106 protein-coding genes and 1 pseudogene (2 of these 107 only partly in view) are annotated in these 115,343 nt (G+C 58.3%); 46 read left to right on the forward strand and 61 right to left on the reverse strand.

Annotation, left to right across the window (positions count from 1 at the left end):
• Nucleotides 1-19, forward strand: partial view of an aspartate kinase gene (locus AABB31_RS09540; RefSeq protein ID WP_373635679.1) — the final stretch only. 1,235 nt of this gene lie to the left of the window's left edge; 19 of the gene's 1,254 nt are visible here — the last part of the coding sequence; its start codon lies off the left edge, out of view; the stop codon is at nucleotides 17-19.
• Nucleotides 20-245: 226 nt separating this feature from the next.
• Entirely contained in the window at nucleotides 246-2,489 is a 2,244-nt protein-coding gene (gene ptsP / locus AABB31_RS09545; protein ID WP_373635680.1) for a phosphoenolpyruvate--protein phosphotransferase, read from the forward strand.
• On the opposite strand, the gene AABB31_RS09550 is transcribed toward ptsP, so the two are convergent.
• Together AABB31_RS09550 and AABB31_RS09555 are read right to left on the reverse strand one after the other, a co-directional pair.
• Nucleotides 2,480-3,283 carry an EcsC family protein gene (locus AABB31_RS09550; RefSeq protein WP_342078368.1) on the reverse strand — a complete coding sequence of 268 codons (804 nt, stop codon included), beginning with the start codon at nucleotides 3,281-3,283 and terminating at the stop codon, nucleotides 2,480-2,482. The two genes, ptsP and AABB31_RS09550, sit on opposite strands and share 10 nt — an antisense overlap.
• A gap of 31 nt (nucleotides 3,284-3,314) precedes the next feature.
• Entirely contained in the window at nucleotides 3,315-3,815 is a 501-nt protein-coding gene (locus AABB31_RS09555) for a GNAT family N-acetyltransferase (RefSeq protein ID WP_373635681.1), read from the reverse strand.
• Nucleotides 3,816-3,885: 70 nt separating this feature from the next.
• Here AABB31_RS09555 and AABB31_RS09560 point away from each other — a divergent pair, with 70 nt between their 5' ends.
• On the forward strand, nucleotides 3,886-4,491 hold the full coding sequence (locus tag AABB31_RS09560; protein WP_373635682.1) for a flavin reductase family protein: 606 nt from the start codon (nucleotides 3,886-3,888) through the stop codon (nucleotides 4,489-4,491).
• A 30-nt stretch (nucleotides 4,492-4,521) separates the two neighbouring features.
• Here the strand turns inward: AABB31_RS09560 and AABB31_RS09565 are convergent, their stop codons facing one another.
• Nucleotides 4,522-6,144 (reverse strand): SulP family inorganic anion transporter, encoded by a 1,623-nt coding sequence (locus tag AABB31_RS09565; RefSeq protein WP_373635683.1) that lies wholly within the window; start codon nucleotides 6,142-6,144, stop codon nucleotides 4,522-4,524.
• A 173-nt stretch (nucleotides 6,145-6,317) separates the two neighbouring features.
• On the opposite strand from AABB31_RS09565, the gene AABB31_RS09570 reads away from it, so the two are divergent.
• Nucleotides 6,318-7,184, forward strand: coding sequence for an S-methyl-5'-thioadenosine phosphorylase (locus tag AABB31_RS09570; protein WP_342078366.1), 867 nt, complete (start codon nucleotides 6,318-6,320; stop codon nucleotides 7,182-7,184).
• Between the two features lie 20 nt (nucleotides 7,185-7,204).
• A complete protein-coding gene (locus AABB31_RS09575) occupies nucleotides 7,205-7,735 on the forward strand; it encodes an adenine phosphoribosyltransferase (protein ID WP_342078365.1) in 531 nt (176 codons plus the stop codon).
• Between the two features lie 31 nt (nucleotides 7,736-7,766).
• On the opposite strand, the gene AABB31_RS09580 is transcribed toward AABB31_RS09575, so the two are convergent.
• From AABB31_RS09580 to AABB31_RS09625, 10 genes are all read right to left on the reverse strand, one after another.
• On the reverse strand, nucleotides 7,767-8,783 hold the full coding sequence (locus AABB31_RS09580) for a hypothetical protein (RefSeq protein WP_342078364.1): 1,017 nt from the start codon (nucleotides 8,781-8,783) through the stop codon (nucleotides 7,767-7,769).
• Between the two features lie 75 nt (nucleotides 8,784-8,858).
• A complete protein-coding gene (locus AABB31_RS09585; protein ID WP_342078363.1) occupies nucleotides 8,859-10,277 on the reverse strand; it encodes an FAD-binding oxidoreductase in 1,419 nt (472 codons plus the stop codon).
• A 60-nt stretch (nucleotides 10,278-10,337) separates the two neighbouring features.
• Nucleotides 10,338-11,465, reverse strand: a complete 1,128-nt coding sequence (locus tag AABB31_RS09590; protein ID WP_373635684.1) for a cobalamin-independent methionine synthase II family protein — start codon at nucleotides 11,463-11,465, stop codon at nucleotides 10,338-10,340.
• Between the two features lie 51 nt (nucleotides 11,466-11,516).
• On the reverse strand, nucleotides 11,517-12,482 hold the full coding sequence (locus AABB31_RS09595; RefSeq protein WP_342078362.1) for a cupin domain-containing protein: 966 nt from the start codon (nucleotides 12,480-12,482) through the stop codon (nucleotides 11,517-11,519).
• 57 nt (nucleotides 12,483-12,539) lie between these two features.
• Entirely contained in the window at nucleotides 12,540-13,523 is a 984-nt protein-coding gene (locus AABB31_RS09600) for a nuclear transport factor 2 family protein (protein WP_342078361.1), read from the reverse strand.
• Nucleotides 13,520-14,524, reverse strand: coding sequence for a LacI family DNA-binding transcriptional regulator (locus tag AABB31_RS09605; RefSeq protein WP_373635685.1), 1,005 nt, complete (start codon nucleotides 14,522-14,524; stop codon nucleotides 13,520-13,522). Before AABB31_RS09605 ends, AABB31_RS09600 begins: the two co-directional genes overlap by 4 nt.
• Nucleotides 14,524-15,288, reverse strand: coding sequence for an SDR family oxidoreductase (locus AABB31_RS09610; protein ID WP_342078360.1), 765 nt, complete (start codon nucleotides 15,286-15,288; stop codon nucleotides 14,524-14,526). The genes AABB31_RS09605 and AABB31_RS09610 overlap by 1 nt, the downstream gene beginning before the upstream one ends.
• A 63-nt stretch (nucleotides 15,289-15,351) precedes the next feature.
• On the reverse strand, nucleotides 15,352-16,662 hold the full coding sequence (hisD, locus tag AABB31_RS09615) for a histidinol dehydrogenase (RefSeq protein ID WP_373635686.1): 1,311 nt from the start codon (nucleotides 16,660-16,662) through the stop codon (nucleotides 15,352-15,354).
• A 40-nt stretch (nucleotides 16,663-16,702) separates the two neighbouring features.
• On the reverse strand, nucleotides 16,703-17,188 hold the full coding sequence (locus tag AABB31_RS09620; RefSeq protein ID WP_342078359.1) for an ester cyclase: 486 nt from the start codon (nucleotides 17,186-17,188) through the stop codon (nucleotides 16,703-16,705).
• Complete coding sequence (locus tag AABB31_RS09625) at nucleotides 17,185-18,234, reverse strand: ABC transporter ATP-binding protein (RefSeq protein ID WP_342078358.1); 1,050 nt, start codon at nucleotides 18,232-18,234, stop codon at nucleotides 17,185-17,187. Before AABB31_RS09625 ends, AABB31_RS09620 begins: the two co-directional genes overlap by 4 nt.
• Nucleotides 18,235-18,488: 254 nt before the next feature.
• On the opposite strand from AABB31_RS09625, the gene AABB31_RS09630 reads away from it, so the two are divergent.
• From AABB31_RS09630 to AABB31_RS09645, 4 genes are all read left to right on the forward strand, one after another.
• On the forward strand, nucleotides 18,489-19,730 hold the full coding sequence (locus AABB31_RS09630; protein ID WP_342078357.1) for an extracellular solute-binding protein: 1,242 nt from the start codon (nucleotides 18,489-18,491) through the stop codon (nucleotides 19,728-19,730).
• A 72-nt stretch (nucleotides 19,731-19,802) separates the two neighbouring features.
• The gene (locus AABB31_RS09635) at nucleotides 19,803-20,828 is read left to right on the forward strand and encodes a carbohydrate ABC transporter permease (protein ID WP_373635687.1); all 1,026 of its coding nucleotides are present in this window, start codon (nucleotides 19,803-19,805) and stop codon (nucleotides 20,826-20,828) included.
• Nucleotides 20,829-20,838: 10 nt separating this feature from the next.
• Nucleotides 20,839-21,717, forward strand: coding sequence for a carbohydrate ABC transporter permease (locus tag AABB31_RS09640; protein WP_342078356.1), 879 nt, complete (start codon nucleotides 20,839-20,841; stop codon nucleotides 21,715-21,717).
• Between the two features lies 1 nt (nucleotide 21,718).
• Nucleotides 21,719-22,708, forward strand: coding sequence for an ester cyclase (locus tag AABB31_RS09645; RefSeq protein ID WP_342078355.1), 990 nt, complete (start codon nucleotides 21,719-21,721; stop codon nucleotides 22,706-22,708).
• A 10-nt stretch (nucleotides 22,709-22,718) separates the two neighbouring features.
• Here AABB31_RS09645 and AABB31_RS09650 read toward each other — a convergent pair whose 3' ends face one another.
• A complete protein-coding gene (locus tag AABB31_RS09650) occupies nucleotides 22,719-23,333 on the reverse strand; it encodes a helix-turn-helix transcriptional regulator (protein ID WP_373635688.1) in 615 nt (204 codons plus the stop codon).
• Between the two features lie 75 nt (nucleotides 23,334-23,408).
• Here AABB31_RS09650 and AABB31_RS09655 point away from each other — a divergent pair, with 75 nt between their 5' ends.
• Together AABB31_RS09655 and AABB31_RS09660 are read left to right on the forward strand one after the other, a co-directional pair.
• Complete coding sequence (locus AABB31_RS09655) at nucleotides 23,409-23,831, forward strand: SRPBCC domain-containing protein (RefSeq protein WP_342078354.1); 423 nt, start codon at nucleotides 23,409-23,411, stop codon at nucleotides 23,829-23,831.
• Nucleotides 23,828-24,232 (forward strand): DUF6855 family protein, encoded by a 405-nt coding sequence (locus AABB31_RS09660; RefSeq protein ID WP_342078353.1) that lies wholly within the window; start codon nucleotides 23,828-23,830, stop codon nucleotides 24,230-24,232. The genes AABB31_RS09655 and AABB31_RS09660 overlap by 4 nt, the downstream gene beginning before the upstream one ends.
• Before the next feature lie 54 nt (nucleotides 24,233-24,286).
• Here AABB31_RS09660 and AABB31_RS09665 read toward each other — a convergent pair whose 3' ends face one another.
• The 10 genes from AABB31_RS09665 to coxB form a co-directional block, all read right to left on the reverse strand.
• The gene (locus AABB31_RS09665; protein WP_342078352.1) at nucleotides 24,287-25,579 is read right to left on the reverse strand and encodes an MFS transporter; all 1,293 of its coding nucleotides are present in this window, start codon (nucleotides 25,577-25,579) and stop codon (nucleotides 24,287-24,289) included.
• 127 nt (nucleotides 25,580-25,706) lie between these two features.
• Nucleotides 25,707-26,291: a GNAT family protein gene (locus tag AABB31_RS09670; protein WP_342078351.1), complete on the reverse strand. Its 585-nt coding sequence runs from the start codon at nucleotides 26,289-26,291 to the stop codon at nucleotides 25,707-25,709.
• Nucleotides 26,291-27,559, reverse strand: a complete 1,269-nt coding sequence (locus tag AABB31_RS09675) for a M16 family metallopeptidase (protein ID WP_373635689.1) — start codon at nucleotides 27,557-27,559, stop codon at nucleotides 26,291-26,293. Before AABB31_RS09675 ends, AABB31_RS09670 begins: the two co-directional genes overlap by 1 nt.
• On the reverse strand, nucleotides 27,560-28,942 hold the full coding sequence (gene thrC / locus AABB31_RS09680; RefSeq protein WP_342078349.1) for a threonine synthase: 1,383 nt from the start codon (nucleotides 28,940-28,942) through the stop codon (nucleotides 27,560-27,562). It lies immediately after the preceding gene.
• 4 nt (nucleotides 28,943-28,946) lie between these two features.
• Nucleotides 28,947-29,627: an SURF1 family protein gene (locus AABB31_RS09685; protein ID WP_342078348.1), complete on the reverse strand. Its 681-nt coding sequence runs from the start codon at nucleotides 29,625-29,627 to the stop codon at nucleotides 28,947-28,949.
• A gap of 92 nt (nucleotides 29,628-29,719) precedes the next feature.
• Entirely contained in the window at nucleotides 29,720-30,520 is an 801-nt protein-coding gene (locus AABB31_RS09690; RefSeq protein ID WP_342078347.1) for a cytochrome c oxidase subunit 3, read from the reverse strand.
• 26 nt (nucleotides 30,521-30,546) lie between these two features.
• On the reverse strand, nucleotides 30,547-31,164 hold the full coding sequence (locus tag AABB31_RS09695; RefSeq protein WP_342078346.1) for a cytochrome c oxidase assembly protein: 618 nt from the start codon (nucleotides 31,162-31,164) through the stop codon (nucleotides 30,547-30,549).
• Nucleotides 31,161-31,364: a hypothetical protein gene (locus AABB31_RS09700; protein ID WP_342078345.1), complete on the reverse strand. Its 204-nt coding sequence runs from the start codon at nucleotides 31,362-31,364 to the stop codon at nucleotides 31,161-31,163. The genes AABB31_RS09695 and AABB31_RS09700 overlap by 4 nt, the downstream gene beginning before the upstream one ends.
• Complete coding sequence (cyoE, locus tag AABB31_RS09705) at nucleotides 31,364-32,296, reverse strand: heme o synthase (protein ID WP_373635690.1); 933 nt, start codon at nucleotides 32,294-32,296, stop codon at nucleotides 31,364-31,366. Before cyoE ends, AABB31_RS09700 begins: the two co-directional genes overlap by 1 nt.
• Before the next feature lie 89 nt (nucleotides 32,297-32,385).
• Nucleotides 32,386-33,210 carry a cytochrome c oxidase subunit II gene (gene coxB / locus AABB31_RS09710; RefSeq protein WP_342078344.1) on the reverse strand — a complete coding sequence of 275 codons (825 nt, stop codon included), beginning with the start codon at nucleotides 33,208-33,210 and terminating at the stop codon, nucleotides 32,386-32,388.
• Between the two features lie 182 nt (nucleotides 33,211-33,392).
• On the opposite strand from coxB, the gene tldD reads away from it, so the two are divergent.
• From tldD to AABB31_RS09740, 6 genes are all read left to right on the forward strand, one after another.
• A complete protein-coding gene (tldD, locus tag AABB31_RS09715; RefSeq protein WP_373635691.1) occupies nucleotides 33,393-34,814 on the forward strand; it encodes a metalloprotease TldD in 1,422 nt (473 codons plus the stop codon).
• A 568-nt stretch (nucleotides 34,815-35,382) separates the two neighbouring features.
• Nucleotides 35,383-35,730: a hypothetical protein gene (locus AABB31_RS09720; protein ID WP_342078342.1), complete on the forward strand. Its 348-nt coding sequence runs from the start codon at nucleotides 35,383-35,385 to the stop codon at nucleotides 35,728-35,730.
• A gap of 334 nt (nucleotides 35,731-36,064) precedes the next feature.
• Nucleotides 36,065-36,664, forward strand: coding sequence for an RNA polymerase sigma factor (locus AABB31_RS09725; protein WP_342078341.1), 600 nt, complete (start codon nucleotides 36,065-36,067; stop codon nucleotides 36,662-36,664).
• Nucleotides 36,651-37,289 (forward strand): zf-HC2 domain-containing protein, encoded by a 639-nt coding sequence (locus AABB31_RS09730; protein ID WP_373635692.1) that lies wholly within the window; start codon nucleotides 36,651-36,653, stop codon nucleotides 37,287-37,289. Before AABB31_RS09725 ends, AABB31_RS09730 begins: the two co-directional genes overlap by 14 nt.
• A complete protein-coding gene (locus AABB31_RS09735; protein WP_342078338.1) occupies nucleotides 37,286-38,449 on the forward strand; it encodes a S8 family serine peptidase in 1,164 nt (387 codons plus the stop codon). Before AABB31_RS09730 ends, AABB31_RS09735 begins: the two co-directional genes overlap by 4 nt.
• 463 nt (nucleotides 38,450-38,912) lie before the next feature.
• Nucleotides 38,913-42,125, forward strand: coding sequence for a calcium-binding protein (locus tag AABB31_RS09740; RefSeq protein ID WP_342078337.1), 3,213 nt, complete (start codon nucleotides 38,913-38,915; stop codon nucleotides 42,123-42,125).
• A 158-nt stretch (nucleotides 42,126-42,283) separates the two neighbouring features.
• Here the strand turns inward: AABB31_RS09740 and AABB31_RS09745 are convergent.
• The 11 genes and pseudogenes from AABB31_RS09745 to AABB31_RS09795 form a co-directional block, all read right to left on the reverse strand.
• Nucleotides 42,284-43,011 (reverse strand): annotated as a pseudogene (locus AABB31_RS09745) (integrase core domain-containing protein); the annotation flags it as partial.
• A gap of 637 nt (nucleotides 43,012-43,648) precedes the next feature.
• On the reverse strand, nucleotides 43,649-43,930 hold the full coding sequence (locus AABB31_RS09750) for a hypothetical protein (RefSeq protein ID WP_342078336.1): 282 nt from the start codon (nucleotides 43,928-43,930) through the stop codon (nucleotides 43,649-43,651).
• Between the two features lie 105 nt (nucleotides 43,931-44,035).
• Nucleotides 44,036-44,227 (reverse strand): hypothetical protein, encoded by a 192-nt coding sequence (locus AABB31_RS09755; RefSeq protein WP_342078335.1) that lies wholly within the window; start codon nucleotides 44,225-44,227, stop codon nucleotides 44,036-44,038.
• 49 nt (nucleotides 44,228-44,276) lie between these two features.
• Nucleotides 44,277-45,398 carry an alanine/ornithine racemase family PLP-dependent enzyme gene (locus AABB31_RS09760; RefSeq protein ID WP_342078334.1) on the reverse strand — a complete coding sequence of 374 codons (1,122 nt, stop codon included), beginning with the start codon at nucleotides 45,396-45,398 and terminating at the stop codon, nucleotides 44,277-44,279.
• On the reverse strand, nucleotides 45,395-46,519 hold the full coding sequence (locus tag AABB31_RS09765; RefSeq protein ID WP_342078333.1) for a DUF1611 domain-containing protein: 1,125 nt from the start codon (nucleotides 46,517-46,519) through the stop codon (nucleotides 45,395-45,397). The genes AABB31_RS09760 and AABB31_RS09765 overlap by 4 nt, the downstream gene beginning before the upstream one ends.
• Nucleotides 46,520-46,655: 136 nt before the next feature.
• Entirely contained in the window at nucleotides 46,656-47,381 is a 726-nt protein-coding gene (locus tag AABB31_RS09770; RefSeq protein WP_342078332.1) for a hypothetical protein, read from the reverse strand.
• A gap of 82 nt (nucleotides 47,382-47,463) precedes the next feature.
• Complete coding sequence (locus AABB31_RS09775) at nucleotides 47,464-47,817, reverse strand: hypothetical protein (protein ID WP_373635693.1); 354 nt, start codon at nucleotides 47,815-47,817, stop codon at nucleotides 47,464-47,466.
• Nucleotides 47,818-48,219: 402 nt separating this feature from the next.
• Nucleotides 48,220-48,537, reverse strand: coding sequence for a 2OG-Fe(II) oxygenase (locus AABB31_RS09780; protein WP_342078330.1), 318 nt, complete (start codon nucleotides 48,535-48,537; stop codon nucleotides 48,220-48,222).
• A gap of 77 nt (nucleotides 48,538-48,614) precedes the next feature.
• Nucleotides 48,615-49,697 (reverse strand): IS481 family transposase, encoded by a 1,083-nt coding sequence (locus AABB31_RS09785; protein WP_342074941.1) that lies wholly within the window; start codon nucleotides 49,695-49,697, stop codon nucleotides 48,615-48,617.
• Nucleotides 49,698-50,016: 319 nt separating this feature from the next.
• Nucleotides 50,017-50,493 carry a BLUF domain-containing protein gene (locus AABB31_RS09790; RefSeq protein WP_373635694.1) on the reverse strand — a complete coding sequence of 159 codons (477 nt, stop codon included), beginning with the start codon at nucleotides 50,491-50,493 and terminating at the stop codon, nucleotides 50,017-50,019.
• Between the two features lie 658 nt (nucleotides 50,494-51,151).
• Nucleotides 51,152-51,427 carry an IS3 family transposase gene (locus AABB31_RS09795; protein ID WP_342078328.1) on the reverse strand — a complete coding sequence of 92 codons (276 nt, stop codon included), beginning with the start codon at nucleotides 51,425-51,427 and terminating at the stop codon, nucleotides 51,152-51,154.
• 878 nt (nucleotides 51,428-52,305) lie between these two features.
• Here AABB31_RS09795 and AABB31_RS09800 point away from each other — a divergent pair.
• The 4 genes from AABB31_RS09800 (at nucleotide 52,306) to mnmH (ending at nucleotide 57,078) form a co-directional block, all read left to right on the forward strand.
• Nucleotides 52,306-53,445: a phosphoserine transaminase gene (locus tag AABB31_RS09800; protein WP_373635695.1), complete on the forward strand. Its 1,140-nt coding sequence runs from the start codon at nucleotides 52,306-52,308 to the stop codon at nucleotides 53,443-53,445.
• 56 nt (nucleotides 53,446-53,501) lie between these two features.
• Nucleotides 53,502-55,094 carry a phosphoglycerate dehydrogenase gene (serA, locus tag AABB31_RS09805; RefSeq protein WP_342078327.1) on the forward strand — a complete coding sequence of 531 codons (1,593 nt, stop codon included), beginning with the start codon at nucleotides 53,502-53,504 and terminating at the stop codon, nucleotides 55,092-55,094.
• A gap of 79 nt (nucleotides 55,095-55,173) precedes the next feature.
• Nucleotides 55,174-55,962 (forward strand): metallophosphoesterase, encoded by a 789-nt coding sequence (locus tag AABB31_RS09810; protein ID WP_342078326.1) that lies wholly within the window; start codon nucleotides 55,174-55,176, stop codon nucleotides 55,960-55,962.
• 63 nt (nucleotides 55,963-56,025) lie between these two features.
• Nucleotides 56,026-57,078, forward strand: coding sequence for a tRNA 2-selenouridine(34) synthase MnmH (gene mnmH, locus AABB31_RS09815; protein WP_373635696.1), 1,053 nt, complete (start codon nucleotides 56,026-56,028; stop codon nucleotides 57,076-57,078).
• A gap of 275 nt (nucleotides 57,079-57,353) precedes the next feature.
• On the opposite strand, the gene selD is transcribed toward mnmH, so the two are convergent.
• From selD to AABB31_RS09845, 6 genes are read right to left on the reverse strand one after another with little or no spacing between them, the layout of a single operon-like run.
• Nucleotides 57,354-59,450 carry a selenide, water dikinase SelD gene (selD, locus tag AABB31_RS09820; protein WP_342078324.1) on the reverse strand — a complete coding sequence of 699 codons (2,097 nt, stop codon included), beginning with the start codon at nucleotides 59,448-59,450 and terminating at the stop codon, nucleotides 57,354-57,356.
• Nucleotides 59,451-59,474: 24 nt separating this feature from the next.
• Entirely contained in the window at nucleotides 59,475-60,032 is a 558-nt protein-coding gene (locus AABB31_RS09825) for a pyridoxamine 5'-phosphate oxidase family protein (protein ID WP_342078323.1), read from the reverse strand.
• Nucleotides 60,025-61,071, reverse strand: coding sequence for a lipocalin-like domain-containing protein (locus tag AABB31_RS09830; protein ID WP_342078322.1), 1,047 nt, complete (start codon nucleotides 61,069-61,071; stop codon nucleotides 60,025-60,027). Before AABB31_RS09830 ends, AABB31_RS09825 begins: the two co-directional genes overlap by 8 nt.
• Nucleotides 61,061-63,445, reverse strand: a complete 2,385-nt coding sequence (locus tag AABB31_RS09835; protein ID WP_342078321.1) for an FtsX-like permease family protein — start codon at nucleotides 63,443-63,445, stop codon at nucleotides 61,061-61,063. Before AABB31_RS09835 ends, AABB31_RS09830 begins: the two co-directional genes overlap by 11 nt.
• Complete coding sequence (locus AABB31_RS09840) at nucleotides 63,442-64,098, reverse strand: ABC transporter ATP-binding protein (protein WP_342078320.1); 657 nt, start codon at nucleotides 64,096-64,098, stop codon at nucleotides 63,442-63,444. Before AABB31_RS09840 ends, AABB31_RS09835 begins: the two co-directional genes overlap by 4 nt.
• 27 nt (nucleotides 64,099-64,125) lie before the next feature.
• On the reverse strand, nucleotides 64,126-64,518 hold the full coding sequence (locus AABB31_RS09845; RefSeq protein WP_342078319.1) for a glyoxalase: 393 nt from the start codon (nucleotides 64,516-64,518) through the stop codon (nucleotides 64,126-64,128).
• 134 nt (nucleotides 64,519-64,652) lie between these two features.
• On the opposite strand from AABB31_RS09845, the gene bktB reads away from it, so the two are divergent.
• On the forward strand, nucleotides 64,653-65,828 hold the full coding sequence (gene bktB, locus AABB31_RS09850) for a beta-ketothiolase BktB (RefSeq protein ID WP_342078318.1): 1,176 nt from the start codon (nucleotides 64,653-64,655) through the stop codon (nucleotides 65,826-65,828).
• A gap of 16 nt (nucleotides 65,829-65,844) precedes the next feature.
• Here bktB and AABB31_RS09855 read toward each other — a convergent pair whose 3' ends face one another.
• On the reverse strand, nucleotides 65,845-66,906 hold the full coding sequence (locus tag AABB31_RS09855; RefSeq protein WP_342078317.1) for a Hint domain-containing protein: 1,062 nt from the start codon (nucleotides 66,904-66,906) through the stop codon (nucleotides 65,845-65,847).
• A 217-nt stretch (nucleotides 66,907-67,123) separates the two neighbouring features.
• Between AABB31_RS09855 and AABB31_RS09860 the strand changes: the two genes are divergently transcribed.
• Genes AABB31_RS09860 through AABB31_RS09870 form a run of 3 tightly spaced genes read left to right on the forward strand, consistent with a single transcriptional unit; the run spans nucleotide 67,124 to nucleotide 68,511 of the window.
• On the forward strand, nucleotides 67,124-67,414 hold the full coding sequence (locus AABB31_RS09860; protein ID WP_342078316.1) for a metalloregulator ArsR/SmtB family transcription factor: 291 nt from the start codon (nucleotides 67,124-67,126) through the stop codon (nucleotides 67,412-67,414).
• Complete coding sequence (locus tag AABB31_RS09865; RefSeq protein ID WP_342078315.1) at nucleotides 67,414-67,875, forward strand: SRPBCC domain-containing protein; 462 nt, start codon at nucleotides 67,414-67,416, stop codon at nucleotides 67,873-67,875. Before AABB31_RS09860 ends, AABB31_RS09865 begins: the two co-directional genes overlap by 1 nt.
• A 12-nt stretch (nucleotides 67,876-67,887) precedes the next feature.
• Nucleotides 67,888-68,511, forward strand: coding sequence for a glutathione S-transferase family protein (locus AABB31_RS09870; protein WP_342078314.1), 624 nt, complete (start codon nucleotides 67,888-67,890; stop codon nucleotides 68,509-68,511).
• Here AABB31_RS09870 and yaaA read toward each other — a convergent pair whose 3' ends face one another.
• A complete protein-coding gene (gene yaaA, locus AABB31_RS09875) occupies nucleotides 68,512-69,291 on the reverse strand; it encodes a peroxide stress protein YaaA (RefSeq protein WP_342078313.1) in 780 nt (259 codons plus the stop codon).
• Between the two features lie 353 nt (nucleotides 69,292-69,644).
• Here yaaA and AABB31_RS09880 point away from each other — a divergent pair, with 353 nt between their 5' ends.
• Nucleotides 69,645-69,872: a GFA family protein gene (locus tag AABB31_RS09880; protein WP_373635799.1), complete on the forward strand. Its 228-nt coding sequence runs from the start codon at nucleotides 69,645-69,647 to the stop codon at nucleotides 69,870-69,872.
• A 416-nt stretch (nucleotides 69,873-70,288) separates the two neighbouring features.
• Here AABB31_RS09880 and hspQ read toward each other — a convergent pair whose 3' ends face one another.
• Nucleotides 70,289-70,615 carry a heat shock protein HspQ gene (gene hspQ / locus AABB31_RS09885; protein WP_342078311.1) on the reverse strand — a complete coding sequence of 109 codons (327 nt, stop codon included), beginning with the start codon at nucleotides 70,613-70,615 and terminating at the stop codon, nucleotides 70,289-70,291.
• A gap of 82 nt (nucleotides 70,616-70,697) precedes the next feature.
• Between hspQ and AABB31_RS09890 the strand changes: the two genes are divergently transcribed.
• Nucleotides 70,698-71,579 carry an AEC family transporter gene (locus AABB31_RS09890; RefSeq protein ID WP_342078310.1) on the forward strand — a complete coding sequence of 294 codons (882 nt, stop codon included), beginning with the start codon at nucleotides 70,698-70,700 and terminating at the stop codon, nucleotides 71,577-71,579.
• Between the two features lie 75 nt (nucleotides 71,580-71,654).
• Nucleotides 71,655-72,245: a transglycosylase SLT domain-containing protein gene (locus AABB31_RS09895; protein WP_342078309.1), complete on the forward strand. Its 591-nt coding sequence runs from the start codon at nucleotides 71,655-71,657 to the stop codon at nucleotides 72,243-72,245.
• A gap of 102 nt (nucleotides 72,246-72,347) precedes the next feature.
• On the opposite strand, the gene AABB31_RS09900 is transcribed toward AABB31_RS09895, so the two are convergent.
• From AABB31_RS09900 to AABB31_RS09960, 13 genes are all read right to left on the reverse strand, one after another.
• A complete protein-coding gene (locus AABB31_RS09900) occupies nucleotides 72,348-72,953 on the reverse strand; it encodes an outer membrane lipoprotein carrier protein LolA (protein ID WP_342078308.1) in 606 nt (201 codons plus the stop codon).
• Nucleotides 72,954-73,104: 151 nt separating this feature from the next.
• The gene (locus AABB31_RS09905; protein WP_342078307.1) at nucleotides 73,105-74,799 is read right to left on the reverse strand and encodes a substrate-binding domain-containing protein; all 1,695 of its coding nucleotides are present in this window, start codon (nucleotides 74,797-74,799) and stop codon (nucleotides 73,105-73,107) included.
• A gap of 354 nt (nucleotides 74,800-75,153) precedes the next feature.
• Nucleotides 75,154-76,563 (reverse strand): siroheme synthase CysG, encoded by a 1,410-nt coding sequence (cysG, locus tag AABB31_RS09910; RefSeq protein ID WP_342078306.1) that lies wholly within the window; start codon nucleotides 76,561-76,563, stop codon nucleotides 75,154-75,156.
• A complete protein-coding gene (locus AABB31_RS09915) occupies nucleotides 76,560-77,516 on the reverse strand; it encodes a glycosyl transferase family protein (protein ID WP_342078305.1) in 957 nt (318 codons plus the stop codon). Before AABB31_RS09915 ends, cysG begins: the two co-directional genes overlap by 4 nt.
• Complete coding sequence (locus AABB31_RS09920; protein ID WP_373635697.1) at nucleotides 77,513-80,080, reverse strand: molybdopterin-dependent oxidoreductase; 2,568 nt, start codon at nucleotides 80,078-80,080, stop codon at nucleotides 77,513-77,515. Before AABB31_RS09920 ends, AABB31_RS09915 begins: the two co-directional genes overlap by 4 nt.
• Complete coding sequence (gene nirD, locus AABB31_RS09925) at nucleotides 80,077-80,412, reverse strand: nitrite reductase small subunit NirD (protein ID WP_373635698.1); 336 nt, start codon at nucleotides 80,410-80,412, stop codon at nucleotides 80,077-80,079. Before nirD ends, AABB31_RS09920 begins: the two co-directional genes overlap by 4 nt.
• Nucleotides 80,409-82,838 carry a nitrite reductase large subunit NirB gene (gene nirB, locus AABB31_RS09930; RefSeq protein ID WP_342078304.1) on the reverse strand — a complete coding sequence of 810 codons (2,430 nt, stop codon included), beginning with the start codon at nucleotides 82,836-82,838 and terminating at the stop codon, nucleotides 80,409-80,411. The genes nirD and nirB overlap by 4 nt, the downstream gene beginning before the upstream one ends.
• 5 nt (nucleotides 82,839-82,843) lie before the next feature.
• Nucleotides 82,844-84,520 carry an ABC transporter ATP-binding protein gene (locus AABB31_RS09935; RefSeq protein ID WP_342078303.1) on the reverse strand — a complete coding sequence of 559 codons (1,677 nt, stop codon included), beginning with the start codon at nucleotides 84,518-84,520 and terminating at the stop codon, nucleotides 82,844-82,846.
• Between the two features lie 5 nt (nucleotides 84,521-84,525).
• Complete coding sequence (locus tag AABB31_RS09940) at nucleotides 84,526-85,596, reverse strand: ABC transporter permease (RefSeq protein ID WP_373635699.1); 1,071 nt, start codon at nucleotides 85,594-85,596, stop codon at nucleotides 84,526-84,528.
• A gap of 81 nt (nucleotides 85,597-85,677) precedes the next feature.
• Nucleotides 85,678-87,048: a CmpA/NrtA family ABC transporter substrate-binding protein gene (locus AABB31_RS09945; protein ID WP_373635700.1), complete on the reverse strand. Its 1,371-nt coding sequence runs from the start codon at nucleotides 87,046-87,048 to the stop codon at nucleotides 85,678-85,680.
• Nucleotides 87,045-87,308, reverse strand: a complete 264-nt coding sequence (locus tag AABB31_RS09950) for a hypothetical protein (RefSeq protein WP_342078302.1) — start codon at nucleotides 87,306-87,308, stop codon at nucleotides 87,045-87,047. The genes AABB31_RS09945 and AABB31_RS09950 overlap by 4 nt, the downstream gene beginning before the upstream one ends.
• Nucleotides 87,292-88,446: a CmpA/NrtA family ABC transporter substrate-binding protein gene (locus tag AABB31_RS09955; RefSeq protein WP_342078301.1), complete on the reverse strand. Its 1,155-nt coding sequence runs from the start codon at nucleotides 88,444-88,446 to the stop codon at nucleotides 87,292-87,294. Before AABB31_RS09955 ends, AABB31_RS09950 begins: the two co-directional genes overlap by 17 nt.
• Nucleotides 88,443-89,048, reverse strand: coding sequence for an ANTAR domain-containing response regulator (locus AABB31_RS09960; RefSeq protein ID WP_373635800.1), 606 nt, complete (start codon nucleotides 89,046-89,048; stop codon nucleotides 88,443-88,445). The genes AABB31_RS09955 and AABB31_RS09960 overlap by 4 nt, the downstream gene beginning before the upstream one ends.
• A 208-nt stretch (nucleotides 89,049-89,256) precedes the next feature.
• Between AABB31_RS09960 and AABB31_RS09965 the strand changes: the two genes are divergently transcribed.
• The 12 genes from AABB31_RS09965 to AABB31_RS10020 all read left to right on the forward strand — a co-directional run bounded on the left by AABB31_RS09965 (nucleotide 89,257) and on the right by AABB31_RS10020 (nucleotide 101,550).
• Nucleotides 89,257-91,329 (forward strand): type VI secretion system tip protein TssI/VgrG, encoded by a 2,073-nt coding sequence (locus AABB31_RS09965; RefSeq protein WP_342078300.1) that lies wholly within the window; start codon nucleotides 89,257-89,259, stop codon nucleotides 91,327-91,329.
• Nucleotides 91,330-91,364: 35 nt separating this feature from the next.
• Nucleotides 91,365-91,631 carry a hypothetical protein gene (locus tag AABB31_RS09970; RefSeq protein WP_342078299.1) on the forward strand — a complete coding sequence of 89 codons (267 nt, stop codon included), beginning with the start codon at nucleotides 91,365-91,367 and terminating at the stop codon, nucleotides 91,629-91,631.
• Nucleotide 91,632: 1 nt separating this feature from the next.
• Complete coding sequence (locus AABB31_RS09975; protein WP_342078298.1) at nucleotides 91,633-92,592, forward strand: PAAR-like domain-containing protein; 960 nt, start codon at nucleotides 91,633-91,635, stop codon at nucleotides 92,590-92,592.
• Between the two features lie 6 nt (nucleotides 92,593-92,598).
• Entirely contained in the window at nucleotides 92,599-93,561 is a 963-nt protein-coding gene (locus AABB31_RS09980) for a type VI immunity family protein (RefSeq protein WP_373635701.1), read from the forward strand.
• Between the two features lie 8 nt (nucleotides 93,562-93,569).
• Nucleotides 93,570-94,160: a hypothetical protein gene (locus AABB31_RS09985; RefSeq protein ID WP_342078296.1), complete on the forward strand. Its 591-nt coding sequence runs from the start codon at nucleotides 93,570-93,572 to the stop codon at nucleotides 94,158-94,160.
• A 4-nt stretch (nucleotides 94,161-94,164) separates the two neighbouring features.
• A complete protein-coding gene (locus AABB31_RS09990) occupies nucleotides 94,165-95,187 on the forward strand; it encodes a DUF2169 domain-containing protein (RefSeq protein ID WP_342078295.1) in 1,023 nt (340 codons plus the stop codon).
• On the forward strand, nucleotides 95,184-96,191 hold the full coding sequence (locus AABB31_RS09995) for a hypothetical protein (RefSeq protein ID WP_342078294.1): 1,008 nt from the start codon (nucleotides 95,184-95,186) through the stop codon (nucleotides 96,189-96,191). The genes AABB31_RS09990 and AABB31_RS09995 overlap by 4 nt, the downstream gene beginning before the upstream one ends.
• A 163-nt stretch (nucleotides 96,192-96,354) precedes the next feature.
• Complete coding sequence (locus tag AABB31_RS10000) at nucleotides 96,355-97,581, forward strand: sigma-70 family RNA polymerase sigma factor (RefSeq protein WP_342078293.1); 1,227 nt, start codon at nucleotides 96,355-96,357, stop codon at nucleotides 97,579-97,581.
• A 40-nt stretch (nucleotides 97,582-97,621) separates the two neighbouring features.
• Nucleotides 97,622-99,043, forward strand: coding sequence for a circularly permuted type 2 ATP-grasp protein (locus AABB31_RS10005; RefSeq protein WP_342078292.1), 1,422 nt, complete (start codon nucleotides 97,622-97,624; stop codon nucleotides 99,041-99,043).
• Complete coding sequence (locus AABB31_RS10010; protein ID WP_373635702.1) at nucleotides 99,043-99,984, forward strand: alpha-E domain-containing protein; 942 nt, start codon at nucleotides 99,043-99,045, stop codon at nucleotides 99,982-99,984. The genes AABB31_RS10005 and AABB31_RS10010 overlap by 1 nt, the downstream gene beginning before the upstream one ends.
• A 1-nt stretch (nucleotide 99,985) precedes the next feature.
• Complete coding sequence (locus tag AABB31_RS10015; RefSeq protein ID WP_342078290.1) at nucleotides 99,986-100,783, forward strand: transglutaminase family protein; 798 nt, start codon at nucleotides 99,986-99,988, stop codon at nucleotides 100,781-100,783.
• A gap of 35 nt (nucleotides 100,784-100,818) precedes the next feature.
• Nucleotides 100,819-101,550 (forward strand): peptidase, encoded by a 732-nt coding sequence (locus tag AABB31_RS10020; protein ID WP_342078289.1) that lies wholly within the window; start codon nucleotides 100,819-100,821, stop codon nucleotides 101,548-101,550.
• Between the two features lie 2 nt (nucleotides 101,551-101,552).
• Here the strand turns inward: AABB31_RS10020 and AABB31_RS10025 are convergent, their stop codons facing one another.
• On the reverse strand, nucleotides 101,553-102,206 hold the full coding sequence (locus tag AABB31_RS10025) for a class II aldolase/adducin family protein (protein ID WP_342078288.1): 654 nt from the start codon (nucleotides 102,204-102,206) through the stop codon (nucleotides 101,553-101,555).
• Between the two features lie 145 nt (nucleotides 102,207-102,351).
• On the reverse strand, nucleotides 102,352-103,116 hold the full coding sequence (locus AABB31_RS10030) for a hypothetical protein (protein ID WP_342078287.1): 765 nt from the start codon (nucleotides 103,114-103,116) through the stop codon (nucleotides 102,352-102,354).
• A gap of 333 nt (nucleotides 103,117-103,449) precedes the next feature.
• Here AABB31_RS10030 and AABB31_RS10035 point away from each other — a divergent pair, with 333 nt between their 5' ends.
• The 5 genes from AABB31_RS10035 (at nucleotide 103,450) to AABB31_RS10055 (ending at nucleotide 108,217) form a co-directional block, all read left to right on the forward strand.
• Nucleotides 103,450-104,448 carry a glycosyltransferase family 61 protein gene (locus AABB31_RS10035; protein ID WP_342078286.1) on the forward strand — a complete coding sequence of 333 codons (999 nt, stop codon included), beginning with the start codon at nucleotides 103,450-103,452 and terminating at the stop codon, nucleotides 104,446-104,448.
• A 141-nt stretch (nucleotides 104,449-104,589) separates the two neighbouring features.
• The gene (locus AABB31_RS10040; RefSeq protein ID WP_342078285.1) at nucleotides 104,590-105,138 is read left to right on the forward strand and encodes a serine acetyltransferase; all 549 of its coding nucleotides are present in this window, start codon (nucleotides 104,590-104,592) and stop codon (nucleotides 105,136-105,138) included.
• A 29-nt stretch (nucleotides 105,139-105,167) separates the two neighbouring features.
• A complete protein-coding gene (locus tag AABB31_RS10045) occupies nucleotides 105,168-106,709 on the forward strand; it encodes an AMP-binding protein (RefSeq protein ID WP_342078284.1) in 1,542 nt (513 codons plus the stop codon).
• Between the two features lie 40 nt (nucleotides 106,710-106,749).
• On the forward strand, nucleotides 106,750-106,986 hold the full coding sequence (locus tag AABB31_RS10050; protein WP_342078283.1) for an acyl carrier protein: 237 nt from the start codon (nucleotides 106,750-106,752) through the stop codon (nucleotides 106,984-106,986).
• 1 nt (nucleotide 106,987) lies between these two features.
• Complete coding sequence (locus AABB31_RS10055) at nucleotides 106,988-108,217, forward strand: type III PLP-dependent enzyme (protein WP_342078282.1); 1,230 nt, start codon at nucleotides 106,988-106,990, stop codon at nucleotides 108,215-108,217.
• Between the two features lie 26 nt (nucleotides 108,218-108,243).
• Here AABB31_RS10055 and AABB31_RS10060 read toward each other — a convergent pair whose 3' ends face one another.
• Both AABB31_RS10060 and AABB31_RS10065 read right to left on the reverse strand, forming a co-directional pair.
• On the reverse strand, nucleotides 108,244-110,046 hold the full coding sequence (locus AABB31_RS10060) for an ABC transporter ATP-binding protein (protein ID WP_342078281.1): 1,803 nt from the start codon (nucleotides 110,044-110,046) through the stop codon (nucleotides 108,244-108,246).
• Nucleotides 110,047-110,215: 169 nt separating this feature from the next.
• Nucleotides 110,216-114,568, reverse strand: coding sequence for a PA14 domain-containing protein (locus AABB31_RS10065; RefSeq protein ID WP_342078280.1), 4,353 nt, complete (start codon nucleotides 114,566-114,568; stop codon nucleotides 110,216-110,218).
• 740 nt (nucleotides 114,569-115,308) lie between these two features.
• On the opposite strand from AABB31_RS10065, the gene AABB31_RS10070 reads away from it, so the two are divergent.
• Nucleotides 115,309-115,343, forward strand: the beginning of a protein-coding gene (locus AABB31_RS10070) for a hypothetical protein (RefSeq protein ID WP_342078852.1). Its footprint extends 916 nt past the window's final position; the window shows 35 of its 951 coding nt (coding positions 1-35); it begins with the start codon at nucleotides 115,309-115,311; the stop codon falls past the right edge of the window.

Below are 115,343 nucleotides of genomic sequence, written 5' to 3' on the forward strand. Positions count from 1 at the left end.
CGAGTCCGGCAGGCGTTAACCTTTGTGCCACCCAAAAAGGGCATGTCCGTCAATGGCGTAGCGCGACCTACGCAGTTCAGTACGCCTGCATACTAACGCCTTTGCGGTTCACTGACCGGTTTTCAGGTAGACCATCATCAAAGCACGACGTGTTAACGATAAACTCAGGTATGTGTCGCGTTTGCCTCTCCCACATTGTTCAGCGATCCCATATAGATGGAACCTGACGGGCATGGGGAGTGCAAATGCCACATAGGCTGGAAACAGAAAGCCGCAAGTTACTTGGCCGGCTTCGCGAGGCGCTGGCCGCTGACAGCGAGGGACAGGCCCGCCTGAATAAGGTGGTCGACTTGATCGCAAACTCGATGCAGGCCGAGGTCTGTTCCATCTATCTGTTCCGCGACGCCGAAACACTGGAACTATGCGCCACGCAGGGCCTGTGTCAGGACGCCGTCCACCAGACCCGCATGCGACTTGGCGAAGGGCTTGTCGGCCAGACTGCCAAGACGGGCCAGGTCATCAACACCGCTGATGCGCCGGCCGCCAAAGGGTTTCGCTACATGGCCGAAACCGGGGAAGAGCGGTATTCGTCCTTCTGCGGTGTTCCTATTCAGCGCCTTGGGGACGCATTGGGTGTTCTGGTCGTGCAGACCAAGGCCGCCCGGCAACTGACCCCCGATGAGGTCTACGCGCTCGAGATTGTCGCCATGGTCATCGCCGAGATGACCGAGCTTGGCGCCTTTGTCGGTGAAGGGGCCGCCTTGTCAGCCCGCCACCAGCAGCCTGTGATGCTGCGCGGATCCGTGGCGCAAGAGGGGACAAGCGAAGGTCAGGTCTTCTTGCATGAACCCCGCGTTGTCGTGACCAACCCGATTTCGGACGACCCCGACCGCGAACTGGGCCGTTTGCGTGACGGGGTCGAAACCCTGCGCAATTCCGTCGACAGCATGCTGACCGGTGCCAGAACCGTCGACGTGGATCAAATTCAGGTTCTCGAGGCTTACCGGATGTTTGCCAACTCAGCGAGTTGGATGAAACGGATGGAGGCAGACGTGGCCAACGGCCTGTCCGCCGAGGCCGCCGTCGAAAAAGAGCAATCGCTCGCCCGCAGCAGATTGTCGAATGCCGGTGATCCTTATCTACGGGAACGACTGCATGATCTGGATGATCTGTCCAATCGCCTGCTGCGTATTCTGACCGGTCAGGGTGCCGACGTGGTGGCGGATATGCCCGAAAACCCGATCCTTGTTGCGCGGAATATCGGCCCCGGTGAATTGCTGGAATATGGCAAGGCCCTTAAAGGGATCGTCCTTGAAGAAGGATCGGTGGGCAGTCATGCAACCATTGTCGCCCGGGCCTGGGCCATCCCGCTTGTGATCAATGCGACTGGCGTCACACGCGAGGCATTAACCGGCGACACGATCCTGGTGGACGGCGATCAGGGGATCGCACATCTGCGGCCGGATGATACCGTCCATGCGGCCTTCCGCGACAAGATCGCCATGCAAACCCGGGCGCAGGAACGCTATGCGTCGATCCGGGACCTGCCGGCAGAGACGAAATGCGGCAATGTCATTTCGCTGCAGATGAATGCCGGGCTGATCGCGGATCTGCCGTCACTGGCCGGATCGGGGGCCGAGGGCGTTGGCCTGTTCCGGACAGAGCTGCAATTCCTGATCCGGAACCAGATGCCCCGCCGCTCGGAATTGTCCGCCCTCTATGCGCGGGTGCTGAAAGCCGCTGACGGGCAGCGGGTGGCATTTCGCACGCTCGATATCGGGTCGGACAAGGTCCTTCCCTATATGAAGCCTAATGATGAACCCAACCCGGCCATGGGCTGGCGTGCCATCCGGGTCGGGCTGGACAAGCCCGGTGTCTTGCGCATGCAATTGCAGGCATTGCTGCGGGCAGCTGATGGCAAACCCCTATCGGTGATGTTTCCTTTTGTCGCCCAGATGAGCGAGTTTGAGGCCGCCAAGGCCGAAATGGACAAGGCGCTGGCCCGCGAGAAGATTTTGGGCCACGCCCTGCCCGAAACGCTGGAAATCGGTGCGATGCTCGAAACCCCATCGCTTGCCTATGCGCCTGATGCCTTCTTCCGCGAGGTGGATTTCATTTCTGTCGGCGGCAATGACCTCAAGCAGTTCTTTTTCGCTGCCGACCGGGAAAATGAACGGGTTCGCCGGCGCTATGACACGCTGGATGTCAGCTTTCTGTCATTTCTTGCCCAAGTGGTGAAACGGTGCGCGGACAGCGGGACCCCATTGTCATTCTGTGGCGAGGATGCCGGGCGCCCGGTCGAGGCGCTTTGCCTTGCCGCGTTGGGTTTTCGCAGCCTGTCTATGCGTCCTGCCTCAATCGGGCCAGTCAAGCATCTTTTGCGCCGGGTTGATCTGGGCGAAGTGCGCAAAATCATGGATGGCGCGATTAAGAAAGGCGACCAATCGGTGCGCCGCGCCGTCGCCGATTGGCTGGTCTATCAGGTCTGAGGCAAGGTTGATGCCGCAAGGACGCGGTGGAATTCTTCGGTAACTGCCGCCTCACCATGGGTGCGGGCCAATTGGCGCAAACCGAAATGCACATGCGCCAGTGCGACATAGTAATCCATAAAGGCATAATTCGTACCGGCCCCTGCAGCCGCGCCCAGCACAGGTACCGCCTGCGAGGCGAGCTTTTGGGACAAGACAGCGGCAAACCGTGGGGCCACGCGACTGATCAAACCGTTGACCGCCGCACCCGAAAGGCTAAGCCGCGCACCAATAAATGACGTATCAATCCCGTCATCCGCCGTGCCGGGCCCGCCTGCCCCAAAGACGGCCAGACATTCCATGCGGGTTTCGGCCGAGGCCGGATCTTCGCCATAAGCGACGGCCACATTTTGCACGGCCCGGAATATCATGGTGGTGGCGACGGGCAGTTCGGCAAGTGCCGTTGGCAATCCACCCACACCGCCAACAGCGCCGGATACCGCGCCCATCGCCTTGTGCCATCGGTCCGAGCTGACTTTTTCACCTATGCCATTGCGTGACTTGGCGGCAAGTGCATAGCTTTGGCGCAAGGCTGTGCGCGCCACATCATCGACCTGCGCGCGCACAGAGGACGGCAGCATCTTCAGCCCGTCTTCGACCTGCCCGCCGACAAAGCTGATCGCCTTCATCAAGACGCCATTGGCCTTGCGTTGTCGTGCAACAATTGCCGCAATCTGATCGCGTGCATCAGGGGTCAGCGGCACGTCACTTTCATCAACCGACAACGGGTCGGGGGCAGCATTGGTCTTTTTCATGGTTTTCAGATGGTCATTCGAATGACAGATTTCAATCATCAGTCCGGCTAACCGGCCCGTGGACGGCATCCCAGGCACCAGGCGTGAGTGCGATCCCAAGCACTCGGTCCGGGTTGGTTGGCTGCGGCATGATCACATCCGCAAGTCGATCAAACCCGAAACGCGCATAATAGGGTGCATCGCCCACAAGCATCAGACGATGCCAGCCATCCGCCCTCGCCAAATCAAGGCAGCGTTGCATCAGCAGCGACGCAACCCCTTCCCCCTGCCGGGTCGGGTGGACAGCAATCGGCCCAAGCAGGATGGCATCCCATTGGCCGATCCGCACCGGCCAGTTGCGCACTGCACCGGCCAGAATGCCATTGTCGTCGCGCGCCGTCAGGCACAGCGCTGCAATCGGATCAATGCCTTCACGCAGCCGGTAGGATGACAGGGCTGATCGGCCCGGTGCAAAGCACAAATCATAAAGTGCCTCGACTTCCCACCAATCCGATGTCTCCTCGGTGGCCAAATTCATTGCGACTTGCTGCATTCTTCTTTCATCTGGCCAAGCAGGTTTCCGCAAGGTAGCCCTAGGCAAAGATAAGGAAAAGACCACCAGCATGTTCTACGAGCCAAAAAACGGGCATGGCCTGCCGCATAACCCATTTAATGCCGTTGTGACCCCCCGACCTATCGGCTGGATTTCCACCCGTGGATCAGATGGGGCCGATAATCTGGCGCCCTATTCCTTTTTCAACGCGGTCGCATATGTCCCGCCGCAGGTCATGTTTGCCTCAACCGGGGTCAAGGCCGATCAAGGCGACACCAAGGACAGCGTCAGCAATATTCGCGACACCGGCGTCTTTGCGGTCAATATCGTGGAATACGCGATGCGCGATCAGATGAACGCCTCCTCCGGCCAGATGACTCGCGAAACCGATGAGTTCGACACCGCCGGGATAGCAAAAACGGATTGCACGACCATTGATTGCCCCCGGGTCGCGCAAGCGCCCGCAACGCTGGAATGCAAGCTGACACAGATTGTCGCGCTGCCTGGCGCCGCGAATTTTGCGGTTTTTGGCGAAGTCACCGGTATTCATCTGCGCGATGACTGCATCGTCGATGGCACATTCGACGTCACCAGATTCAACCCGCTCGCCCGATTGGGATATCGCGATTATGCGGTGATCCGTGACGTGTTCAGCCTGCAGCGCCCCGACGACTGAGCCGCATCGCGCGACAGCCGCCCAGTGCAATCAATGCCCGCCGATAATCCCGGTCTTTACGCTGTAATCGACCGCCAGTTCGTAATCGGGATCATCGTCACTATCGACGACAAGGTGGCCCGCATTTGACAACAACCTGTGGCAATCGCGGCTCAGGTGGCGCAGTTGGATAACCTTGCCCGCATCCTCGTATTTCTGGGCCACAGCCTCAATCGCTTGCAGGGCTGATTGATCAGCGACCCGACTGGCCGCAAAATCCACAATCACGACGTCGGGATCATTCTGTACGTCGAAGATTTCAGTGAACCCATCTGCTGATCCAAAGAAAAGTGGGCCCTGAATTTCGTAGACCTGCGCACCAGCCTCGGTGCGGCTGTCGCGCTTGATCGCGTGAATGCGGGTTGCGTTCTGCCATGCATAAGCCAACGCCGACACAATGACCCCAACGACCACTGCGGTCGCCAGATCGGTTGCGACGGTGACAATCGTGACCAGGATCGTAACAAATGCGTCGGTCCGCGGGACCTTGCGCAGGATCGTCAGCGAGTTCCACGCAAAGGTGCCGATCACAACCATGAACATCACGCCCACAAGTGCCGCCAGGGGGATTTGTTCGATCAGGCCGCTCGCAAACAGGATGAAAGCCAGCAGAAACAACGCCGCCGCAATTCCCGCCACCCGCGTGCGTCCGCCGGATTTGACGTTAATCATGGACTGCCCGATCATCGCGCAGCCCCCCATGCCGCCGAAAAAGCCGGTCACAGTATTTGCCGCACCCTGTGCCAGACATTCCTGACTTGCGCCGCCGCGCTGGCCGGTCATCTCACCCACAAGGTTCAGGGTCAGCAGACTTTCGATCAGGCCAATCGCAGCCAGGATCAGCGCATAGGGCAAGATGATCTCGAAGGTTTCCCATGTCAGTGGGACCACCGGGATATGAAAAGGTGGCAACCCACCCTCGATCGAGGCCAGATCCCCGACAAGCGGCGTATCAAGACCAAAGCCGATCACGATGGCCGCAACAATTGCGATCCCTGCAAGTGGTGCGGGCACAAAAGTCGTCAGGCGCGGCATCAGCCAGATGATCGCCATCGTCAGCGCGACCAGCCCCAGCATCAGATAGAGTGGCATCCCCGACAGCCATTCCCCGTTTGCCATGCCATGTCCGGCGCTTTCCGCCGTTCCCGGCACCTGAAACTGCCCGAGTTGCGCAAGAAAAATAACAATCGCAAGACCGTTCACAAAGCCGAGCATGACCGGATGCGGGACAAGCCGAATAAACTTGCCCCAGCGCATCAGGCCTACAAATATCTGGATCAACCCCATCAGGACGACGGTCGCGAACAGGTATTCAACGCCGTGCACCGCAACAAGGCTGACCATGACAACGGCCAGTGCGCCTGTCGCCCCGGAAATCATGCCCGGACGCCCGCCAAATACCGCCGTAATCAGACCAACGATAAACGCCGCGTAAAGCCCGACCAGCGGCTCAACCCCAGCCACAAAGGCAAAGGCCACGGCCTCTGGCACGAGGGCGAGCGCAACCGTCAGCCCCGATAACAGTTCGACCCGCAAGCGCCCCGGGGTCAGTGGTGCATTTGGTTCACCAAGCGAAAGACTGTCAGCGAAACTCGCCAATAATGCGCGGGCCATCAGGTGTCCTGTCATATTCGGAGATTTTCCCCGCCCTAACCGACCACACCCGCGATGTCACCCCTTCAACCCGCGCCGTGACGCAATGTTGCGGCAACAGCACGGCACGTGGTCTTCACATTTGCTTCATTCCAATACAGTGTTCTGCAAACTGGTTAACGTCGGGTGCATGAATGCGGACAAAGATTGCCATCATCGGGGGGTCCGGCATCTATGAGATGGATGCGCTGGAAGAGGCCGCCTGGATCACGGTCGACAGCCCATGGGGCAAACCGTCAGATGCGATCCTGACCGGGGTGCTTGACGGCGTCGATATGGCCTTTCTGCCCCGGCATGGGCGCGGGCATGTGCATTCACCAACAGATGTGCCGTACCGGGCCAATATAGATGCGCTGAAACGGATCGGCGTGACCGACATTATCAGTGTCAGCGCTTGCGGATCCTTTCGCGAGGCACTTGCGCCCGGGGATTTTGTGATCGTCGATCAGTTTATCGACCGGACATTTGCCCGTCCGAAATCGTTCTTTGGCAGCGGCTGCGTTGCCCATGTCAGTGTGGCCCACCCCACATGCGACCGACTGTCAGACGCCTGCGCGCAGGCTGGACGCGATGCCGGGATCACGATCCATCGCGGCGGCACCTATCTGGCCATGGAAGGCCCACAGTTTTCGTCGCAGGCTGAAAGCAACCTGTACCGCCAATGGGGCTGTGATGTGATCGGCATGACCAACATGCCCGAAGCAAAACTCGCCCGCGAAGCCGAGATTTGCTATGCCTCTGTCGCCATGATCACCGATTATGACAGTTGGCATCCGGATCACGGCGCGGTTGATGTCAGCGAGGTCATCAAGACGCTGCAAGGCAATGGGACCAAGGCCCGCGACCTGGTGGCACGGCTTCCGCAGATTTTGGGGGCCGCGCGCACGCCCTGCCCCCACGGATGTGACCGGGCGCTGGAATTTGCCGTGATGACCGCCCCCGACAAGCGTGATCCCGACCTTGTCGCAAAACTTGATGCCGTTGCTGGCCGCGTCCTTTAGCCTCTTTCAGAAAGTCCGTGATGAAAACTGTCCAAGACTATATCCGCACGATTCCCGATTTCCCGCATGAAGGGATCATGTTTCGCGATGTCACCACCCTGTTCAACGATCCACGCGGGTTTCGGATTGCGATTGATCAGCTGTTGCACCCCTATGCGGGCCAACCCATCGACAAGGTGGTCGGGCTTGAGGCGCGCGGGTTCATCCTCGGCGGTGCAATCGCCCACCAGCTTTCGCTTGGCTTTGTGCCGATCCGCAAGAATGGCAAACTGCCCGGCAAAACGATCGAGCAAAGCTACACCCTCGAATATGGTGAGGCGGTGATGGAGGTGCATGACGACGCGCTCCAACCCGGTGAGCGGGTCCTGCTGGTCGATGATCTGCTCGCAACCGGCGGCACCGCAGAGGCCGGGATCAAGCTGATCGAGCGCATGGGCGCCCAGGTTATGGGCTGTGCCTTTGTGATTGATCTGCCCGATATCGGCGGACGCGCCAAGCTTGAGGCATTGGGCATGGATGTGCATGCGCTTTGCCAGTTTGAAGGCGACTAGGGTCGCGCCACCGGTCAGTCGTTCTTGATGCCTAGACCGCCAGCGGCACACCGCCTGCAAATGCGGCCAGGATCGGGGCTGCCAATGCAAAACCGGATCGGAAGACCTCTGCCGGATCGCTCGCAAGTCCGCGCATTTTTTGCCATTCGACCATTTTGGCCGGGTCACGCAACTGACCCTCACCCGCTGCCCGCAATGTCAGCCGCCGCCTGCGTCCATCCAGAACAAGCGCGACAGGCAGATAAAAGCTCAGGATCAGCAAGGTAAAATAGATACCAGTGAACAGGGACGAGGCCGCAACCACGGCGCCAAACGCATCCTGATCCGCGGCACCAATCATCGGCAATGGCCAACGCATCCAGCTTGTTGCAAAGAAGATACCAAAGGTCAGCACCAGCCCTGACAGATAAAGCTGCCGGCGCATCCGGCGCAGGTTGCGTTCCAGATGCTGGGCTTGCTTTTCCAGATCGTCCGTTTGGGGGACATCAAGGCACAGGATCATGCCCACGATCAATGCGCCGACCCCCAGACCGGCGCAGATATTAATCATATCAAGCGTCCTGTTCAGCAAAGTAATCACCGGCTGTTCGCCACATGGCCCAAAAAGCCAGCGATCGGCGGGCGTAGCACATCCTGCAATCGTACCACGGCCCAGCGCGTTTTCGAAAAGATCCGCCCCCAGTCGATGAAAGATACGCGGCGTTTCGGGTGCGATGATATATTGCACCGTCGGCATCATCGCGAGCAAAAAAATACCCAAGATCACCAGGATCGCGACCCGCCGTGTCTGGGGGCGCATGGGCTGCGCGATATCCCGGATCACAAGCACAAAGACCATCACGGCAAGTGCTGCAAAAACCCAGGTCGCCCCCAGGAAACGGAACCGGCCGACCGCCTCAAGCCAATCGCGCCCATCCTGAATGACCGTGGCAGGAATAGCGAGATCCATCGCCAGAAACTGGGTCGTGATGAACGCCTCTTGGGCAAAGATCAGAATGGGTACAAGCGCGATAAGGAAATATCGGGCCGGAACGTATCGCGGATTCAATTGCGCAAGCCCCTGTTGTTGCAATGGAAAACCACTAGCATGGTTTGGCGCATAAAGAAAGAAATGCGCCCGGGATCATTCGCTGCGCTGGCGCAGAACGGCGCCGGGGTTCATGATACCCAGCGGGTCCAGCGCATCCTTGACCGCCCGCAACATCGCCAGCTTGGCCGGGTCGCCATAGTTTTCCAGATCGTCAACCTTCAGCCGCCCGACCCCATGTTCCGCGCTGACCGATCCGCCCAGCGCATGGACCAGATCATGCACGGTCTGCTTGATCTGGCCGCGCTGTTCTTCATGATCGTCGCGCGTACGTCCAGGCATCGGGAACACGTTGTAATGCAGATTGCCGTCCCCCAGATGCCCAAAACAATTGATCCGAAATGGGCCAATATCAGCCAGCGCCGCATTCCCCCGGGCGATGAAGTCAGGGATCACACTCAGCGGCACAGAGATATCATGCGAACTGACAGATCCAATGCGCCGATTGGCAATCGGGATGCTCTCGCGGATATGCCAGAACGCCTGCCGCTGTGCGACGCTTTGGGCAATGACCCCGTCGCTGACCAGCCCCTTTTCATGCCCCGCAACGAATAATGCCTCCAAAGCCGCATCAGGGGACAGTCCCGCAGGCAGGCCTACATCTATCAACACGCACCATTCGGGAATGTCCGCAAATGGCATCCGCACCTCGGGGCCCACCTCGGCCAGGAAGTCAAAGCCCTGCCTGTGAATGATCTCGAAGGCGGAAATCGTGTCACCCATCTGCGCCCCTGCAAGCGCCAACAGATCAAGGGCCGCTGCGGGCGACGGCACGGCAAGCATGGCTGCCCCTGTGGCAAAGGGTTGCGGCGACAGTTTCAGCGCAGCACCCGTAATGATCCCCAGCGTCCCTTCGGCCCCGATCATCAGATGACGCAGGTCATAGCCGGTATTGTCTTTGCGCAGCCGGGACAGGCCGTGCCAGATGCTGCCATCGGGGCGCACGACCTCAAGCCCCAGACACAGCGCGCGCGCATTGCCGTAGCGCAGCACATTTACCCCGCCTGCATTGGTGGACAAAAGCCCCCCGATCCGCGCCGACCCTTCCGAACCCAGCGACAGAGGGAAGAGCCGGTCAATCTCTTCCGCGGCGCGCTGAATATCGGCGAGAATGACGCCAGCATCACAGACAAGCACGTTTTCCATTGGATAGACATCGCGAATGCGGTTCATCCGCTCGAGGCTAAGTACGACGGGGGCAGGCCCCTCACCCATGATCTGCCCACCGACCAGCCCGGTGCCGCCGGCATAGGGCACCACGCCGACGCGCGCCTTAGCGCAGGCGCGTACAAGTGCCGCAACCTCTTGCGTGTTTGCGGGGGCCACAACCAGACCCTGACCGGTCCACCGGTCACGCGGTTCTTGCAGATAGGCGGCGCTGTCATCCTTGAATGCAGCGGCCGGCAGCAAATTGCGAAGATGCCCTGTGAAGGTCGGGGTGACGGGGTTCAGCATATCCGTGTCCTTTTGGTCCAGCCACTACATGGGCCAAAAGGACGCGAAGGCCAACGTTGTTTATGCGGTTGCCCGGGCCGCACCCTCGGACATTGCGGCCAGCTTGGCATAGGCGATTTGCGGATCAATGGCGCCAAAGCCTGCAAAGGTCCCAAAGCCGCAATCAGACCCGGCGATCACCCGGTCTGCACCGACAATATCAACAAAGCGTTCGACGCGTTCAGCAACCAGATCGGGGTGTTCGACAAAATTTGTGGTCGTGTCCACAACACCCGGCACCAGCACCTTGTCTGCGGGAATATCGGCAGCCCGGTCCCGAAACACCGCCCATTCATGGCCGTGACGGGGGTTTGATGTCTCAAACAGCACATAGCGCGACTTGGTCGACATCAGCGTGTCGAACATCTTGGCCATCGGGATATCGCAGATATGCGGCCCCTCGTAATTGCCCCAGCAGATATGCACCCTGACTTTCTCGGCAGGAACGTCGGACAAGGCATGGTTCAGCGCCTCGACATGGCTGGCGGCCACTTTCAGAAAATCGTCATCCGACAAATCGTTGAACAACATGTGCCGCGACAGGGCCAGATCGGGGCAGTCAAGCTGCACATCAAGACCGGCGGCAACGATGGTTTCATATTCCGCCTTCATGGCATCAGCCAATGCAGCCAGATAAGCCTCGCGGGTCTTGTAGTAGTCGTTCTGCAGAAAGAGCGAGATGACGCCCGGCGATGCCGCATTCATGAACCCGCGCTGCGCGCCATGTTCGGCCATCGCAGCCTTGAGGTTTGCGATGTCCTTTTCCAGTTCGCCCTGCCCCTTGGACCGCACCTCGCCCACGCACATCGGCCTTGCGTATTGGGGTGTGCCGCCCCCCTCGGCCAAGCGTTTCAGAAAGGTCGGAAACTGCTTGAGATCGGCAGGCGCATTGCGCGGGCTGTCCCCGTCAAAGCCGGTATAGCGGTCTTTGACATAAGTGGCGTAGGAGATCTTGGAGGTTTCCCCGTCACTGACAATATCGACGCCAGCGGCGACCTGCTTTTGCACCGTATCGGCGACAGCCGCGGTCATTGTCGCGTCAAAAGCCTGCTGATCGTAAGCAGTTCCGTTCTCACGGGCAAAAATGAAATCGACCACATCCTGGGTTCGCGGCAGCGAACCGGTATGCGTTGTAAGTACCTTGGTCATGTTATTCTCGGCATCTTTTGTTGAGGGACGGCAATGGGCTGCGCGCGTGCGTCAGCCTGTCCAGGTCGCGCCAGCTGCGTCATCCGTGGCAATGATATGGAACAGGCTGGCCTCGCCTGTCATCGCAGGGATTGCGTTATGCATCAAGTCCGCGGGAACCGACATCGTGTCCCCCGGTGCAAGTGTCGCACTGCCACCATCCCAGTTCACCTTCCAATGGCCGCGCATGGGCATCAGGACCGATGGACGATCATGGGAATGCATCGCCTCATCCGCGGAATTCCTGTTCATAAAGGCAACTTCGAAGCCCGGCTTGTCGCGCAGCATCCCTGTTTCGCCAATCACCACAACCGGCGCAGGATCCGCCATCGCCATCATGTCCCAATAGCGGGCGACATATCCTGGCACCACATCCGCCGCGCTGGGTTCGGGGTAGCCCGCCAGTTCCTGCGGCGTCAAAAGCGGCATCGGGTTCACGCCGTCAGGCAGGCGCTGGCCCTTTTTGCTGTCATAAAGCTTGCCATTGTCACCCAGCACCAGACCATGTTCTTGCGCGTCCACAATCACGTGGGGGGCCCAGATCACGCCACCGCCTGCATCATCCCCGCCAAGGATGGCCATGATCATCCCGTAATCTGTGCCGATATTTTCGAACCCCCGAAAAATACCGGTTGGAATATTGATGATATCGCCCTCTTCCAGAACAACCTCACCAGCTGTGCCATGCTGCCCCCAGAAGAAGCGCCAGCGCCCCTTGAGAACAAAGAACACCTCGGCGGTGCGGTGACTGTGCAAGGAGTTTCGGCATTTCGGGGGCTGTCCTGCCGCCCCGATATTGAACCCATGAGGGATCGCAATATGCACGTGTTGATCGGGGGATTCAGAAACGCCGCCACCAATGATGGTGAAGTTTTCCTTTTGATCCGATCCGGGTGTGTGCGCATCAATAAAGGCGGTTTTGCACGGGTGCAGATCGCCATAGCGAACGATGCGGGTTTCCATATCTTGCGGTGTCATCTGAATGTCTTTCCAAAAGAGGGTCGGCTGCGTTTGGCGCGGGTGCGACGCCTCAGGCTATCCGGTATGCATCAATATCTGTTTCCAGATTGCGATCTCATCATAGAGCGCAAATTCACGGCGCAGCCCGATCCCGTCCGGGCCATAAGGTCCGAATTCTGCATGACACATGCCCATGACATGGACCTGCGCGCCGGTGGGTTCACCAAAGCTGCCCCATCCATCGTGAACTCCATCCAGCGACCAGCGGATCGCAGCGCGCGGCGAAAGCATATCGGCATCCATCCCGATCTGGTGGTGGATCTTGAATTCAGCATGCGGAAAGGACGAACGTAGCCCGACCCAGAAGGCCAGCACACCGTCCCAACCGGTCACCCGATTGGCCCCTGCATATTCGCCGATGATCGCCCGGTCATAGCTTTCACGGATATGGGTAAAGTCATGGTTCATGATCCGCGTCAGCGTATCGGCGTAACGCTGCCCCCAGGCATTGTCATTGCCGGTTGCGGTGTAATCGCCCTGAATGTCGATTGCGGGTGTAAAAGGCTTGGCGCAATTGGCCGGGCCGCCCTCGCGTGCGATCAGGCCCTCGGCATAGTCGCGCGGGTCCATGCCCAATTGCCGGACGATCCCGCCATAATCCCGCACCAGCCATTCGTCATAGATGGTGTCCTCCTTTGCCGCACAATCCGCGATCACATAGACCTGCCAATGCTTGCCCGTTGCGGGGCCAAATTGTCCGTCGCGCGTGTGTGTGGCTTTGGTCAGCAGGCGGTGGGATGACAGGAACCCGTCATCCGCGTTCCCGGACCAGATCACATCCTCGCCCAATAATTCGCGGTCGGGGAATTCGTGGCAGGTCGCCATGGTGGAGGCAATCACCGCCTGATTGCCTTTGCCCACGCCCATCGGTGTCCGCACCGGGATATCGGGGGCATAATAATGGTTCAGGGTGCCGATCCCGCGGTCTTCCCAGATTTCCTTGGTAATCCCGATGATATAGTCGGGGAAATCTTTCCATTTGGGGTTGAAACCCTTCATGCCTTTGGTCCTTTGGTAGAGCCGCGCCGGATCAGCGGGCTATCAATTTCGATCCGTTTGGCCGGGGCGGTCGGGTCGGTCAAACGCGCCAGCAAGGTCGCGACGGTTGCCTCGACCATCCGGTTGACGGGCTGTCGCATCGTGGTCAGGTCATAAGCCGCCCAAGCCGCCAAGGGTACATCATCATAGCCGATCACGGCGACGTCGTCGGGAACCCGCAGCCCAAGCTCTTGTCGCAATGTATCCATCACGGCAAAGGCCATGTGATCATTGCCCACAAATATCGCGTCAGGGGGGGCGTCCTGCGCCATCAATGTCCGTGTCGCAGCCGCGGCTGTGTCCCGATCATACATCCCGTCAATGATCTGTGGCGTGATCCCGGCCTGTGTCAGCACATTGACAAAGCCCTGCTGCCGGTCCCGCCCGGTAGAAGACCCCTGCCAGCCGCTGATATGTGCAATGTTTCGATGCCCGCAAGAGAGCAGGTATCTGCCCACCGTCTCACCCCCTGCAACATTTGCCGATGTCACGGCGGAAACGCCCGCCCCGTCCTGTCCCCGGTTGAACATGACCACGGGGATGCCGGCCGCGTTGCACCGTGCCGTCAGATCACTGGTCATCCCGACAGAGGCCGTGATGATCCCGTCAACCTGAAAATCCAGCAGTTCCTGCATCACTTCCTCGACATCCGCCCGACTATTGGCGGCTGTAAATACCAGTATATGGTACCCTTGGGCCTGCAGCGCGTTTGACAGCCGTTCCAACGCCAAGGGGTAGAATTGATTGTCCAGATAGGCGACCACCAGTCCGATAATCCGGCTTTTGCCGGTGATCATGGCGCGCGCCATCATATTGGGGCGATACCCCAATTCCTGCGCCGCCTTGCGCACTTTTTCGACGGTCTTGGCACTTGCCGAGGCCCCGGGTGTGAACACCCGGCTGACCGCCGATTGGCTGACCCCGGCCCTTTCAGCCACCTGAAGCGATGTCACATTGCCCATCAGTCGGCCGTCCAGCCGCCGTCGATCAGCATATGGGTGCCGGTCATCAGCGCCGCCGCGTCAGAGGCCAGATAGACCACAGGCCCCATGATATCACTGACCTCGCCGATCCGGCCCAGCTTGATCTTTTCCGCGATCCATTTCACCCGGTCGGGGTTGGAAAATGTCTGTTCGGTCAGCGGCGTGCGGATAAATGTCGGGCAGAGCGTGTTAACCCGGATCCCAAGAGGGCCCCATTCAATCGCCATCGCCTTGGTAAAGCCCTCGACCGCGTGTTTGGTCGCGCAATAGACCGCCCGGTCAATTCCGCCGACAAACGCCATCTGGCTGGTGATATTGATCAGGCTGCCGGGCTTGCCTGCCGCTATCAGTCCCCTGGCAACCGCGCGGGTCAGGAAATAGGCACCCTTGATATTGAGATCGGCAACCGCGTCAAAATCAGCCTCGGTCGTTTCAGTGGCGGGGCTGTGGATGGCCAGCCCGGCAGAGTTGACGAGAATATCAAACGGGCCTGCGGCGCTGACAGCGGCTTCGGTCGCGGCCACATCGACCACATCCAATTGCAATGCCTCAGCCTGCATTCCGGCACCGGTCATCTGTGTGACCGCGTCTTGAAGCCTTTGACTGTTGCGGGCGGCCAGCGTGACTTGCGCACCCGCCTCTGCCAATGCAACGGCGCAGCCCAGTCCGATCCCCGAGGACGCCCCTGCGACAAGGGCGCGCTTGCCGGTCAGCTGAAAGGATGGGGTGCGTGGCAGGGTCATGGGTATTGTGTCCGTTGCAACCGCCGGAGCCTCCGGCGGGAGTATTTTGGGCGAGATGATAGGCTATTCGGCGGCAGTGCCGTAGGCGACGTTCTTTCCCCCATACCGGCGCACCCGGATGTTGCATTGTTCAGCATGCCCAACGAAGCCTTCGAGCATGCACAGACGTGAGCCATATTCGCCCACGAGGGTCGCGGCTTCATCGCTGAGCACCTTTTGGTAGCTGTGGGTCTTGAGGAATTTCCCAACCCAGAGCCCCCCCGTATACCGGCCCGCCTTTTTGGTGGGCAGCGTGTGGTTGGTGCCGATGACTTTGTCGCCATTGGCCACATTGGTGCGCGGCCCCAGGAACAACGCGCCATAGCAGGTCATGTTTTCGAGGAACCAATCATCACGGTCCGTCATGACTTGCACATGCTCGGACGCAATAGCATCGGCCACAGCAAGCATTTCCTCATAGGTGTCGCAGAGGATGACCTCACCATAATCCTCCCACGACGTGCGTGCCGTTTCCGCCGTGGGCAGGATATCGAGGATCCGGTCAATTTCAGACAGGGTTTCCCTGGCCAGCTTTTCGGAATTGGTCAGCAGGACGGCGGGCGAATTATACCCGTGTTCGGCCTGTCCCAGCAGGTCGGTCGCGCAAAGCTCTGCATCGACCGTCTCATCCGCGATGACCATGGTTTCGGTTGGCCCTGCAAACAGGTCGATGCCGACCCGCCCGAACAATTGCCGCTTGGCTTCGGCGACAAAGGCGTTGCCCGGGCCAACGATCATATGCACCGGATCAATCGTTTCTGTACCAAGCGCCATGGCCCCCACGGCCTGCATGCCCCCAAGCACATAGATCTCATGTGCGCCACCCATATGCATGGCCGCGACAATTGCCGGATGTGGTTCGCCATTTTGCGGCGGGGCAGAGGCCACGATGCGCGGCACGCCTGCCACATTCGCCGTTAGGACAGACATATGGGCCGAAGCGACCATCGGGAACTTGCCCCCAGGCACGTAGCAGCCGACGGACTGAACAGGGATGTTCTTGTGCCCCAGAACCACGCCCGGCATGGTTTCGACCTCGATATCCGTCATGGAGGCACGCTGCGCTTGGGCAAAGCGCCGGATCTGGGTCTGCGCGAACTTGATATCTTCCATATCACGGGTCGTGACCTTGGACATGGCCGCGTCAATTTCGGATTGGGTGAGGCGAAAGCTGGATGGGCTATATTTGTCGAATTTTTCGGACAGATCACGGACCGCGGCATCACCACGGTCCGCGATATCGGCGAGCGTATTTTCGACGATCTTGCGCACCTTGGCGTCATCTTCGGCCCGTTCCGCCTCTGGTTTGCCGGATTTGATGTAGGTGATAGTCATGCTTGGTTCCTCCGCATCCCGGATATGATCCGGGACGGCGCTAGTCTGGTGTCGCAGGTGTCGCACTGCCATTGTCGTAATTTTCCCAGCCCTGCCCGCCGAACACGTCGACGCCCAGTTGCTGCATCACCGAGGCGAAATCGACCGAAACCGGATTGTCGGCGATCCGCCCATCCTCGACCCGCCAGAAATCCATGTATGGGATTTTGACACGCTTGCCGGTGGGTGCGATCCCCATGAACACGCCGGAATGCGTGGCCTCGATATGTCCAAAACACGCCGCCCAGTCACCGTCGGCCATGAATTTTTCGGTCTTGTATGCGCGGTCGCTGAATGCTGCCCGCAGCGGTAACTGCCAGTTCCGCCGAAATTCCTCGACCCCCTTTTTGGTGCCGCAGCCCTGATTGCCGCGCCACAGAAAATCAGGTGTGAAATATTTGGTCATGTCGTTCTCGCCCGCGGCAAGCCCGTCTTCCATGCGTTTCACGGCAGCAAGCGAGGCTGCGGTTTGTTCATCATAGCTCATGTCAGGCGGTCCCCGGTTGACGCATCGAAAAGGTGGCAAATGCTGGCCGGAATGCTGGCGCTGACGCTGTCGCCAATGTCGACCCGGTAGTCCTTGCCCGACTTGACGGAAATGATCGTGCCGGCAGCGCGCATGGTGACCATTGTCGCCTCGCCCAGCAGTTCAAGCGAGTAGACCTGCGAATTCGCCTGTGACTGACCGTCGGCGACGGTTGCATCCTCGGCCCGGAAGCCCAGTGTCACGGGACCATTGTGGCCTGTCGTCAGGCCGGGGATATTTATGTTTTCAGCAGTAAAGGTGCCGTTTTCCAATACCCCATCCATCAGGTTCATTGCGGGCGAGCCAATAAAGCCCGCGACAAATGTGTTGGCGGGGTTGTCGTAAATCTCGGTCGGGGTGCCGACTTGTTGCACGACACCCTTGTTCATCACCACAACGCGGTCGGCCAGGGTCATCGCCTCGATCTGATCGTGGGTCACGTAGATTGTGGTTGTCTTCAATTCGTGGCTGAGGTTCTTGATCTGCGCACGGGTCGACACGCGCAGCTTGGCATCAAGATTGGACAGCGGTTCATCCATCAGGAACACGTTTGGTTCGCGCACAACCGCACGGGCAAGGGCCACGCGTTGGCGTTGCCCGCCCGACAACTCAGCCGGTTTGCGGTGCAGGAACTCGTCGAGTTCGACCATCGCCGAGGCGCGTTTGACCCGATCGTCATGTTCGGATTGCGGCACACCGCGTACTTTCAGCGGAAAGCGGATGTTGTCGTAGACGTTCATGTTTGGGTAAAGCGCGTAGGACTGGAACACCATGGCCACATCCCGGTCTTTTGGGTCAAGGTCGTTGATCCGCTTTCCGTCAACCAGGATATCGCCGCCTGATGCGTCTTCCAGACCCGCGATCATCCGCATGGTTGTCGTCTTGCCGCAACCAGATGGCCCGAGCAGCACGAGGAATTCCTGATCGGCAATGGTCAGGTCAAATTCCTTCACACCAACGAATGACCCCCACCGCTTGCTCACGTTGCGCAGCTGAATTTCGGCCATGTGCACACCCCCTTGCATACGTTTGCAAAAACATTCGCCTGATTCCACAAATCGCGCAAGCCCCTAATTTTCTTTCTCGACATTTGCTGGAAAATTGCGAAAAGTTTCTTGCGTGACGCTGCAGTTTGAAGGTTAATTGCAAACGTATGCAACGCGAATCCGATTCGGTCGCGAGAAAAATCAATGCGGTGAAAAGCGCCGCAAATGGCGACCGGATAACCGGAAATGCCGTACAACTGGGAGACTATAAGCATATGACACTTATGAGAAATTTGACACTGAGCACGGCTTTCGTTGCGTTAAGCACAGGTGCCGCCCTTGCCGGTGGCCATGCCGATTGCGGCGATGGCCGGTTGAACATCATCGGCAACGAATTTCCTGCGATTCAAACTGTCGCTGCCGCAGCCCAGGCCTGTGCCGGTGACGGCGCCGAGGCTAACCTGACATCAGAACATCAGACACTGAACGTCGCGGGCATGACCGGCAATCCGGCGGAGTACACTACCGCGATTGTTGCCAACTCATCCATCGTGGCACTGATCAACGAAGACGTCATTCAGCCGCTTGACGATCTTGTTGCAGAGTTTGGCCAGGACATCCCAAAGCAGCAGTTGATCACCGTCGATGGTAAGGTCATGGCCGTCGCTTTCATGGCGAATGCGCAGCATCTGGTCTACCGGGCCGATGTACTGCAGCAGATCGGCGCAGAGGTCCCGACCTCCTATGAGGAAGTTCTGGATGCGGCCGCAAAGATCCGCGAAGCCGGCATCATGGAATACCCCGTTGGCGGTGCTTATGCAGCTGGCTGGAACCTGGCCCAGGAATTCACCAACATGTATATCGGCACCGGCGGCAGCTTCTTTGAGCCCGGCACCGCGCAAGTCAGCATCAACAACGCGCAAGGCGTCGAAGCGCTGGAAATGATGAAAGCGCTGTCCGAATACATGAACCCCGACTACCTGACCCATGACAGCAACGCGACATCCGCCGAATGGGAAGCAGGAAACGTGGCCCTGATGAACATGTGGGGCAGCCGGACGGGCGTATTGATGGACGACGAAGGATCAGAAGCCGTCGTATATGAAAACACCAAAGTCGGCGGCCCCCTGACGGTTGGCGACAGCGGCACGCCTGCCACGACACTATGGTGGGATGGCTGGACTGTGGCCAAGAACATCAGCGATGAAGATGCGGCTACGACCTTCAAGGCGATGAAAGCTGGCGTCTCTTCTGACATCCTCAACGATGAGACCATGTCGCAAGCTGTCTGGCTGATGGATGGGTTCGAGCCTGCCCCTGTGAACGAGGGCGTTTTGGCCTCTGTTGCTGCCGGCTCAACGCCCTACCCGATGGTGCCGTTCCAAGGCCTGTTGCACACCGCATTGGGTGACAACATCGCAGACTTCCTGCAGGGCAATGAAAGCGCCGAGCAGACACTGGCCGATATCGAAGCCGCCTATACCGCTGCGGCCACTGAAAACGGCTTTCTTCAGTAAGCCTGACTGATGTGAGGGGGGCGTTTGTCCCCCTCACCGACTTCTTTCCGCATAGCTTTGGGGGCGCGGCTGATGAAACATAAGACATTCTTCTGGTTTGTGCTGCCGTCAGTGTTCCTGATGGTCCTGTTCATCGCGCTGCCGATTGTCTCAGTCGTTACCCAATCGCTCTATTCCAAGCACGAACAAGTCATTATCGAGGTTGAAAACTGCGGCCCCTTCGGCTGCACCGTTGAGACCACCGTCGACCAAGAGGCAACCGCAGCGCTAGAGGCCGCCGAGCCGCTGGGCAAATGGGCCGGTCTGGATATCTACAAGGATCGCAACCATCTGGCCCTGTCCGAGGTTGCGAGCGCCTGGATCAATGCCGACGGGTTGCCCGACTTCGGCAAAAGCCTGATGAACCTGCCGTTCTACAGTGCCTTGGGCTTTACCATAACTTATACGGCCATCGTCACCCCGCTGACGATCATTCTGGGGTTCATGGTCGCCATCGCGGTGAACTCCGTGGCCAAGGCCTTGCGCGGGCCAACGATCTTTTTCTCGCTGCTGCCGATGATTGTGACCCCGCTGGTGGGGTCGCTGATCATCTTCTGGATGGTCGATGCGCGCGGTATCTTGGGCACCGGTCTGCAATGGCTGGCCAATGATCCGAACTTGTCGGTCAAGGCCTCAACCCCGCTGATGTGGGCGATGCTGATGTTTTACGGGGTCTGGCACTCTGCCCCCTTCGCGTTCATCGTCTATTATGCGGGTCTGCAAACCGTGAACCAGGACACGCTTGAGGCCGCCCTGATCGACGGGGCCAGCCGGTGGGAGCGGATCCGCTATGTCGTGGTTCCGCATTTGGCGCCGCTGACGACATTCATCGCGCTGATCCAACTGATGGATAACTTCCGGGTGTTTGAGCCAATTATCAGCTTCAGCGCGGCGGCACATGCCACATCGCTGTCATACGCGATCTTCAACGATCTGGGGGGCGAAACACGGCTTCTGTCCTCTGCTGCGGCAACCTCTGTGCTGACAATCATCTTTGTCGCCATGCTGCTTTCACCCGTTCTGGTCCGCACATGGCGCGACTTCGGCACACGCAAGTAAGGGAACGCTCATGTCCATCGCCACCCGCCGCCCGTTGAGTGTCAGCTTTCTGGCCAGCAGTTTCCTTGTCCTTTGGCTGATCTTGGCCGCCTTCCCCTTTCTTTGGACGCTTTGGGGATCGTTCAAGGTTGAAGGGGATTTCTTTTCCAAGGCTGATTGGGCGAATTCGCTCTTCGGGACGCTCACCAAGGTCGAAACCGGGGGCAGTTTCACCGGTGACGGCTACTATGGTGCCTGGATTCAAGAGGAGTTCTGGCGGGCCGCCTGGCACACTGGCCTTGTTTGCCTGTGCGTTGTCACGATCTCGCTGACCTGTGGAACGTTGGCGGGCTATGCGCTGTCCCGCTCGCCCTATCGCTATGCTTTCTGGCTTTTGCTTTTTGCGCTGATCTTCCGGGCGATGCCACCAGTGACGCTGGTATCGGGATACCTGCTGCCCTTCTTCGAATGGAACCTCTGGGGGCACCTGTCTACGACGATCATCGTGCTTGTGGCCATCAACCAACCATTCACCCTTTGGATGCTGCATTCATTCTTCAAGAACATCCCCCAAGACCTGGACGAAAGCGCGATGGTCGATGGGTGCACACGGTTCCAGGCCTTCCGGCACGTAATCATCCCGGTGATGTGGCCGGGTGTGATCACCACGGGGCTGTTCAGCTTCCTGCTGGCGTTCAACGACTTCGCGATCACAACAATGCTGCTGTCCAAGGAAAACCACACGATGATCCCCAAGATCTTCAGCTTCCTCGGGACGACACAAACCAAAGGCAACGTCATGTTCGCGGTGGCGGCGGTTGTATCGGTGACAGCGCCGTTATTCGTGATGATCCTGTTCTTCCAGCGCCAGATCGTATCGGGCCTGACCGCCGGTGCCGTGAAAGGCTAAAATGAGTTTCCAGACTGAGAAGGCGCTGGTGCGCGCGCATTACGCGGCACTGGCCAAGGCCACGCCGGACACCGTGGCCGATGTCCTGGCTGAACGGGTCAGCCCTGACTGGCATTGGCGCGGAATGCATCCGTTTCATGAACAACACGGGGCGCAGGCTGTCGCCGATACTTTCTGGTCCCCCTTCCTGAGCGCTATATCCCGGGTCCAGCGCCGCGAGGATATCTTTTTCGCGGGCAAAAATGAAATTGACGGGTTCAACTCGGTCTGGGTGGCCTCGATGGGCCATCTGATGGGGCTGTTTGATGCGCCGTTTCTGGGCATCAAACCGCATCGGCGGATCGCGATGTTGCGCTATGCCGAATTCAACCGGATTGAGAACGGCAAGATCGTCGAAACCGCCCTGTTCTGCGATCTAATCCATCTGATGCGTCAGGCCGGCCAATATCCCCTGCCCCCGCAAACCGGCATGCATCTGGTTCAACCCGGCCCCGCCACCCATGACGGGTTGCTGCGCGATGACGCTGATCCGGTGGAGGGTCAGGCGACGCTCGCCCTGATCAACCGCATGATCGGCGACATCAACGGGCACGAAAAATATGCGACCCGGCAGGAAGAGCTGTCGCAATGCTGGCATGACGATATGCTCTGGTGGGGGCCAGAGGGGATTGGGGCGACCTACACCATCGACCGCTATATCGACCAGCATCAGCGCCCCTTCCGGACCCAGATCAAGGACCGCGTCTATAACGGACATGTCTGCCGCATGGCCGAAGGTAACTTCGGCGGGTTCTTTGGCTGGGCAAACCTGACCCTCACAAACGCAGGCGGCTATATGGGGCTGCCGGCTGGGACGCCCGCCGACATGCGGGTGGTTGATATGTACCGGCGGGATGGGGACAAACTGGCCGAGAATTGGATTTTCATCGACATCCTGCATTTCCTGCATATGCAGGGCAATGACGTGCTTGGGCGGATGGAAACACTCTAGGGGCCGGACCCTAACAGGCAAATCTGTGTGCCGAGATGTTGATATCCCCGCATTGATCCAGCGGGATATCGTCGCCAGTCAAGGCGTCGCCAATATACCAGCCATCAGGGGACAGACGGACCGCGATGGGATGCACCACCTGCGCCGCGTCACTGCTGGCCCTGATCCGCACAATGCGCCCGCCGCGCACCGCAGCCGCAAAGGCCGCAACGCGCGGGTCCTCCGGCAGCTGATGGGCATGGATTGGAAACCTCTTGATCGCCATCTGGGTGACATCACGCACCTTGTCCGGGAAACTCTCGATCAGTTTTGCAGTCGCGCGCCGGGCCGCGTCGGCCAGGCCCAGCTGGGTCAATGCGGGCTGCGCTGCACCAAGGATGATGCCCAGCGCCTCGGCCTCCTCCCGATCCAGGCCCGTCAGGCGTGTGCGATAATTAAACCCAAGCTCGATCCCACCCTGATTGCCCTGAAACACGATGATCGGCAGGCCCGCCTCGGTCATTGCGTCCACATCGCGCAGGATCGTGCGCGGGGTCACCTCCAGCTCGGTCGCAAGTTGTGTCGCCGTCAATCGGCCCCGGTTCTGAAGCAACAAAAGGATCTGCAAAAGGCGGGAGGCGCGCAAGACAAGCCCTCAAACATGACATAAGATGTCATATAAGGGTTGCTAAGCCCTGTGGTGTCAAGACAAGGAGCATGCATGACACCCTATCACGTCACCCGCGACATCGCCGCGCCACCGGAAACCGTCTGGTCCATTCTGACCGACGCAAATCGCCTGTCAGACGGCAGTTTCAGCATCATCCGGATCGACGGGCGGATCGCAGCCGGACAATCATTCAAACTATGGTCAACGGTTGACCCCAAGCGCGCCTTTCCGATCAAGGTCGCGGTGATGCAGCCCGCGCAGCGAATGGAATGGCATGGTGGCATGCCTTTGGGGCTGTTTCTGGGGAACCGGCAATTCAGCCTGACCCCAATCGGCACCGGGACGCGTTTCGATATGCGCGAGACTTATTCCGGACCGCTGAAAGGCCTGATCACGCGGTTCATTCCGGATCTACAACCCAGCTTTGAGACATTCGCAAACGCACTGAAAGCAGCAGCAGAGGACACGCCATGAACCGCGTCACCTATGGCATGGGCGTGGCGGGCGACCCGTGGATACTGAAAACACCGCCGCTATCGTCCGCGTTCGAAGCCTGGCGCGACGAGGACCGGTTGGTCATCCAGGTCGGCAAGACGCAACTTTCATATCAATGGCGCGCGATCAAAGATGCGCATGCGATGCTGGTGGCATACGGTGACTGGATGCCACTGGGCAACGCGGATGAAGGCAAACCGACCAAGGCCGGCACGCTGGAACACTGGGCGCGCGATCCGGCAAATCCGGTCGGCGGCTATTACGGATTGCGCAAAGGTTATCGCGGGCGGTTCGCCAACTACGTCAGCCCCGTATTGGAAATGCTGGGACTGGTAGAGCTGGAACACAACGCGCGAAACAACCGGATCAGGGCCATTTGATGCGGTCGGGGGCGGATCATTGGGTCTTGTCGGCGACCGCGCTGTTTGGGAATGTCAGCTATCGGTGTCTACGGCCGACCGTCTGATCAACAACAAAACCAGTATCACTGCAAAGAACAGAAACCCGGCACCGACAATCCATGCGACCGGTGTCGTGTAAATCTCCGCGATAGCTCCGGCCAACACCAGACCCAACGCGGCCCCCAACTGTTGTATCAACGATCTCAGAGAGAGCATGGTCGACCGTTGACGGTCTTCGACGCAACGATGCAAAATGCAGGTGCCCGGCGTTTCGCTGACCCCAAGGATGACAGCGTACAGGATGAATACCGTCACAAAGCCGAGGATACTACCCTGCAGCGCCAAGGCGATCTGCACGACTGCCAAGCAAGCAAAACTCGCCGCAAGCGTCATGGCGTGCCGTCGCCTGAAGATCCGACTGATATGCGCCGACAGAGATGCCCCCAAAGCAATTGAGAAGAAGTAGGTCGCAGTCATGATACCGATGACAGTGTTTGCGTAACCCTCATCCAACATCGGCTTTGCATGGGTCGGCCAGATCACCTCAACAGGGTTGGTTGCCATCAGAAGCAACGCCAAACCTGCCAGAAGGATCGAAAGAGTCGGATGTCTAAGCGCCAACAGGCTGGCGTCTTTCATGACCGTTGGAACATTCGCGAAACCATGCTTGAGAGCCGCGACGCCCTTGGAGCGCGGTTTTTCGACAATGGCCACCACCGTGAACGCAAACACGCCCAACATCACAGCAAAGCTTGCCATGTAGGACGCATCATAGATGCTGAACCCAAGCCGCTTTGCGACCTGGCCAAGAATATCGGGCAGAAGGCCGCCAATCGCGGCACCAATGGCCAACCCAACCGCATTGGCCCATTGCGCTTTGGCCAGTGCGGGCTGGGGATCCACATTCGGTGCTGCGGCCTTGAAAGTTTCGAGAAACCACGCATCAAGCGTGCCTGACCTGAGCGCGCGACCAAAACCGATGAATGCAAATGAAAGCGCGAGAATGTAGAAGTCCGCCGTCGAGAGAAACAGCACAAGCGAAACCAGACTGGCGACGACCGCTGTCAAAAAGACCGGCTTGCGGCCAATGCTGTCGGCAAGACCACCGAATGGCAGCTCCATCGCCATCGTCGTGAGCGAGTAGACCCCGAAGAGAAGCGAGATTTGAAAGAGGTCCATGCCGCGATCAGTCAAGGCCAGAACAACAACGGCAACTGTCAGTCCCATCGCAAAACGGTCAAGGAACTGGTGCAGTTGAAATACGCGAATGTGCCGTCGCGCTGATGCGTTCAGTGCTGCGAAAGAAAACTCGATTTCGGTGGCCATCTTTGCAGCATCGCCGTTGCTGTCAACATGCACAACACATTAAGCGAGCCAGAACTTGTGCCGCGCCACAGTAAACATTCGTTCAAGAGGGTCCGGTTTTACTCACCCAACGCACGTCGCGCGCCCCTTAACCGACATCCGTCTTTCCGCGCCGGTCGTGCCGCAGATTGGCGTAGAGTACGTGGTTCCGCCAGCGTCCATTGATTTGCAGATAGCTTTGCGCGACCCCTTCATATTTGTAGCCGCATTTTTCCAGCAATCGTCGTGACGGCTCATTTTCCGGCAGGCACCCGGCCTCGACCCGGCTGATATCAAGCACCGTAAACGCGTGATGGACGACGGCCGCGATCGCTTCGCGCATATAGCCCTGCCGGGCGTAAGGGGCGCCGATCCAATAGCCGGTGGTCCCCGCCTGGGCCGGGCCGCGCCGGATATTGTCCAGCGTGATTGCCCCCACCAGCATGTCGTCGGTCCGCCGGATCAGGAACAACGGCATCGCCGTCCCATTCGCAATCGAACGCTGCGCCCAATAGACCCGATTGGTAAAGGCCTTGCGTGACAGATGGTCAGGGGCCCATGTTGGCTCCCACATGCGCAGGAAGTCTTCGCTATCGCGGCGCAGCGTGGACCATGCCCGAAAATCACCATGTTGAGGCGGGCGCAGGGTCAACCGTTCGGTTTCAATCCGGACCTTGCGTTTTGCGCCCAGCATCAGGCGGCAAGCCGTGCTTTCAGCGCCTCGAGACCCGGTGCGGCCTCTGCCGGACCATAGAGCGCCATGGCCGTCCCGGCCTGACCTGCCATCTGCGCGGCAAAGCTTTTGACATCACCTGTCGTGACCGCGTCAATCCGTTCGACAGTCTCGTCAATGGATGGGATCCGGTCCCAGATCGACAACAGGCGGGCCAGCCGTTCAGCCCGGTTCGACGGGCTTTCCAGCCCCATCAGCAGACCGGCTTTCATTTGCGCCCGGGCACGCGCCACCTCGGCCGCAGACATATCATCAGCGGCCCGTTTCATCTCGTCCATGGTGATATTGGCCAGTTCGGCGATTTGTGCAGCACTGGTGCCCGCATAGATCGTCGTCAGCCCGGTGTCCTCATAGGCCCCGGCCTGCGCAAAGATCGTGTAGCACAGGCCACGGTTTTCCCGGACCTCCTGAAACAGGCGCGAGGACATGCCCCCACCCATGGCCGAGGCATAAACCTGCGCTGTATAAATTGCCGGATCGCGATAAGTGGGTCCCTCAAGCGCCATGGCAAAATGCACCTGCTCGAGCGCCTTGTGTTCACGTCGTTCGCCGCCGCTGAACACCGCAGGCTGCATCAGATCAGGTGAGCGGGTGATCGCAGGCAAATGGCCAAACAGGGCCTCGGCCTGTGCCACGATGGCCGCATGGTCAACGGCACCGGCTGCGGCAAGGATCATCTGGTTGGGGCCGTAATGTTCGCCAACGAAACCTTGCAAATCATCCCGCGAAAAGGCGCTGACACGCTCTGTCGGGCCAAGGATCGTGCGGCCCAAAGCCTGATCCGGGAACGCGGCCTCTTGCAGCCAGTCAAAAATGATATCGTCGGGCGTATCCAGCGCCTGCCCGATTTCCTGCAGGATCACACCGCGTTCCACCTCGATCTCGGCGGGGTCAAAGACCGGGTTGAGCAGGATATCGGCAATCACATCCAGACCAAGTGCGACATCATCCTGCAGAACCCGCGCGTAATAGGCTGTCATTTCACGGCTGGTATAGGCGTTGATATAGCCGCCCACGTCTTCGATGGTTTCGGCTATCTGTAGCGCGCTGCGTGTCTTGGTTCCCTTGAACGCCATATGTTCTAGGAAATGGGCGATGCCGTTTTGCTCGATACGCTCGTGCCGCCCGCCCGCCTGCACCCAGATTCCGATGCTTGTCGATTTCAGCCCCGGCATATGCTCGGTCACGATCCGAAAGCCGTTGGACAATGTATGCAGTTCAATCGTCAATTAGCTGATCCGCTCCCTGATGACAGCTTGAATGGCCGCCAGCTCCCCCGCTACGCGCGTCACGCGCTCTGGCCGGTCATACAGGTCGGCCATGCGCGGGGGAAGGGGTGCCGTGACGCCAGAGGCCGCTTTTACCGCATCTGGGAATTTAGCCGGATGGGCCGTTGCCAATGTGACCATCGGGGTGGGGCCAAGATGCGCCTCGGCCACGTGCACGCCCACGGCCGTATGCGGGCAGAGCAGTTCGCCATGGTTCTGCCGGTAGGTTTTGATCGCTTGGTGGGTTTCATCCTCGGATGCGCGGCCGGATTTGAACGTGTCCTTCAGCATCTGGTAGGCACCCTGACTGATCTGGAAGCCCCCTGATTTAAGGTCATCCATCTGCCCAGCCACAGCCGCCCCATCCCGCCCATATGCATCGAACAAGGCGCGTTCAAAGTTCGAACTGACCTGAATATCCATGGACGGGCTGATTGTGGGTGCAACCCCTTCCTTGGTGTAGGCGCCGGTCTGCAATGTGCGATGCAGGATATCATTGCGGTTGGTCGCAACAACCAGATCCGCAATCGGCAGTCCCATCCTTTTGGCAATATAGCCTGCAAAGATGTCGCCGAAATTTCCGGTAGGGACTGTAAAGCTGACCTGCCGATGCGGCGCGCCGAGCGATACGGCAGCGGTGAAGTAGTACACCACCTGTGCCAGCACTCTGCCCCAATTGATGGAATTCACGCCTGCCAGCTTTACCGCTTCGCGAAAGGCGAAGTCGTTGAACATGTTTTTGACCATGGCCTGACAATCGTCAAAGTCGCCATCCACGGCAAGCGCATGCACGTTGTCCTCGGTCGGGGTGGTCATCTGGCGGCGCTGTACCTCGGACACCCGGCCATGCGGGTAGAGGATAAAGACGTCAACGGCAGCCAGACCCCGAAAGGCCTCGATCGCGGCAGAGCCGGTGTCGCCGGACGTAGCCCCGACGATCGTGACCCGGTCCCCGGACCGGCTGAGTGCTGCCTGAAACATCTGCCCGATCAGCTGCATGGCAAAGTCTTTGAACGCCAGCGTGGGGCCGTGGAAAAGTTCCAGCAGGTAGTGGTTGCTGTCGAGTTGCACCAGCGGTGCGCGCGCGGCATGGCCAAACCCGGCATACGCATTTGCAATCAGCGTTTTGAAGGTGGCGCCGTCAAACGTATCGCCAATAAAGGGGCGCATGACATCAAAGGCGACCTCTTCATAGGATTTGCCTGCCATTGCAGCAATCTGGGCCGGTGTCAGCGTTGGCACCGTGTCAGGGACGTAAAGGCCCCCATCGCGTGCCAGACCGGTCAACATGGCCTGTTCGAATGTCAGGGCCGGAGCTTGCCCACGGGTCGAGATATATTGCATCGCGTCAGCCGTCCTTTGGCGTGGTCGTCCTGTAGATCAGGTACAGGCTCATAATCCCCCAGACCAAGGCCAGCAAGAACCAAGTGATCGCATATTCAAGATGGTCGTTCTTGATATTGGTCGTGCTGACCGGGAGCGGTGTCAGACGCGGATCAGCCGGGCTTGTGCTGCTGGCGACCACCATCAGCGGCGCTGTCTGCAGCTTTGCTGACATGTCGGTTACGTCGCGGGCAAACCAGATGTTCTTGTCCAGATCGGGGGCCGGTGTGTTATTATTCTTGTCGTCGGGCCATAGCAGCGTCCCCGTGACCTGAACCGGTCCATCGGGTGGCGGTGCCGTTTTTGCCTCAAGAGGCAGCAACCCCTTGTCGAGCAGAATGATTGTGCCTTTATCGGTTTCGAAAGCCGTGATCACCCTGTAGCCGGTTCCAGCCTGCGTGCCGGAGGTCAGCACATGCAGTTCATCGCCGACTGCCCTGCCTTGCAGAGTGACCCGCGTATATTCGTCTGCTTCTTCGGTGACGTCATCTCGCAGCGGGCCGGGTTCTTCTGCCAGCCGGGCATTGATATTCGCAAGGATGTCTTCCTTCCAGGCGAGCCTTTCTACTTGCCATAGCCCAAGGCTGATCAACACGCCGCAACCGGCGATCCCGAGGATCAGTGGGAAGAGTATCTTACGCAGCATCGCGGGCCTTTTCGTAGAAAAACGCGCGAGGCCCCTCGCGCGTTTTGATCAGGTGGGATGGATCAAGATCCATCTTACGGGCGTGGCGCCTGTTAGCCGCCCCAGACGTACACAGCGGCAAAGAGGAACAGCCAGACCACATCAACAAAGTGCCAGTACCAGGCGGCCGCTTCGAAGCCCACATGCTTTTCCGGGGTGAAATGCCCGCTTTGCAGCCGGAATAGGCAGACCAGGAGGAAGATCGTCCCGATAAAGACATGCGCCCCGTGAAAGCCCGTCGCCATAAAGAAGTTGGCCCCGTAGATGTTGCCCGAAAACCCGAATGCCGCGTGGCTGTATTCGTAGATCTGGAACACGGTGAACAGCGCGCCCAGCGCAACGGCCAGGATCAGCCCCCATTTCATATCTTCGCGGTTATTTTCATGCACCAGCGCATGGTGCGCCCAGGTGGCCGCGGCCCCAGAGCAGAGCAGGATCAGCGTGTTGATCAGCGGCAGATGCCAGGGATCAAACGTTTCGATCCCCGCAGGTGGCCAGACCCCATCAACCGCAGGGCTTTGCGGACCCATCGGATACATCGCATGTTTGAAAAAGGACCAGAACCAGGCGGCAAAGAACATCACTTCGGACATGATGAACATGATAAACCCATAGCGCAGGCCGATCCGCACGACAGGCGTATGATCACCAACCCGGCTTTCGGCCACCACTTCGGCCCACCACGCATACATCACGTAGAGGATCGCCGCGAGCCCGGCCAGGAACATGTAGGGTCCGGATCCATGCATCCAGATCACGGCCCCAAACAGCATGACGAACCCGCCAATGCCGCCGATCATTGGCCAGATGGATGGCGGGAGAATGTGGTAATCGTGGTTCTTTGCGTGCGCCATGTGCTGCGCTCCCTATCGGCTGGTCGTTAGTATGTTTCTATGGCGCCTTCAGGCGCCGGTGTCAAAGTGGATGGTGTCTGCAGAGTAGCCTGGCGGGCGTCCTCGGGCAGATCTATCTGGTAGAACGTGTAGCTGAGCGTGATCGTATGAACATATTGCCCCTCGCGGTCGTCAACGATGGCCGGGTCCACAAAGAAACTCACCGGCATCATGACGGTCTGCCCGGGCTGCAACACCTGTTCTGTAAAGCAGAAACACTCGATCTTGTCGAAAAACGCGCCGGCCTCGTAAGGCGTCACGTTGTAGGCAGCCTGGCCCGCGATAGGCACGTCATAAGGGTTATGCGCTTCGTAAAATGCCAAACCGGTTTCGCCGATCCGGATCTCCATCTCGCGCACTTCGGGTTTGAACGTCCACGGCATATCGCGTTCCAGCGATGCATCAAAGCGGACCGTGATTGTCTGATCAAGGATCACGTCGCTGCCGGCCTCGGCGACATTGGTGGCCCCGCCAAAGCCGGTGACCCGGCAAAACCAGTCGTAAAACGGAACAGATGCCCATGCGAGCGCACCCATCAGGATGACAACACTGGTTGCCTGCGCAGCGGTCCGTTGCGGGCCTTTCAGTTTTGGAAACAGTGTCATTCGCTGCCCCCTTCAACCGGCACGATCTGCGGGCGCGCCACATGATCAAATTTTTCAAACTGGGCCGCATCGCCCAATTGCAGGACCTTGACCACGGTTAATCCAAAAACGATGCCGATAAAGCCAATCAGCAATAGTCCCACCCCAACATTCCGCCCCTTGCGGCGGTTGTGCAGTTCGTGTTCGACCTTGATTGCCATCACCAGCCCCCAAGAGCGGATTGACGCAAGGCGGCCTCGACCAACAAGGCCCCGAAATGCGCAAAAAGATAGTAGAGCGATACTTTGAACACCCCGATTTCGACCTTGTGCTTGTCAGCCTCGCAATCGGCGTCAGTCCGGCGCCAGATATCATACGCGCCTTTGAGGAACCAGGCATTCATCACGGCAGCCACGGCCAGGTAGACCGGGCCACCGATGGACGTGAAACCAAGGCCAATCGCAACCGGAACAAGGAGCAATGTGTAGACAATCACGTGACGACGCGTGGCATCACGCCCATGTGTCTCGGTCAGCATGGGCACACCGGCATTCCCGTAGTCGGATTTCACGAACAGGGCCAGCGCCCAGAAATGCGGCGGCGTCCACATGAAGATCAGCGCAAACATCAGCATGCTTTCGACGCTGACGCCACCTGTTGCCACCGCCCAGCCCAGCATTGGGGGGAATGCGCCTGCAGCCCCGCCAATAACGATATTCTGGGGCGTGGCCCGCTTGAGCCACATGGAATAGATGACCGCATAAAAGAAAATCGTGAATGCCAGGATCCCGGCAGCCAGCCAGTTCGTCGCAAGGGCCAGAAGGATCACCGCAAAGCCCGACAGGCCCAGACCAATGCCCAGCGCCTCACCAGGAGCAACACGGCCCGAGGGGATGGGACGACCAGCAGTCCGGCGCATCTTTGCGTCGATATCCGCATCCCACCACATGTTCAGGGCGCCTGATGCACCTGCGCCGACGGCAATGCAAAGGATGGCCACAAACCCGATGAACGGATGTACCGGGACGGGTGCGACCAACAGGCCAACAAGCGCGGTGAACACGACCAACGACATCACGCGTGGCTTCAGCAGGGCGAAATAGTCACCCATGCTTGCCTCATACGGCGCCTCTTGCATGCTGATGTCACTCATCTGCTACCTTCCGGACTTGCCCTGACAAAGCGCGACAGCGGGTCACGCGATCCGTCGTAGGATGGGTCTTGACCCATCCTCAAACGGGATCAGGACGTTCCTTTTGCTTCGCTCATCCAGGTGTCGTAGGTTTCCTGGCTGACCACTTTTACGGTAATCGGCATATAGGCATGATCCTTGCCGCAAAGTTCCGAACATTGGCCAAAATAGATGCCTTCACGCTCGGCTGCGAACCACAACTGCGCCAAACGCCCGGGAACGGCATCCTGCTTGACCCCAAAAGCAGGGATCGTCCAGGAGTGGATAACATCTGCGGCAGTCACATCCATGACCACTGTTGCGCCAACGGGAACGACGACAGCTGTGTCGGTCGCCAGCAGATATTCGTCCTGGCTGTAGCCGAATTCTTCTAACTCATCGCGCGCCAGCATGAAGCTTTCAAAGCTGACGCCTTCATCGACATATTCATAGCCCCAGTACCACTGGTAGCCGGTGACCTTGATCGTGATATCCGCTTCGGGAATTTCCTGCTGTTTGAACAACACAGGTAGCGAAAACGCCCCGATAAAGACAAGGATCACAATCGGAACGACGGTCCAGGCCACTTCCAGAGGCGAGTTATGGGTAAAGGTTGCAGGAACAGGCTGCTTCTTTTGGTTATAGCGGATCGCGACCCAGGCCAGCAGGCCGGTCACAAACAGCGAAATCAGCGTGATGACGACCAACAACATGCCGTCCAGCCACTGGACATCACGGGCCAGCTCGGTTGCGGCTGGCTGAAAACCTGTGCCACCCGGTTGCGGCTTTCCGACAATCTCGAGTTCCTGGTTGACGTCCTGCGCCATCGCGGAACTGCCGGCGATCACAAGACCAGCCGTTGTCCAAAGTGAGGTTGTTAAGGTTTTCAGTCGCATATTCTTCACCTAATATCGTCGCACCTTGCGATGCAGCCCCTGGCGGCCCCATCCAAGGGATGGATGGAATCCCGTTGTATCTTGACGTCCGTCTCCCATATCCTGCGAAACAACTCAAGAACCCCTGTTGCGGCAAACAGACGCTTTTCGCCACAATAATCAGCCCCCTTAAAGGAAACCGCATGTCCGACGACCCATTTCGCCCCTTCGAGACGATGCTTGATCCCGATCGGGCGCTCGCTTTGCTGCGCGAGGCAACCGCTGGCGCGGATGACGGGGAACTTTTCCTCGAGCGGCGCAGATCAGAGGCGCTGTCACTTGATGACGGGCGCATCAAGACAGCCAGCTTTGACGCCAGCGAAGGATTTGGCCTGCGTGCGGTCAGGGGCGAGACCGCCGGATATGCCCATTCCACAACAATTGACGAGCACGCGCTGAAACGTGCCGTGGCAACCGCCCGGCTGGCCGTTGGCGACGGCGGCGGCACGATGGCTGCTGCCCCCGCAGGCACGAACCGCAAACTCTATACGGACGAAAATCCGATGGCTCAGGCCAGCTTTCCGGTCAAAATTGATGTGCTGCGCGACATCGACGATTTTGCGCGCGGACTGGATAAACGCGTGGTACAGGTCAGCGCCTCGCTTGCCGCCTCACATCAGGAGGTCGTGATCCTGCGCCCCGAAGGCATGCTCGTCACCGATACGCGCCCGATGTCGCGGCTGTATATCAGCGTCATCGTCGAGGAAAACGGGCGGCGTGAAAGCGGGGCCATGGGCGGGGGCGGACGCGCCGGGCTAACCGGCTTGATCACACCGGAACATTGGCAGCCGGTCGTGCAAGAGGCGCTGCGCATTGCCCTTGTCAACCTGCAGGCAGAACCCGCACCGGCCGGTGTGCTGGATGTTGTGCTTGGCCCCGGCTGGCCGGGCATCCTGCTGCACGAGGCCATCGGGCATGGGCTGGAAGGCGACTTTAACCGCAAGGGCTCCAGCGCCTTTGCGGGGCTGATGGGTCAGCAAATTGCGGCCAGCGGTGTGACCGTGCTGGATGATGGCACCATCCCTGACCGCCGCGGATCAATTACCGTCGATGACGAAGGCACACCCAGCGGCAAGAATACCCTGATCGAAGACGGGGTTTTGGTGGGTTACGTGCAGGACCGGCAAAATGCGCGCCTGATGGGCGTCGCCCCCACTGGAAACGGGCGGCGCGAAAGCTTTGCGCACGCGCCGATGCCGCGGATGACAAATACCTACATGCTTGCCGGCGACACGCCACCCGACGCGCTTGTGGCGGACCTGAAAGACGGCATCTACGCGGTCGGATTTGGCGGCGGCCAGGTTGATATCACCAACGGCAAGTTCGTATTCAGCTGCACCGAAGCCTATCGCGTCAAGAACGGGGTTGTGGGCGCACCCGTGAAAGGCGCGACGCTGATTGGCGACGGGGCCACCGCCCTCAAGCAAATCCGCGGCGTCGGTAACGACCTGGAATTGGATCCCGGCATCGGCAATTGCGGCAAGGCCGGACAATGGGTGCCGGTTGGGGTCGGGCAACCAAGCCTGTTGATCGGCGGGCTGACCGTCGGCGGGGCGGCAACCTAGTTGCAGCGTCACAGGGGCCATGAACTGGACCCAACCAGTCTTTCAAGAGACAGCCACGTGGCCAGTTTCGCATATCTCCGCAATCAACTTCAGGCGTTTGCAGGACAAAACAAGCGCGTCCGGTCTATATCTATATTGGACGCTGGCCCTGACAGCCGCGCTGTGCGTCATGACATATCGCAGAGCCCACTTAATGCGGCGCCACTTGCGAGTGGACCTGTCGCGGTTTGATGCCGCTCCTTTAATGGCCTTTACTGCAACAAAGGATCGTGCCCCGGCACGACTTCCTTTGCGCTTGATCTCTGCCATATGGTCTTTGCGTTCCTGATTGTCGGCGACGACCAAGGCCACTGCTGACTTGCAGATCCCGGCCATCGGGCGCTGTTGCAGCCGCTTTTTCGTGACTTTGACGCAATTGGTACCTGTGATCAGCGCCCGCCTATTCGCGGCAGGAGCGACGAAAAACTTTTTTTGAACCTTTTTCGAACCGGGCGGCACTTACCAGTACGAAAACAAATTTGGACTGCCCGTTTGGGGCGTTCCTTCAGATAACAGTAGGAGTTTTGAGATGAAATTGATTGCAGCACTTGCCGCCGCCGTTTTGGTCACCGCCTGTGATGAGGCTTACGCCGATGGGCATAGTGTCCTGGCCGCCCCGAACGGGATGACCCTTTATACCTTTGACAAGGACAGCGCCGGTACATCGAATTGCTATGATAGCTGTGCCGTCAGCTGGCCCCCATATCTGGCACAGGCCGGGGCGGCAGCGCCTGCCGGATTTTCGATCATTGAGCGCCGTGATGGGACCAGCCAATGGGCCAAAGGCGGTGAGCCGCTTTACTTCTGGCAAGGTGACAGCGCCCCTGGTGACACAAATGGCGATGGTGTTGGCGGTGTCTGGCATGTGGCCCGCTAGTGCGTAACTGCTCGGGTCGCCGGACCGGCGACCTGAGCATTTAACGAGTGACTTTTTTACAAAATCCTCCGCGAAACCATCATTTTCAACCAGTATTCATAGAAGTATTGAACGGTCATTTTTTTTGTCTTTCGCCGTCGTTTTGGGGGATGCGGCGAAAGACTTTTGCCACCTGCAGTTGCGTCTTTTCCAACGACGCGCGAAGATGTTAGCGTTCGTTGGACGTTGTTTTGCCAAGTACGCTTTTCAGCAGCACGAAAAAAATATCAAACAGCATGAACCTTTTGCCCGAACCTGGGCACTTACACTCAAACAACAAGAGATTTTTGGCGAAATGCGCATTCTCAAGTCCATATTAAGTGGCCCTGATACCCCCGCCCCGATGTCCGACATGGACATGCTGCGGGCGATTGCCGCAGGGGACATGCAAGCGTTTGAGCAGCTGCACCGCAAGTATTTCCCCAAGCTGATGCATTTTGCCCGCCGGATTACAGATAGCGCCGAGGTGGCCGAGGAAGTGGCCAATGATGTACTGCTGACCGTCTGGAAAACGGCAGATCGGTTCGAGGGACGATCAAAACCCTCGACCTGGATCTTTGGGATCGCCTATCGCATGTCGATCAAGCAGCGCCAGAAACTGGGGTTACGCAAGGGCGATGTGGAACTTGACGAGACCCTGATCGGTGATGATGCGGATGTGGCCGAGCAGGTCGCGATCTCGGCAGATCTGATGAAGGCGATGCAGCAGTTGAAACCAGAGCTGCGCGCGGTCGTCGAGCTAACCTATTATAACGGCTATCTTTATACCGAGATTGCCGAAATCCTCGATTGTCCGGTTGGGACAGTCAAAACACGCATGATGACAGCACGCAGCCAGCTGCGCGGGATGCTGTCGGATCATGATCGATCGGGTGACCAAAATGAAGTTGCATGACACACGACCACCGCAGCCGGCGCGCTGCCCTGATGCCATATGGGAGTTGATCCCCTGGTATGTAAACGGGTCCCTGCCAGAAGATGAGGCTGCCACTGTCGCGGCGCATTCCGAAACCTGCCCTGATTGCGAGGCCGAGATTGCCCGCCAGCAGGTGCTGGCCAAGAAAGTTGCGACCACCGACCCTTTTGATGCCCCCCTTGCGCGGAGTTGGGACAGCCTGCGCGCACAGATCGAGGCCGACGCCACTGCGCGAACGCCGCAGCCTGCCAAACGCAGCTGGTTTGCCGGTTTGCACGGGGGCGTCTTGGCCTTGATGGGCACCGTTGCGGTCGCCTGTGTTCTTGTTGTGGTGCAGGTATCGGCACCGCGTGATGGCGAGTTTGTCACGCTGACCAGTGGTGGCAGTGAAACGGCAACACAGATCAAACTGTTGCCCGCCGCAGATGTGGACGCATCCATGCTGAACGCGCTATTGGCTGCACAGGGCATGACGATTACCGACGGTCCGTCTGAGACGGGTGTTTACACCGCTGATCTGCCGGAAGGGGCGGATGCAACAGCGATTGCGGAGGCGTTGATGGCCTTGTCGGAGATTGATTTTGCAGCGGCGGAGCCTGAATGATGCGCGTTTTCTGGATCGTGTTTGGCTTGATCGCGCTGGTCTTGTCGGCCTGCGCCCAAGCCCCTGATTGGCGGCTGGTCGAGGCCAATAAGCTACGTGCCGATACTTATCTGATCCTGACCGTCCCGCAGGACGATCCAGTTGCGCTGGCCGCCATTGCTGCTGAGATCGCGGCGGACTTTGACGTGCCCTTGGCCGCGGAATGGCCGCTGAATTCCATTGGCGTGCATTGTCTGGTCTATGACGCCACAGATGCGGCCGATGTCGAAGCGCTGATTGCCGCGATGGAGGCTGATGCGCGGATCAGGACCGCCCAACGGATCCAGGATTTCACCACTTCGGCGGTCACCTACCCTGATCCGCTGTTCCGGTTGCAGACCGCGTTGGAACAGATGAATGCGCCCGAGGCGCATCTGGTGTCGCGAGGTGCCGGCATACGGGTGGGTGTGATCGACTCCGCGATTGACCGCACCCACACCGATTTACGTGATCGGGTGGTGGATGCTCGTGATTTTGTGGCCACCGCCCCCGCGGCCCTGGCCGAAGCCCATGGCACCGCAGTCGCAGGGGTGATTGCAGCCAGCGCGGAAAATGCGGCTGGAATGGTCGGTGTGGCCCCCGAGGCGGATTTGGTCGGTCTGCGGGCCTGCTGGCAGGCACCCGGGCAATCCGGCCGCTGCAACACATTTTCGCTGGCCCGTGCGATCAACTTTGCCATTCTGAATGATATCGATGTGCTGAACCTCAGCCTCGGCGGCCCCGATGACCCGCTGCTGCGCGAATTGCTTGCACAGGCGCTTGCACGTAACATGGTTGTTGTTGCCGCCTCTGGCGAAAGTGCACGTGATGTCTTTCCGGCGTCACTGCCTGGCGTGATTGCAGCAGGTCGCGGCAGTGCGGGCCGTATCCCGGCACCGACGCAGGACGTGATCACGACCGCGCCTGGTGACAAGCACGGCTTTGCCTCAGGCTCGTCTATCGCGACCGCCCATGTCTCGGGCGTTGTGGCGTTGATGCTGGCGCAGAACCCGGGTCTGACCAATGCCGGGGTCAACGACAGATTGACCCGCGCAGTTGGTAATAAAGACGGTGCACGCATGCTTGATGCATGCGTCGCGATGGCCAGCCCCGTGAGTAGTTCCGGGATCTGTGCGCCCTAAGGAATGCGTGAAATCTGACATCCGGTCTACGACCTAACGCGCCGTCAAACCCGTGAGCATGGGCCGGAAAAACCGGATGTTTACGGGCTTTCCCGTCGACGGCAATCGCCGTTGCCGTGACTGAGACTGCGAAGCTCAAGAAAGTCGATCCAACAGCATTGCTTCCATGGGGTCTCGGGAAAGCCGCCGACCACAAGAGCGCTCGCCTGCGCGAATTAATCCCTCGGCTCATCAGGGCGGTTTCATCGGACGGACACTGCAATCGTGTTGTGCGGATCATTGAGATACGCCTACCATGGAAAGATTTTTTGCAGCTCAACCATAAGTTTTAGAACAAAAAATCTGATTTGACGCCAAATATCTGAACTGATTTCGAAAAAATATCGAACCTTTTCGCCCAGCCCGCGCACTAACGATCAACCTCACATTGTGTGGGGGGCATATTTTGAAAAGGATGATTACAATGGACGGTATTAACGAAACTGGCACGAACGGTAACGACATTCTGGACGGAACCGACGGTGACGACACACTCAAAGGCGGTCGTGGAAACGACATCATTGATGGCCGCGCTGGTGATGACCTTATTGAAGGTGGTGACGGGCGCGATGCGCTAACAGGCGGCACAGGCGACGACGTTATCCGTGGTGGTGACGGCAACGACTTTATCCGCGGCGGCGAAGGGGCCGACAATATCGACGGCGGACGTGGGGTTGATACAGCAACTTACTCTGACTCGGATGAAGCCGTCACCGTTTCACTGAACCAAGGCACAACGCCGCAAGGCGGTGGTGATGCCGAAGGTGACGTGCTGCGCAACATCGAAAACCTCAACGGCTCGGCCTTTAATGACCGTCTGATTGGTAACAACAACGCAAACGTCATCAAAGGCGGCGATGGCAACGACACCATCAGTGGCGGCGGTGGTCGCGACGTCATCGAAGCAGGCAATGGCGACGACAGAGTCGTTGTGCGCGATGGTGCAGGCCGTAGCTTTGACGGCGGTGCGGGGTTCGACACGCTGATCACCTTCAACAATGTCGGGCTGAACGGCGATGATGAGGTGACGAACTTCGAAGCGCTTGAAATCCGCGAGTCAGACAACAGCGATGTGCGACTGCGCCTTGATGCTGATCAGGTGACATTCGAACAAATCCGGTTCATCAGCCAGAATGATCGCGACGCGCTGATCGAGATTTTCGGTGACGGGACCGAGGTACTCGACCTGTCGACGGCCAATCTGACCGGCTTTGGCGAAGGGGACCTGTTCCGCTACATCGGCAATGACACCGACGAAACAGTCACAGGCACCGAACTGGGCGACCATCTGGAGGGCCGGAACGGCAACGACACGCTGAACGGTGGCGCAGGCGACGACCTTCTTGAAGGTGGCAACGGACGCGATAGCCTGAACGGCGGTACGGGTGACGACGATATCCGCGGCGGAGACGGCAACGACTTCATCCGCGGCGGCGCAGGGGCCGACAACATTGATGGCGGACGCGGGGTTGATACAGCGACCTACTCGGATTCTGATGAAGCCGTCACCGTCTCACTGAGACAGGGGACACAACCCCAACGCGGTGGTAATGCAGAAGGCGACGTGCTGCGCAGCATCGAAAACATCAACGGCTCGGCCTTTAATGACCGTCTGATTGGTAACGACAGCAGCAACGTCATCAAAGGTGGCAACGGCAATGATATCATCGACGGCCGTGGTGGACGTGATATCGTGGAAGGCGGCAATGGCGACGATACCATCGTTGCCCGCAACTCCAGCTTTGCTCAGACTTACGATGGCGGTGCTGGCAACGACACGTTGCAGACGATCAGCCGCGTTGAACTGCGCACAGACACGATTTCGTCCATCGAAAACCTGGTGATCCGCGCATCAACCCGTGAAGACGCAGTGGCGCGTTTGAACTCAAGCCAAATGGATTTTGAGACCATCACGTTTAACTCGGCCAACGGTCGCGCCGGTGTGGTCGACGTCCGCCTTGATACTGACAACGTCGATCTGTCCGATATCGCTTTCAACGGTTTCGTAGATGGCCGTGATCAGGTCGAGATCGTTGCAAACAACGACCGAAACGAAATCATCGGCAGTGAGGTCAACGACTTTGTTCGTGCCGGTGGCGGAAACGACGTTGTGTCAACTGGCGCAGGCAACGACGACATTCGCGGTGGCGATGGACGCGATGCGCTGAGCGGTGGTGCCGGTGATGACGAAATCCGGGGCGAGGACGGCAACGACAGTATTCGTGGCGGTGCCGGTGCTGACCTGATCGACGGTGGCAGCGGGACCGACACAGCGGTCTACTCTGACTCGGCGGAAGGTGTCACTGTCTCGCTCAACCAGGGCACAAACCCACAACAGGGTGGTGATGCCCAAGGCGACGTGCTGCGCGGCATCGAAAACATCAGGGCGTCGAACCATGATGACCGTCTGACTGGCAACAATGGTGCGAACTTCATCCAGGGTCTGGATGGCGACGACGTAATCGAGGGTCTTGGTGGTCGTGACACGATCCAAGCCGGCGACGGCGACGACACCGTGATTGTTCAGGATGGCGCAAATCGCAGCTTTGACGGTGGCGCGGGCTTTGACACGCTGCGTGTTGCGGACCGTGTTGGGCTGAATAGCGACGATGAGGTGACGAACTTCGAAGCGTTGGAAATCATCGGTCAAGATCGCACCGCAGTTGTGCGCCTTGACGCCGATCAGGTGACCTTTGAAGAGATCACCTACGACAGCCAGAACGGTCGTGCTGTGGAAATCGAAGTCTTCGGCGATGGCTCTGACACGGTCGATCTGTCGAACATCGCGCTGATTGGCCTCGATGATGAGGACCAGTTCTTCTTCTTCGGCGACGATGGCGACGAAACCGTGACCGGCACCGCGTTGGGAGACCGCCTTGAAGGCCGCAACGGCAACGATGTGCTGAACGGCGAAGGCGGCAATGACGAACTCGTCGGTGGCAACGGCAACGACGTCCTGAATGGCGGCAATGGCGCGGACCGGCTCTTTGGTCAAGACGGCAATGACGTTCTTGTCGGCGGTGCCGGGTCCGACCGGCTGGATGGCGGTCGTGGCGTTGACGAGGTCGACTATTCGGCATCTGCCGAAGGCATCGACATCGTTCTGGACAACGGCAACCGGCGCGGTGATGGCGGCGATGCGGCGGGTGACCAACTGGTCTCGATCGAGAACGTCACAGGTACGGCCTTTGCCGACCTCGTGCGCGGCTCAAACGCTGAAAACCGCATTGAGGCCGGCGCAGGCAACGACGTGGTCGATGGTCTGAGTGGCGACGACGTGTTGATTGGCGAGGCAGGTAACGATGTCCTCGACGGTGGTCGCGGAGAAGACCTGCTGATCGGTGGCATCGGCGACGATGTGCTGACAGGTGGTGCCAATGCCGACACGTTCCGCTTTACCGAACGCGATGGCTTCGGGGACGACGTCGTGACGGACTTCGAGATCATCGACACGATCCAGCTCTTGGCTGGTGATGGTGTGAACGGTTTCGACGACCTCGAAATCTTCCAGACCGCATCAGATGTCGGCGGTGGCGACACGCGCACCGACACTGTGATCGCGTTCGGTGATGACAGCATCACGCTGCAAGGCGTCGATTTTGCTCTGCAGGAGGGGAACTTCGACTTCTTTGGCTGATGCCATTGTCGATCAGTGACGACGAAAAGAAGGTCCCGGGAGCAGTGATGCGACCGGGGCTTTTTTTGATTGGGGGTGCCAGGCTTGGTTGTTCGAATCCAAACGAACGGAAAATTGTCTGCCCTTTATCGACTTGTTCAATGCTCGAGTGGTGTCGATCATATCACTGCCCGTTGCGCTCTGGACGTGATCAGCCCCACTTGAGTGGTCCAATTGGATTGTGAGTGCATGATGGGCCTTTCATTCATCTGGACGATGACTTCTGGCGCTGGCGGATGGTGACCCAGAGCATTGTGGTCGTTTGGTGTTGTCGTGTTTCCTCCATTCCTCAATCAGGATTTGGGCTTCGCGTAAGCTCTAGAAGTTCTCGCCACTCAAGAACTCATCTCTGAACCGGGCATTGAAGCTTTCGCGGTGTCCGTTTTCGCAAGGTGACCCTGGTTCGATGTATGCGGTGTTCGCGCCAACCATTGCCCGACAGGCGATTGCGTAGCAATTTGCCGAGAGGGGGCCCTGATCCCATCTTGGACGGCCTGAGCAACAAATTCCGGGCCATTGTCTGACCGAATGAACGACAGGATGCAGCGCAGGGTGAACAGATCACTCAAGGCGTCGATGACATTGCTCTAATTTAGTTCGCGATCCAAACGAATGGCACGCGACCATCGTCTTCAGCCCAATGGCGGACAACATCACGTCGCTCTCGGCCTTACGCGTCGGTAATGCTCAATGTCCGGAACGCCTTTCCGTCGTCAGTCCGGCAATACACGAAATTGTACGGTCAGAGATGGTTGCGGTACTCAGGGCGAAGTCTGACGCACGACCCATCATTTAACCAAAGCCGTCCCTTCTTTGATTGTTTCATTGGCACTCTCAGCCCCCATCGTCACCGCACCCGACAAGGCCATCGCAACAAAAAGCGGATTCCTGCGCACATGTGACTGGCCCAAGGGCTGGGTGCAGACCTGTATTGCGGGAGAACCGGGCGTCATCCGTACCCTGACCGCAAGATTTCACGGAAAGACGCCCACATCTCGGGCTATCGGAAAATCGGGCTTGCCTAGGACCAACATCAAGCATCGAAAAGAGCAGACGGTAAGACTGATAGTGGCCTGGGGTACGTTCGTCACCCATCACCAGCCGGGTAAGGGTCAGACGATCAACTGCATCCTTACGAGGTGTCGGAGCCCGAAGCGCGCAAAGCAAGCATTCAGTAGAAGAAGCCAAAAGAACACTTCGTCCCGCAGACCGGACCTCAGCTGGTCTATGGGACAGCGGCTGTACTGCGGACAAACCGGACTTGTGCAGCCGCAGCTATTGCTGATGCAGCATGTCTTCGCTGGTGCGGCATGACTAGTACCTAGATGCAGCTGATAGCATCGAAGCCGTCATTCAAAACTTCGATATTGAGCTGATCGGCACCTTTACTGTTCGCTGCGGCTGCGCCGATAATTGCTTTTCTAACGACGTCGGCCCATGGTGGTGGCACGCCTTTTAGAAGGCACTTCGCCAGAGGCGTAGTACTAGAAATCATCAGTTTCCGGGACGCTCCCAAGCCTGACAAGAAAGCTTGGTGATCCGACTTCACCACTGTCTGGGTCTTCGCTAATCATATAGGCATCCGCACCGGCACAATCCTCAGACTGGACTTCCCGTTCCGCTCTGTTCTGAGCCTCTGCTGCCGTGGAATACTGAAATTGCTTGCCAATCTTCAGGCTCGCTTGCCCGTCGCGCCCGGGCTTCTGTTCCACATATGTCTGACAGATATAGTGAACTTTTGCTGTGCTCTCGTCTGCGTGGGTCATTGGCAAATTCCTCATGGTGTGTCCGGTCGCTTAGGCAGATTGAAAGATGCAGGCGAAACTTGGGGTGTTGCGATGCGGCCGCTTTGGCTAAACCGGTCCGAGGCCCTAGCGCGACGGCTTTATCGGAGTGTTGGCTTCTCGTTCGAGGCGCGCGTTACGAAGACGGTTCATCTTGGTTTGTCGCTGCTTGGCCTCTTCTTCGACCATTTTCCGAACGACACGGGTTGTCTTGTCCAATGGTGTTTCCGCCTTGGAGCCTTGCGCTTTAAATACGCTTGTTTTTGTCAGCTTTGCCAAGTGGCAATCTCCTTTCTAATTTCATCCATGCGTGTCTGAACAGGACTGTTCAAACTAATACCAGGTGTTTGCCTGGGCCATGGGCCTTGTTTGCGATTGACGCGGGTCTGTCATTGCGCAGATTTATCTGAATATCCGGGGCGGCCATGGCGCGCATCAAAGCGCCATAACGCATCTGAAACCGCATTTCCGATCCAACGCAGAGCGCCGCATCTTTCGTGCCGATGACCAGATGATCGCTTGTTGCGCCAATAAGTGTGTTTTCGGGAGGCATTGAAAGCCCTGCTGCGTCCGTATCCTGATGCCCGATGGCAAGAATGATCCGAGTCGTTTTTAAGTTGGCGGATACAAGCCGAATTCTTGCCAAGGTGTGGTCAGCATTGCTCATGGATGGGTGCACAGACTTGGCATCCGTCTCGATCACTTCGGCGACAAGCGTAAAGGCGTCCCGATACATGCCACCAATCTGATCCCCTGTGATTGGATCGACGCCAAGTAGTATGGCCTCGCCAATGCGCAGATCGTTGATCCGGCCTGTGGCGCACGCCCCAAACGCCCAAGGCAGGTTTGCAGAATTGCCGCCAGATACGGTCTCAATGAATGGGCCACACCGCCCCTCCACATCATTCGCTAGCGCAGACAATGCCCGCATCTTTGCAGCCGTCGGGGCAAGGCCATTCAGACAAGCAAAGTTGGCCCCAATGCCCTTCAACGTCACGCCGGGCATGTCGACGACTAGTTGGCCCATATGGCCAACGTCGTGTGGCATGATCCCTTCTCGCTGGTCGCCCATTTCGACCATCAGGATAATGCCGTGAACCGTATTTTGTCGGCTTGCAGCAGCCGCCAATGCTGCGATCACAGCCATCTCGGTGTTGTAGCTCGCCTCACAGGCTTGCACGACGTCATCGACCTGACTCAGCATTGGTGTGCGGATCAATGTGATCGGACAAGTCACACCAGCCTGACGTAACCGCTTCGCATTGCTCAAACGCCCTTCAGCCAGGCCCGCAGCGCCGCCGTCGAGCATGGCACGGGCGATAGCCGGGTGCCCACACACGGCTTTGGTCACCGCGGTCACGTGGATGCCACGTCTCTTCAACCGTTCAGCTATCGTCTGCGTGTTGTGGCGTATCTTGCGCAGATCAACTTCTATGCGTGGGCACCTCAAACCGCGACCTTGGGTGTTCCTTGCTGGAGGCCGGGATAGGCCGCAGCAACCATTGCCAGCAAGTGGGCCGCTGGTCGACTAAGGGCGTCGGTTACAGGCAAATCGAGTTTGTCTGTTTGCACAGAAATCGCATTTGTGACCTCAGCGTCGGACATCCCCTCGTGATTAAGCGTGACGCCGATGACTTTCGTATCGGCAAAGGCCTCGATCAAAGCAATCTCGCTTACCGGGGTGGGCATAGGCATATTGGGAAAATCGCAGCGGTGCGCGCGTTTTGGTGCGTGCTGAAGGATAACCGCATCGGGTTGGCTGCCGCGCAAGATAAAAGCCGATGTACAGAACGCCGGATGGCTGAGCGCACCCTGGCCTTCGATCAAGATAACGTCCGGTTGCTCGGCCTCCGAGGCCGCGACAATCGCGCCCTCAAGTTCGCCACAGCAGAATTGGGGCGGGACGGCATCCATGGCCACGCCATATTTTGCGCCCTGCATCAGTCCCGTCTGACCGGTGCCAACCAGTACAGTCTTGATGCCCTTTGCGTTGAGGGCGCGTGCCAAGACCGTCGCAGTGGTCCGTTTTCCGATCGCGCAATCGGTCCCCAGTACTGCGATGCGTAGCGCGTGGACATCCGCGACGCTGCCGTCGAACAAGCGCATGTCTTTGCTGGCTTTGGGTTTGCGGATGTCGCGAATGGTGACCTGTCTGTCCGATGCGGCTTGCGCAATTTCGGGATCGTCGCTGAGGTACTCATGCAAGCCACTGACGATGTTCATGCCGCGCCCAATCGCATCCAGTACGACCCCACGATCAGCGAGCGAAAGTCGCCCTGTTGAGGGGGCCATTCCATAGATAAAGGTATCAGGTTTGGCGGTTGCATGGGCGACGGAGGCATCTAGGTCTTTGAGAATTGGTACGTTGTTGATCACGTCATCAAGAACCTGCCCGCTGTTCTCGCCACCGTGAGCGCTGTCGATGACCGAGATGATCTTGTAGGCCTCTGAATGACGCACGAGGCCGTTGGCCGTCTTGCCGTCAATTTTGGCAAAGTTGCCCTCGCAATAGATAACCGCTGTGGGGATCTGGGTGAGCGAAGATGATTGTGCCTGTGCGTCACGTATCATGGGGGGCGTCTGAGCGCCCCTGACGGGGCGGCGAACGGTATCTACTGTCTGGATTTCGGTTTTCATCTTGTCATCCTTTTGATGCTGAGACTGTCGTTCGACGAGGTGTTGAGGCGGACGTCTTGGTGCGACGCGCTCAGTTATTGAGAACGCACAGCCCCTTAGATTTCTGGAAATTCCGGTTGCATTCCCAACGGTTTCCCGACCGGTCGAGATGGGCGTTTGCCGGAACGTTGATCGCTTCACAGCCTGCACCAGAAGCTTCATATCCCCGCAGGCATTTCCATCCCTCGCCGTAAGATGCGTCGTCAAAATATGCGAATTCCGGGATGACGACAGCCGCGCACAGACCGTCTTGTTCGAAATACCCACGTTCGCATGTCCAGGGCTGACCATAGCGAGAACCGTTCAGATATGCGTTGGTCGGAACCGCGATTGCGGTGCAACTGTCGTCCGTCTTCTCAAACCCGCGTCCACATTCCCATGCGGAAACATCCGCAAGATAGGCATTTTCAGGCACTATGACCTCTTGGCAGGTATCGTCGACCTTGAGAAAGCCGCGTAGGCAGCGCCAGCGTTCGCCAGAGGGGTCTAGAAAGCCACCATCGGGGATAATCACTGCAACGCAGGCCACCCCGTCGACTTTGCGAAATCCGTGATAACATTCCCATCCGGGTCCATAGGTGCGGTTTGTCGCATAGGCATTTTCGGGGACCACAATAGCTGCACAACTCTCGTCCGTGAGCCGATACCCGACATTGCACTGCCAACCGTCGCCATAGCTCTTTGCGCTGGCGTTTTCTGGCATGGTCTGGGCCATGGCGGGCATTGCAAGGAGTAGCAGAACAAAGATTGGGCCCATGAAAACGGCCCAAAGTAGCCGAGCGTCCGCCAACATCGATGTCCCGCAAACTATTTCTGACGATTGCGGCGTTACTTTTGAATTATGATCCATCCAACTCAAGCCCCGCGAGGCAAGCGGCCGCTAGGCCACGATCTGGCGTATCTGTACCGGGGCGCGTGGCCCAGCCCGTTTCCATCATTGCATTGCGGCGGCCAAAACTAGAGAGATCCTGAAGAGTTGCGAGCTTCTCTGTGCGTTCCGGATCAGCCGCTGACATATTGAGGCAGACCGGCACCATCGCCAAAGTCACCTCTTCAGCAGCCAGGTCCTGTGCCATGGTTTGGGCACTGCCGCTTGTTGTCCAGCCCCCCCATGAGAAGCCCAAGATAGAAACCGCAATCGCGCCACCCAAAGCACCGTAGATGCCGGGTTTCGTCCATTCAGGAAAAGTCATTTTTAATCCTTTGACGGAGAAAGCGCCGCCACGCTGTTTTTGCGCTGACAAAACATTTTGTCAGAGCCGTTTCGAGATCGTTTGATCGACAACGCGCAATCTATGCTTGGTCGCAAATCGCTGGTCCGCCAGGCCGCCATAGCGGGTGCACATGACGCATGGTCGTGCGCGACAACATCGGCAACCTTCATAGGCGTTAGATTCTTGTCACGGCATGCGACAATCGAATTTTAATGATAGATAATTGCAACTGGCTCTGGCAGACGATGCGCCTTTGCCGAAGAAAATCACAACTTTGTATGACGTACGTAGTCGCTTAGCGCCTGATTTACAATGCTAGCTAACCTGACCATTTCCCAACACCGTCGATGGGTCTACCATTTTGACCTGTTCTCGCCGCCTTCAGCGAAACGCGGGACCATGCGCCCAGACGGTCAGCGAGCGCCGAATGCCCCGCTTAATCAGCGTAACTTGATGCAGTGCAAAGCTTGGAAACACACTTACAGATCCTTGCGCCCGATTGGCCATTTGGATTTGAGCACTTGGCCTGATTTCCAAGTCACCCCCGTCGTAGGTGTCCGGATTGCTCAATTGCAGCACAAGCGTGAGCTTCCTTTTGCCAGCGGCAAGACCATGACCAATGTCAGAATGCCAGGCAAAATGGCCACCTTTGGTTGCATCATATTTGGCTACTTGCGGGCTTTCCGCAAATTCGCGCACGTCGAAATCAAACTGGTGCTTGTTGGAATGACTGACAAGCTCAATTGTAAAACTTCAGACTTGATCTGACGGACATCTCAGCTTGCGACGCTGAGAACGGGTTGCGCACTGTCCGATTGGTCGTGCGTTTTGATCGTCTTCTCGACAGCGATGTGTAGCGTTTCGCGGAAGGTCTGCATAGGTGTTTTGCCATAGCAGTGACGTCCCGAATGTGGCCGCTGTTCGTTGTACTTTGCCAGCCACGCATCCAGATCGGCCTGCAACTCTTCGACTGACCGATACAGTTTCTTGCGGAATGCGATGTCGTAGAACTCATCCTTGATGGTGCGATGGAACCGCTCGCAGATGCCGTTTGTTTGCGGAGAATTGGCCTTGGTTCGGGTGTGGTCCACGTCCTCGACGGCCAGATAAAGCTGGTAGGCGTGGTTCTCGACCTTGCCACAGTATTCCGTGCCCCGGTCTGTCAGGACGCGCAGCAGGCTGATCTCATGCTCTGCAAAGAACGGGATCACGCGGTCGTTCAGCAAGTCGGCCGCGGTGATTGCCGTCTTTTCAGTGTAGAGCTTGCAGATCGCCACGCGGGCATAGGTATCGACAAAGGTCTGTTGATAAATGCGTCCGACGCCCTTCATTGTGCCCACATAATAGGTGTCCTGGCTGCCCAGATAGCCAGGGTGGTGGCTCTCGATCTCGCCATGGGCTTCTTTCTTGGCCTTGGCTTTTTCCAGCGCGGCCAACTGATCCTCGGTGAGCAAGATACCCTCTTGGGCGGCACGGGCCTCCAGGGCCTTGAGGCGCTTTTTCATGGTTTCCAGATCATTACGCAGCCAGATCGACCGGACGCCCGACGATGACACCATGATGCCTTTCTGCTGCAGCTCCCACGACGCCCGTTTCTGACCCAGAGCCGGGTTGTCGATGGCCAGTTCGATGACCGCCTTCTCGACATGTTCTGGCACGCGGTTTTTCATCACCGGCTTGCGGCGGCTGAGATCCATCAGGGCTTCTTCGCCACCCTGATCGTAAAGTTCTCTGAACCGGTAAAAGCTGTCCCGCGAATAACCCATCACTTTGCAGGCCTGCGACACGCTTCCGAGCTGTTTGGCCAGTTCCAACAGCCCCAGCTTCGGCTTGATGATCTTCTCTTGAATACTTGTCATTGATCGACACTCCTTGATTGCGCTCCAGAAGAGCAGAAATGTCAGATCAAGTCGTGTGTTTTACAGCTCAATCAACCGGGTCATAACCCAGCTTAGGTCTCCGACATCGTCCATCCAAACGAGTTCCGCATGACGCAGATTGTGATCCCGATTGCGGCCCACAAGCAGCGCGTCATCGGTGGGGATGTTAGAAATTGCCGCAACGATGTGATCGCATTCCCCCGTAGTAAACGCATTGGGCACTGAGTACACAGCCATCATTCCGCCCACCACTTACAAATTGTGGATCGCGTATGCATTGCTGCGCGAAGGGGTTGCATCAATGCGCAGCCGGTTTCTCGGACCGATCCGATAGATCTTTGAATACTTTTATGATTTCTGTGGGCTCCGCGCGATCAAGTGCCGCGTTAGCGATCTCTTCTTCCGTCCAAATCCATGTCTTTGCAGGATCATGAAGCATTGCCCAACTCGCAAACAAGCGACTTTGTATCTTGTGGTTCACGAGTTCTTTGATCCCAGCATGCCGATCATCGCGACGTATCCTTGAATATGCTGCGCGCACTGCATCTTCCGGACCTTCAAGTAGCTGGAGGTAGATGTCGTGTCGGCAAACCAGCGCGCCGGTCACGTCATCCCGCTTATTACAGCGTCTGGCATCGAGCAAAATGCCTGCCAGTGTCGGCTCATCGTACCCAAACGGCTGTGACGCATAAACGATCTGAATGAGGTTTGTGATGGTTTGGCACCCCGTGGGATTGAGCGATGCATGAAAGTACTTTTGTAGAGGCACGATCACATCGCTTCAGATGAGGACCGTACGGCTTCGGCAACGCTGAGTCTCGATTAAAGTGAAGGAACGGCCAATTTGGAGAAAATCACCTCAACACTGAGATGCTTTGGCGCTAACCGCGCATGTCCCCTACCTGAGCAAATACGGCAAGCATACCACGCAGTTTGTCTGGATGATGTGAGTCCAACAGAATGGTCTCGCAATATTGTTGCTGAATGGCCGGTTGTTCCGCCGCATTGCGGCATTATAGATTACGCAAAATCCGCGTTTTCTACGCTGCGAGCACGCGCAGCGAGAAACTTGAATTCACAGGATGGGCTCAGAACCGACATCTGACGAACTTAGTCGTGTGACCGCAGCCAACCCAAACCCGACATTGGTTCTGGGCTGACGCTGGCCGGTCAGGCGGATACAAATGGAACGCAAACAATGAGCAGAATTCGTCAAACAGCTGCTCAAAGGACTTACCATCGCCGGCCCCCGGCCAATAGTTTTGATTGTCAGAGGTGGTCCTAGATTTTAGACCAATTTGCAGCTTGGTTAAGATGGATCATTGGTTCATTTATGCTGCTATTCTCATTGGTTCGTTTTTGCGGGCATAGGCGTCGTTAGGGGTCAACAAGCCATGCGTCGAGTGGGGACGCTCGGAGTTATAGTAGCTCATTCATTTGCCGATCCCGACGCGCATTTCTGAGCCCGTCTCAAAGGCGTTCAGATATCTGCGGATACGATGGCGGCCGCATTTATGGCCTTGCCGTTTCATGTAACGGGCCATCTGACGCGAGCCATACCACGGTGTTTCCAGAAACTGCTTGTCGATGATCTCCATAAAACGCAGGCTTTCCGCGCTTGCGCCGACGGGCTGATAGTAAAGCCGTGATCGCGATAGCTGCAACAGTTCGCACTGTTTACGAAGGCTTAGCTTGTGATCCCGGCTCACCATTTTTTTCCCATCGACCGGCAGTGCCTTGCCAAAGGCAAAGCCATGAGAGGGACGCGTCCCGACCGGTTGATGCGAGGCTTCCATTGCCCGGCAGGCGCATGCGCGGCTTGCTGCCGAGAGGGGGCTAAAAAATCCCGTTCAACTACCAACTGACCAGTCTTTCCCTTCCGGGACATTGCTACGCAATACCCTGCCGGTTAACGGAATGCAGCTTGTCGACATCGGCGGCGCTAACCTGTTCTGGGGCCGCACCAAGGCGCGTAAATGCAGTCGCCATGTGCTCTATCGCGGCGCGCTTCCAAGTCCCGACCTGGGTCGGATGGACGCCATACTTCTTGAACAGCTCCGCTAGCGTCATCTCCTCACGGATCGCCTCACTGCGTATCGACTGCCGGGCAGTTGAACGAATGGTTCTTTCGTTTCTTCATCCTGGATCGTCACCTTCATTATGCGATCCACCTTAACGTCTGGTCCGAATTTCCACGACCACCTCTGTTCTGCCAGAACCGCGTCCGCGAGGTGTGCGAATTGCTGTGGTGCCCGGCCAGCGATAAGGCCGACTGCGAGGTTCCGCCCGTGTGCGATCGCCGAGTAACTGTTGGTCGCACCGACTGAGCCGCAGTGTCTTCTAAATAGTCGTTTCCGTAGATGTGAACGAGCTGATTTCCGGATAAGCCATGGCGGAACAAGGCGCGATCCACCTGTGTCAGATTTGTGCCAATAGGAAACATGCGTTCCTGCATCGTTCTGCAAAAGTCTACATTTACCTGCATAGCAAGTACCTTTGCCTGTTGCTGTTTTTACTGGGGTTCCGTATGTCCGGCGGTGGGACACCCTTCCCCAACGAAGGGCGCATATCTGTGAGGATACCACTGATGGTAATGACCAAACCGGCAACGCGGCCGGCAAATCCGCGTTTTTCGTCTGGCCCCTGTGCCAAACCCCCCATTTGGCAACTGGACAAGCTGAGCGATGCCGCACTGGGCAGATCGCATCGCGCCGCAATAGGCAAAGCCAAGCTGGCCGAGGCTATCGATCTGACTCGCGAGATCCTGGGTGTACCCGCCGATTATCGCATCGGGATCGTCCCTGCCTCTGACACCGGCGCGTTTGAGATGGCCATGTGGTCAATGCTGGGCGAACGCCCGGCACAGATGGTCGCCTGGGAAAGTTTTGGCGCCGGCTGGGTGACGGATGTTGTCAAACAGCTCAAGATCGACGCAACCACCCACACTGCGGAATATGGCGACATCGTCGATATGGCCGCCCTCAACTATGACAATGATGTCTGCTTTACCTGGAATGGCACGACATCCGGCGTACGCATGGTATCTGGTGACATGATACCGGCGGACCGGGCCGGTTTGACGCTGTGTGATGCGACCTCGGCTGCATTTGCACAGGACCTGCCATGGGACAAGCTGGATGTGACCACGTTTTCCTGGCAAAAGGTCATGGGGGGCGAAGCGGCGCACGGGATGTTGATCCTTAGCCCGCGGGCCGTCGCGCGTCTGGAAAGTTACACCCCTGCCTGGCCCTTGCCGAAAATCTTCCGCCTGACCAAAGGCGGTAAGCTGATCGAGGGCATTTTCCGGGGTGAAACCATCAATACGCCGTCAATGCTGGCAGTCGAAGACTACCTTGTGGGGCTGAAATGGGCCAAGTCCATCGGTGGTCTGGATGCGCTGATCCACCGGGCCAATGCAAATGCGCAAGCGATCTGGAACTTTTGTGCAGCCACACCATGGATTGCAAACCTTGCAGCCGATCCCGCGACACGGTCAAACACATCGGTATGTCTGAAATTCACAGATGAACGGATCGCTGACGGGGCCGCATTCGCCAAGGCTGTTGCAAAGCGGCTTGACGCAGAAGGTATTGCGCTGGATATCGGCGCCTATCGCGATGCGCCAGCGGGTCTTCGGATCTGGTGCGGCGCAACAGTCGAGACATCCGATATCGAAGCCATGCTGCCCTGGCTCAGCTGGGCCTTTGAGGCTGAAATCAACGCGTAGGATGGGTTTAAACCCATCTTACCTCCCCCATCACTGACATTCCCAAGGAGCGGCACATGGCCCCCAAAGTACTGATATCTGACAAACTTTCCCCTGCAGCCGTCCAGATCTTCAAGGATCGCGGCATCGAGGTGGATTTTGAACCCGATCTAGGCAAGGACAAGGACAAGCTGCTCAGCGTGATCGGCAAATATGACGGGCTTGCCATCCGGTCCGCCACCAAGGCAACCGAGAAGATCATCGCCGCCGCCGACAATCTCAAAGTGATCGGCCGCGCAGGGATCGGCGTGGACAATGTGGACAGGGACGCCGCGTCCCGAAAGGGAATCATTGTGATGAACACCCCGTTCGGGAATATGATCACCACAGCCGAACATGCTATCGCAATGATGTTTGCCGTGGCCCGTCAGATCCCCGAAGCCAGCGCATCAACACATGCGGGCAAGTGGGAGAAGTCCAAGTTCATGGGTGTCGAACTGACCGGCAAGACCCTGGGTGTTATTGGCGCCGGCAATATCGGCTCGATCGTCTGTGACCGGGCGCGCGGACTGAAGATGAAAGTCATCGCAATGGACCCGTTCCTGTCCGAGGAACGCGCGACCGAGATTGGCATTGAAAAGGTCGAACTTGACGAACTTCTGGCGCGCGCTGATTTCATCACCCTTCACGTGCCGCTGACGGCTGACACCAAGAACATTCTCAGCGCCGAGAACCTCGCAAAGACCAAGAAGGGCGTGCGGATCATCAACTGCGCCCGCGGTGGTCTGGTGGATGAGGCCGCATTGGCGGAGCTGCTTGAATCAGGGCATGTGGCCGGTGCTGCATTTGATGTCTTCGCCAATGAACCGGCGACGGAAAACCCATTGTTCAATTTGCCGAATGTCGTCTGCACCCCGCATCTGGGTGCTGCAACAACCGAGGCGCAGGAAAACGTGGCATTGCAAGTGGCCGAACAGATGTCGGATTACCTGCTGACAGGTGCCGTGCAAAATGCTCTGAACATGCCGTCCGTCACAGCCGAAGAGGCCAAGATCATGGGGCCATGGATCAAACTGTCCGGTCACTTGGGTCACTTCATCGGGCAGATGACCGATGAGCCGATCAAGGCAATCAACATCCTGTTTGATGGCCAGGCCAGCGATATGAACCTTAAAGCTTTGACCGCTGCCACCGTTGCAGGCATCATGAAATCGGCCAATCCTGATGTGAACATGGTCTCGGCCCCCGTAATCGCGAAGGAACGTGGGGTGAAGATATCGACCACAAAACAGGACCAATCCGGGGCGTTTGAAGGCTATGTCAAAGTTACCGTTGTCACGGACAAGCGGGAACGTTCGGTGGCTGGGACAGTGTTCAGTGATGGCAAGCCCCGCTTCATCCAGATCAAGGGAATCAACATTGATGCCGAGATCGGGACGCATATGGTCTACACAACGAATGAAGATGTTCCAGGCATCATCGGATCCTTGGGAACAACGATGGGGGCCAATGACGTCAACATCGCCAACTTCACCCTGGGCCGGTCGGAGGCCAAAGGAGAGGCGATTGCGCTTCTCTATGTTGATGAACCGGTACCGGCCCCTGCCATCGCAGCGTTGGAGGCCACCGGGCTGTTCCAACAGGTCAAGCCGCTGATATTTGACGTCTGATCGCGGCAATCGCAACGTCGTAGGATGGGTTTAAACCCATCTTACGCCCTCTGCGCCTGTCGCTGGCCGAAAGGACCTTATGAGCCTGCTTTATGCAATTGGTGATATTCACGGCCAGATGGCCATGCTGGAACATGCTTTGGCGCTGATCGCCGCCGATGGCGGCGACGATGCAAAGGTCGTATTCCTTGGCGACTACACTGATCGCGGCCCCGACAGTCAGGCCGTCATCGACACGCTGATCAAGGGGCGCGAGGCCGGGCGGGACTGGGTGTTCATCAAGGGCAATCATGATCGCCTGTTCAGCAATTTCGTCCGGCACGGGATCGAACATGACCCCCGCGTGAAATCCGGCATCAGTTGGCTGAACCCGCGTCTGGGTGGCACGGCAACGCTGGCCTCTTATGGCGTGACCGGTCAGATGCATTTCGAACGCCCCAGCCAAGATGCCCTTGAAACACTGGCCTATTACACAGGCGACAGTGGGCGGATCACCAAGGATGCGTTGCAGCGCATAGCGCAGCAACACGTCCCGCAATCGCATCTCGATTTTCTGGATGAACTGCCACTGACCTATCAAACCGATGATTTGATTTTTGTTCACGCGGGTCTGCGCCCCGGCATTCCACTGGAAAAGCAAGACCCCGAAGACCTGATCTGGATCCGGGACGGGTTTCTGGAAAGCACCCATGACTTTGGCAAGCTGGTCGTGCATGGACACACGGCACTTGATCATCCCACCCATTTCGGCAATCGCATCGACCTGGACGGCGGCGCGGGCTATGGTAAACCGCTTGTTCCGGCGGTGTTTGAAGGACGGGACTGCTGGCTGCTGACTGACAAGGGCCGGGTCGCCCTGACCCCGTAGCCGCCCGGCAGGTCGGACACTTTTCCGGTTCTCATCGCTGGTTTGGTAGGATATCCCGCGCCAATGCCCGTCACTTTTAAAACACTCGACGCAATGCTGGATCACGGGTTTGATACGGTCATTGATGTCCGCTCACCTGCGGAATTTGCCGCAGACCATGTGCCAGGTGCAATCAACCTCCCCGCCCTGTCAAATGCCGAACGGGCAGAAGTTGGCACAATATACAAGCAGGTCAGCCCTTTTGACGGGCGCAAGATTGGCGCTGCGATGGTGATCCGCAATCTGGCCAATCACCTCGACGGACCATTGTCAGAAAAGGATGGCAGTTGGCGCCCCCTTGTCTATTGCTGGCGAGGCGGTCAGCGGTCAGGCGTTTTTGCCGGCCTGCTGGGTGAGGTCGGATGGCGCGCAGAGACCGTCAAAGGTGGCTACCAGACCTACCGCCGGCTTGTGAACACGGCGCTTTATGATCAACCCTTGGCCCACCGGCTGATCCTGCTGGACGGGAATACAGGCACCGCCAAGACGGAATTGCTGCATCGCCTGGCTGCACGCGGCGTTCAGATGATTGATCTGGAGGGGCTCGCCCGTCACCGCGGTTCGCTGCTGGGCGCCCAGCCGGGCGGACAGCCAGCGCAGAAGGCATTTGAAACCGCCATTGCCAACGCGCTGCGCGGTATGACACCGGACCTGCCTGTTCTGATCGAGGCGGAAAGCAGCAAGATCGGACGGCTTGTCATTCCGCCCAGCCTTTGGGTGGCCATGCTGCAGGCGCCACGCATCGTGCTGGATGTCCCACAGGCAGCCCGCGCGCAATATCTGGCCACGGCCTATCATGATGTGATCGCCGATCCGAACATCGTCGCAACCCGCCTTGCGCCATTGCGGCGCTTGCGCGGGCATCGGGTCGTGGATCGCTGGGTTGCGCTTTCACAGCAGGGGGAGTTGGTCGATCTGTCCTATGCGCTGATGCAGGATCACTACGATCCGGCTTACGAGAAATCCCGCCGGATTGACGACAGGGACATCATCGCACGCATTGCGGCCAACACGCTGGACGATGACGCACAGGAAAAGGCGGCAGATCAGATACTTACCATCCTCAAGGCGCTCTAGGGTCAGGACCCATTCATTCCGCACCGCCAGCGCAGATTTCACGAAATATCGGTGGTTTGGGACGCGCAGGCCATAGTTGTTCTACGGACAAGCGGCCCGCGCCGCTGAGATGAAGTGAAATCTGCGCCCGAAGGGTTTGGCTGATTTTGGCCGTGATCATCGTTGCATCCCCTTGCAATAGAACCACTATTACTGCGGGGCCGCGCCTCGTCACGACCAAAATCGGTCAAACTGGCGGCGTGGAATGAATGGGTCCTGACCCTAAAGTCAGGGCATTAGACAACCCTGATCACATCGCCATCCACGATTTCACCAATGATCGCCGCCGGATATCCAGCCTCGCGCAGTGCAGCAAGCAGCTTGTCCGCGTCCACCGGATCAACGGCGGCAAGCAACCCGCCAGCCGTTTGCGGATCGTACAAAAGATCAAAGGGCGCAGCTTGCAGATGACCGGCCGCTGATTTGTTTTCCGCAAACAGGGTCGAACGTATGCCTGCGCCCGCAAGATCAGACGCACCCTGCATCAGCGGAATATCCGCCTGCCTGATGGTGGCCCCAACGCCAGAGGCCGCGCAGATGCCGCGTAGATGACCGGCAAGACCGAATCCGGTGACATCGGTCATCGCATGCGCCGGTCCCAATATCCGGGCCGCATCACCCTGCCCCTGCGCCATCAGGTCAAGGCAGGCCATCACATCTGCACCGCGGGCCTTGCCTTGCATCTCGGCCGCAAGAACAGTGCCGCTGCCAATCGGTTTGGTCAGGATCAGGCGATCCCCGCTGCGCGCGCCTGCCTGCGTCACCGGCGCATCCGTCAGGCCGGTGACCGTAAAGCCAATTGTCAATTCCTCACCCAGCGAGCTGTGCCCGCCCACGATTTTTGCACCAGCCTCCGCGCAGGTCGCCCGGGCGACGGCCATGATTTCGTGCAGGGTGCGGCGCTGCAAATCATCCGACATGCGGGGCAGAACCAAACCGATGGTCGCGGCTTGTGGCACTGCACCCATTGCCCAGACATCACCCAAGGCATGGATCGCGGCAATACGTGTCATGATAACGGGATCATGACTGAAAGCCCGCAAATGATCGGTGCTGATGACCTGACCGGGCTGAACCTGTGCGGCGTCATCACCAAAGCTGTCGGCAAGGACATCCAGGAGCGCCCCCTTGCCTACCTTGGCGCCACATCCACCGCAGATCGGCTGCGTCCCCAAAAGGTCCTGAAGGCCCAGCGCGGCTGTGCGCGGCACTTTGGGCGGGGCCATCATGGGGAGCTCTGCAAATTGGTCCATGAATTTGCGGTCGATGTAATCCTTGAGCTTCCACAGCAACGGACCCTCGCGGGCTGTGCCAAACTTTTCGGCCAAGGCCGATTTGCGGCCAAGCGATATCAGCTTCAGATAGTCTTTCTGGGCGCGATAAGGGCGCAATTGACCGCCAGACAGAACAGCGCGCAGATTGTCGAACAGGACAGGTGCCTGCCGGACAGCATAGACGCCGGCCTTGGGTCGGGGGTCTGCGGACAGATGCGCGCAATCACCCACAGCAAAGATCGCCGGGTCGCTGGATTGCAAATTCGCGTCCACATTGACAAAGCCCTCATGCAGGGACAGGCCGGTCTGCGCAATCCAGTCATGCGGCTTGGCGCCCGCAGCCCCTGTTGTGAAGTCGCTGCGCAATCTGCGCCCGTCAGACAAAACAACGCCCTGCGCCACGATTTCGGACACGTCTGCATCCTCGATCACGGTGACATCTGCGCCGTTCAGCGCGGCCAACATCTTGGTCCGGGCGGTATGTCCCAGCGCTGTCAGCACGCGGCCGCGGTCAATCAGGCGGACGATTGGTGATCTGCCGCGCAACGCGTGGGCCATGGCCATCGCAAGCTCTGCACCCGCGACACCGCCGCCGATAATCGCAATTTCGGGCGCATCGGCTTGCTTCTGAAATGCGTCCCAGCGCGAGGCAAAAATCCCTAAGGGTTTCGCCGGGACCGCATGCGCCCCAAAACCCGGCATGTCGGGCATGGCCGAGGTGATGCCAACATCAATCGACAGCACGTCAAATCCAACTGGTGGACGCCCCGGCACCGTGACAGTGCGGGCGTCCCGGTCAATGCCGCTGACGGCGCCATTGATCAACCGGGCCCCGGCAAAACGCGCAAGTTTGACCAGATCAATATCCAACTCGTCCCGGGTGTAATGCCCGGCCACAAAGCCGGGCAACATGCCGGAATAAGGTGCCGTTGGCCCCGGATTGATCACGGTCAGCCGCACGCCAGCCAACGGGTTCATCCCCCATTGGCGCAACACCAGCGCATGCGTGTGACCACCGCCGACCAGAACCAGATCACGTGTGAATGGGAAACCCTGCATATGTTTTCTTTAGTCGGCTGCGGGTCAGGGCGAAAGCCAGTGTCCCATCCAGTCATCAGATCGTGAATAGATCGCCCGGCGATGGTCGTCGCCCAGATGCACCGCGTCGATGGTCAGGACCTCGCAATTCAGCACGGCGAAGGCGGCCGGGTCAGGCGTTTTTGAATAATTCAGCGCCTGTTTGATCGGCTGTCCCGGGGCCGGATCAACCCCGTAGCTTAACTTGGAATGCTCTGGCAAATTCGCCCAGATGCTTTTTACTGCGTCGCCCGAGGCGATTTTGACATGCATCGACATCCGGATCTGTAACGCCTTCTCGGCATCCCAGATATGCAGGGCCGCGCGCGGCGTTGCCTGCAGGCTTCTGATCTTGTCCGAGAACAGGTCGGTATAAAACGCCAGCGTCCCATATTCAGTATCAACCGCCCGCAGAACCACCGTGCGCGCCTCGGGCCAGCCCTTTGGCGATACTGTCGCAAAGGTCGGGGTGCGTGTTGGGTGGTCGCTATTGCCGATCCCCTGCACCACGCTGTCCCAGATTTCGGCGTGCAGCGCCTCTAATGTCTCAAACCAATCACTCATACCCGGTCATCTCCAAATACCCATAACCCTGGTGGCTACCGTTTACGTCAACCGGTCCTTCCCAATAAGGGACCGTTGTCGACATCCACGCATCCTCATTGATTGCTTGTACAGTAACGTCAATGCCCTTTGCAGGCAAAACCACCTGCCATCTGACAGGAATCTCCCGCTGCGCCGCATTTTCCAGCGGCGTTGCCGAAAAAGCGCCATCCGGATAGGCGGTGGTGATGCCATCGGGCGCAATATAGGTCGCAGATGTATAGTTGTTCCCATCTGTCTGTTGCAGCCGAAACCCCATCAGTTTTGCCCCATCATCAAAGGACAGTGAAAACCAGTCCCACCCGGTCTGATTGTCCGAGAGCGGCTGGGATGACCATTCCCGATCCAGCCAGGCTGTGCCGGTCACCGCAATATCGCCCGCTGGCAAACTTAACGTACCCGCCACGGAAAAGAATGGCTGCGAGTAGTAGTAAGATGCCTGCCCCGCTGCGGATTTCACCGAATAGCCATCGTCCCCGTGAAACACCAATGGACCTTCGGCGGTCAGCCCAACGTCATAGCTGAAATCCGGCCCGCTGGCACGCATTTGCATCTGGGCCCAGTCCCCCTGCAGCACCCAATCGTCGATCCATGCCTCAAACGGATCGGCCGTCACACCGGCCTGCCCGATCCCGCCGCGGGCCAGCCTTTCGCTGACGAAATGCCGGTCTGGTGTAGTGACGGCAGCATGCCCCATCCAAAGCTGTGGCGTCTGCCAGCCCGTCCCGTCCTCTGGCGCGAGGGCCGAGCGAAACAGCGTCCATTGCAGCCCGTATTTTGTGCCATCCTCTGCAGCCAGATTGGCCGTCAGATACCACCATTCGATCCGGTAGTCAGGATGCGCCCCATGATCCTGCGGAAAGGAAAACTGCGGGTCGGGTTGCGGCACCGCAAAGCCGTCAGCATCACTGCCCAACCCGGCAAACCCCTGTGCGTGCGACGGACCGGCAAGCCAAGCCACCCAAATGGTCAGAACCAGAAAAAGCCTTCTACCGTTCATTGGAAAACACCTTATGCAGATCGGCAGGCGGCGTCCGGGCCAGCCTGGTTGCCGGCCAGATCGCCGCAAGGGCCGCGGCCATCAATGCAAACAGCCCCAAACGCGCATAATCCACCGGAAACAGATACATCGGCAATTCCCATCCAAAGGCTGCCACATTGACGACCGCCAGCAACGCCCAGGCAAGCGCCAGTCCCAGCGGCAGCGCGATCAACGCCGATAGCGCCGCAAGCAGGACTGCCCGGTAAAGCTCCAACCGGCCCAAGGTCGCGCGGGTCATGCCAACGGCCCAGGCTGGCGCCAGTTGCGGAACCCGCATGGCGGCCAGCGTCAGCAGGCTCATCAGGATCGCAAACCCTGCAACAGCAAGGGTCAGCACATTCAATGCAGTTGTCACGGTAAAGGTCCGTTCAAAAATGCTGAGCGAAAATGCCTTGATCCCGGCCTGGTTGATGGTCTGGGCTGCCGGAATGCCGGTTGCGGCCTCAAGTCCTGCGACAAAATCAGGGACCGCCTCTTTTGCAAGGCGCAGGCCAAACCGTGTCGGGGCGATTTGGGGGTAAAGCGTGGCAAAGCTGTCCTCGGCGATCAGGGCCTGACCAATCGGATTGCCATAGTCGCCATAGATGCCCGCAACCGTAAAGGTTGCCCCCTTGATCGTAACGGTATCGCCCAGCCCAAGCCCGCCCCGGCGGGCCAGCTGTTCATTGATCAGGATCGTCTGCCCGGCAAATGTGGTGTCCCACAATGCAGGCGCTGCTTGAAGAAAGATCCAGTTATCGCGGTACGTGGCATGATCGCGGGCGCCGAATATATCGGTGCGCTGCCCGCTGATCATGACCTCGGCGGATTGGATCGGCAAAACCGCGTCGACCCGTCCATCGGCATAGGCAATGACGGCCTGCGCCTCTGCCGCGGTCTTGGTGTCGACGTAAAGCTCGGACGCCAGACGCTGGTCCAGAAAATCGGTGAATGTCAGCCGAAAGCTGGACACCATGGTGGACACGCCAACATTGGCGGCCATCGCCAGCAAAAGCGCCATCAACGCCAGCGACAATCCCGGCAATTGCTGCCGGGTATCGGCCCAGAACCATTGTCCGGTGACAGACCGGGACAGTGCCCCGCCCAATGCCAGCAAACGGTCAAGGATCAATGGCAGGCCCAGCGCTGCTCCAATCAGCAACGCCGCAAGCAATACAAAGCCGCCAAGCAAACCATCCGCTGTGAACATCAACACAAGCGCGATGCCCAAAAGAACAACCGCGACAAGTGCCTGCAGCCGCGCGCCCCGCCCCGCCGCCATCGCCAATGCGCGCGGTTGCGCCCCAGCCAGCAGCGGCATGCGTGACAGTTTGTACAACGCCCCGCTGGCCGCAATGGCCGTACCGCCAAGCGCAATGGCCATGCCCGACACCCACCAGACCGGGCGCAGTTGCAGCGTGCCGGACACATCCGCCCCGTAAAGACCCCGCAATGTTGCCGCCACATCGGGCAAAAGCAGTGCCGCAATGACATAGCCCAGCGCCACACCAATTCCCCCGGCGAGCAGGGCAAAGGCCGCCAATTCTACCCCCATCAGGACCACCAGCCGCCCCAAAGGTACGCCCAGCGCGCGCAAGGTCCGCACCACCGGGCGGCGCTGTTCGAATGCAAGCCCAATCGCCCCGTTGACGATGAAGATGCCCACAGCAAAGGACAACAGCCCAAACGCTGTCAGGTTCAGGTGAAAGCTGTCGGTCAGTTGACCAATATCGGACCCGGCCTGCGCCTGCTGTCGAGTCAGATCGGGGGCAATGCCAGCCAAGGCCGGCTGTCTCTTTGGCTGGACCGGATCAACGATCAGGGCATCAATTTGGGCCGCCTTGCCCAGCAATCGCTGCGCAACCCCAATATCGGTCACCGCAGTGCCCGGTGCGGCATCCGTCGAAATCATAACATCCAGATCGCCCAGACGCTGGGCTGTCTCGGCATTGGCGAATAGCTGCCCTGCCCCGGTCAGAAAGCTTTGCACATCCGTACCTGCGGCCATATCGACCGGGCCGATCCCCGAAGGCGCGGTAAGCGGATCAATCCCGATAATGCGCACACCGTTATACCGGCCCTCGACAACCGGGCTGACAAGCCAGCCCGCCCGCCGCAGCGCGATATATGTGGATTGTGCCAACGGCGTGCCGTCGCTGCGCACCAAGCGATCATATTGCCCCTCGCCCAAGGTGGCCGCCGCTGCGTCATAGCTGGCCCGGGCCTCGGCATTCACGGCCTGCACGCCTGACCAAAGTGCGGTCGCCAGCGCCAGCCCCGTCAGCAGCGTGAAAAGTTGCAAGGGATTGCGCCACCAATGCGACAGCAGGGCTTTCAGGATCGTGCGGTTCATGCGACCTGCCCGGCGCGCAGGTGCAGCCTGCGCGACAGACGCCCCGCCAGTGCCATGGAATGGGTTACCATCAACAGACCCGCGCCGGATTGCGCCACCAGATCAAGCAGCAGGTCCATGACGGTCCCGGCGGTCTGTTCATCCAGATTGCCTGTGGGTTCGTCCGCCAGCACCAAAGATGGCTTAGGGGCAAGCGTGCGCGCAATCGCCACCCGCTGCTGCTGCCCGCCTGACAATTGCTCGGGATATTTTTGCAATTGCGCTTCAAGGCCGAGGCGATTGGCAAGCATCACGCACCATTGCGGGTCATGCCGGTCAGCCAACCGGGCCTGAAACGCAATATTATCCGCGACCTTCAAACTGGGGATCAGGTTGAACTGCTGAAAAACCACGCCGACCTGCCCGCGGCGCAAACTGGCCCTGCCCTTGTCATCAAGTGCCGCAATATCCTGACCGTTCAGTACGATCTGCCCTTGATCGGGCGCATCCAGCCCGCCGATCAGATGCAATAACGTGCTTTTGCCGCTTCCGGACTCACCAGTAAGGGCAAGCGTTTCGCCCGCCTGCAAATCCATACTGACCCCCCTGAGCACGGGAAACGGCCCGTCGGCGGTGGCATAGGTCTTGTGAATATTGTCAACGTGCAGCAGCATTTACCCTCGCGATCTGCGACAGACTTATCACGCAGGATGCCGAAGGAAACCGCCGCGCGACGTTTCGGCGCTGATGAATTCGATCCGGTTTCCGACAGGATCGGTGCTGAAGAAACGTATGACATCGGGCAAGGCCGTGTCCCACAAGACAGGAAAGCCTGCATCGGTCAGCAAACGGGCAAGCCGGTCGATATCGGCCACCCGAAAGGCCGGATGCGCCTTGGTCGCCCGGTGAAAGTCCGGATCCTTGCCGAAATGGATTTCCAGCGCGCCGACCCGTGTCCAGAACCCGCCCCGGCCTTGCAACGCCGCCGGTTTGGCGATTTCGACCATTCCCAAAAGATCGCAATAATAGGCCCGCATCCGGCTTTCGGCGCCAGCAGGGAAGGCCAGTTGAATGTGATCGAGATCGCCAAGCATCGTGGATATCCTTTCGGTATGCAATTGTATACTAAATGCATCCATATTCCAGCCCGTTGATTTGACCTGACGTTTTTCTGTCTCTCCATGCTTGCGCCACATATGATGTAAACAAGCAAAGATGGGGGGTTGAGATGTCTGACATTGTGATTTTGGGCGGTGCGCGCACGGCCATCGGCACGTTTAGCGGGTCGCTGGCAGGGACAACGCCCATCGCATTGGGAACTGTCGTCGCGAAGGCCGCATTGGCACGCGCAGGTGTCGCGGGGCCGCAGATCGGTCATGTGGCCATGGGACATGTGATCAACACCGAACCGCGCGACATGTATGTCAGCCGGGTTGCGGCCATGCAGGCCGGCATCCCCGAAAGCACGCCTGCGATGAATGTGAACAGGCTCTGCGGCTCAGGCGTGCAGGCAATTGTCTCTGTCATGCAATCGCTGCAACTGGGGGATGCCGAATTCGGCCTTGCCGGTGGATCAGAATGTATGAGCAGATCACCCCATATCGTCTCAGACCAACGCTGGGGCGCAAAAATGGGGGACATCCGAAGCCAGGATATGATGCTGGGCGCACTGAACTGTCCGTTTGGCACCGGGCATATGGGTGTAACCGCAGAAAACGTCGCGACCGAACATCATGTCAGCCGCGCGGATCAGGATGCATTTGCCTTGCAAAGTCAGTCGCGCGCAGCGGCGGCCATGCAGGCGGGGTATTTCGAGGACCAAATCGTGCCAGTATCCGTCCGGCGCAAACGCGAGATGGTCGATTTCGCCGTTGACGAACATCCCAAGGCCACCACGGCCGAGGCGCTGGCAGGTCTGCGCCCGGTCTTTCAAAAGGATGGATCCGTGACTGCCGGCAACGCGTCCGGGCTAAACGATGGGGCGGCGGCAATCGTCATGGCAACGGCTGATGCGGCAGCCAAAGCGGGCATTGCGCCGGCATTCCGGGTCTTGGGCTATGCCCATGCCGGCGTTCGCCCCGAGGTGATGGGGATCGGCCCGGTGCCGGCCGTTCGGCGGTTGCTTGAAAAAACCGGTCTGTCTGTTGACGATTTCGATGTCATTGAATCGAACGAGGCCTTCGCCGCACAGGCCCTTGCCGTGTCGCGGGAGTTGGGGCTGGACCCGGCAAAGGTCAACCCCAATGGCGGCGCGATTGCGCTGGGGCATCCGGTTGGGGCAACGGGTGCCATCATTACTGTCAAAGCCATGTATGAATTGACCCGGATCGCTGGTCATCGCGCCTTGATCACAATGTGCATTGGCGGCGGACAGGGGATCGCACTGGCAATCGAACGGCTTTGAGGCCGCGCCGCGCTGGTTAGCCAAGGTCGACCAGCCGGGCCTCTTGCCTGGTCAGGGTCCGGCGGGCGCCGATCATGTGGTGATGGGCATCGGTCAGCTCTGGAAAGAGGGCCATCAACTCTGCCCGCGTCTGCGGGGCAAGCGCACCGATGGATTGCTGACCGGGGTGAAAACTTTCGCTGAGCAACCCCTCGGACCAGATCAGTTGATGGGCATCAAACAGTAGATGCACATATGTGATGCCCGCCTTTGGGGTCACAACGCGCACTTGCCGCTGATGGGTCAGATGTTTGGCGGGCACAAGAACCTGCGGTTCCCCAAAAAGATATTCGGCCTTCCAGTGATCAACGACAATACGATGCTGGGGCGAGACCCGGATCGGGCGGAGCGGTATACCGGGACCAAATGCATCTGCGTCAATCTCGATCGGGCGAAAGTCGGGGGCGGCGCGCAGGTCGCCCGCACTGAACGTGACCTGCCCGGTCCACCGGACGGGTTGCAAGCCATTATCAAGCGTCCTGACCCGATCACCCACCATGATATCCCGCACCGGGCGCGGCCCGTCTGCGGTTTCAATCAACGTGTCTGCGCAAAAACACGGGGGCGACGCATAGGCAGCGTAAGGTGTTGTGGACCCGGTGGGCCCTTCTGAAGTGCCTGTGACCAGCAGCGGGGTATTGATCGGCGGAAAGCCTGCAACAGGGCCGACAAATGCCAGCCCTTCTACCGTCGAATAGGCTGCACCCGGGGCTGCGGCGTTGATGTTGAACCCGATCAGCGTGTATTCATTGCCGTCGGGATCTTCGACTGTGACGGTATATTCGGCCTCAACCGGCGTGTCGTCGAAATAGTTGACACCACCGAATGTCTGGTTGCCATTGAGGGTTTGCGTGACTTCGTTATCCTCGAAATTGGCGTCACCATCATCAATGCTTATCGCAGTCCAGGCATTGCTGTTCAGGGTGATCGTCAGCCCATCCAGATGACTGGCATCACCCTGCCCTGAATTGCCAAGCGTCTCGCCGCTAGACACACTGATCTCACCCGCATCAAGCGCAAAGAGTGTGAAAATGGGCATGTTTCAGGCAACTCCGATCCGAATCACAACGATCTTGGCGTTATATCGTTAAGGAACGCGCAATCGCATATCGGGCGGCGCGCAGGGATCATTCTTTGGGCAAGCGCGGCTGATCCGCGACAGGTATCGGGCTGCCTAATACAGCCACAGCGTGTATGTGATAAGCGATGCGCAGGTTTATCTTGCATTGATACATAAGGCGTGCCTTATATTAGAAATGCCTTATGAAGACCAGTTTTCAGCGCTTTCGCACCCGTTGCGACAGAACATACTGCATCTTCTGACCCGCGCGCCGGCGTCGGTCGGTGATCTGACTGATCAGCTTGACGCGTCGCAACCTGTCGTGTCCCAGCACCTGAAGGTCCTGCGCGAGGCCGGACTTATCAGGGTCACGCCCGACGGCATGCGACGCATCTACCGTATTGAAACCGACAGTCTGGAGGCGCTTCGGCATTATCTGCAACAGCATTGGCTGGCAGCACTTGGCGATCTTGGGCCAAAGGATTGATGATGATGCATGACCCTATCGAAGTCGTTGTGGTTCTGAACACCACCCAATCAGCAGCCTTTCAGGCATTTGTGACAGATGTAGGCCGCTGGTGGCCGGTCGCGTCCTTTTCCGTCGCAGGCGGGTCCGTTGTGATGGAGCCACGTTTGGGCGGACAGATCATCGAAACCGCCAGCGACGGCGCGAAACATGTCTGGGGACATATCACCGCGTGGGAAGAGAACCGCCATATTGCCCTGTCATGGTATGTCGGGGGCAAGGATGCCGTTCCAACCGATATTTCCGTGCGCTTTGCGCCTACCGATGACGGGCGCACTGGCGTGACACTGGTGCACGACGGATGGGCGGCGCTTGGTGCGCGCGCCGCTGACATCCGCAAGAACTACATACGCGGCTGGTCCGCTATTCTGGGCGAGGCTTTTGCCGCATATGCCGCAGATCACTGTCCCCCGCTTACCTAGAAAGGAATGTCCATGTCCGACGTCATCATCTTTGGCTTGCCCCCCAGCAGCTATGTGCGCACCGCGCTGATGGTCTGCGAGAGTAAGGGGGTCGCGTATCGGCTGCAGCCGGTCGATTTCCGTGATCCCGCCTACCGGGCTCAGCATCCTTTTGGCAAAATGCCTGCGATGCAGCACGGGGATGTGACGCTTTATGAGGCGCTTGCAATCGCGACCTATGTTGATGAGGTTCTGGATGGGCCGGCACTGCAGCCTGCCGATCCCGTGGGTCGGGCGCGGATGCTGCAATGGGTCAGCGCGACAAATGACTACATCTATGACAGCGTTGTCCGCCACTGTGTCACCGAACGTTTCGTCAAGCCGATGCGCGGGCTGGAACCGGATACCGACCTGATTGCCGCCGCCCTGCCCCGGATCACCGAACATGTCAGCATCATGGATGATGCGCTGGATGGATCGGACTATCTGTGCGGCGCAAAGCTCAGCCTGGCTGATCTGTTTCTGGCCCCGGTGATGCATTACCTCGCCGCCACCCCCGAGGGGCGCGACCTGCTGCCTTCGCGCAAGAATATCGTGGCCTGGCAGAGCCGGATGGCCGATACGCCCAAGTTTGATCAGATCAACAGCCTGGGCTGATTATCCGGCAGTTTCTGGATAGTCGCGCAGAAAGACCCACTTGTTGCCCTCTGACAGGTCGGGATCAAACTGGTAGCCGCCTGCAGCAAATGACTTGATATCGGCAGCTTGTGTCAGGCGGTTCTCGATGATGTACCGGGCCATTGCACCCCGCGCGCGTTTGGCAAAGAAGCTGACAATGCGGGGGCGATCATCCTTAAGTTCCATGAAACTAGGGGTGATCACATTCAGCCGCAGCGCCTTGCGATCCGCAGCGCCGAAATATTCCTGACTTGCGCAGTTAATCAACGTATCGGTATCCAGCGCGGCAGCCTGCGCGTTCAGGGCCTTGGCGATCGTATCACCCCAATAATCATAGAGCGACTTGCCCCGCCGGGTTTTGAGCCGGCTGCCCATTTCCAACCGGTAGGGCTGGATCGCATCAAGCGGGCGCAGCAGGCCATAGAGCCCCGATAGAATGCACAGATGATCCTGCGCCCAGGCCAGGTCAGCATCTGACAATGTCTTGGCCTCAAGGCCCTGATATGTGTCGCCATTGAAAGCCAGCGCAGCCGCCTTGATCTGGTCTGGCGCGGGGTCTGCGGCAAAGACCTTGAACCGGTCGCGATTGAGGCGGGCAAGATCATCTGACAGCCCCATCAGCCCCTTGAGATCCCGCAGGGTCAGATTGCGGGCGGTTTTTGCCAGACTGACGGCCTCGCGCTGGAACGCAGGCTGCGTGGTGGCAACCGTCGCGGGTTCCATATCAAGTGATTTTGCGGGCGAAATGGTAACGAGCATGACAAACCTCCTTCGGGACTTGAGGGAGATGTATCACCGTCAGCGCCAAGGACCAGTCCCTGTGACGTTTCGGGTCAGGATGTTGGAACCAGTTAGAACTGTCACCGGGCGTCCCCGGCAGAGGTGTCACCACAGGCGTTGAGGGGGCAAAGCCTGACAGGGTGACGAACTTAGCTATCGCACCCCTGGCTGGCGTGCCTTTTCACGGGCTTGGCCGTACGCGCCAAACCCGTTGAACCCTCGCGCAGCGCAGGAAACATCAGGAGCCCATGACGTTTTTTTCTTTCAAACAGTCCAAAAACCGACGCCTCGCAAAACGAAGATCCATTACCTCTGTGTTGGAGGAAAATCTCATGGCAACGCGCGGTTACTGTCTGTGTAAAAGAACAAGCTGGGTCTACCACGGGGATCAAACATGGGCTTGCTATTGCCACTGTGATGATTGCCGTCGAAACTGCGCGGCCCCGGTGGTGGCATGGTTTGGTGTGCCAATAGAAAATTTTGAATGGACTGGCGATAAACCAAATACCTTTGAAAGCTCCAAAGGCGTTTTCCGACATTTCTGCGGAGCATGTGGGTGACCCACCGGATTTGAAGCTGACCATTATCCGGGTGGAATGCACCTCTATGCCGCCTCGCTCGAAAACCCGGAGGCGTTTAAGCCAACCTTCCATGTCAACAAGCAAAGTCGGTTGCACTGGCTTCAAATGTCGGATGACCTTGATGCGTTCGAGGGCACATTGCTACACGCATCGAATGACCCGGACGGCTATCGTTAGCCTGACGCCGCCAAGTTCGAAAACAGCAGTATAGCCTGCGTTCAGGGCGCCGGTCAGTGTGAAGTTACGCGCAGCTTGTGCTGGCCGCAGCTCTTTCAGGGCGCCTGCGCGGATAACCACCCAGCCCCTGTCCGCACCTCCTCATTCTGTTTAAGGTGAGAGAGACATTCCGGGATTGCGCGCGGGTGCCATTTTTGCTTTGCCGCTGCATCAAGAGCTTAGTTTAACTGAACCTGCAACGGGTACTGCCCGTCTTCGAACGGACCAAACAAATCATCCAGATCGGGGTGGTCGACCGGTTCGCCGGAATAATCCGCAACAAGGTTTTGTTCAGACACATAGGCTACATAAAAGCTCTGCTCATTTTCGGCGAGCAAATGATAGAACGGCTGATCTTTCTTGGGGCGGCTGTCTTCGGGGATCGCATTGTACCATGCGTCGGTGTTCGAAAACATGGCATCCACGTCAAAGACCACACCCCGAAAAGGGTGTTTGCGGTGGCGGACCACTTGACCGAGATGATATTTCGCACGCGTTTTGAACATTTAACATGTACCCCACGCCTCATATAAGGCCACAAGGGGCGAAAAGTCCAGATTCACCGTTAGAATTAGACGGAAACAGTTTGTGAACATCGCACTGACAGTATTGAACATTACGGCCCCGGTTTTCTTGCTCGCAGCGGTCGGTTTCTTTTGGGTAAAGCTCGGTTTTGAGTACCGGGTTGAGTTCGTCACACGGCTTGCGATGACCCTGTCAGTGCCGTGTCTGATCTTTGTGGCCCTGATCCGCACCGAGATCGCGCCAGAGGCGCTGGCCGCGATATCGCTTGCGTCATTGGGGGCCTATGCGGTGGTGATGGTGGGATGTCTGGTGCTGGTCCGGCTTCTGCGGCTGGATGTGGCGACCTATGTGGCGCCCCTGTCATTTGGCAATACCGGCAATCTCGGCCTGCCGCTTGCGCTGTTTGCATTTGGGGAAATCGGGTTGGGCTATGCGGTTGTCGTCTTCGCCGTGATGGCCATCTTGTCGTTTACCATCGGGATTTGGCTGGTGTCGGGCGGCGGATCGCTTGTCCGGGTTGTCAAGGAACCGCTGGTTGCGGCCACCCTGCTGGGGGCATTGTTTCTGTGGCAGGGGTGGCAGACGCCCGCATTTCTGACCAATGCGATGGATCTGATCGGACAGATGGCGATCCCGATGATGCTGATCACCTTGGGTGTGGCCATCGCGCGGCTGCAGACCAAGGCCATCGGACAGGCGATTATCCTGTCGGTGATCAAGGTGCTGATCTGCGTGGCAGCAGGGTGGGCGGCGACACGTGTCTTCGATCTGGAACCTGTGGCGGCGGCCGTGCTGATCGTTCAATTGGCCACACCCGTCGCGGTGACGTCCTATCTGCTGGCCGAAAAATACGGCACTGACGCCATGCCTGTTGCAGGCCTTGTCGTTGTCTCGACCGTGCTGTCGGTGATCGCTTTACCGCTGATCCTGGCCTTTGTGATCTGATCTGCGCACCTTTATCGTTCACACAGCGCCACTGATCCGCTATCGTAAGAAAAAAATAACAGAAGCGAGAGGCAAATGAGCAGTTTCTTTCGCGCGATGATCGTGGTGCTGGCGTTGGGCAGTTGCAGCGGAGGTGGGGGCTATGGCTCTGCGCCGCGCAATCTGGATGACGCTTGCAGTATCGTATCGCAGCGCCCTGAATATCTTCGCGCGTTCAAAACGGTTGAGCGCAAATATGGTGTCCCGGTGCCATCGCTGATGGCGATCATCTACCAGGAAAGCAAATTCATCTCGGATAACCGGACCCCGCACCAATATGCGCTGGGGGTCATTCCGGTGGGGCGGCAATCATCCGCGTTCGGTTACTCGCAGGCCTTGGACGGCACCTGGAAGGAATACCAGGCCGAGGTTGGTGGCCGCCGTGCCCGGCGCGACGACATTCGGGCCGCGACGGATTTCATGGGCTGGTACATGCAGCAAACCGTCGAAGAAACGGGTGTGCCGATCAATGACACCCGCAATCAGTATCTGGCCTATCACGACGGGCGCACCGGGTTCCTGCGCGGGACCTGGCGATCAAAAAGCTGGTTGATCCGGATCGCCGGCGAAGTCGAGACGCGCGCCGTCCTCTACGACACGCAGCTGCGATCCTGCGGCAAACGCTAAAGCGTTAGGCGATATTCGATGTATCAGGTATTTCGTCAAACGCTATAGACATGAAAAAGGCGGCCGTCGGGGCCGCCTTTTTTTGTGCCTGTGCAGGCCGCTTTAGGGGTTCCAGTCGCGGGTCGCGGCGATGATGTTGAACCGTGTGTCCGGAATACTTCCGCCCGAGATCAGATCGTTCAGGATCACGGTCGTCTGCGTACCGGTATCGTCGGTAACGATCCATTGACGCAGCTCAACCGGGTTGGCGGTAAACACCATCTGGATGTTGCCATATTGCGGATTGTCCGGGTCCTGGGCCGTGATCGTCGTCGTCGTTCCATCAGAGGTCTGCCCCGTCACCATCCGCGCGCGCCCCAGATCAACGTTGCTTGCAAGAATAATGCTGAGCGGGGTCCGGTTCAGCGGGAATTTTTCTGGCCCCGTGTTCGAGCGCGGATCAAAGACAGCCAGCTGCCCCCCTTGCGCAATCACCAGCGACTTGTCAGGCGGATTGTATTCGAACCGAATGCGCCCGGGCCGCTTGATATAAACGGTGCCGGTTGAAAGGGTCCCGTCGGCGTTGATCTGCGTGAACCCGCCTTGGGCCGTCTGCAACTGGTTGAGGTATTGCGAAACCTGCGCGAGGCTTAGCTGCTGCGCCGTTGCCGCCCCCGACCAGAGCGCCATAAGCGCTACAATCGCCAATGCGAGGATACGTTTGGTCATAACTTCTACCTATGTGTTACCGGTGCCGTGTCTGCACGGCTTAGATAGGGCACACAACAGCAGTTTTGACCCCGCTAGGCGATATCACGCCGGGTGATTACCGATAACAGGACGGCCTTTGTCCGAGTTATGGGAATTTAGGGTCCTGACCCTAGCGCACCCAGACTTCGACGCGGGTATCTGTTTCACTGGTGATCTGCCCTTCATAGCAGGCCACCTGCGCAACTGGGCCAAAGCCATAGGCCGAAAATGTCAGGTTGTTGTCTGCAATGACATCCGCCGCAAACTGACCAAACGCGGCCTGCATTTCCAAGGCCGCACGGTTGGATACCTCTACTGCAGCTTGCGCACCGTTTTCGCTGGTGCCGAGGCCGACAAAGATGATCTCGCGTCCCTCATAGGCTGGCAGGGACAGGGTATCTGCCAGATTGCGGAACATCGCGCGGTTCCAGCCGCCTTCGGGGCCAGAGGCGGCGCCGCCAATCATCGTATGCGACAATCGATCCGCATCAAACAACACCTCGAACATCTGACCTGCCGCAGGCTTGGCCGCATCATCCAGCGCAGACGTCAGGATATTTGAGACGCGGGCATTGTTGATGTCCTGGTCCTCGAACACGCCGGTCCGATCAAGGAAACCGGCAGCGGTGACCTGCTCGGTCGCGGCAGCGTCAGAGGCGAAATCGAACAATTCGGTCATCAGACCGGTCGTCGGCGCACGGTCAAATCGGGCCATGACGGGCCGGATCAGCGGGTAGTCCCCGGACACGATATTGAAGGCTGTTGGATCAACAGGCACGCCGCATGTGCCTGCCACCGGCACGGTTGCGTCTGGCTGCGCGTTTTCAAGCGCCAGGATACTGACGCTTCCCGGGAACTGTCCGACAGATGTGGCAATGCTGGCCTCATCGGCCATCGTCAGCACAGTGTCGGCAATCGACTTGCCTGCCGGTTCCATGACGATACGGATCATTTCGCGACGCAGTTGCGCATCAGCGGGCAGTTGCAGGGGCAATATGCGCAGGTCCGGACCGCCCAGTTCCGACCAATTGGTGATTTCGCCCGCGTAGATCGCGGCGAGATCGTCAACCGAAATCGCGGGCAGGCCAACATCCGGGGACATGACCACTGCAAAGGCTTTAAGCGCCAGCAATTGATGGCTCAACGGGCCGGTCAACGCCCAATCGCCGGGGCCGGAATATTCGGGGGTCGAGAGGCCATGGGTTGATACGGTGACAATCTCGATATCGCCATCGCCGCCCTCATCGCCAATTGTCAGGCTTGCGGTCTGGTTCAGCGATGGGTTTGACAGGCCAATCTGGCCCGGGGTGGACAAGGACAAGCTGCCGGATGTGTCGCTCGCCACTGCGAAACCGGCCGCAACCGCATTGAAAAGCGCCGCGTTCTCGGCCGTCTCAAAGCTGATCGTCATCTGATCATCGCGCAATTCGCCCGGGGCCTGCGGGGCCGGCTCATTTGCAATTGCGGCTGCGACGGCGGCATTTGTGGCCTCGCTTGAATTATCGGTATCTGCCGTATCGTCACCACTGTCGAGGATTTCGATCGCGGCCCCGGCAATATAGATATTCTGGAATGTTGAAGGGCTGAGGCCAAGGCTGGCATCAGCCAGCGCAGTCAGGCAGTTGGTCCCGTAACAGGAAACAACCGCGGCAGGCACACCAACGGGACCAACGGATGTCTCGACCGTCAAAATCGTCCCGTCAAACGCGAGAATCTCGCCAACAACGCTGATCAGCCCGTCGTCTGAACGCAGATCGACCGGTTCAGCCAGCAACGCGGCGGGCGCGGCTGTGCATAGCAAAGCTGTGGCAATTTTCTTCAACATGCGGTCTCAAAGCTCCAGTAGCGTAGATGTGGTCGTCTTGCAGGCCAGTCGCGCCCACAATCAATTCAGCGTCATTACAACATTGAATGCGGGCAGAATTTGGATGATTAGCACGATATTCAACAACTGTCACCGGTTGCGAAACAATGAATTTTCTCCTTTAAAATAAATGACCTACCCGGAAATACGCCAGGTGTCGTAGCGGTGAATTGCACAGGATTGACACATTTACCCGCCGCGACACCCAAGGTGACGCCGCGTCATGCGCGATTGGCCAACCCGCTGTTTCGCCAATGAATTTCCTGCAGAGAATCGTGTTTCGTTGTCTTCGACGTACGAAAGTACCTGTTCCGTCTAGACCGGGGCAACAACGCGCAGCTGTGGTGGATCGGTTGCTGCCTGAACGCTTTGCGTCTGGTAGGGGTAGCGCAGAAAAATAATCGCCGGGTTTTGCAACCCATGCGTCGTGATCGTTTCAACAAGACGCGTCGGCGCACAGGACACGGTCTGCTGCGTGGGCATCTGTGCGTGGCTGACGATATGCACCTCAACCACCCGCCCCAGCCCGGCCGCGATGACCGCATTTTCAATCTGTTGCGCGGTATTCACACCCATATAGATCGCGATATTGGCCCCTTCCCGCAGGTGGCCGACCCAATCTGGCACCCGCCCCGCAACGGCGCTTTGCCCCGTGGTCAAAACCAGCGTGTCGGTCGCGTGTCGGTGCGTCAACATCTGCCCGGCACACGCCGCAGCAGCGCTTGCGGCCGTGACACCGGGAACAATCTCGTAGGCGAGGCCGGCATCCTCGAGCGCGGCAAGCTCCTCTGCCCCGCGTGCAAAAATACCCGGATCACCGCATTTCAGGCGCACAACCCGTTTGCCTTGCAGCGCGGCTGCGACAATCACCGCGTTGATCTTGTCCTGTGGCCAGGTGTGGGCGCCGGGCGTTTTGCCGACAAAAACCCGCTCTGCATCCCGGCGGGCAAGTTCCAGGACCTGCGGGTCGACCAACCTGTCGTAGAATATGATATCCGCCTCTTGCAGCCGCTGTACGCCGCGCAGTGTGATCAGGTCACGCGCACCCGGCCCGGCGCCCACAAGGGAAACCGGCGCAACCACGGCTTGCCCAAAATCACCGGTCTTGATGGCCTCCTTGATCATTGAGGCCGCGTCACGTTCGGCCCCCCGTTTATGCGCCGCCCGTGCGGGGCCGTTAAACACCCAGCGCCACAGATCACGGCGCTGGCGCGGTTGCAGGCGGGCGGCGGCCCGGTCGCGCAACCGACCAGCAAGTGCTGCCAAATCACCCAGGCGCGGCTCAAGCAGTTCTTCCATCCGCGTCTTGATCTGACGGGCCAGAACAGGCGCTGTGCCTTCTGTCCCGATTGCAACAACCACGGGGTCCCGATCAACGATGGAGGGCGTGATCGCGTCACATAATGCTGGTTGATCAACGACATTGACGACAGCGCCCGCCGCCTTTGCCAATGCGTGCAATGAGGCATCAAGCCCGGGACAACCGGTGGCAATAAAACACAAGGCCGCATCTGCAAAACTGTCAGTATCTATCGGCGCGGCCTGCCACAGGATCCGTCCCGACCGGTGCAGATCGGCCAATTCAACGTCAAGTTCAGGTGCCAGAACCCTGATTTCAGCCTCGGTCTTCAGCATCAGTCGGCATTTTTGCGCAGCCTGCTCGCCGCCCCCGGCGATCACCACGTGCCGACCGGCCATCGTCAGAAACATCGGAAAGGTTTTCATGCCCGCATCCTCATCGCATCATACCGCTTGAGCCAAAGTTCCGCGGCCAAGGCATCGGCGGCCGCAATTGATGGCGCCGCCCCCAAAGTCCATAGCGCGAGGCCCGCGGTCCCAATCACGGTCTGTTCCGCGAACGGGTCGTCTTGCCCACCAAACCAAAGTGCGGCGACATCAACAGGGCGGTCAGGTTCATGCAGTTTGCGCGTTGCATCCAAAAGCGCCGGTGCGGTTGTTTGCTGATGCTGCCCCTGTCGCAGGCCGTAAACCTGCAATGCCTTCCCGGGATGCCGTTCGAACTCGCCGCCACCCCCTTTGATCACGCTCAGGTCGCTCTTGCCCAGCGCAACCGCAGCCTGGGCCTGCAAGCCGCGATATGAGGGGTGAAAAACACCCTGTACCGTGGCCCGGGCCTCACTGGGGTTCCACATCCGGCAGACCGTGTTGACGCAGGACCGCAGCCCAAGCAGATCACGCAACTGCAAAAGCGCAAAAAGCTGCGGTGCATGGTCTTCAAGTGGCAAGTAGCGGATCGGCCCGGCATTCAGGCCGACCGGAATATCCAGCTGTGCAAGCGCCTTACGGACATTTGCGGCCTGTCCCTGATGCGAATTCCAGCCATGCAGAACAACACGATAACCCGCAGCAGCCACAAGTCTGGCTGCAAGCAGAAACAAGGGCGCGCCACGGGTTCGGCCAGCCGCATAACACGGCCAATCCAGTTCGGCGGGGCAAGCAACCTGCGCATAAGATCGGACCGCAGCCGTAAAGCCCGCAATTTCGGCGGCTGTTTCGCCGCGATATCGCAAAACCATCAACAGCGCGCCGACAGCCTGAGGGCTGGCGGACCCTGACAGCATGATCCGCATGGCATCAAACGCTTCGTCCTGTGTCAGCGACCGACCACGGCCGGGCCCACGCGCCACAATCTGCACATATGGCGCCAGTGCCGTCATTCCGCAGCCATCGGCAGTTGCATTCGGTCAAGCAGGGCTGCCAGTTCGGGCTTGCAGGAACCGCAATTTGTCCCCGCGCATGTCACCTCTCCGATGCGTTCGACGCTTTGCGCGCCGGCAGCCGCCGCAGCACGCAAAGTGTTCACCCCTACATTGAAACAGGCGCAGACCGTCGCACCGGGGTCAGGTTTGTCCGCTGCTGTCCGTCCTGCCAAGGCAGCCAGCCCCCCTACCGCAGATCCGATCAGCGAGGCCGCATGCTGCCGGTTGACGACCACAGGATCAGTTGCCGCAAAAAACAGCGCCGAAATGCGGCCATCGACGATGATCGCAACCCGGGTCTGGCCGGTCGCGGGATCATGCAACGTGGCGGCATCGCCATGCGATATGGCGGTGATTGTGCGCGCCTCGGCCTCCCAATCCATGGGCAGTTTGTACCCGGCGCATTCCGCCTGCCATCCGGTACGGGTGCGGGCAATTGCGTGATAGGGACGGGTCGGTGCCATCTGCGCCGCACTCACAGCAAACCCATACCAGCCTGCGTCAAACCGGGTGGCGGTCACCTGAGCGCCCTTTAATGCCGGTTGGCCCGAGACAGGATCAACCCCGATTGCGGGAATACTATTCACAAGACCCGATGTGGCGGTTTGCCGTGTCCAATGCATTGGGGCAAAGAGTGTGCCGGGCGCAACCCTGTCGCTGATCAGCACGCGGAAAATCTGCCCATCGCCCAGCGCCAACAAGTCCGCAGGTGCAACACCCAATACCGTCGCGTCTGATGGGTGTATCTCGGCATAAGGTTCTGCCAAATGCGCGCCGAGGGTGGCTGATTTGCCGGTACGGGTCATCGTGTGCCACTGATCCCGGATACGGCCCGTGTTCAGCCGGAAAGTAGGCGTCGTCAGCGCGGGCGTTTTCAACGCAATCATTCGGGCCTTGCCGTCAGCGTGAAAAAACCTGCCATCTGCGAAGAAGCGCGGTGATTGACCGACAGGCCACTGGGTTGGCGGCAACGCGTCATAATCCGCGTTTGCCAACGGGGTCAGATCCAGATCCTTGCCAAATTGCCTGCTCAGCCTGGTCAGGGCTGCATATTCGCGGAAAATGTCCGCAGGCCCCGCAAAATCAAAGCCATCAAAACCCATGCGCCCGGCGACATCGCAAATGATCTGCCAGTCAGGGCGGGCCTCGCCCGGGATGGGGAGAAAGGCGCGCTGACGCGACACGCGACGTTCGGAATTGGTCACCGTACCGCTTTTTTCGCCCCACCCTGCGGCCGGAAGCAACACATCAACGCAATCGCCCGTATCGGTGCGGGCCATCATGTCGCTGAGGACAGTAAACGGGACGTTTCTGATCGCATCGGCAACTGCGGGCGCGTCCGGCATACTGACGGCGGGATTGGTTGACATGATCCACAGCGCCTTGATGCGCCCGTCTGCACAGGCCTTGAATAGATCGACTGCTTTCAAGCCCGGCTTGGTGCACATTGCAGGGCTCTGCCATGCCGCCTGCAATGCGGCACGGTGATCGGCATCCTCAATATCAAGATGGGCGGCGAGCATATTGGCAAGACCGCCCACCTCGCGTCCGCCCATGGCATTGGGTTGGCCGGTGACGGAAAACGGGCCCATCCCGGGTTGGCCGATCCGACCGGTTGCCAGATGGCAATTGATAATTGCATTGACCTTATCGGTGCCGGATGTGGACTGGTTGACGCCTTGGGAATAGACAGTCACAACGCGTGGGGTGCCGGCCCACAGCTGGTAAAACTGCTGCAGGGTCTGCGGCGTCAGCCCGGTATCGCGCGGGTCACTTTGGCGGGCGGCAGCGACGGCATCGCGACATACGACGACATGGTTGTTGAGGTAATCCAGATCAATCGCCTGCGTATCAACCAGATGCGCGAGCAGCCCGTTAAACAGGGCCACGTCGCTATCGGCCTTGATCTGCAAATGCAGGTCGGCAAGCGCCGATGTGGCTGTCATCCTGGGGTCGATATTGACCACGCGCAGGGCGGGTCTGGCTGCCTTGGCCGCAGCGATCCGCTGATAAAGAACAGGGTGACACCAGGCCAGGTTCGATCCGACAAGGACGATCAGATCAGCCTCATCCAGGTCTTCATATGTGCCGGGCACCGTATCCGTGCCAAAGGCGCGCTTGTGCCCGGCCACGGTTGAAGCCATGCAAAGCCTTGAATTGGTGTCGATATTTGCGGACCCGATATAGCCCTTCATCAGCTTGTTGGCGACATAATAGTCCTCGGTCAGCAACTGACCGGACCCGTAGATGGCCACACTGTCCGGGCCATGTTGGCTGATCGCGGCTGTGAACCTGTCTGCGACCAGATCCAGTGCAGCGGTCCAATCGGCACGGCGTCCGCCGATCTGCGGCGCGAGAAGACGACCCTGGATATCCAGGGTCTCGCCGAGCGCCGACCCCTTGGAACACAACCTGCCGAAATTGGCTGGATGATCCGGGTCCCCCTCAATGCGGCCGTCGGGCGACGCAAGAATACCGCACCCGACACCGCAATAGGGACAAGTTGTGCGGACCTGTTTCACGCCGCAGACCGCGCCCGAATGAAACCGGCATCCAACAACACGCGCCCATCAGCAACCCGGGCCGGATAGGTCGCAACCTGCCCTTCATCATTGCCCTGCACCAACCCGGTCTCTAACGAGATGACCCAGTTGTGCAGCGGACAGGTCACAGCCTTGCCGTGCACGATGCCTTCGGCCAGCGGCCCTTGTTTGTGCGGGCAGGCATTGTCCAGCGCAAAGACCGCATCATCCGCGGTGCGGAACAGGGCCACACATCCCATCCGCGTCTTGACCAGGCGCGCACCCCGGGGGGCAATATCGTCCAAGGCGGCGACATCAATCCAGTCGGTCATTCCGCGGCCTCCAATGTCAGGTTTGCAATCGGTTGATAGGTCTCTGCCTTGCGGACATGTTCGGCCCATGGATCAACGCGGTAGACGCTTTGCGACAGCTCGAACCGGTCCACCAACGCCTGACGGATGGTCAGGTCTTCGATCTGTTCCTTGACCCATTCCAGCCCGACCTTGCCGATCCATTTATAGATGCGGTCCAGATATTTGGCGTTTTCGCGGTAGGCCTGCGTGACGGCCTTGATCACGTCGATGGATTCATCCTCGGTCGCGACCTGGATCAGGAATTCGGTTTCCTTCACATCCATGCCAGCGGCACCACCAATGCTGATCTGATAGCCGCTATCGACACAGACAACGCCGATATCCTTGCAGGTGGCCTCGGCGCAGTTGCGGGGGCAACCCGACACCCCCAGCTTCAGCTTATGCGGCGTCCATGACCCGTGCAGGGTCTTTTCCAGCTTGATGCCAAGGCCCGTACTGTCCTGTGTGCCAAACCGGCAATGATCGGTGCCGACGCATGTTTTAACCGTGCGCAACCCCTTGGAATAGGCATAGCCAGACACCATGCCCGCATCGTTCAGATCCTTCCAGATGTTCGGCAGGTCCTCGCCCTTTACCCCCAACAGATCAATACGCTGGCCACCGGTCACCTTCACGGTCGGGACCATGTATTTATCGGCCGCATCCGCAATCGCGCGCAGCTCATCGGGGGTTGTTATGCCACCCCACATGCGCGGTACGACGCTAAAGGTGCCGTCCTTCTGGATATTGGCGTGCTTGCGTTCATTGATGAACCGCGACTGGGGATCATCGGCATATTCCAGCGGCCAATCCGCAAGCAGATAGAAATTCAGGGCAGGCCGGCAGACATGGCACCCGCAGGATGTCTTCCATCCGCATTCCTGCCAGACGGCAGGCATGGATTTCAGCGCGCGCGATTTGATCAAGCGGCGGACGTCTTCATGGGTCATATCCGTGCAACCACAAATCGACTGCGCCGCCGGAATAACAAAATCATCACCCAAGGTTACCGCCAGAACCTGTTCAACCAGCCCTGTGCAGGTCCCGCAAGATCCAGACGCCTTGGTGACTGCCCGAACCGCACCCAGATCAGTTGCGCCATCGGCAATCGCGTCTTCAATCTGACCTTTACAAATGCCGTTGCAGCCGCAGATTTCCGCATCACGCGGTAAGGCTGCAACGGCTGCTAACGGGTCCATGGGGGTGCCCCCCTGATAGGCCGGACCAAAGATCAACGTATCGCGCATTTCCGAGATATCGGTCTTGTCGCGGATCAGGCCAAAGAACCAGTTGCTGTCAGCCGTGTCGCCATACATGACAGCCCCGATAACAACGTCCTTTTCGATCACCAGACGGCGATAGACCCCACGGGCAGGATCGCGAAAGACGATATCCTCGCGCCCCTCGGCATCCGCAAAATCACCCGCACTGAACAGATCACAGCCGGTGACTTTCAGCTTGGTCGACAATTCCTTTTGAACAAATGTCGCCTCTTGCTGCATCAGCGTCTTTGCCGCCACCGTGGCCTGATCATAGAGCGGGGCAACAAGGCCAAAGATCGCGCGATCATGTTCAACACATTCGCCGACGGCCAGAATATCGGGATCAGAGGTGACCATCTGATCGTCCACATGAATGCCCTTGCCCACGGCAAGCCCACAATCCTGCGCGAGTTTTACATTCGGGCGAATGCCCACAGCCATCACCAGCAAATCACAGGGCAGTTCAGTGCCGTCATCCAAAAGCAGTGCCTTGACCTGCCCGTTTTCGCCCAGAATTTCCTTGGAATTGGCCTGACATCTGACTGTGATGCCCTTGTCGATCAACGCCTTGCGCAGCAGATATCCGGCCGCCTCGTCCAGCTGGCGTTCCATCAAATGGCCCATGATATGCACGACAGTGACATCAACACCGCGGGCGGCCATGCCTGCCGCTGCTTCCAACCCCAGCAGGCCGCCACCGATGACAACAACCTTGTTGTCAGGGCCAAGCGCCATCATCTGCTGGGTGTCTTCCAGATCGCGATAGGCGATCACCCCTTCCAGATCATGCCCCGGCAGGGGGATCATGAACGGGTTTGACCCGGTACCAAACAGCAATTTGTCATAAGACAGCACGTCGCCATTTTCGGCCGTGACCGTTTTGGCCACGGGATCAATCTTGGCAATCCGCTCGCCAAAGCGGCAGGTCACGCCGTTTGCGTCATACCATTCAGCGTCATGGGTGATGATCTCTTGATATGTCTTGTCACCGGCCAAGACGGGGGACAGCATGATCCGGTTGTAATTGCCGCGCGGTTCGGCGTTGAACAGGGTGACGTCATAATCGGCATCCGCCTCGAACAGATGTTCCAGCGCCCGCCCCGTGGCCATCCCTGCCCCAATGACGATCAGTTTCTGGGTCATTGCATTCACTCCGCGGCTATTGCTGTGGGTTTTGGCTTGGGTGTCGCGCCATGTTCGTATTCCTCCAGGAAATCGAGCACTTCCTGCCGGTATGCGTAGTAATCAGGATGCTCCAGCAGGGCCTTGCGGGTCCGTGGCCGTGGCAGGTCGACATTGGTGATCTTGCCGATGGTTGCCTGGGGGCCGTTGGTCATCATCACGACGCGATCAGCAAGCAAGATCGCTTCATCCACATCATGGGTCACGCAAATCGCGGTCACCTTGGTGCGTGACCAGACCTCCATCAGGACTTCCTGCAGCTCCCAGCGGGTCAGACTGTCGAGCATGCCAAAAGGCTCATCCAGCAGCAGCAATTTGGGCGACAGCGCAAAGGCGCGGGCGATGCCAACGCGCTGTTTCATACCGTTGGACAGGTCCGCAGCACCCTTGTTCATGCTGTCAGCAAGGCCAACCCGTTCGAGGTAGTATTCAACAACATCCTGCCGTTCGGCCAGGCTGGCCCGCGGGTAGACCTTGTCAACACCGATGGCCACGTTTTCCTTTGCCGTCAGCCATGGAAACAGGTTGGGCGACTGAAACACGACAGCACGTTCCGGGTCGGCGCCTTCGACGTGACGCCCATCCAGCTTGATCGCCCCCTTGCTGATTTCGTTCAGGCCTGCGGCCATGGTCAGCACGGTTGATTTGCCGCAACCGGAATGGCCGATCAGGCTGATAAACTCGCCCTTGTTGACCTTGAGGTCGAAATTTTCGACAACCGTCAGCGGGCCTTTCGGAGTTGGATAAACCTTGTCGAGTTGAGAGAAATCCAGAAAGCGGTTTTCGATCATCCCTTCCTGCGATTTGGCGACGGCTGCAGGCACCCCATGGATCGGGGTCACATCGGGCAGTTGCCGTGTGCCTTCAACCTTGGCTTCGATCCCCACATCCATCAGATAGCGGGTTACATCGGCGCGCAGACGTTTAAAGGTCTCATCGTGGTTCATCGCGATCCGATCGCGCGGACGGGGGATGCTGACCTTGAATTCTTCGCCCAACGTCCCGTCGGGGTTCAACGCGATGATCCGATCCGCAAGGATGATGGCCTCGTCTACGTCATTGGTAATCAGGACGCAGGTCTTCTTGTCCGCTTCCCAGATATGTTCAATCTCATCGGCCAGATTGGCGCGGGTCAGCGCGTCAAGGGCGGATAGCGGCTCATCCAGCAACAGCACTTGCGGGTTCATGGCAAGGGCACGGGCCACATTGACGCGTTGGCGCATTCCACCTGACAGCTCGGCCGGGCGCCGGGTGGCCGCATGGCTGAGACCCACCATCTTGACGTAATGCGCGACCTTCTCGGCCCGTTCTGCCTTGGTCAGCTTCGGGAATACCGTATCCACCGCCAGCCCGACATTGCCGCTAACCGTCAGCCACGGCATCAAAGAATAACTTTGGAAAATCACCCCGCGCTCTGGCCCCGGCCCCATGATGGGGGCGCCCTTGAACGTCGCCCTGCCCGTGGTCGGATGGTCCAGACCGGCCAGCATGTTGATCAGGGTCGTCTTTCCGGTGCCGGAAAAACCCAGAAGGACAAGGAACTCCCCTTCCGCGACTTCAAGGTCGATATCCTTGAGGACAGCGGTGGCATGGATCCCCTCACCAAAGCTTTTTGAGACATTTTCAAGTTTCAGGATGCTCATGCCGCTCACCGGTTATTCGTGAAGGTGAAAAGGGATTGGAGCGTGAACATGATCCGATCCAGCATGAACCCGATGATGCCGATGGTCAGCACCGCGACCATGATCCGGGCCAGCGATTGGGAGGATCCATTCTGAAACTCATCCCAGACGAATTTGCCCAAGCCGGGGTTCTGTGCCAGCATTTCGGCGGCGATCAAGACCATCCAGCCGACGCCCAGCGACAGGCGTAAGCCCGTGAAGATCAACGGCAATGCAGATGGCAAGACCAGCTTTGTGATCTTGGTGTAGGTGTTCATTTTCAGGACTTTGGAGACATTGACCAAGTCCTTGTCGATACTTGCGACGCCAAGGGCCGTGTTGATCAACGTCGGCCATAGCGAACACAGCGTCACCGTGATCGCGGATACAAGGAAGGATTTGGCGAAGAACCCGTCATTGGCGTAGGTCGCCGAGACGATCATGGTCACAATGGGCAGCCATGCCAGAGGGGACACAGGCTTGAAGATCTGGATCAGCGGGTTCAAGGCGGCATTGGCAGTTGCGCTGAGCCCCGCCATGATGCCAAGCGGGATGGCAACAATAGAGGCGATCAGGAAACCAAAGAAGACGGTTTTGATGCTGGTCCAGATTTGGTCGTAATAGGTCGGTTTGCCGGTATAGACCCGGTCGCGCACCTTGTCCGGTTCGCCATTGGCGATGTGTTCGGCATTGCGGGTCTCCTGACGGTCGTAGAATGATGCCTCTTTGTCGGCTTCGCGCTGCGCATCAGCGTGCAGGGTTCCAACCTGTTCCCAAACCTGCAAGGGGCCGGGGATCGCCCCCAACGAGGTCTGGACCTTGGGCGCAAGGGTCCCCCAGGCGATCAGGAAAAGGCCAATGGCAAAAAGCGGGATACCAAGAAGCCGCCAGATTTCAGCCGCCTGCGCCTTGGGGTTGTCTCCCGCAATAGCCTTGAGAATTGGCGTCAGCCACGCCAGGCCAAGCACCTGAAACCAGGCATCAGCCTTGTTGATCCGGGTGAAACGGCGCGCCCGGCGGGCTTCGGTATCGAGGGTGTCGGGGTCGATGGCGGTCATCGCAAGCTCCTGATTTTCAACGGGGATGGGTTGAAACCCATCCTACGATGTCGCGACGCCGTAGGATGGATCTTGATCCATCTAGCCTTGGATTTCGCTTCCTACGATTGTCTGCGATCCCTTCAGGCCAATTGGCAGACTGTCGAGATATGCATTTGGCTGACGTCCGTCATAGGGGATGCCGTCAATGATATCGGCCGCTGGTGTCGGCGCCTTGAACCCGTCGCTATCCCAGGGAAAATCGGCCTCGTTCGCGAACCCCTCGTCAACCAGCATCCGCGCTGCTTCAAGATAGATGTCCGGACGATAGACATCCCGCGCAGTCTCGAAAAACCACTCATCGGACTTGGCCTCGGGGATTTGGCCCCAACGACGCATCTGCGTCAGATACCAGATCGCATCGGAATAGAACGGATATGTGGCGTTGTACCGAAAGAATACGTTAAAGTCCGGCGCCGGACGCACATCGCCCTTCTCAAATTCGAAAAAGCCGGTCATCGAATTTGCAATGACATCATAATCGGCACCGACATATTCCGAGCGGGCCAGGATCTCGACGGCCTCAGGACGATTGGCGTTGTCATTTTCATCCAGCCAGATGGCCGCCCGGATCAAGGCCTTTGTCAGGGCAATGGTGGTGTTGGGGTTCTCTTCGGCAAATTCCTTGGTGATCCCGAAGACTTTCTCGGGGTTATTCTTCCACATGTCGTAATCCGTGATGACCGGCACGCCGATGCCCTTGAACACGGCCTGCTGGTTCCATGGCTCGCCCACGGCATAGCCGTAGATCGTGCCAGCCTCCATCGTGGCAGGCATTTGTGGTGGGGGGGTGACAGATAGCAGAACATCAGCCCCGATCTGGCCCGAGATATCCTGTGGAGAATAATAACCCGGCTCCAGCCCGCCTGCTGCCAGCCAATAGCGGATTTCGTAATTGTGGGTGGATACAGGGAAAACCATGCCCATGTTAAAGGGCTCGCCCCGGTCATTGTAATCCTCGACCACAGGCGCCAGCGCGCTTGCGCTGATCGGGTGTTGCGGGCGTCCGTCATCCATCAGGGGAACGTTCGGCTTCATCTGATCCCAGATTTCGTTCGACACCGTGATGCCGTTACCGTTCAAATCCATTGAGAACGGGGTAATGATATGCGCCTCAGTGCCGTAGCCGATTGTGGCCGCAAGCGGCTGACCCGCCAACATATGCGCGCCATCCAGCTGACCACCGATCACACCATCCAAAAGCACCTTCCAGTTGGCCTGCGCCTCAAGCGTGACAAACAGCCCCTCATCTTCAAAATACCCGTTCTCATACGCAACGGCGAGCGGCGCCATATCGGTCAGCTTAATGAAGCCGAATGTCAGATCCTCTTTTTCCAGATCAAGTGTCTGGGCCATGGCAGGCGCGCCCATCAGGAAAGTGGTCGCAAGCGCCCAATGCAGTGTCTTGGTCATTTCTTGTTCCTTTGCGTCGGTTCGGAAAACAAAAAAAGCTGCTCGACTAAACCATGCGGGAGGGAGGGCATGATCCGGTCGAGCAGCTTTGCTCTTTGCGTATCTTCGACATCGAAGACATGAGAGAGAGGCATCATCGCCCCGCTTGGACCTAAGTTGCCACAGGATTTTTGGCGGACCATCCCTTTCGTTGCTGCGATTGCAAAAACACCGCTGCGATGCAGCATTTTGCCTATTTTTTGATCACTCAGGCGTGTCAAAGTCGAAAGTCGCGCCATTGAAAAACGCATCAGGGCCCAGAATCATATGTCCCTTGGTCGATGCGACTGCCGTTGGATACCGCATCGCCCCTTCCAATTTGGCCGACGCACCGGGCATATCCACACCTGACGGCCCCAGATATGTCCGAAAAAGATCGCTGCGAAAGCTGCCAGTGCTCTGGGCCGCTGCCGCGCCCAATTGCGTCCCGATCCACGCAGCCTGACTGCGCCACGGAAAATTCGCGGCACCTGCATGAAACCGCAGGAAATGCGGTGTCTGCACCGGCGCGGCACCCAGACGTGTCACGATCTGCCCCCGGATCGCGTGATCAATGACATGACCGGGGAGGTCCAGATGCTCGCTTCGTGCAAGGATTTCCGTCGCCAGGGCGTGGTTGTCGGGACGGTCCAGCCATTTTGCGGCCCGATAAACGGCGCGCATGACCGCACCACATGTCTGCGGGTTATTGGTGACCCAGTCCCGGCGCGCGCCCAGCACCTTTTCGGGGGCAAATTCCCAGATGGCACACATGGGCAGGATCAGCTCGCCCACCTCGCCGGCAACCGCCATCGACCCCCATGGCTCACCCACGCAAAATACATCCAGCTCGCCCGCGGCCATGGTCTCGGCCATCAGGGGCGGCGGCGTTGTAATGATCTCGTAGCAACCGGGCGTATATGCCGGGTCGGCCCGCATCCAATATTCAAACAACAGCCGGTGCATCGAAAATGGGAAAGGTATGCCCACCCGCAACGGGGCGTCGGCTGCCTTTAACAGGGCAGAGGCGGTCCCGCGCGGGTCTTGAAAGGCACCGTCCCATCCTTGCGCCCGCATCCCGTCGGCCAAGGCATTCGACACCCCGACAATGTTGCCGTTGACCGACAGCACCATCAGCGCATCAATCGGGGCCGCCAACCCGCCCAGCCCCAATGACATCGCGACCGGCATCGGCGACAGCATATGCGCGACATCCAGATGCCCAAGCGCAAGCAGATCCCGCAGCGCCGACCAGGATGGCTGGCGCAACAGGTTAAGCCTGATCCCCTCATCCTCGGCAAACCGCAATTCGCGGGCGATGATCAGCGGCGCACTGTCAACAAGCGGCACATAACCGCAATTGATATGGTCGCGTGTCATCCCAAAAGCTCCGACGCGGTCACCAGCGCCTGTGCGACATCAATGACCTTGCGGCCCTGATCCATCGCCGTTTTTCGCAAAAGCTGATAGGCCTCATCCTCGCTGATCCCTTTGGCCCGCATCATGATGCCCTTGGCCCGGTCCAGCGTTTTGCGATCCTCCAGCGCCTGCTTGGCAGCATCCAGTTCCGAGCGCATCTGACTCATCATCTGGAACCGGGCAATCGCGGTCTCAAGCACCGGCTTGATGCGCGCCTTTTGCAATCCGCCGACCACATAGGCGCTGAGCCCGGCGGCAATAGCCGCTTTGGTCATTTCGTCATCAGACCGGTCAACAAACATGGCCACCGGACGGCCGCGCGCATCAGAGGCGACGCTAAGCTGCTCAAGCGTATCCCGGCTTGGATGCGCCAGATCAATCAATACCAGATCGGGGTCGATCTCGGTCAGCCGCCGGGCCAGTGCCGTCGTTTCGGCAAGGACGGTGACATCAGACCAGCCGCCTTCATGCAGCGCGTCAATAATCTCGACCGCGCGGGTCCGGTCAGGCTCGACAACGACAATTTTGATCCGGCTATTCACCGCGCCGTTCTGAGCCTGCATGCGGGCGGACGAAAGGGCAAAGGCGGGGCCGCAACGTTGCATACCGGTTTTGCCTGTTTGTTAGGCAATTTCGGCAAGGCCTGCGTAGTGCACGACCATCATCAGGATCTGCCGGTCCGGCCCAATAATGTTGGCGCATACGACAAAACTGTTTGGACAGCCCGGAAACGATGATATCCTGACAGTATTTGATAAAGGAGTTTGGCAAATGAATTTTACATTTCGCCAGGAAGACCGTGTGGGCAAGCTCCATACCGGGCTGGGCGAGGATGTTCTGGTGCTGCAGCGATTTGAGGGCGCAGACCATGTGAACGATCTTTTTGACTACAGGGTCGAGGCGCTTTCACTTGAGGCCAATATAGATTTCGACCAGTTGATCGGCACGCATATGACCGTCGAGCTGGGCACAATGCACCACGATGCCCGATATTTCGACGGCATCGTGACCGAGGCAGAATGGGTCGGCACAAACGAGACGGCCAATGTCTATCGTTTCCAGCTGCGCCCCTGGTTCTGGCTGGCTGACAAACGCCGCAACCAGCGGATTTTTCACAACATGACCCCGGATGCCATTATCGGCGAGGTCTTCAGTTACTGGGCCGGACAATGCGACGCCGCCGTCGATACCCGGCTGGTCGAAACATATCCGGAACTGGAATATACGGTCCAATATCAGGAATCAGACCTGAACTTTGTCCGCCGGTTGATGGAACAGTTCGGGATGAGCTTTCATTTCAAGCACGAAGAGGGCAGCCATACGCTTGTGCTGACCGATAGCCTGCTCGAATTTGATCCGATCCCTGGTGATACCCGCACCTACAACCCCAATGAGGGGATGGAGCAATCCGAGGGTGAATATTTTTGGAAGTGGAAACCGAAACGGCATCTGACCACGGGTGCGGTTCGCATGACCGACTATAATTTCAAAAAACCCAACGCCACGATGGAGGCCGATCACGTCAGTGACGCGGCCTATGCCCAGGGCCAGATCGAAACCTATGACTATCCGGGCGATTATCTGGAGCTGGACGATGGCAAGACCCTCAGCCGGCTGCGCACCCAGCAAGAGCGCAGCGCCGATTATCGCCATATGGCCACCGGCAACACGATGAGCCTGGCATCGGGGATGACCATGACGCTGGCGGGCGAGCACGCGGAAGGCGTCGCAGACATCGAATATCTGTGCCTTTCGGCCCATCACACATTTCTATCTGAATCCTACGGGTCCGAGGCCGGCGGGTCGGATGAAAGCTATACCGGCCAGTATGCATTCACACCTTTGACCGCGCCCTATGCCCCGCAACGCGTCACCCCCACCCCGCGTATTCACGGCCCGCAGACGGCAACGGTTGTTGGCGAAGGTGAAATCGACTGCGACGAGTTCGGCCGCATCCTTGTGCATTTTCCGTGGGATCTGGCGGGGGCCAATTCGATGCGTTGCCGTGTCGCCCAGATTTCTGCGCATCAGGGATGGGGCGCGATGGTGCTGCCCCGGATCGGTATGGAGGTCGTCGTCGAATATCTTGATGGCGATCCGACCAAGCCCCTGGTCACCGGTTGCGTCTATAACGGCAGCAACATGCCGCCTTATGAATTGCCCGCCAACAAAAGCCAAAGTGGGTTTTTGTCCGTCAGCCACGAAGGATCGGGCCGCAACGAGCTGCGGTTTGAAGATCAGTCCGGCAGCGAAGAAATCTACATGCACGCGCAAAAGGATCACAATACAACGATCCTGAACAACGAGACCCACAGCATCGGGGTGGATCGCAGCAAAACCGTCGGCAATGACCAGACCGAAACCATCGGGCATGACAAGACAATCACCGTCGGCAACAACCATACCGAAAGCATTGCGGTCAACAAATCCATGACCCTTGGTCAGCACCACGATGAACGGATTGGCGGCGCGATGAGCATTGCAGTCGCGCTTGGCATGAGTACTGCGGTGGGCACAGCCCATTCTCTGACCGTCGGGGCCAATGCCAGCCAGCAGGTCGGCAAGGACAAATCCCTGACCGTATCGGGGAACGAGGCGATCAATATCGGCGGCAATCAGGCCACCCAGGTTGGGGCCAAGAAAACCATCGTCGTCGAGGATGAATTGAGCATCCAGGTCGGCAAGGCCAAGTTGCTGATGAAAAAGGATGGCACAATCACCCTGACCGGCAAGGACATCACCATTAACGGGGACGGCAATGTGTCTGCCTCCTCCAAGAAGAAAGTTGGCATCAAGGCCTCGTCCAGCGTGACGATCAAGGGCTCGAAGCTGAATATGAACTGACCTGTTTTTCGATTTGACCAGACTGGATTTTCAAGATGAACAAATTATCAAACGACGCCTTTGGCGCTGAGACCGCACCGGTCACACCCGAACCGCAGCTGACACAGGATGAATTGCAGCAACTTCGCGCGATCCTGCAGGTCGTGCAATATGACGCCCCAAGCGAGACATTGCGGATCGCGGCAGGCAAGGCCAGGCTACTGGTGCGCAAGGACGGGTCGGTCCGGATCGAAGGCAAGCGGGTGACGGCGATGTCGCATGGCACGCTTGTGTTGAATGGTGCAGCGATCGAGCTGAACTGACATGCCGGTCACGGTCAATATCAACGGCATATCGCTATCGCATAAGGGCTCTACCGGGGTGGTGACGGCCACGATCCCCGATGTGTGCAAAACACCCAGCCCCGGTGGCCCTGTTCCCATCCCCTACCCCAATATCGCATTCTCAAAGGATCTGGCAAAAGGCACCACAACCGTGACCGCCGATGGCAGCAACAGCTGTGCGGTCAAGGGGTCCGAATTTTTCATGTCCATAGGCGATGAACCTGGCACAGCCGGGGGCGTCAAATCAGGCACATTCAAAGGCAAGGCCACATGGCTGACCTATTCGATGGATGTCAAACTTGATGGCAAGAACGCCTGCCGTCTGACCGACAAGATGCTCATGAACAAGGGCAACACGGTGTCGATGGGTGGTGAACTGCAGGCCCCGGTGACACCAAGTGCGATCAAGGCTATGCGCGATCACCTCTGCGAGCTTGCCTGCGAATGCTATGAGGAAGGCAAGGGCCAGGCCTGCCTGAACAAGAAGATCGAAAAACAGCACTACAAGGGCAAATACCCCAAGAAAGACAGCTATCTCTGGCGCGAAGTCAGCATGGAAAAGAAGGGCGGAAAATGGGGTATCGTCAAGCAGAACAAGGGCAAGGGCCCGATGCCATCCAGCAACCCCTTCACACGAGGCGGCGGCATCCGTCCGGATGCGGTTGCGGTGGATGGCAGCGGCAAGCCGCAATGCATCTTCGAGATGAAGTTCCCCGGCGACACCCTGCGTGACAGCCAAAAGCGACATCCCAACAGCAAATACAGCAAAGCCGCCAAGCAATTTGGGGTCAATTACGACGTGATTGACGATTGCCCCTGTTTCCCGAAACCAAAAAAACGCAAGAGTGCCGCAGGCAAGACATCAAAGAGCAAGCGCAAAAAGACCGTCGCGGCGGGTGCCGCCGGACCGGCCAGCGTCGGCGGAATTGCCGGGAAATAAGACCAGATGAGCATGGACAAAGACCAGATCAAAGAGCTTGGCAACCTCGCCATCGGCTTTCACGACGCGCCGGACGAACCCGCACTCGATTTTTCGATGCAGGCGCTTTTGGCGGTTGATCAATCCGATGATCCGCAGAAACGGGCCGCCGTGCTGGATGTCTTCGCAGAGTTCCAAAAGACCTTTGCGGATGATGTTGGCGCCTATCAGAAGCGAAACGCAAATCGCCTGTCCCCGATCAAGGGCGACGGGTTTGTGGATTATTACCGCAAGCTGATGGCTGATCTGGACCCGGCCGAGGATGAATTCTCAATTCATCTCACCGATCCCGATATCCCGCCCAGCCATGCCGCGCAGGCCTTTCTGGCCGGAACCGACGATCTGGACGAGGTCCCCTATTCCACGGTCATGGCCCATGTGCCGCTGGAATGGTTCGCCGATCATGATGCGGAATGGATCGCGCTGATGCTGGATTGGTGCAACCGGCTGAAACCGGTCAAGGGCACAATCGGCATCGCCATGACCACAGAGGCGGGCATGATGCGCGCCCGTTTTCGCGAACAATGGCCATATCTGGCCCGGTTTCCGGGGCTCGATGATGAGGTCGCGTTTTTTGAGGCCAATTGCGTGACCGGCAAGATCGGGTCCGTGAACTGGCTGACGATCCTCAATGATGAACTGCTGGCCGGAATTGGCGGATTGGATGATCTGACAAGTGCATTGGGTGATGCCGCGAAAATTCACAAATGGGATGGCGGCGTCCTGATCCAGGCGGGCGATCTGCCGGATATCGGCGACCGGAACGCTGATTTGTGGCCCACGGCCTATTGCGCTGTGAATGACGCGCTGCGCCCGATCCGGTTCGAGGACTATCCCAACACGCCGATGGCCTTGCTGAACGTGCCGGAACCGCTGGACCCTTATGAAGAAACGCTGCGCTGGGTGCGCCGGTTTGATCGCGAGGAGTAACTGACACCATGTCGGAGCCATTCTGCCTTGCCTTTTACGCGCCGATCAATCCCGACCAGTTTCCCGCCGCACTAACGGCACCGGTAACCCCACCGACAACATTCAATGATTGGGATATGTTGGGGCAATATATCTATGCCAGCGACTTGCGCGAAACACCAAGCACGGCAGGCAAGTATCTGGATCAATTGCGCGCTGGCAGCGCACCGCAGATGGGCTGGCATTTCGCCTATGACAAGCCGACAGGTTACCTGACAGGCATGTCGCTGTTGTGGACAGACAGCATGCCCGAAATCATCGGCGGGTTTAACGTGCTGCGACAATTGCTCGCCACGGCCGGAAACGGGCAGGCGGGATATGTGCTCGCCCATGGTTTCGCTTTTCCGGACAATGGCACGCTGGGCGGTATCGTGACGCAGAATGGCCGGTCAGAGGTCCGGCCTGCACAAGATGACCAGATCCAGCGTGGGGTCCGGCATGCGACACCCCGTGCAAAGGATATGTTGATGCAGGCGCAGGCTGCGCATCAGACAAGCACTGACACCGTCATCATGGGTACATTGGCGCTGGACGAACTTGATCTTTTGGCGGGCCGGTAGCGGCATGTGGGAAATACGCAATCGCACCCCATTCAAGACCGCAGGCGCATTTGAACGCGATACCAATGGGCAGGAGGTATGGTGCGTTGCGGTTCGGGCCAGTTTCGATATCGGCCCTCAATCTGCGCTACGGATCGCGGAGGATCAGCAGGATGTCCGTGTCGCACCTGAATATCTGCCGGGCGACGGCGCCGAACTGGCCGCCGAGCAGGATATTGTGGCCTTCGCAACGGCGACCGATCTGTTGATTACTGGAACAATCGGGGCCCCGGCCAAGCCGGTATCAAACTGGCCACTGAAACTGGCGCGCGACGGCCAGATCAAAACCGCCGAGTTGACCGGAACCCGCATCGCACGCAAAGGGCTGCTGGGCTGGAAAGTCGAAGAACACAGCCCGGTTGCAGACACGCTGATCAGCTGGCGTCATTGCTATGGCGGCACGCTGGAACCGCATCATCCTGAATGGCATCCGGCCAATCCCATCGGGACGGGGATGCAAATGCAACTTGGCGCGGGCGGTGAACGCGGCGCCGAGATCATGTTGCCGCGCATCCATCACCCCGGCACCGATATCATGTCCTGGGGGGCGGATACGACGCCGATCGGGTTTGGACCGATTGCACGCAACTGGACCCCGCGCGTCGGATATGCCGGCACCTACGATGCCAAATGGGAGGCGGAACGATCACCGCTCTTGCCGCGCGATTTCAACCCGCTCTTTTTCAACACCGCGCCCCCTGACCAGATCGTGCCGGATTTCCTGCACGGGGGCGAGACGATTGCGCTGGACGGCTTTTTCACGACCGGCCCGGTTCAGTTCAAAATCCCGCAATTGATCCTGACCGCCCGGACATTGTTTCGCAATCAACCCATCGACACCCGGTTCACCATGTTGCGGGCCGAGGTCGATCTGGACAGCCGCCAATTGCGGTTGGTCTATACCACCAAGGTTGCCTGCAACGGCGATGATGCGGGGATCGCGTACAGCACCGTTCGGCTCAAACAGATGACAGGTGTGGCGGTATGAAGGTCGCGCTGGATATCCGGGCCGCCGGGCTGATCAGCCCCGCATCAGGCGTACTCCATAGCGCCGCGCCGGAAATCCTGGCCGGAACGGCCTATCTGGAACGGCATCCCAGCTTTGTAGGGCATGATGGCCTGCCGCAGACCGGCGGCTTTGTGGCCGGTTGTCTGGAAGAGCGCGATCCGATTGCGCGGCTGGGTTATCTTCTGGCGGCGGCCTATGCGGGGGCGATGGCGGACCTGCCAGAGGATATGCCTCGCGATGAACGCTGGCACCTGTTTCTGGCGCTGCCGGCATGGTTGGAACATGATGCAGCACGGCTGCACCAGTTCAAGACACTGATGCCCACGATGGGGCTGTCACGCATTGGCGGCCTGACCTACATCTTTGGCGGGGCTGTCGCAGGCGTAAAGGCCACCGATGCTGCGGCGGACGCTTTGGCCAGTGGCGACGTGAGTGTTGCAATGGTCGCTGGCGTTGACAGTCTGGTGGCACCCTTGGTTCTTGACCGACGGGCGCTGGCCGGTCTCGCCAATGTGCAGACCAATCCTTACGGCGTTGTTCCCGGCGAGGCCGGCGCCCTTCTTGTGGTGCAAGCCGCAGATCCGGATGACCGCCCGTTCATGGCGCGCCTGCACGGCACCGCTATCGGCACAGAGCAGGCCCGCCTTGACGATCCCGAACGCGGTATCATGGGACGGGCCATGACCGATTGTCTGACCAAGGCCAGCGCCGGGCAAGCCACGCCGGGTGCGCTGCTGTCGGACTTCAACGGAGAACGGCACAGGGGCGAGGAAACGGGCGTCGTATTGACCCATCTGGCAAATGACGCGCTTGCGGATCCGATCTGCCCGGCCACTGCCATCGGGGATGTGGGTGCGGCCACGGCTCCTGTCTACTGCGCACTGGCCCCTTGGGCGCCCACGGTCGGCTCGCTTCATCTGCTTGCGGCACTTGGTGACCGTGATGGGCCTCGCGGCGCGCTATGCATTGAGCGGCGCCGTTAGGGTCAGGCCAAAACGTCATATTGGAAACAGCCCCGACTGACCGGGCGAATTGTCAGCGGGCGGTCAACACAAAACTGCGCAAGCGGGGCATTCAGCCTCTGTGCGCGCTGGATTGGGCTGAAACGCTGTGCTTTTCTATCGCTGTAAATACTGGACCGATTTCATGAGTACCCCGCCGGATATCGAAACATATATCGCCGCGATTGCAGCCGGCGATCAGGACAGCCTGGCAACCCTTTATAACGCCACATCGGAAAAACTGTTCGGCCTGACATTGTGGATATTGGGCAACCGTGCCGATGCCGAAGATGCATTGGTCGATACCTACCGCAGCATTTGGCAGGCAGCGGGCAAATACCCCCGCAACGGTCTGGGTCCCATGACGTGGTTGCTGACGATTGCCCGCAACACCGCCGTGGACAGGTTGCGGCGGCGCCAGATTGGGCCGCGCGGTGGCCGCGAAGATCTGGACGATATCGCCGCAATCACCGCCCCGGCCAGATCACCCGAGATGCAGAGCGGTGCGGCAGGCGCGCGCAGCCAGATCGCAAACTGCCTGGATAAGATGCCAAAGGATCGGGCCATTGCGTTGCGGCGGGCCTATCTGGATGGGCAGACTTATGTGGATCTGGCGGATCGGCTTGACGTCTCGGCCGATACCTTGCGCGCGCAGATGTCCAGTCATCTTGCTGCGCTTCGCGGCTGCCTCGACGCAGGCGACGATCAAGACCACGGCGCCGACGCGGTCCTGACCGCGGAATATGCGCTTGGGCTTCTGACCCGGGCCGAAGCCGCCGATCTCGAGGCGCGGCTGACGGCCGAACCGGCCCTGTCCCAATTGCTGATCAACTGGACCGAGGATCTGGCCCAACTGACCGATCCGATTGGGCCAGTGATCCCGCCTGCGGCCCTTTTCGATCAGATCGGATTGCAGCTATTCGGACCCAAGGTAACACGCTGGTGGCAGCACAAGGCGGTGATTTGGTTGGCCGGTGTCGGGGTCGCCGTGGGTGCAGCGCTGTTGATTGTCAATCTGCTGCTTGGACCCAGCAACGCGGCGCGCAACGACCTGTTTGCCACCATCAGCGCCGCTGATCGGTCGGTGATCCTGGATGTTGCATTTGACCCCGATAGCGGGGTCCTCGCCCTTGACCGGACAGCCGGGACTGCATCGGACGATCATGTCCTGACGCTTTGGCTTGTGCTTGAGGATCTCGCGCCGATGCCATTGGGACCATTGCCGACGGCCACGTCCGGGCGGCTTACGGTCGATGATCAATATCGCCGGCTGGTGCCGGGTGCTATTCTGGCCATCAGCGAAGAACCCATAGGCGGATCACTGGCGGCCGGGCCACCCAATCCATGGCGGGCCCGCGGACGGATCGAGTAAACCGTTTGCCAATAGCGCCAAACACTCTAAGCTTGACGGCATGACTTCCATAGAACATTTCTCGGAAATGCAGACGCCCGACGGCGTGCGCTACCCCTATGCCGCCTATGACGGGTGGTTCACATCGCAGGATACTGCGCGACTTTCAAAGAAAAGCCGCGAGGCCGAAGCGTTCTTTCGGCGCACCGGGATCACCTTCAACGTTTACGGACAGGCCGACGCGGAAGAGCGGTTGATCCCCTTTGATCTGGTCCCGCGTATCGTTTCCAACAAAGAGTGGACCAAGCTTGCCAAGGGCATTGATCAACGTGTCAGAGCCATCAACGCCTTTCTGCATGATATCTATAACCGGCAGGAAATCCTGCGCGCCGGTGTTGTCCCGGTTGAGCTGATCGCCCAAAATGATGCCTTTCTGCCGCAGATGATCGGGTTCACGCCGCCGGGGGATGTGTACACACATATCGTCGGCACGGACGTGGTGCGCACCGGCGAAGACGACTTTTTCGTGCTTGAGGACAACGCGCGAACCCCGTCGGGCGTCAGTTACATGCTCGAAAACCGCGAAACCATGCTGCAAATGTTCCCCGAACTTTTCAGCAAGATCAAAGTGCAACCCGTCAGCGACTATCCCAAGAACCTGCGAAAATCGCTGGCCGCCTGCGCGCCGAAATCATGCAAAGGGCGCCCATGTGTGGCCGTTCTGACGCCGGGTATCCACAATTCAGCCTATTACGAACATAGCTTTCTGGCCGATCAGATGGGTGTGGAACTGGTCGAAGGGCATGATTTGCGCGTCGTGGATGGCCATATCGCAATGCGCACAACGCGCGGTTATAAAGTGATCGACGTGCTTTATCGCCGGGTTGACGATGCCTTCCTTGACCCGCTTACATTCGATCCGTCCTCCATGCTGGGCGTGCCTGGGATCATGGATGTCTACCGGGCCGGCAACATCGCCATCACAAACGCACCGGGTACCGGCGTGGCCGATGACAAGGCGATCTACAGCTACATGCCCGAGATCGTGGAATTCTACACCGGCGAGAAGGCCATTTTGAAAAACGTCGAGACCTATCGCTGCTCGGAACCGGATGCGTTGAAATACGTGCTGGATAACCTTGCCGATCTGGTCGTCAAAGAGGTCCACGGATCCGGCGGTTACGGCATGCTGGTCGGACCGGCAGCCAGCAAACGGGAATTGGCGGACTTTACCGCCAAGCTGAAAGCCCGGCCTGCCAACTATATTGCCCAGCCGACCCTGTCCCTGTCCACGGTGCCTATTTTCACCAAGAAGGGGCTCGCGCCGCGCCATGTGGATTTGCGGCCCTTTGCGCTTGTGTCACCCAACGGTGTGGATATCACGCCCGGCGGGCTGACCCGCGTGGCGCTGAAGGCGGGCAGCCTGGTGGTGAATTCAAGCCAGGGCGGCGGCACGAAAGATACCTGGGTACTGGAAGACTGATGTTAGGAAAAACCGCAGGCGGCCTCTACTGGATGTTCCGTTCGCTTGAGCGGGCCGAGAACACAGCCCGACTGATCGAAGCCGGGTTCCGGATCGCATTGACCCGCTCAACCGACACGGCATCAGAATGGCGGTCGGTGATTGTGACCTCTGCTGCGCAAGCCGCTTATGAGGCAAATCACGATGGGTATGACAGCGGACAGGTGGTCAACTTCCTGCTGCGGGACAAGACCAATCCAAGTTCGGTCTATTCCGTCTTCAAATCGGCGCGCGACAATGCCCGGCTTGTCCGGACGGCCCTGACGACCGAGGTCTGGTCCGCGATCAACGAGACATGGATGCTGCTGGCCGATCTGTTGAAACGGCCCATCAAGGAAACCGACCTGCCCGATCTGCTGGCAACCATTCGCCAGCAATCGGCACTTGTGCGGGGGGCGCTGCACGGCACCATGCTGCGCAATGACATCTATGATTTCTGCCGGATCGGCACCTTTGTGGAACGGATGGACAACACCGCCCGGATCGTTGACGTGAAATATTACGCGCTGCTGCCGTCACCATCCTATGTGGGCAGCCGCATGGACAATGTGCAATGGGAGACCATCCTGCGGTCGGTCTCGGCGCACCGATCCTACAGGTGGGCGACCGATGATGAGTTTTCAGCGGGGTCCATTGCGAATTTCTTGATCCTTGATCGCCGGATGCCACGGTCGCTGTCATTTTGCTGTTCGCAGGTATCCTCTAATCTTGGGTATCTGGCCGAGGAATATGGCGGACGGATGGCCTGCCATGACAAGGCTGATGCGCTGATGGCCCGACTGAAAGACCGGGATATCGATTCCATTTTCGAAGAGGGGCTGCACGAATTCCTGACATCGGTGATCAGCGACACCGCCAGCCTCGGCCAACAGATTGAACAAGACTACAGGTTCAATAACTGACATGCAGCTTTCGATCCGACATACGACCCAATATGCCTATGACCAGCCGGTGACCTACACGCTGCAGAAAGTCAGGTTGCGCCCGCTGACATCCGATGTGCAGACCGTTCAGGACTGGAGCCTGCAGATTGACGGCGGCAAGGTCGAGGCAAGCTATACCGATCACTACGGCAATCACGTGGATCTTGTCAGCGCCGATCCCGGGACAGGCGGCCTGACCCTGACCGCCAGCGGAACGATCGACACCAAGGATGCGGCTGGCATTTTTGGCAAGCGTTACGGCCGTGCGCCGCTGTGGCACTTTCGGCAGCAGACCCTGCTGACCAAGCCCGGCACAGGCATACGGGCATTGTCCAAGGCTTTGAACGGCACAGACGATATGCTGGGCAGCCTGCACGAAATATCCGCCGCCATCCTTGAGGCAGCCCCCTACAGAACAGGTGAAACGCAAGCCGAAACAACCGGCGAAGAGGCGCTAAAACACGGGTTTGGCGTCTGCCAGGATCACAGCCATATCATGATCGGGGCAGCACGGCAGGCTGGCCTGCCCGCCCGCTATGTCAGCGGATACCTGATGCTGGACGGCCAGATTGACCAGGATGCCAGCCACGCCTGGGCCGAGGTCCATCTGGACGATCTGGGATGGGTTGGCTTTGATGTCTCAAACGGGATTTCACCGGATGAACGCTATGTCCGGATCGCCATTGGGCGCGACGCGCAGGATGCCGCACCGATTTCCGGCCTTCGCATGGGTCCAGGGTCCGAGAGTTTGATTGTATCTTTACAGGTCCAGCAATAAATATCTGACTTGGACCTATCATTGGATCACCTGATATGACTTATGGCGTTGGCATGCGCATCAATCGCGGGCTTGTCTTTATGTCCGACACCCGCACAAGCGCGGGCGTCGACAACTTTGCCACAACCCGCAAGATGTTCACCTGGACCATTCCGGGCGAACGTAAGATCACGATATTGACGGCTGGCAACCTCGCCACAACCCAGTCGCTGATCAGCCTGTTGGAGGAACGGTCCCATGTTGTCGAGGATCGTGATCCCAGCATCCTGAAACAGCCGACGATGTTCCAGGTCGCAAGGCTGGTCGGGGATACGTTGAAAGAGGTGATTGCCGAAAGTTCACCAAATGGCCAGACATCCGATGATCAGTTTCGGGCATCTGTGATCCTGGGCGGACAAATCGGTGACGGAAAGCCGACGATTTTTCTGATCTACCCCGAGGGGAATTTCATCGAAATATCCGACGACACACCGTTCTTTCAGATCGGCGAGACGAAATACGGCAAGCCCATCATCGTCCGCGCCTATGATCCGGATATGAGCTTTGAAGACGCGATCAAGCTGCTTCTTGTGTCCTTCGATTCGACGGTAAAGGCCAACCTGTCCGTCGGCCTGCCCTTCGATGTCGAGATTTACGAAGACGGATCGTTCAGCTCTGACCGGCACAAGCGGGTCGAAAGCACCGACCCCGTCTATCAGGCGATATCCGAAGACTGGGGCGACGCGCTAAAGGCCGCGTTCAAAGGTCTGCCCAGCTACAATATCTGACCTTAGCGCCCGTAGCTTGCAAAGCTTTCCAGCGCCTCGGCGATCTCGGCCTCGGTCAGCAAGACGGGGTCGCCGGTGGATACGGCAATGGTAAAGATGCGTGTAAGGTTCTCGAGCTCTGCCATCCGCCACAATGCCTGGTCCAGCGTCGCACCCAGCGTAATGGCCCCATGATTGGCCAACAGGCAGGCATCCCGGGCCTGCAGCGCGGATGCGACAAGGCCCGCCAGTGCCGCGCTGCCGAAAAGCGCATAGTCGGTCACGGGAACATCCGCACCGCCAAAAGCCGCGACCATATAGTGAATGGCCGGGATCGGTTTGCGCAATGTCGAAATGGCCGTCGCATGGGGTGGGTGGGCATGCACCACGGCCGCGACATCTGGTCTGGCCTGCAGGGCGGATTGATGGAATTGCCACTCTGTCGATGGCTTTGGGGTATCTTTGGGGTCAGGCGCACCGGTGGTCGGGATCTGGCAGATCATGGCCGGCGTCATTTCGGCATATGGCACGGCTGAGGGTGTGATCAACACACCACCCGACGTCCTGACCGAGATATTCCCGGACGATCCGTGGTTGATCCCGGCCTGCCCCATCCAGATACAGGCATCAATCATGGACTGACGGGTGGCCGTATTGTCGGGCAGCACATTTGCCATGCAGGGGAACTACCTTTTGATCTGGGGCGCATGGGCAACCTGCCCAACGACCACGCGCATTGTCAACAGCGGGCGGCCCTTGCACGGGGCAACGAAAAAGGCCGCCCAGTTCCGGCGGCCTTAACGTCGTTTTGTTCTGTTGCGATCAGGCCCGCGCGGGAACCAGTTCAGGTTCGCGCTTTTGCAGCACCTGAAGAAGACCCAGCGCGCCAACCGCTGCCAGCAAAAGCAACAGCGCAGGCGGAAGTGGCACGTTGGAAATCCCCTCGGACCCGCCTTCGAGCACATCGAGATCAAGGGCGAGTGTCACTGCACCAAGGAACCCACCACCTTCAAGGCCGGTGAAGTCGATCAACAGGCGGGTGAAGGCGTCCATGCCGGGCGCATGTCCGACCATCTGCACCAGACCACTATAGGTCGCGTGAACAGACCCGATCAGGCTGCTATCCGCAGTGTTCCATGAATTGAACGCGTTCAGATGCACCGGGATGCCGCTGGACGTTGTCGGCGTGTTGCCAACTTCGCCCTCGTGATATCCGGCGTCAAAAATCACACCCGATGCCGCAAGATCAAACGACAGCGATGCAAGACCGCGATGCGCCGTCAGATCAAAACCCCACCAGCGGTAGCGCAATCCGATATCATCGCTGTTGATGCCAGCTGTCCATTGCGATGTCTGTGTCCAGATCATCGACTCGGTTGTGCCATCTACATAAGTGGCTGTGACCAGCGAGCCGTGAAAATCCGTAGAATAGGTTGCAGTGTTGCTGCGGACCCCATCGACGGTTTCGTATTCGACTTCCAGCTTGTGCGAGATGTCCAGGGTCGCTGCATTTGCAGCTGATCCAAGGGCCAAAGCAGAAAAGACAACTGCTTTGAAGAATGCTTTTGAAGCGCGAAATGTGCTCATATTATGTCACCAATTAACAAAATGTTGTCTTTGTATGGCCCAAGGATGTCATCTTGACAACGCCAAATGAAGACTGCAGCCGCCACCGCAACAATACCGTTACGTCACTGCAACTGTTGCCGCTGCGGGAACAGGTTTTGTTACGCAGCGATACAATCTGTCACAGGGCTACCGCAAAAGGTGCATCACACCGGATGGCGACTGGACAGACCGACATCACTTGCCTATGTGTGGCGACGTTTTTATTCCGTTTTTTGGTTCCTATTCATTATGATGTCTTTCAGACCATTGCATGCCCAAATCCGCCGTCGGCTTGGCAGGGCGCTTCCTGATTTGCTGGAAAACGCCGCTGATCGGTGGGAGGTCGCACCCGGCGCCACCCGGCATACCCCACCCGCGATTTTCCTGCCCGATCAGATCGACCGGATCGCTGATACAGAATTTTCGCCCCCGGCCGAGGTCATCCGCGCCTTTGAAGGTGGCTACGACACGACCGAAGCCCCCACGGTGGGATATCGGCTGCGTCACGTGGATCTGGCGGATGGGGTTCTCTATGCAAAGGGCCGTGAACGCCATCTGCGCGCCCGCTCTTCGCGATCCTTGTCCTACCGCAAACCCACAGCCGCGATGAATGCGGTCATGTATGAAAGCTGGATCGGCAATCGCTGGTTCGGGACATGGCTGCGGCAGGATTGCCTGACGCATTTTCTGACCGAAGGGCTCGGCACAGTGGTGACGACATCGCCCACGCCATCAGGGCATGTTCCCCGATACGAAGAGTTGCTTGGCATGGCGCCGCAGCGCGTTCAAAGCATGCATTTTGACGAATTGATCCTGTTCGAGGATTTGCCCAACAACAGCGCCAAGGCCGACCGTGCGCGCCAATTGCGGGCCCGTTTGCTGGACGGTCGGGACGTCAAACCGCTACCCGGGGTGTTTATCGTACGTGGCCGGTCCGGCGATGCGCGGGTTCTGGAAAACGAACTTGAGATCGCGCAACAGCTGGCCGACACATATGGCTTTCATATCCTTGACCCGGCCAAGGCCACCGTTGATGAAATCGCCGAAACCTGTGGTGAGGCCGCGATCATCGCCGGGATCGAGGGAAGCCACCTGGCCCATGGTCTGGCCACCATGCCCGGGCATGCGACGCTACTGGTTATTCAGCCCCCCGACCGGGTTGTTGCCACGCTTAAAATGGTGACGGATCGGCAGGATCAACGTTATGCCTTTGTGGTCGGTCAAGGGACGCAGGACGGTTTTCAGGTGAACTGGGACGATCTGCAACGCACCATTGATTTGCTGGATAAATCAGCAAAACGCCCGACTTGACGGCAACACACAACAGATTTGCAACAACCGCGATTTGACGCACCCGCCCAGCGCCCGAACCGCCGGATAAACCTTGTGAAATACCATGTGCTATGAAATGACTTCGCCCGTTATGTGGGCCCCTGTTTGGAGAGAAAACACGTGTTTCGTGTGACAAAAGACGACTATATACGGCACGGCCGTTCCCTCGTTGAACCCGCATTTGTCTCGCTTCAGGTCTACCGCTATGGACGCTGGGCCATCGGGATCAAAAATCCCGTTGGGCGATGGGTCGCCAACAAGGGCTATGGTCTGATGAAATTCTTCATCCTGAATGTCACCAAGGTCTGGATCCCCCCGCAGGTACAGATCGGCGAGGCATTTCACATCATCCACGCCGAAGGGTCCCTGTCTATCCACCCAAATGTGGTGATCGGCGACCGGTGTGGCGTGATGCATAACGTCACAATTGGCACCAATATGGGCGAAAAGGCCCCGGTGATCGGTGATGATGTGTTCATCGGCGTGAACTCGACCATTCTGGGCAATGTGCGCATCGGGGACCGCGTGCATATTGGCGCAAATACGGCGGTATCCACCAACGTCCCATCGGATTCCACGGTGATTGGATCACCGGCAAAGGTCTTCCCGCGCCTGGCCATGTTCGCTGCCAAAAAACCCGCAGCGAATGACACGGACAAGGACAGCTGACCATGGGCGGATCAAGCATTTACAGACTGATGGCCGATAATCTGCCCGCCAAGGCGGATAAGACGGCGCTGATCGACGCAAAACAGCGCGTGAGCTATGCCGAAATGTCGGCCGAGGCTGATCTGGTCGCTGACTATCTGACCGGCATCGGGGTCAAGGCGGGCGACCGGATTATCGTTCACCTGCGCAAAAGCATTCAGGAAGCCACGGCAATGTTTGGCGCGGCCAAAATCGGCGCGGTCGTTGTCAACGTAAATACACAATGGACGGCCGAGCAACTGGGCTATGTCGCGTCCGATGCCGGCGCCGCCGCGTTGATCACCAACGCAGCAGCCCTGAAAAATCTGACCGCAGATAAGATGCCTGATGGTCTGCTGGGCGTGCTGGTCGAGGGTAAAGTCGCAGCACTGGCCGACGGCCAGCAATCATGGTCCGCCCTGACACCGACGGGCGCCGGTCAGGAACATCATCCGGCTGCGGATGCGCTGGCGATGATCATCTACACGTCCGGCTCTACCGGGATGCCCAAGGGCGTCATGCTGAGCCATAGCAACATCCGCACCGGCGCGATGTCGGTCACCGAATATCTGGGCCTTGGCGAAGATGATCGGCTGCTTTCCGTGCTGCCCTACAGCTTTGACGCGGGCCTCAATCAGCTGACCACCATGATGCTGGTTGGCGGCAGCGTGGTGCACCAACCCGTCGTCATGCCGACCGAGGTCGTCAAAGCGATCGTGCAAAATGGGGTAACCGGTTTCGCCGGCGTCCCGCCGCTTTGGAACCAGGTTGTCCGGCTTTTGGACAAGGCCCCCACGGAACTGCCCACATTGCGGTTGATCACAAATACGGGCGGCAAGATCCCACCTGACATCCTTGAAAAAATGCCGCGCGTCTTCCCCGGCGTCGAAATCTTCCTGATGTATGGGCTGACCGAAGCGTTCAGGTCCACCTTTTTGCCGCCATCTCGTTTTGCCGCCAAAATGGGGTCGATCGGGCAAGCGGTGCCTTATGCCCAGGTTTACATCATCCAGCACGGCAAAGGTGTTGCTGGTCCGGGCGAACAGGGTGAATTGGTGCATGCGGGGCCCCTGGTCAGCATGGGATACTGGCAGAAACCTGACCTGTCCGCAGACAAGATCAAACCATGCCCTGAACTGGCGGATATCCTGGGCGACGCGCCTGTTGTCTATAGCGGTGATCTGGTTCGCGTGGATGAAGACGGGGATCTTTGGTTTGTCGGCCGCGTGGATGACATGATCAAGACCAGCGGGTTCCGGTTAAGCCCGACAGAGGTTGAGGATCTGGTATCGCGCAGTGGCATGGCCGCGGATGTTGTGGCCTACGGCGTGGATGACGATGATCTGGGCCAGGTTGTGCATGTGGCACTGACAGGTATCGGCGATTTTGATCAGGCGGCCCTGATGGCGCATTGCCGCAAGACGATGCCCCATTACATGGTGCCCCGGGTCGTCTATCTTTGGCCTGGCGCAATGCCACGTACCGCCAGCGGGAAACTCGACCGCCCTGCAATTATTGCAGAATCAAAGGCCCAGCTTCAAAGTGGCGCCTGACCTCAGACATTTTCCGATTTTATGAAGGAACCAATTGCAAATGGCCTTAACGACCGATGATTTGATCGCCTATCTCAAGAACGAACTGAACCTTGAAGAAGATATCGACGCCGAAACAGAATTGTTTTCCTCCGGCATGCTGGACTCTGTGGCCATGATGAACGTGATTGGTTTCGTCGAAGAAAAGGCCCGGATCGAGGTGCATCCGGGCGACGTCACGCTGGAAAATTTCGACACGGTCGGACGGATCGTGCAGCTAGCGGAAAGTCAGGCCTAGTATGGCCGATCTCGACGCGCGACTGGCCGAGGCGGCGGCAACGTTTGGCACCCCGTCCTACGTCTACATGACGGATGCGATTGAGGCGCGCCTTGACGAAATCCGCCAGACACTCGGCCCGTGGTTCAGCCTGAGCTATGCAATGAAGTGCAACCCCAACCCGGGCCTTTTGAAATGGCTGGCCGAACGGGTTGAGCTTGTGGACGTGTCATCTATCGGCGAGCTGCGGCTTGGCACCGAGGCTGGCTGGACACCCGCGCAGGCCAGTTTTACCGGGCCGGGCAAACGCAATTTTGAAATCGCAGAAGCGATTGCAACCGGCGTCGGTGAATTGGTCGTCGAGAACCTACAAGAGGCGGAAACCGCCAATCGGATGGCTGGCGAGGCGGGTAAGATACAGCATGTCCTGCTGCGTCTTTCCCCTATTTCTGTACCAAAAGGGTTTGGCGATCACATGGCCGGGCGCCCCAGCCCTTTTGGGATTGATATCGAAGATGCGCCCGAGATATTGCCGCAAATTCTGGCGCTGCCGCATTTGCAAATCGTCGGATTGCATATCTACTCGGGGACGCAATGCCTCAAACCCGATGCCATCTGCGAAAATTATCGCAACTTCATGGGCGTCTTCCGCGATATCTGTGCGGCACATGATATCACGCCCCAAAAGCTGGTCTTTGGATCAGGTCTGGGCATCCCTTATCATCCGGGTGACACACCGCTTGATCTGGCTGAAATCGCTGCGAATGTCGGGCCCGACCTTGACGCATTTCGGCAGGAACCGCCCTTTAAAGACACCCAACTGATCCTGGAACTTGGCCGCTACCTTGTGGGCGAGGCAGGGTATTTCCTGACAAGCGTGGTCACAATCAAGGACTCGCGCGGGCAGCGGATCGGCATTTGCGATGGGGGCATGAATAACCACCTGCCCGCCTCTGGGCATTTCGGCATGGTGATCCATCGCAACTATAAAATGCACCGCGTCGGTGGCGGGGATGGCGAGGAAAAGATCAATCTGGTCGGCCCGCTTTGCACCTCTATTGACCGGTTGGCCAATGGCGTGGCCCTGCCCCCACTGGATGTCGGCGATGTGGTTGCGGTGCATTCAAGTGGCGCCTATGGCCCCACTGCCAGCCCGGTCTACTTCATCAGCCATCCGGCCCCGTGCGAAATCCTGGTCGAATCCGACGCGATGACCGACATTTCCCGGGATTTTGGACCCGGCACACGTTAACGACAAAGGGCGCGTGAAGGCGCGCCCTAGACGCCTTCGGCCATTTCACGGAATGTGGCGTTTTCGGCGACAAGCTTGTCATAAGTCCCTGATGAGACGACCTTGCCGTGCTGCAGCAGGAAAATCTGGTCGCATTCCTTCACCGTCGTCAGGCGGTGCGCGATCATGATGACGGTCTTGTCGGCCCGGATGTTGTGGACCGCTTCCATCACGACCCGCTCTGTCACGTTGTCCAATGCAGATGTCGCCTCATCCATGATCAGCAGGCTGGGATTGGTATAGAGCGCACGGGCGATACCGATCCGCTGGCGCTGACCACCCGAAAGACGGATACCCCGTTCGCCGACCTCGGTTTGATACTTCTCGGGCAGCTCTTCCATCACAAAATCATGCAAGGCTGCGGTTTTGGCTGCCTTTTCGACGGCCTCCATGTCGATCTGATCGGGCGGCACACCAAAGGCAACATTTTGTGCAATCGTATCATCCACCAGGAAAATATCTTGCGGGACATAGCCAATGGTATTTTGCCAATGACGCCGATTATCGTCGGTGATCTCGACCCCATCAACGATCATACGGCCCTCTTGCGGGGTCAGCAGACCCAGGATGAGGTCGATCAACGTCGTCTTGCCAGCGCCTGTCCCGCCCACGATGCCAATCGTGGTACGGGCATCAATATGCATGCTCAGCCCATCCATTGCCTGACGCTGCGCCTGATCATAGCCGAAAGACACATCTTCCAGATCCAGCGACGTCGCCAGCGGCAATGTGTCCTTGCTGACCTCTTCATCAAATGAAACGTCATCGGGCAAGGTGGTGCCAGTCTCGGCGATCAAATGGTCGAGCAGTTCTGACCCGCCTCGCACGGAAACCAGACTATGATAAATCTGCTGGATGGCGGGCAGGATGCGGACAACGGAAAATGCAAAAATCCCAAGGGTCGGCACGATGGCGACCAAATCACCGCTGCTGCGCAACAAAAGGGTCAGGATCAGCGTCAGCATGATCCCGAAGGTCAGTGCCTCTAGCGCAAATCTAGGCAGCTCGGCCAGGCTTTGATTGCGGGCGGCGAAGCGCGCGTGATCATAGGCAGGACCCTTGAATTGCTGAATATAGCTGTTTTCCAACCCTTGCAGCTTGACCTGCTTGAAACCACCTGTCGCCTCGCCAACGATACGGTATTTTTGATCAATCGCTTCAAGAATGCGCTTGCCGGCCTGCTGAATGATGCGCCGCAATCCGCGGTATAGCAGGGCATAAGACCCAACCAGCAAACCCGCTGACAGGATGGACACAAACGGATCCACCACCACAAGAAAGCACACAATCGCCAGAACAGAGATTGTACCCGAGATAATCTTTAGTGACGGGATGATGACCGTAAAGACCAGATAGTCCATTTCACGCAGGACGTTCTTGGCAATCTCGGCGCTGTTCTTGGTCAGAAACCAGCTATAGGGCTGGCCCAGATAAATGCGCAACAGGCGATAGGCGAGGGAATAGCCGCGCATCGTGGCAAAGCGGATGATGGCATATGTGCTCAGCGCTTTGATCATGACACTCAGCAGCACAACCGCAAACACGACAAATGCCATGAAAATCAAGAAGGCATAGGTCGTCTCAAACCCGAAGAAATCATAAAGCCCGCCAAAAAACGTGCTGTCCTGCACGGTTTCGGGGCTGGCCAACAGATTGAGGAACATCAGGACCGACGATATGCCGACAACTTCGGCGAATGCCACAAACACCATCATGACCATCAAGAGGTAGAATGTGCGCTTTTCACTCGCGTTGAAGAGCGAAAGAACCTTGCCATATGTCTTAATCATGAAACCATTCTATAGTTAAAAACGAGACGTGAATTACAAAAAAAAATGTGCCGAAGCACATATCATTTTCTAGACCATCTCTTGTCCGAAGTATAGCAGGTTCAGCCGCGACACCCGGTTATGTGCGCGGGGGCAACACTGTCTTGCAGCATTGCCCCCGGCAAGAGAATTACAGGATCTCGACCGTGACAGTTGCGTCAACGAAGTTGCCTTCGTCATCGGCGGCCCAATAGCGGAAACTGTCGGTGCCGGTATAGCCAATGTTTGGCTGATACAGCAATTGACCGTCTTCCTGCATGTAGACGTCGCCATGTGCCGGATCCATGAACCCATCAACCCGCAGCTCGTCACCATCCCGATCAAAGTCGTTTGCGATCGCATCAATCACAACAGCCTGATCCATCTGGGTGGAGGCGCTATCATCGCGCGTTGTCGGCGCAGAGCCGCCAACGGTGATGTTCCCTGCAAAGACCACGCCATTGAAGTAGTTGTTCAGGGCCCAGCTGTTCTGCAACTGCTGATCCGTCATATCCAGCGTCACCACATGCGCGAATTTTTGCACCTCGCCGGTAGCGCGATCCACGATGAAGTCCTCGATAATGACAACGTTGTCACCGTTCTGGGTCTTATAATACCCATCCGTTGTCAGAATTTGCGCAATCTCATCGGCAAATTGCAGGTTCAGCGGATCGCCATCATATTCGCGTTCACGTGTCCCGATCGAGTCGGTCTTGATACCACCCAGGCTAAAGTCTTCGCCCTCACTCAGGGTTGTATCACCGGTGTGATCCAGGCTCAGTTGTCCAGGCGTCAAATCAGCGGATGTCAGTACGTGATGGCGTGCACCATTGTAACCGATAAAGTCACGTCCAACGCCGTTCAGTTCCATATCAATGAAGATGTGGTCAACATCCTCATCCGACACAGCACGGAAGAATTGCTGTTCCAGATTTGCGCCAACGCTGAAACCTTCCATCTGGATGCCGTTAAACACCATGTCAAAGGCCATCGCGCCGATCTCAACCCCGGTGCTGGTAAACCATGGCACTTCATCGCGTGCTGCGATCAGGTCAAAGTCTTTCAGCGTGTAGTGCGCAGTGTAGCTGATATTCACACCTTCCGCGGTTTCCCAGTTAAGGAAACCGTCAAAGAGAGAGCGGATCTCGTGCTGCTGTTGCGCCGCGTTATCCTTGATAACCATCAACCCGGTATGGGTGCCAAACGCCTCATTGTCCCGGAAACCCTGGATCGGCGTCAGGTTCACCGCCATGGTTTCGTCGCCATAGGCGATCTCGGAATGATCAAGACCAATGCTCAGCGGATCAGCCCCGGCCCCACGATGCATCCAGACAAAACCGTTTGTGGTGTTGACCGCGACGTTTTCTGCCGCCTCAACCAAACGTCCTGCAAAGAAGAAGCCATCGCCGGTCCGACCGGTATCCACACGGTCCACATCACCCTGGAACTTGGCCGCCCAGTCGCCCGGGCCAACGCCTTCGGACCGGATCGCCATGTTACGCAGCCAGATACCTGTTTCGTCGCCGCTTTCGGCAGCGAAACCTGCACCAAAGGCATCAAACGCGACGTTGTCCGTGAAATTGGCGTTGGACGAGTGATGCGTGAATGCCCAACCCGGGCTGCCACTTGCAGAGTTGCCAACCGCCATTGCCGGATCGTCCTGATCCTCGGTGCCGGTCCGGTGGAAGTGGAAGTTATACCGCCCCTTCACGTTGCTGTCAGCAGAAACAGAGCCCAGGGCACTGACATCAAAGGCCTCGACCGATTTATCGGTCCGTCCCAGATCATCAAATGCCGCATAGCGCACATCAACCTCGTCACTGTGCATGAACATGACATGCCCACGATGATGCACCGCTGACGCATCACCATCTTCGCTAGAGATTGTCACGTTCCGGCTGGTGTTGGCCACATAGGCAAACAGGTCGTCACGTGGTGTGTCATGGTCATGTTCAAGCGCGCGGTCAAAGGTGATCTCGGTGCCGTTGATGGCGGTGATCGTCACCTCTTCATCTTCGCTTTCGACATGCCCGGCATTCCACTGTTGCCAACCGGTCTTGTGTGTCCCGGTGATCACAATTGTGTCGCCAACCTGCCAACCATCCGGGATTTCGGCCAGATCAAGCGTTGTGTCGCCACGCATCGGCGCCTCGGACACTTTCAGGAAAGAGTCCTTTTGCGCGCCGTGGATTTCCGCCTCGCCGTGCGAGATCAACCCGCGAGACAGCAATGTCGGATCCCAGCTGACGTCAATATCGCCGTTATTGGCAATGACGATGTCGACATTCACATTTGCATCAATTGGGTTCTCTGCAGTCCCAATTTCCAACCGGCCATCGCCGGAAACAACAAATGTATCAACAACCATCTTGCTGTCAGTGTCGGTCGCAAAAGACAGTTCGCCGTCAACGCGCACGGTAAACAGCGATTCGTCGCTTTCACCGCCATAAGTGACCGAAACACCTTTCGGGATCAGTACTTGTGCACCCTCATCAGGAATGCGCCCTTGATACCATGTACTGGCATCAAACCAGTCGCCATTCGCAACCGCGATATGTGTGGCCTCGGCACGTGGGACAAGATCAAGCAGCTGACCATGTTCCATCGCCATGCCGGAATCGGTGTGATGATTGTGTGCCTCAGGCTCTGCCATTGCTGCCGCGACAAAGGCTTCGATCTCGGCAGGCGTGGTTGGCAAGTCGACATCACCGCCGCCGTGCCCGCCATGGTCATCATGGCCGCCACTCCCACCAGTGTCGCCACCGTCGGTATCATCGCCGCCCATATCGCCATGGTCGCCATCGCCGTGGTCCATACCGCCGTCAGTGTCGCCACCATCGGTATCGTCGCCGCCCATATCGCCATGGTCGCCATCGCCGTGGTCCATACCGCCGTCAGTGTCGCCACCGTCGGTATCGCCGCCACCCATGTCGCCGTGGTCGCCATCGCCGTGGTCCATACCGCCGTCAGTGTCGCCACCGTCGGTATCGCCGCCACCCATGTCGCCATAGTCGCCATCGCCGTGGTCCATACCGCCGTCAGTGTCGCCACCGTCGGTATCGCCGCCACCCATGTCGCCGTGGTCGCCATCGCCGTGGTCCATACCGCCGTCAGTGTCGCCACCGTCGGTATCGCCGCCGCCCATGTCGCCGTGGTCGCCATCGCCGTGGTCCATACCGCCGTCAGTGTCGCCACCGTCGGTATCATCGCCACCCATGTCGCCATGGTCGCCGTCGCCGTGGTCCATGCCGCCGTCAGTATCACCACCGTCAGTATCACCACCGCCGCCGTGGCCGCCATCATCCTGGCTTGCCCCACCATCGGTGTCACCGTTGTCGGGAATATCACCATCGGCATCGTCACCCGCAGTGTCGCCCTGATCGGGTACGGGGGCCGCAGGCACTTCGCCATGGCTGAAATGATCGGCACCGATAACGGCACGAACGCCATCGCTATCGGGACCCTTCCATTCCAGGGTCAGGTTTTGCGAGCCGCGCTTTTCGACATAACGCAATTCGATATCGTGCACGCCAGCCTCAAGGTCGATCGTGACCGAGTTTGACGTGATCCAATACAATTTCTTGAAGTCGATCAGACGTTCGCCATTGATGTAAAGGCTTGAGGCATCATCAGCGGTCAGGAAGAAAATGTACTCGCCGCCCTCTTCAACATGAAGATTGCCCGACATCCGTGCGCCAAAGAATGACGACCAGCCGTCGCGCCAAATCGGGTTCTGCCAGCTGGTGAAATCGACATTGTCGATCACTTCTGTCCGATCAGGTGTACGATCAAAATCCACATTAAATGGATTTTTGGAGCGCTTGTTGATAACGAAGAAGTCTACCTCAAGACCAGCATCGGGTGCGTCGCCATTCGGCGTATCATCGGCCGGCTGCCCACCGTCGTCAGCAGGGGTGTCATCTGCCGGGGTGTCGTCAACGGGTGTGTCATCAGACGCATCGTCAGCAGGCGCATCTGCGACATCGTCGTCAGCAGGTGCAGCGCTGTTGTTATAGCTAACGTCGTCGCCATCAATCAGGGTCATGCTGCCCGGCGCGTCGGGCGTTTCCCACATCAGGCGCAATGTCTGCGCGCCATATGCTTCGAAATACCGGATTTCGATATCATGCGATCCCGCGGTCAATTCGACGGTCGCCTGAACTTCCTCGGCGGCGTGCAGGCCATCGTTTCCGATCACCAGCTCGCCATCTATGTACAGTGCGGAACCATCATCGGAATTGAGCGAAAACGTGTAGGTGCCAGCAGTTTCGACATCCAGCTCGCCACTGTAACGCGCCGCGAAAAGATCGGTCGCGCCCCCGTCCCAGAAGGTGCCAAAATCCCAGAAATGATCCAGAGATTGCACATTCGCTGCCATGTCGGGTGACGCGTCAAAGTCAATTTCGTCGAGACTTTCAACGCTGGTCGGAAGAACAAAATACTCTGCATAGAAACCGGTTCCAAAAACCGGAACCTCGAACCTGGGATCGTGAACTCTTCTCATCTTCTGGTCCTCTTGGTGGGATCAACCCGGCACTTCTTCGCACGGCGCGATGTCTGCCCCTGCATCACGCGTACTGTCGTCGATTGAATTGGCTGCCGAATGTCCCGATTGCGTCCTAATTGTGGCCTTACCAGTCGTCTTTTTGTTGCGAAACTCATATCGGATTGTTTCTGAACAAATGCCTAACGATGAAGCCGTCTTCTGTTGTTGCCCAGCCCGTCCTAAGCTGGATTTTCTCTATTTCCCACCAAAGAGCCGGCTGGCGAAAACTGCTGCCAAGCCGTTGATATACAAAGCGTTACCTGTGTTTGGGTTGGTGTCCGTCTGCATTATCGTCCTCATCAACTTTGGTTCCCCTAAATTGGTGATATGGACCGCCCCGAAATGGATCAACTGACGCGCACGTCGTCTGACAATTTCGGGCGACATCTTGCCGAGTTATTGAAAACACCAAGCGGAACCCCCCCATTTTCCGCCGATCGCAGGGTCGCGTATCAATGCATTGTTTCCGTCAGGCGCACAAAGCGTTTGGCGCTAGCCTGCTGAAATGTGGCTATTTTTTGGCAGTGTGTTCCTAGAATACGACTCAAATGCAACCATACCGCGTATCCGCGATGCTGAATCATGTCACGATTCGTTTTGACGCAGGGCATAATGCCACTGCTTGGGCACAAAATATTTGCGCTTGCATGGCAAACCTGTCCTAGGATCACCATATTACAGGGACCTGTTTATTGAGTATGGGAGCGGTCATGATGCGCGGCGGCAAGCTGAT

It is taken from the genome of Yoonia sp. SS1-5 (assembly GCF_038443705.2).
GTDB lineage: Bacteria > Pseudomonadota > Alphaproteobacteria > Rhodobacterales > Rhodobacteraceae > Yoonia > Yoonia rhodophyticola.

Bases quoted from the DNA above. Each gene is read 5' to 3' on its own strand.
- serA (WP_342078327.1), top strand. From the start codon at position 53,502: ATGGCCCCCAAAGTACTGATATCTGACAAACTTTCCCCTGCAGCCGTC.
- AABB31_RS09700 (WP_342078345.1), bottom strand. From the start codon at position 31,364: ATGGCAATCAAGGTCGAACACGAACTGCACAACCGCCGCAAGGGGCGG.
- AABB31_RS10050 (WP_342078283.1), top strand. From the start codon at position 106,750: ATGGCCTTAACGACCGATGATTTGATCGCCTATCTCAAGAACGAACTG.
- AABB31_RS09585 (WP_342078363.1), bottom strand. From the start codon at position 10,277: ATGCTGAACCCCGTCACCCCGACCTTCACAGGGCATCTTCGCAATTTG.
- nirB (WP_342078304.1), bottom strand. From the start codon at position 82,838: ATGACCCAGAAACTGATCGTCATTGGGGCAGGGATGGCCACGGGGCGG.
- AABB31_RS10015 (WP_342078290.1), top strand. From the start codon at position 99,986: ATGCAGCTTTCGATCCGACATACGACCCAATATGCCTATGACCAGCCG.
- AABB31_RS09945 (WP_373635700.1), bottom strand. From the start codon at position 87,048: ATGACCAAGACACTGCATTGGGCGCTTGCGACCACTTTCCTGATGGGC.
- selD (WP_342078324.1), bottom strand. From the start codon at position 59,450: ATGCAGGGTTTCCCATTCACACGTGATCTGGTTCTGGTCGGCGGTGGT.
- AABB31_RS09895 (WP_342078309.1), top strand. From the start codon at position 71,655: ATGAGCAGTTTCTTTCGCGCGATGATCGTGGTGCTGGCGTTGGGCAGT.
- AABB31_RS10030 (WP_342078287.1), bottom strand. From the start codon at position 103,116: ATGAGCACATTTCGCGCTTCAAAAGCATTCTTCAAAGCAGTTGTCTTT.
- AABB31_RS09960 (WP_373635800.1), bottom strand. From the start codon at position 89,048: ATGCAGGCTCAGAACGGCGCGGTGAATAGCCGGATCAAAATTGTCGTT.
- coxB (WP_342078344.1), bottom strand. From the start codon at position 33,210: ATGCGACTGAAAACCTTAACAACCTCACTTTGGACAACGGCTGGTCTT.
- AABB31_RS10065 (WP_342078280.1), bottom strand. From the start codon at position 114,568: ATGAGAAGAGTTCACGATCCCAGGTTCGAGGTTCCGGTTTTTGGAACC.
- AABB31_RS09605 (WP_373635685.1), bottom strand. From the start codon at position 14,524: ATGGGCAATGTGACATCGCTTCAGGTGGCTGAAAGGGCCGGGGTCAGC.
- AABB31_RS09870 (WP_342078314.1), top strand. From the start codon at position 67,888: ATGTCCGACGTCATCATCTTTGGCTTGCCCCCCAGCAGCTATGTGCGC.
- AABB31_RS09765 (WP_342078333.1), bottom strand. From the start codon at position 46,519: ATGATACGTGACGCACAGGCACAATCATCTTCGCTCACCCAGATCCCC.
- AABB31_RS10045 (WP_342078284.1), top strand. From the start codon at position 105,168: ATGGCCGATAATCTGCCCGCCAAGGCGGATAAGACGGCGCTGATCGAC.
- AABB31_RS09935 (WP_342078303.1), bottom strand. From the start codon at position 84,520: ATGAGCATCCTGAAACTTGAAAATGTCTCAAAAAGCTTTGGTGAGGGG.
- AABB31_RS09725 (WP_342078341.1), top strand. From the start codon at position 36,065: ATGCGCATTCTCAAGTCCATATTAAGTGGCCCTGATACCCCCGCCCCG.
- AABB31_RS09625 (WP_342078358.1), bottom strand. From the start codon at position 18,234: ATGGCCGAAATTCAGCTGCGCAACGTGAGCAAGCGGTGGGGGTCATTC.
- AABB31_RS09690 (WP_342078347.1), bottom strand. From the start codon at position 30,520: ATGGCGCACGCAAAGAACCACGATTACCACATTCTCCCGCCATCCATC.
- AABB31_RS09965 (WP_342078300.1), top strand. From the start codon at position 89,257: ATGAATTTTACATTTCGCCAGGAAGACCGTGTGGGCAAGCTCCATACC.
- AABB31_RS09915 (WP_342078305.1), bottom strand. From the start codon at position 77,516: ATGACGGCACTGGCGCCATATGTGCAGATTGTGGCGCGTGGGCCCGGC.
- nirD (WP_373635698.1), bottom strand. From the start codon at position 80,412: ATGACCGACTGGATTGATGTCGCCGCCTTGGACGATATTGCCCCCCGG.
- AABB31_RS10005 (WP_342078292.1), top strand. From the start codon at position 97,622: ATGACTTCCATAGAACATTTCTCGGAAATGCAGACGCCCGACGGCGTG.
- AABB31_RS09830 (WP_342078322.1), bottom strand. From the start codon at position 61,071: ATGAACGGTAGAAGGCTTTTTCTGGTTCTGACCATTTGGGTGGCTTGG.
- AABB31_RS09640 (WP_342078356.1), top strand. From the start codon at position 20,839: ATGTCCATCGCCACCCGCCGCCCGTTGAGTGTCAGCTTTCTGGCCAGC.
- AABB31_RS09565 (WP_373635683.1), bottom strand. From the start codon at position 6,144: ATGGCCCGCGCATTATTGGCGAGTTTCGCTGACAGTCTTTCGCTTGGT.
- AABB31_RS09685 (WP_342078348.1), bottom strand. From the start codon at position 29,627: ATGCTGCGTAAGATACTCTTCCCACTGATCCTCGGGATCGCCGGTTGC.
- AABB31_RS10060 (WP_342078281.1), bottom strand. From the start codon at position 110,046: ATGATTAAGACATATGGCAAGGTTCTTTCGCTCTTCAACGCGAGTGAA.
- AABB31_RS09775 (WP_373635693.1), bottom strand. From the start codon at position 47,817: ATGACTTTTCCTGAATGGACGAAACCCGGCATCTACGGTGCTTTGGGT.
- AABB31_RS09570 (WP_342078366.1), top strand. From the start codon at position 6,318: ATGCGGACAAAGATTGCCATCATCGGGGGGTCCGGCATCTATGAGATG.
- AABB31_RS09905 (WP_342078307.1), bottom strand. From the start codon at position 74,799: ATGTTGAAGAAAATTGCCACAGCTTTGCTATGCACAGCCGCGCCCGCC.
- AABB31_RS09635 (WP_373635687.1), top strand. From the start codon at position 19,803: ATGAAACATAAGACATTCTTCTGGTTTGTGCTGCCGTCAGTGTTCCTG.
- thrC (WP_342078349.1), bottom strand. From the start codon at position 28,942: ATGCAATATATCTCGACCCGTGGGCAAGCTCCGGCCCTGACATTCGAA.
- hspQ (WP_342078311.1), bottom strand. From the start codon at position 70,615: ATGTTCAAAACGCGTGCGAAATATCATCTCGGTCAAGTGGTCCGCCAC.
- ptsP (WP_373635680.1), top strand. From the start codon at position 246: ATGCCACATAGGCTGGAAACAGAAAGCCGCAAGTTACTTGGCCGGCTT.
- AABB31_RS09800 (WP_373635695.1), top strand. From the start codon at position 52,306: ATGGTAATGACCAAACCGGCAACGCGGCCGGCAAATCCGCGTTTTTCG.
- AABB31_RS09665 (WP_342078352.1), bottom strand. From the start codon at position 25,579: ATGGCCACCGAAATCGAGTTTTCTTTCGCAGCACTGAACGCATCAGCG.
- AABB31_RS09990 (WP_342078295.1), top strand. From the start codon at position 94,165: ATGTGGGAAATACGCAATCGCACCCCATTCAAGACCGCAGGCGCATTT.
- AABB31_RS09720 (WP_342078342.1), top strand. From the start codon at position 35,383: ATGAAATTGATTGCAGCACTTGCCGCCGCCGTTTTGGTCACCGCCTGT.
- AABB31_RS09595 (WP_342078362.1), bottom strand. From the start codon at position 12,482: ATGACACCGCAAGATATGGAAACCCGCATCGTTCGCTATGGCGATCTG.
- AABB31_RS09695 (WP_342078346.1), bottom strand. From the start codon at position 31,164: ATGACACTGTTTCCAAAACTGAAAGGCCCGCAACGGACCGCTGCGCAG.
- AABB31_RS09670 (WP_342078351.1), bottom strand. From the start codon at position 26,291: ATGCTGGGCGCAAAACGCAAGGTCCGGATTGAAACCGAACGGTTGACC.
- AABB31_RS09955 (WP_342078301.1), bottom strand. From the start codon at position 88,446: ATGACACGCGACCATATCAATTGCGGTTATGTGCCGCTTGTTGACAGT.
- AABB31_RS09600 (WP_342078361.1), bottom strand. From the start codon at position 13,523: ATGAAGGGTTTCAACCCCAAATGGAAAGATTTCCCCGACTATATCATC.
- hisD (WP_373635686.1), bottom strand. From the start codon at position 16,662: ATGACTATCACCTACATCAAATCCGGCAAACCAGAGGCGGAACGGGCC.
- AABB31_RS09655 (WP_342078354.1), top strand. From the start codon at position 23,409: ATGACACCCTATCACGTCACCCGCGACATCGCCGCGCCACCGGAAACC.
- AABB31_RS09560 (WP_373635682.1), top strand. From the start codon at position 3,886: ATGTTCTACGAGCCAAAAAACGGGCATGGCCTGCCGCATAACCCATTT.
- AABB31_RS09785 (WP_342074941.1), bottom strand. From the start codon at position 49,697: ATGACAAGTATTCAAGAGAAGATCATCAAGCCGAAGCTGGGGCTGTTG.
- AABB31_RS09620 (WP_342078359.1), bottom strand. From the start codon at position 17,188: ATGAGCTATGATGAACAAACCGCAGCCTCGCTTGCTGCCGTGAAACGC.
- cyoE (WP_373635690.1), bottom strand. From the start codon at position 32,296: ATGAGTGACATCAGCATGCAAGAGGCGCCGTATGAGGCAAGCATGGGT.
- bktB (WP_342078318.1), top strand. From the start codon at position 64,653: ATGTCTGACATTGTGATTTTGGGCGGTGCGCGCACGGCCATCGGCACG.
- AABB31_RS10020 (WP_342078289.1), top strand. From the start codon at position 100,819: ATGACTTATGGCGTTGGCATGCGCATCAATCGCGGGCTTGTCTTTATG.
- AABB31_RS09860 (WP_342078316.1), top strand. From the start codon at position 67,124: ATGCCTTATGAAGACCAGTTTTCAGCGCTTTCGCACCCGTTGCGACAG.
- AABB31_RS09970 (WP_342078299.1), top strand. From the start codon at position 91,365: ATGAACAAATTATCAAACGACGCCTTTGGCGCTGAGACCGCACCGGTC.
- AABB31_RS09975 (WP_342078298.1), top strand. From the start codon at position 91,633: ATGCCGGTCACGGTCAATATCAACGGCATATCGCTATCGCATAAGGGC.
- AABB31_RS09610 (WP_342078360.1), bottom strand. From the start codon at position 15,288: ATGACCCTGCCACGCACCCCATCCTTTCAGCTGACCGGCAAGCGCGCC.
- AABB31_RS09750 (WP_342078336.1), bottom strand. From the start codon at position 43,930: ATGACCCACGCAGACGAGAGCACAGCAAAAGTTCACTATATCTGTCAG.
- AABB31_RS09835 (WP_342078321.1), bottom strand. From the start codon at position 63,445: ATGAACCGCACGATCCTGAAAGCCCTGCTGTCGCATTGGTGGCGCAAT.
- AABB31_RS09550 (WP_342078368.1), bottom strand. From the start codon at position 3,283: ATGAAAAAGACCAATGCTGCCCCCGACCCGTTGTCGGTTGATGAAAGT.
- AABB31_RS09985 (WP_342078296.1), top strand. From the start codon at position 93,570: ATGTCGGAGCCATTCTGCCTTGCCTTTTACGCGCCGATCAATCCCGAC.
- AABB31_RS09630 (WP_342078357.1), top strand. From the start codon at position 18,489: ATGACACTTATGAGAAATTTGACACTGAGCACGGCTTTCGTTGCGTTA.
- AABB31_RS09900 (WP_342078308.1), bottom strand. From the start codon at position 72,953: ATGACCAAACGTATCCTCGCATTGGCGATTGTAGCGCTTATGGCGCTC.
- AABB31_RS10010 (WP_373635702.1), top strand. From the start codon at position 99,043: ATGTTAGGAAAAACCGCAGGCGGCCTCTACTGGATGTTCCGTTCGCTT.
- tldD (WP_373635691.1), top strand. From the start codon at position 33,393: ATGTCCGACGACCCATTTCGCCCCTTCGAGACGATGCTTGATCCCGAT.
- AABB31_RS09980 (WP_373635701.1), top strand. From the start codon at position 92,599: ATGAGCATGGACAAAGACCAGATCAAAGAGCTTGGCAACCTCGCCATC.
- yaaA (WP_342078313.1), bottom strand. From the start codon at position 69,291: ATGCTCGTTACCATTTCGCCCGCAAAATCACTTGATATGGAACCCGCG.
- AABB31_RS09735 (WP_342078338.1), top strand. From the start codon at position 37,286: ATGATGCGCGTTTTCTGGATCGTGTTTGGCTTGATCGCGCTGGTCTTG.
- AABB31_RS09825 (WP_342078323.1), bottom strand. From the start codon at position 60,032: ATGAGTGATTGGTTTGAGACATTAGAGGCGCTGCACGCCGAAATCTGG.
- AABB31_RS09865 (WP_342078315.1), top strand. From the start codon at position 67,414: ATGATGATGCATGACCCTATCGAAGTCGTTGTGGTTCTGAACACCACC.
- AABB31_RS09590 (WP_373635684.1), bottom strand. From the start codon at position 11,465: ATGACCAAGGTACTTACAACGCATACCGGTTCGCTGCCGCGAACCCAG.
- AABB31_RS09555 (WP_373635681.1), bottom strand. From the start codon at position 3,815: ATGCAGCAAGTCGCAATGAATTTGGCCACCGAGGAGACATCGGATTGG.
- AABB31_RS09770 (WP_342078332.1), bottom strand. From the start codon at position 47,381: ATGGGCCCAATCTTTGTTCTGCTACTCCTTGCAATGCCCGCCATGGCC.
- AABB31_RS09810 (WP_342078326.1), top strand. From the start codon at position 55,174: ATGAGCCTGCTTTATGCAATTGGTGATATTCACGGCCAGATGGCCATG.
- AABB31_RS09855 (WP_342078317.1), bottom strand. From the start codon at position 66,906: ATGCCCATTTTCACACTCTTTGCGCTTGATGCGGGTGAGATCAGTGTG.
- AABB31_RS09575 (WP_342078365.1), top strand. From the start codon at position 7,205: ATGAAAACTGTCCAAGACTATATCCGCACGATTCCCGATTTCCCGCAT.
- AABB31_RS10025 (WP_342078288.1), bottom strand. From the start codon at position 102,206: ATGGCAAATGTGCTGCCCGACAATACGGCCACCCGTCAGTCCATGATT.
- cysG (WP_342078306.1), bottom strand. From the start codon at position 76,563: ATGAAAACCTTTCCGATGTTTCTGACGATGGCCGGTCGGCACGTGGTG.
- AABB31_RS09660 (WP_342078353.1), top strand. From the start codon at position 23,828: ATGAACCGCGTCACCTATGGCATGGGCGTGGCGGGCGACCCGTGGATA.
- AABB31_RS09940 (WP_373635699.1), bottom strand. From the start codon at position 85,596: ATGACCGCCATCGACCCCGACACCCTCGATACCGAAGCCCGCCGGGCG.
- AABB31_RS09645 (WP_342078355.1), top strand. From the start codon at position 21,719: ATGAGTTTCCAGACTGAGAAGGCGCTGGTGCGCGCGCATTACGCGGCA.
- AABB31_RS09840 (WP_342078320.1), bottom strand. From the start codon at position 64,098: ATGCTGCTGCACGTTGACAATATTCACAAGACCTATGCCACCGCCGAC.
- AABB31_RS09845 (WP_342078319.1), bottom strand. From the start codon at position 64,518: ATGCTTGGCGATCTCGATCACATTCAACTGGCCTTCCCTGCTGGCGCC.
- AABB31_RS10055 (WP_342078282.1), top strand. From the start codon at position 106,988: ATGGCCGATCTCGACGCGCGACTGGCCGAGGCGGCGGCAACGTTTGGC.
- AABB31_RS09995 (WP_342078294.1), top strand. From the start codon at position 95,184: ATGAAGGTCGCGCTGGATATCCGGGCCGCCGGGCTGATCAGCCCCGCA.
- mnmH (WP_373635696.1), top strand. From the start codon at position 56,026: ATGCCCGTCACTTTTAAAACACTCGACGCAATGCTGGATCACGGGTTT.
- AABB31_RS09880 (WP_373635799.1), top strand. From the start codon at position 69,645: ATGGCAACGCGCGGTTACTGTCTGTGTAAAAGAACAAGCTGGGTCTAC.
- AABB31_RS09730 (WP_373635692.1), top strand. From the start codon at position 36,651: ATGAAGTTGCATGACACACGACCACCGCAGCCGGCGCGCTGCCCTGAT.
- AABB31_RS09740 (WP_342078337.1), top strand. From the start codon at position 38,913: ATGGACGGTATTAACGAAACTGGCACGAACGGTAACGACATTCTGGAC.
- AABB31_RS10000 (WP_342078293.1), top strand. From the start codon at position 96,355: ATGAGTACCCCGCCGGATATCGAAACATATATCGCCGCGATTGCAGCC.